The following is a 115,343-nucleotide window of genomic DNA, read 5'->3' as shown; positions in this document are numbered from 1 at the left end:
CCGCTGACATCTGGTAATATCGGAACTCCATCTTCGGTTTTCTTCTTTTTTTTGCCATTTGAGCTCTCCGTTTCAATTCAAGTCGAACATCTATCTGTTTATTGTACTATATATTTTCCAACAAAAAAAGATTACCTTTTACAATTTCGGTAATCTTTTTCTGTCATTATATTTTAATTATTATTTATTTTTATTAACCATTTCTCCGACCACATAGCACAGAGCTGCAACAACCATACCATTGATGGATGCAATTCCCCATGTCACTACGTTTGCCACGATCGCACCAAGAATAACTCCGGCAACTGCAAACCAGTTGACTGTTACAATCTTAATGGTATCTGTATCGTAAGCCTTTTTGTTCATGAAATAAGAGATTACCAGGATGATACCAACCGGCGGCAGTGTACAGTTCAGGATGTTCAGCCATCCGCAGAAATTGTAGTATAGCCATACAGAAAGCAGTGTTCCGATAACACCGGAGATCAGAACCATCGGTTTCTTTCTCTTATTGAAAATGTTTGCAAGACCAAGTCCTGCTGTATACAGAGCATTGTCATTTGTTGTCCAGATATTTAATCCCAAAACCAGGATTGCAAGATAGAACAAATTCAGACGAATCATTACTTCAAAAATATCATTTCCGCCAACAAAAATATAAGAAATTGCTCCGAAGAAGAACATCAGGGAGTTTCCGATAAAGAAGGCAACTACTGTTGCGATCGTTCCCTGTTTACCATTTTTTGCAAATCGTGTGAAGTTCGGTGTTGCAGTTCCTCCTGATACAAAAGAACCAATTGCAAGTCCTGCACCGCCGATGACACTCAGAGAGCCGCTGGATTTAGCAAACTGATCAACGATCGTTCCATCTCCCTGCTTAACTGCCATGATCATTGCCACTGTTCCAAGAATTGCAACAAGCGGTACGGCAATATAACTGATCACGGTAAGAGACTTAATTCCAAAATATGCAGATGCAGTCATACATGCTCCTGCGATCAGGATCAGCACCCATTCTACCGCAGTGCTTCCGCCAAAAAGTTCACGTGCTACCGGAATTGCAAACATTGCAATACCTACGCCAAACCATCCGATCTGTGTAAAACTTGTCAGCGCAGAAGAAATATAAGAACCTTTTTCTCCAAACGCTCTCTTGGAAAGCAGGTCAAGGCTTAAGCCTGTCTCTGCACCTACATAACCAAGCAGACCTGTGTAAATACCAAGGATCGCACCACCCAGAAGGAGGGCTTTGATAAATCCCCAGAAGTCCAGTCCTGCTGCCATTTCCTGGCCTACCCACATACTTGCAGAAAAGAAAGTAAATCCAAGCATGATCATAAACATTGTCACAAATCGGCGTCTGCTCCACTTCGGAACCGCGCACTCTGCAAAGTCAATATCCACCTTTCCCTGCTCTGCGCTGTTTGCTGTTGTCATTTTTTCACTCATTTGTTCTCCCCGTTTTTCCTTAATCTAAAATATATTTTCGCAGTGCGCCCGTAAATTCACCGATACGTTGCTCTGCGAGTTCTTTTAATGTGATATCTTTCATACTTTCGATGTATCCAAGTTCCTGACGATACAGCCATTTTGCATCTGCCGGGCGAACCTTCTGATAGTGGTTTGCCTTGATCCAGTCTTCATAGCTGATCGGAGTAGGATAACCAAGTTTCTCATCCAGAAGCTCTTTGAAATCGATCTTGTCAGCTCTTTCTTTGATTCCTTCCCAAAATTCCAGAACCTCTTCTACATGCTCATGGATCTCATAACGTCTTGCACCGCCATCATAGATGATACATTTTTCAAAAAGAGGACTGCACATGGAAAGTGTTTCTCTTCTGAATTCAGGCGCAACAATACCACCCTTCCAGTAGAAATCCACGTCCGGAAGGTTGATCCCGGAAACACCCTTGTCCTGATAGGTACTGAAGATTCCTTCATAATAAACAGTAATAAAGCCTTCGAACTCCGGCCAGAATTCACGGATCTCTGCAGTAAGCTTCTCAAGGATATCGATTCCCTTGGTTCCGCCGATTGTAAAAATAATGATATTACGGAGTCTTGCGCCATGATCTCTGTAAAAATCAGTCACATAGCGAAGACAGTGGATCAGAGTCTCTCCACTTGCAATGATGTCACCGATCATCAGTGTGCTGTCCGGCACCATAGTAAGCTTGCTGTATTTGATCTCCAGACCTGCGATCTCTTCTTTTTCAAATACACGCTCACTGGAAAGAAAGCTGATATCATGAACACGGATATGCTCTCTGTAGCATGCCTCTTCCAGAGGATAGTTCAGCGCGCCTCTAAGAATAGAAAGAATATTTGCAGTTGTAACCTTCTTCTGTTCCTTCAGATAATAAAGCATCTGAGAAGTTGAGGAAACCAGACAGTTATAAACTTCATAACCGACGATTTCAGGTGTATTCAGAAGCTTTCTTGATTCTGCCTCAGAAATCACATAATACTCATTTTCATAATCTCCGCCTTCCAGACGATAGCAGGCAACACCCTGCTCATCGAATTCCGGCACCAAAACTACATTGTCCCAGTTTTTCATCTGTATCTTTTCCCTTCCTGTGTATTTTCCCTTGACCTTTGTAACTTATGAATTTACATAACAAAACATCTTACAAAAGAGTATGATGAACTGCATGGATTGTCAAGTAGAAAAAGCATTTCCGACCACTATATTCATAAAAAAGATCCCCCTGCCATCACTGGCATTGAGATCTTTTTTATTTCCAGTCTTCTGACCGGTTTATATCGCTCCCAGAATTTCTCTGGCGTTATTGATCCGTTCTTCGGATGGCGGTCTGACGCCTTCCAGCGGATAAGGAATTCCCAGCTGTTCCCACTTAAATACACCGAGTGTATGGTACGGAAGCACTTCGACTCTCTCCACTGTTTTTAAAGTATGGATAAAATCAGCAAGCCTGTGGAGATACTCATCTTTATCGCTGCCTCCGGGAACAAGTACGTGACGGATCCACATTGGTTTTCCCATATCTGACAATTTCCGTGCCATTGCCAGGATATTCTTATTGGACTGTCCTGTAAGCTTGATGTGTTCTTCTTCGTCAATCTGTTTGATATCGAGAAGGACAAGATCAGTATACTTCATAAGCTCCAGCCATTTGGAATAAAAAGGTTCTTTTTCTGTGTAAGGATTGGCGCTGGTATCAAGAGTTGTATGAACTCCTGCTGCCTTTGCCTGACGGAAAAGTTCTGTCAGGAAATCAATCTGGAGAAGCGGTTCTCCTCCGCTCACAGTGATTCCACCTTTGTTACCCCAGTAATTCTTATAGCGAAGAGCCTGTTTCAGAAGCTGAGACGGGGTGTACTGCTGCCCCTCTCCCATTTTCCAGGTGTCCGGATTATGGCAGAACTGGCAGCGCATTGCACATCCACTCAGGAATATCACATATCTGACGCCCGGTCCGTCTACTGATCCGAAGCTTTCCAGAGAATGGACATATCCTTTGATTTCTTCACTCATTATTACATTCTGTCGTGGCAGGTTCTGGCGATAACATCCAGCTGCTGCTCTCTTGTAAGGTCGATGAATTTAACTGCATATCCGGATACACGGATTGTGAAGTTTGCGTACTCTTCTTTTTCCGGATGTTCCATTGCATCGATCAGTTTTTCTTTACCAAATACATTAACGTTGAGGTGATGAGCACCCTGGTCAAAGTATCCGTCAAGTACATGAACAAGGTTCTCTGTACGTTCTTCTTCTGTATGTCCCAGAGCATCCGGGTTGATGGTCTGAGTATTGGAGATTCCGTCAAGGGCATCTTCATAGTCCAGTTTTGCAACAGAGTTGAGGGAAGCAAGAAGTCCGTTCTGCTCTGCGCCGTAGGACGGGTTAGCACCAGGTGCCAGCGGCTCGCCTGCTTTTCTTCCATCCGGAAGGGATCCTGTAGCTTTACCATAAACAACGTTGGATGTGATGGTAAGGATAGAAGTAGTAGGTTTTGAATCACGATAGGTATGGATATGTTTCAGTTTCTCAAGGAATGTAGAAAGCAGTGTTGTTGCGATCTCATCTGCTCTGTCATCATCGTTACCATAACGTGGGAAGTCACCTTCTACTACGAAATCTGTTGTGATTCCGTCTTCGTCACGGATTGCTTTAACTTTTGCATATTTGATAGCGGACAGGGAGTCTACTACGTGAGAGAATCCTGCGATACCAGTTGCGAAGGAACGGTCAACCTTTGTATCGATCAGAGCCATTTCTGCTGCTTCATAGTAGTATTTGTCATGCATGTAGTGGATCATGTTCAGTGTTCCAACATACAGATGAGCCAGCCAGTCCATCATCTTGTCATATTTTGCGATTACTTCGTCATAGTCAAGGTATTCAGAAGTAATTGGCTGATACTGAGGTCCTACCTGCTGTTTTGTCTTCTCATCAACACCACCGTTGATAGCGTACAGAAGGCATTTTGCAAGGTTTGCACGAGCTCCGAAGAACTGCATTTCTTTACCTGTCTCAGTAGCAGATACACAGCAGCAGATGCTGTAGTCATCGCCCCATACCGGACGCATAACATCATCGTTCTCATACTGGATAGAGCTTGTCAGTACGGAGATGTCAGCTGCATATTTCTTGAAGTTTTCCGGCAGTCTTGAAGAATACAGAACAGTAAGGTTCGGTTCCGGAGCCGGTCCCATGTCTTCCAGAGTGTGCAGGAAACGGAAGTCGTTCTTTGTTACCATTGTACGTCCATCCTGTCCCATACCTGCAACTTCCAGAGTTGCCCATACCGGGTCACCGGAGAACAGCTGGTTGTAAGAAGGAATACGTGCAAATTTAACCATACGGAATTTCATTACCATGTGGTCAACAAGCTCCTGAGCTTCTTTCTCTGTAAGAGTTCCGTTCTCAAGATCTCTTTCAATATAGATATCAAGGAATGTAGAGATACGTCCAACACTCATTGCAGCACCGTTCTGAGTCTTGATTGCTGCAAGATATCCGAAGTACAGCCACTGGAATGCTTCTCTTGCATCTTTAGCCGGCTGTGAAATATCATATCCGTAAGCTTCAGCCATAACTTTCATGCCTTTGAGTGCGCGAATCTGATCTGCGATTTCCTCACGAAGCTGGAAGTCATAACGTCTCATACCCTGACGGTCGCAAGCTGCAAAGTCTTTCTGTTTTCCTTCGATCAGAGCGTCGATACCGTACAGTGCTACTCGTCTGTAGTCACCAACGATACGTCCACGTCCATAAGTATCCGGAAGACCTGTCAGGATTTTGTTGTGACGGGCTGCTTTCATTTCTGGTGTGTAGATATCAAATACACCCTGGTTGTGTGTTTTAAATTCGTAGTTATGGAAAACGTCTTTGATCTTGTCGCTTACTTTGTATCCGTAAGTCTCACATGCCTGCTCTGCCATTTTGATACCACCGTATGGCATGAATGCACGTTTCAGCGGTTTGTCTGTCTGCAGACCAACAACTTTTTCAAGATCTTTGAGGTCTTCATCGATGTATCCCGGGCCATATGCTGTCAGAGATGTAACAACCTCTGTCTCCATATCCAGAACGCCGCCTTTTGCACGCTCTTCTTTCTGAAGTTCCTGAAGTTTTCCCCACAGTTTGTTTGTAGCCTCTGTAGGTTCTTCCAGGAAGGAAGCATCTCCGTCATATGGTGTGTAGTTCATTGAAATAAAATTACGAACGTCGATTTTTTCTTTCCAACGGTTTCCTTTGAAACCTTCCCACTGTGAAAAGTTTTTCATTTTTGCACCTCTCTAAAATAGAATTTATTCCGCGTATGTCCCGTCTAACTTTTCTCCTAAAAGAAAAATAAGACCGGAATCTTATTATAGTTACATGTGAACTCTCCCTCGTTCACGCCGCTAGTGTACACTATTGAAAGCACCTTTGTCAATTAATTAACGCATGCTTTTAATTTTGTACAATTTGTAGTTGTATTTTGAAAGTTTTTATCAATATATTGTATTTTTACGAGTGCAACACTAATTTTTTCGACTTTTCCGGTTTCTGTTTCTTCTTATTATAATCTTCCTCACCCTGACATTGCAATGGGTAGCTTTTTGGAGCTTTTGTCGAACGAATGTTCTAAAAAGTTCTTGATTTCAAGAACATGTGTTTGTATAATAGATGTATGATAACAGAGATTACAAATGATAATTACACAACGCAGGAAAAGTTACAGATTCTGGCAGATGCAGCAAAATACGATGTCGCATGTACTTCAAGCGGTTCCAGCCGACGCGGAAAGAAAGGAGAGCTCGGCAATGCAGAGGCATGTGGCATCTGTCACAGTTTTGCCGCTGATGGAAGATGTATTTCCCTTCTCAAGATCCTGATGACAAATCATTGTGCCTATGACTGTAAATATTGCATCAACCGTGCCAGCAATGATGTACGCCGCGCCACCTTTACGCCACAGGAAATCTGTGAACTAACCGTTGAATTTTACAAACGGAACTATATCGAAGGGCTCTTCTTAAGCTCCGGTGTCTTAAAAAATCCGACCTATACCATGGAGAAAATGTGTGAGACACTGCTGCTCCTCCGTACCCGGTACCATTTCAACGGATACATTCATGTAAAAACAATTCCCGGGGCCTCTGACGAGCTGCTTGCCGCGGCCGGATATCTGGCAGACCGCATCAGTGTCAATCTGGAACTTCCGACAGAAACAGCTCTGCGTTCTCTTGCCCCCAATAAAACCATGCAGAATATCCTGAATCCCATGGGAAAAGTACAAAATACTATTGTCTCTCACCGGATAGCTGCTGGAAAATCTGCATATATGGATCGAAGCCGGGGAAATCAGTTTTTAAGAAATGGTATTTTCTCAGACGATTCCAAAAAAACCTTCAGAGAAAAACTCAATATGCAGAATACCGATGCAAAACCCGGGAACAATCCTCCCCTCAAAAAAGAGGATCCGAATCTTATCTCCCGTGATAAAAATAAATTCACGAAACATATCCTGACATGGGAAAATGCCTGTCAGCTGGCACCTCTTGACATGTCCGATCTGAAACGGAATTTCGCTCCGGCAGGGCAGAGTACCCAGATGATCATCGGTGCCACTGGCGAAAGTGACTATACTCTGTTACAGACGAGCCAGGCTCTGTACCAGGGCTTTGATCTGAAACGAGTCTTCTATTCGGCATATATTCCGTTAAATGATGACTCCATTCTCCCTCAGATTGGAACTCCACCTCCACTTCTGCGGGAACATCGCCTGTATCAGGCAGACTGGCTGCTACGCTTCTATGGCTTCCAGGCAGATGAACTGTTATCCGAATCTCAGCCCAACTTCAATGAACTGCTGGATCCCAAATGCGACTGGGCGCTGCACCATCTGGAACACTTTCCAGTGGAAGTTGAAAAAGCATCTTATGCCACGTTGCTTCGGGTTCCCGGAATCGGGCCAAAATCCGCCAGCCGGATCACTTATGCCAGACAATATGGCCGTCTGAATTTTGACAATCTGAAAAGAATGGGCGTAGTTTTGAAACGCGCACATTATTTTATCACCTGCGGTGGCAGACAAATGTATCGTACTCCCATTGAAGAAGCCTATATCACCCGACAGCTGGTTCAGGTAGATGCAAAAGATTCCTGGAAAGTACAACATTCCAATGAATCTTATTCCCAGATGACTCTCGCTGATTTTGGGATCGGCTAAACTTCCCTCTGCCAGTTTCCAGCCACTTTTACATATAGGATCAGAATACGGAATAAAAATATGAAAATATATACTTGCCAGGACCGCTTAACGGATATCATGACCTGCATCTATGATGCCTGGTCAGAAGCCCTGAAAGTCGGTCATAACCAGATTGGACTAAAGAAAGAACCTATCTTTCAACAAACAATGTTTGATGAATATATCCATGTGGATGGTGATCCTTCCAAAGCAGAAAAGGTTATACGCTCCATTCGGAGAAGCATCTCTGAAACTGCATACATGAACATCTACTACGCCTCATTATCTGCGGATGAGAACGCTCTGCAGGCAATCTATGACTTTCTTCGGGTGGGGTTTGCTATTGGCAGTACTGTAGTCGAGCAATATACGAATCCACATGTAATGAATCTTCTCGAACTCCGGCGCCAGGTATCAAATGAAGCGCATCATTTTCGGGAATTTGCCCGTTTTCAAAGTCTGGAAAACCAGGTCTATGTCAGTCATTTGGAGCCCCGGAATGATGTAATCATGCTGGTTGGCAACCATTTTGCCAACCGTATGCCCTCCGAACACTGGATGATCATCGATGATAACCGCAAAACTGCCTGTGTACATGTAAAAGATGGTGAAAATTATCTGCGCTATCTGACGGACGATGAATTTTCGGTATTACAAAAGACAGAATCTTATGAAGATGAATATACTGATATGTGGAAAACATTCTTCCATTCCATAAGCATTGAACAACGGAAGAATTACGTCTGCCAGCGAAATTTATTTCCCATCTGGAAAAGAAAACATGCCGTGGAATTCAGATAATTCAAGAATGCCCTGATAGATCAGTTTCCACCACATAAAAAGACCGAAACAACGCATTCCGGTCTTTTTTCATCATATCCTATTCATTACACATGGAAATTTCGCCCGACAACGCAAGTAAAACATGGAGATTTCCCTTTCTCAACCAGAACGGTCTTAGAACAAAAGAAGCGGCATGCCGCACAGAATAAAGCAGAAACGAATCATATCACTGTCCTTTAATGCCGCCAGACAGCTACATAATTTTCTTTCTTCCATACTAGCATGCCGCACTGTGTACGTCCATCAAAAGAGTTCGAAACTTATTGACAAACTCCGCACTTCTTCGACATTTATTTTACTTCTACAAGCTCGATCTTAAAGTTCAGCTCTTTACCAGCCATCTCGTGATTGGCATCAAATGTAATTGTCTTTTCATCTTTGGCTGTAACTTTGACCGGGAAAGGCTGCCCATACTGATTAGACAAATATACCTGCTGACCTACTGTCAGGTCCTCTGCACCCGGAAGCTGTTCAATCTCAAGAGTAAAGATCGCATCCGGATTCGGCTGTCCATAAGCCTCTTCCGGCATCAGATGGATTTCTTTGATTTCTCCGACCTTCATGTCTGCAACAGCTGCATCAAAGCCTTTGATCATCTGTCCTGCTCCGCAGACAAACTCCAGCGGCTGTCCACGATCATAGGAAGAATCAAACTGTGTTCCATCGTTGAATGTTCCCTTGTAATGTGTACGGCATGTCTTTCCTACATTCGGTCCGGAAAATGCCGGTTTATGTGAACCACAGCCGCCACAGCTGCTTCCACAGGACTCCCCTTCCTCATGGTTTCCACAGGAATGTCCTTCTTCATGATGATGGTCACAGGTTGTTCCTGCTGATTCCAGTTCGCCCTTCAGATAAGCTTCTACTACTTCATCGGTATTTCCCTGTGCACCGGAGCATAACTGAATACCTGCCTCCGCAAGTGCAGTCTGTGCACCTCCTCCAATACCACCGCAGATCAGTACATCAATCCCCTGTTCTGCCAGAAGTCCGGCCAGGGCACCATGTCCAGTTCCGTTAGAACCGATCACTTCACTTGAAACAACTTTGTTGTCTTCTACTTCATAAACCTTAAAGTTTTCTGTTTTTCCAAAATGCTGAAAAACATTTCCATTATCATAAGTTACTGCAATTTTCATTATAAAAATCCTCCAATCCATACTTTGTCGCTCAGATTAGTATAGCTTGTCGGAGAAATAAAAGCAACCAGTAAACTGCAAAGGAATAACCATCTTCACCAGTTACCTTCACCAATGAATATTAAAATCCAACGAATTTTTATATTGCTTATATTTTCCATCTGTGAGCAGTTTTTTATATGCGTCGTATGCGGCCTGAAGACTGTCATATTTTACTGCGGTCTCATCCAGCTCTTTTTTTGCAGTGCCTGTGCTCATCTGCGCTGCAATCGCAACGTAATCAGGGCCATATCCTGTACGTTTGGCGGTTGTAGATTCTGCTACATAATATTTATTATCTGCCGTGCAGACAATCACAGGAATCTTCTGGTTCGCACCGACAACATCTGTATTAACAGAAGTCCAGAGCAAAGCACGTTTTCTAGCATCCTTCGCCCTTCCATAATATGCCCAGGTTCCTTTCTTAAGGAGACTGTCAGATGCCATCTTCATCTCTATCCTTGGAACCATAGTAGATTTTTGGCATCTGGAATCGATTTCAAAGATGCCAGTTACACCGTTCAGTGCATTACTTTCCTGAAGAACTCTGTCGAAGTTTTCTTCCAGGTTAAACCAGTATTCTTTTACTTCATCGTTTTCTACACTGTCTCCTTTTCCGGTTTTCCAGTCAAATAAAATACCGGTTTCAGGATTCATGGACACTTCGCATATTCCACCTGCAACAGGATACCCTTTCCAGTTATCCGTATCCGGATCATCATTGGAATGAGAGATTCCGGCAATTGTCACCGTATCTGAAGACTGCCATTTGTCTATTTTCTGCTTCAGATGAACGATCTCCTTTACATCTTCATTTCCCTCTATTCCCGTTTCCATCACCACTTTGTCATACGCCGTCCTGACATTTGCAAGATCAGTTGATTCCCTGCTTTTTTCTATATATTTGGTATAAGTCGGTGCAAGAACACCTATAAGAATCGCAAGAATTGCAATGATGATCACAAGTTCCACAAGTGTAAAACCTTTGTTTCTGTTTTTCATATATTTTCCTTACATTGTATAGTTTAACATCTCTATATCATATTTTATTTGATCGTGATTTGCAAGCTATTCCCCAATTTTATTGACACCTTAACCAGGTAACTGGCAGGAGTTTTTCAATTTTCCTTGCCCGTTTTAATAAAACATGCAATAATTATTTTGTTTTTTATACACATGACTGAATTTTATAAAATATAAATACGAGGAACAAATCAAGATGAAAACATACGAAGAATTACTTTCTGATATTGAAGACGATATGGAACTTATGGGGGCATTGCACATTGTTTATGCCATGGAAGAAAACGGTGTTCTCACCGGTTATGATTATCTCCCGGAAGAGCCTTATACAATCTCTGTGACCTTAAAAGACCTTCAGGAAAAAATTCATCAGCAAATGCTCTATGACAAAGCATCTGCATATACTTATGATTCTGATAAAAGCGCCCCAAAACTGGCAGTAATTTTCCCGGGAATCGGCTATACTGCTGACAAACCACTCCTGTATTATGCAAGCCGTCTTGCCAGACATTATGGGTATCAGATTCTCGCTGTATCCTATGGAACCCTCCCTGAGAATGTCAAGGGTGATCACGCAAAAATGAAGCAGGCTTTTGAGCTTGCTTATGAACAAACAGAACAGGCTCTGCAGGATATCGACTGGAATTCCTATGGCAGCATTCTCTTTATTTCCAAAAGCATCGGTACAGTTATCGCTTCCGCTTATGCTTCCAGACATAATATAAAAGGAAAAAGCATCCTGTTCACACCTCTGACTGGCACTTTTTCCTTTGCTCGTCCCGGCAGCATTGCATTTCACGGTACTGCAGATCCATGGGCAGAAACAGACTCTATCCGTACACTGGCTGAACAAAAAGAAGTCCCTCTTTTTCTTACGCCAAATGCCAATCACTCTCTGGAGACCGGCGATGTACAGGCAGATCTTTCGATTATAAAAGCCACAATGGAGCATGTTAACCGTTTTATTGCAACTCCGTAGATTATTTCGTATATTCCTGAATCAGGGCAAGAAGGAGCTCCACACTCTTCTCCATTCCTTCCACACTGATATGCTCATATGGTCCATGAAAAGCATGTCCACCTGTTCCAAGATTTGGACACGGCAGTCCTTTGAAGCTTAACTGGCATCCATCGGTTCCTCCACGAATTGGAAGGATCAATGGTGCCACACCTACTGCCTCACATGCCTTTTTCGCATGGTCGATCAGATGCATGTGCTCTTCTACAATTTCTTTCATATTGAGGTACTGGTCAGTAATCTTAAGCGTTACCGTCCCTTCGCCCCACTTTGCATTTAAGTTCTTTTCTATCAGTCGAAGAGTCTTCTTCCGCTCTTCGAATCCGTTTTTGTCATGATCTCTGACAATATAATTAAGTTTCGCTTCACCGACTTCCCCCTGCATGCTGATCAGATGATAAAATCCCTCATAGTCTTCGGTTCCTCTCGGTGTCTCCATAGATGGCAGGCAGTTGTTGATCTCTATCGCAACCAGACTGGCATTGATCATCGTATCTTTTCCTTCACCCGGATGAACATTAAATCCCCTGATTTCAAATTCTGCTTTGCAGGCATTAAAATTCTCGTACTGAATCTCCCCTTCACTGTCACCATCCAGAGTATAAGCATACTCTGCGCCAAACTGATCCAGATTGAAATGTTCTGCTCCCATTCCAATTTCCTCATCCGGAGTAAATGCTACACAAATCGTGCCATGCGGCCGATTTTCTGTCTGGATTCTTTCAATCATAGTCAGAATCTCTGCAATTCCTGCTTTGTCATCTGCTCCCAGAATCGTTGTTCCATCCGAAGTGAGCAGTGTACGTCCTTTTAGCCCTGTCAGATGTGGAAATTCCTTCGGACTCAATACCAGTCCGCTTGTGCCAAGTACCAGATCCCCGCCATCATAATTTTTGGTAACCATCGGTCGGATCTCATGATCACAAAAATCAGAAACTGTATCCATGTGTGCGATAAATCCAAGTGCCGGAATCTCTTTTTTTCCTTCCGTCGCCGGAAGTTTTCCATACAGATAACACTTATCATCAAGGACTACCTCTGTCAGGCCAAGTTCCTTCATTTCTTTTTCCAGCTTCCTCGCCAGATCAAACTGACACACAGAAGACGGAACTGTCTCACTCTCTTCATCACTCGGCGTACGCACTGTCACATAGTTGATCAGTCTTTCCCATGCTTTCATAATATCTGCTCCTTTGTAGTTCTCTGTCTGATGTATATCTCCGGATTGTCTTATTCTTTTAAATATTTCATCATTGTTGGGACAAGAATATTCATATCAACAGGCTTTGCAACATGAGCATTCATTCCAACAGAAAGAACCTTTTGTATATCTTCTGCGAAAGCATTGGCAGTCATCGCAATAATTGGGATCCTGGCTTTTTTCGTATCCTTCATCTTTCGGATAGTTAATGTAGCGTCATATCCATTCATAACCGGCATCTGGATATCCATAAGGATCATCTTGTAATAATCAGCATCAGCTTTTTCAATCATGTCAATACATACAACACCATCATTGGCAGTCTCAACAATACATCCTTCTTCCGTCAATAATTCCGTTGCGATTTCAGTGTTGATCTCATTATCTTCAACCAACAAAATCCGAACACCGTTCAGGCAATTCTTATTGCACAGATTACTGTTTTTCTTCACCAGAGAATCGTCTTCTGACGCTTTTCGGCAAGGAATAGTTACTGTAAATGTGGAACCCTCACCCTGCTTACTTTCCACTTCTATTGTGCCATCCATGAGCTCTACAAGCTTTTTTGTAATGCCCATTCCAATGCCACTGCCATCAATATGACTTAATGTCGTGTTACGTTCTCTTTCAAAAATTTCAAAAATACGCTTTTGGAATTCTTCAGACATACCAATTCCATTATCGGTAATGGTAATGATCATATTGCACCAGTCTTCTTTTTCACAAGATTTCTGTACAACATTACAGGATATAGCACCTCCTGTATTTGTATACTTTATCGCATTGCTTATAATATTAAGACAGACTTCTGACAGATGTGGTGCATCCATATATACATACGGATACATGATTTGTTCTGTCAGAGAGAGAGTCTGATTTTTACTTTCTGCCTGTTGCTGGAACATAATGATACAATTTTCAAAGCACTCATGAACATTCGAAACAGTGTATTCCATTTCGACTTTATTATTTTCAATTCTTGCAAGATCCAGAACATTACCAAGCATCGATAAAAGTTCTTTTCCGCATATTTGAATTTTTTCAAGATATCTGCCAAGTTTTTCTGTTTCCTGCAAATGTCTGGATGCCAGTTCGGCATAACCAATGATTGCATTCATAGGAGTACGGATGTCATGTGACATATTGAACAGAAATGACGATTTTGCTTTATTTGCACATTCTGCTTTTAATTTAGCTTCCCGCAATTCCTCCTCCTGTCTTAATTCCCGCATTTTTTCATCTGTCACATCTCGATTCGCAATCAATACTGATGTGACATTTCCATTTTTATCATAATTCTGAGGAATTACCATAGAAAGAAACCATGATCCTTCCTTTAGTTTGAATTCGGAAGACATAGATTCTTTATTATGAAGCCGCGCTGCCATGGTTTGTATATCAAAAAAATCTATACACTTCTGTACAAACGGTTCTGCTATAATCCTTTCAATAGTCTCGATCTGAAGATTCCATTCGATATTATTATCTTTAATATCAATATTTATTTTTCGATTTTTTTTAACAAATTCAACTCTCTTTGTTTTTAAATTCAACCTTAAGATCAAATAATAGGCAGTGCCTAATGCATGAAATGCCTGCCGGGTTTTTTTTACCTGTTTTCCCAAGGTAACAGGGAACTCTTCACCGTCCATCTGTTCCAAATCAGGTATTGACTGATGCAGATGCTGAACTAACCATTTCCCATTCGTCCACTTATAGATAATCGTAAATCTTGTCTCCATTTTAAAACAGATCGAACCATCTTTAAACAGACCAACAAAATCTACTGTTCCGTGTGCAAGAACATGGTCATCATCAAGCCGCTCTTCTATCTGATGTAAATTTTGTACTTCGATTCTGATTTTACCTCTTCGTTTTACATCAAATTTAAATGATTCTAAAAACTCATGTAGATTCGCGAATAACTCGTGTTTACCAGTTCCAATCAGACTGATATTTTCATCAAAATAATTTTCTATACCCAAATCATTTACTGATTCAGCATTACTATATATTTTCATAAGTTGCTCTGTGAGTTTTTTGAAATCATCCATACGGTTCCCTCATGCTTAAAAAGTCTTAAATGAATTTAAGTTTTCTGTTTTATTCGTAAAGTTTATCCGCTTTTTATTCTCTTTCCAAAATTTCGAATTTCCACATAAAATCATTTATTGTATTATATCACAGCGACATATTGTTCTGCCATCATCTTTTCAAGACATGTGTCCATGACAATATTTCAATACCATATAGTTTCGGTGCCCCTCCCCACCAGTTTTTATACATCTGGAAAGCAATTACAGCCAACTTTCCAGAACATCATTCAGCTTATTCATATCCAGCGGTTTTGCGATATGTCCATTCATGCCTGTATTTTTGGCCAGCTGTACATCTTCTGCAAAAGCATTGGCAGTCATGGCAACAATAGGCAGTTTTCCCTTTTCACCCGGAAGGCTCCTGATTGCTGCAGTTGCCTCATAACCATTCATGACAGGCATTTGGATATCCATAAAAACAAGATCATACAATCCTTCCGGAGAAGCTTCCACTTTTTCAACTGCAATTTTCCCATTTTCTGCTGTTTCCACTTCTGCCCCTGTCATCTGCAGAATTTCACCAGCAATTTCTCTGTTCAACTCATTATCATCAACCAGCAGAATCCTTTTTCCCGTGTAGTCTGATTCTGACAGCTCATCCAGATAATTTCTTGCTGTTTTTTCTTTTCTTCCTGAAGTAAACTGCCGCAATGTAGCCGTCAGCCGGGAACGGAACAGCGGTTTTGCAATAAAAGCATCTACGCCTGCAGCCTTTGCTTCTTCTTCAATCTCACTGAATTCATAAGATGTCAGTACAATAATGGTAATCTCTTTCCCTATCCGTTTCCGGATCTGTCTGGCTGTTTCTATACCATCCATGTCCGGCATCTTCCAGTCCAGGATGACAGCAAAGTAATCATTTTTTAGCTCATGACGTGCATAGCAGCGCTCAACAGCTTCTCTGCCAGAGAGAACCCATTCACCTGTAATACCGATTTCTTTCAGTGTAGCAACTGTACTTTCACAGCATGTCTTATCATCATCCACAACCAGAACAGGCAGATTCATCAGATTTCTGTCCTGTTCTTTTTCTTTTTCCTGAAGCTCCAGATAAATGGTTACTGTAATTTTAGTTCCCTTGTGTAAGGTGCTGTCCACTTTAATATTGCCATTCATCAGGTTCACAATATTTCTGCTGATTGCCATTCCCAGACCAGTTCCCTGAACCTTAGTTGTCCGGTGGTCATCTGCACGGCTGAAAGGATCAAACATGATTTTCTGAAATTCCGGTGACATACCGATTCCATTATCCTCAATCGTAAATTCATAGCATCCAAGTTCCGAAAATCCATTTGGCTTTTCCTCTATGGAAAAAGTAATATTCCCACCATCCAGTGTATACTTGATTGCATTACTCATCAGATTCACAAACACCTGCTGGATCCTCAGGCTGTCACCACAGACATCCTCATGTTCAATGTGATTAATGCGTACATCAAAATTGTGTTTATGTTCATCAAGCACCGGTTTTGTTAGTGTAATGAGATTATCCACCAGATCCGGCAGATTGAAATCCTCCTGTGCCAGCGTCATTTTTCCACTTTCAATACGTGCCATATCCAGCACTTCATTGATCAGCCCCAACAGGTGTCGGCTTGATTTTGTAATCTTACTGAGACATTCAATGACTCTGTCCTGACTCTCAATATTTGCTCCTGCGATTGCCGTCAGACCGACAATGGCATTCATCGGTGTCCGGATATCATGGGACATATTGGAAAGGAATTCTGTTTTCGCACGATTTGCATTTTCTGCGGACCAGTAAGCCTCTTTCAGTGCCTGACGGGATTCAATCTCTGCTTTCTTCTCCTGTGTCACATCCATGGATGCCAGCAATACCTTTTCCAGCTTTCCATTCTTCCATTCCAAGGGAATATAAGAAGCGATTTTATAAGTCTTTTCATCCAGGCTGCAATACTCAAACTTATAAATATCATTTTCACTTTTCAGATTCTTCCGGATATTTTCCGGTGCTGTCAGGATATCCAGAGCATCCAATGGTTCCAGTGTCTTATACTTTTCAAGAACCTGCATCTGGAAATCATGATAGAATCCCAGAGGTTTATATATCATCTGACCATTCAGGTTATAGAATTCATATCTGTCATTTTCCAGATCACAAACAACAAAACGGTCAACCAGCCGCACAATACTCTGGATCAGCAGCTCCATGGAAGCATTGTCCGCTGCCATCTGTAGATGCCGTGCGCTCTCTACCTTTGCCTCCGTGATATCCCGCAGAAAGATCATGGCATATTCTGAATCCTCTATTTCGCCACGTATGACCACATTGCGGACCCATCGTTCTTCTCCATTCAGAGTGATACGGCACTCTAAAGCCAATTCGGTTTCCAGACCCTTCAGCCTTTCTGCAATATAACCACGGTCGTAAAAAGAGGATACCGCCTTCTTATCTTTCTCCACAACATAGGAATCCACAAAATGCCGGATCAATTCATCCCACGTATGACTCTGTTCAAAGACGGTCATCAGGGACGGTTCAACCTTAAAGGTATCAAAAGTATTCGCTTCCAGATTCACATAATACTCGCACAGATCTGCTTTCGTAAAAGCCCGGTGGAAAGCAGCAGATTTTTGTGCCTGCATGATTTCTTTTTTCTCCGCATCAATGTTAATAAAAATCCCGGCAATCCTGCTGGCAGAACCATCCAGACGGCGTATTACTTCTGCCGATGCCCGAAACCACTGGTATTGATTATCCTTCATTCTCATACGATACTCTACCTGGTATTTTATCTGGTTCGTCTTATCCTTAATTGCCGCCTGAAGCTGCACCATTACTCTTTCTTTATCCTGTGGATGCAGAAGATCTGACTAGGATTCCAGTTTATTCGGAAAGTCCAGAGTGTCATGATAGCCAAGCATTTTTCGGAATTCATGACTCCAGTTTGCATTCACAATCTCACTGTTTTCGTCACAGTCAAAATACCAGAAGCCGGAATAGATAGCCTCATTGAGCAGTGCCAGATTTACATGATCCCAGTTGACCTGTACGGACATAACCCAGATCTGTCTGCCCGCCTCATCTGTCGCATCCTCTTTACAAAGCCGTACATTATTCACTGTACCGTCTGCTGCAAGGATCTGTGCTTCCCCTGTTCCGTGAAGCTGCAAAAAACGGTCTCGCTCCAGTATATCTTCCTCGTCATAAAAGAAGTTTCTCAATGAGCCTTTTGTCTGTTCCATGAAAGTATCGAATGTATATCCTGTACTATGCAACAGCAGATTATCCACAGACAAAATAGACAGGTTTTGGTCATAAGATCCTGTCATTATACCTACCCCGCCATTATTTTCCAGTGTTTTCTGTACGGCCTGTGACATGGTCTGTGTCTGTCCCGGTTCATTATCACCTAAAGAATATATTTTGTCTTCATAATTTCCCACTTTATAAAAATCCTCTCTTCGTCTTATGCCTTCTTCATCCTACTTTTATTTGTATACAGAGAACCTGTCCCTGCCAGTTTTCGTACTCATTTTTGCATACAAAAAAGACACCTGCCAAAATATGTCAGTGCCTCTTCTCGCTTTGCGTCCCTGCATTTCAGTAGGTTTGCCTTTAAATAATTTCCATTTTTCCAAAAATAAAATATCATAAAGTTATTTATGCGTCAATAATGTCGAATAAAAAATCTATATTTTTTTATTTGAATTTTTGACATTTCTCTGATAAATCCTTTCAGCCAAAGACAATTCTGGTTTTTTCTTTCCACATACACTGCATCATAGTTTTCTACAAGACCAGTAAGGAGTTTTACATTCAATTCTTCTTTGCTATTTTCTTTGTCTTCTCTACATCTTTACGTGCATATCCCATACACGGCATCTCCTTTTTGCATAAAAAAGCAGCTAACCTATTTTTCATAGACTAACTGCTCGTGTTTTAGTTCCATATTCAGTTTTATTCTACAAATCCGACAGTGAAATTCGGTCGTATGCGCTATTTTTCTTATCTTCCGGATGTGGTTCCCGTCCGATAATTGTAATATCTTTCTGGTCTGGTCCATAAACCCAGTACATTCTTCATGAATCAATACCCTTGCAAAAGCTGCTCATCATTGCAATCACGGATAATTCTTAAATTTATATTTTCCTTTTCCATAACCAGATACTGGTTCAATAATATCTGCCTGTACCAAATTGGAAAGAAGTTTTGAAGCACCTGAACCTTTCAGCTCAAGAATCTCCATAACTGCACTTCTTCCAAACACCTCATCAAAGCCAAACTTTTCAAAGAGTCTATGGATATGAACCGTCGTTTTTACTGAGAAGTCACTACCTTTTTGGGAAAGTACACTTTCAATATCCACTTTTTTGTCTTGAATGTCCACTTTTTCATTCTCAATATCCACTTTTCTATCTCCAATGTCCACTTTTTCTTCATTCAAAAGTTCACTTATATGAAGATTTCGATTATGAAGCTCATTTTTCTCGTTCAAAAGTAGATTTCTGAGAAACGCTTCCAGATACTCTGTTGTTTCGTGAATACCTTTTTGCAGGTTCGTATAGTTTGCACGGACAAGTGCATTTCGGAAATACCACGCATTTTCCGCAAAAATATCATTGGTTGCAGAAAATCCAAGTGTCCTTAGATATTTGATGAAGAACACCGCCGTTGTTCTCGTATTGCCTTCCCCGAAGATATGGATTTGCCATAGCCTTGAAATGAATACCGCCAGATGATGGATAATCTCGTCCATTGACAGTCCTTTATAACTAAAGTCCTTCTCCTGCGAAAAATCATATTCAAGTGTGGCTCTCAGTTCTGAAGCACTGCCGTACATAACAGTTGCACCATCAAGCACCCATTCTTTCTTTGTAATGTTGTAATCTCTAATCTTTCCGGCGTGTTTATAAATCCCCTGAAAGAGTTTGCGGTGGATAGAGATATACTCATTCGGAGAAAATGAGAACGCTGTTTCAGAAAGAATTTCTGCAATACGGGAAGAAACCTTATCTGCTTCTTCGGTACGTTCATCATCAGACAAATGCACTGGTCTTTCTTTATAATAGCTGTCAATAAGACTCTGTGCTTCCTTCATCGTGATTTTGCCTTCAATATTCTGAATGGCTGTATCAATCAAATATTTAGATGGTTTGAGTCCGTCCACCGCCTGAAGTCCGATTGCGGTACTCCAAGCATATCCTTTATGAGCTTTATCCGGTTCAGACTCCCTTAAATATTCCTTAAACGGGTCTTTTTCCATATCCACTACCTCGCTTCATAGTCTTATAATTCAAATCTGCATTATTCGCTTTGCTGCATATCCTCATCGGCTTGTGCAATCATCTGTCTGTACTGTTCTTTCACACTTTCCGGTGCAAGTATCTGTACCTTGCCATTAAAGCCAAACACCCAACCGAAAAAGGTAGGACTGGCTGATACTTCTGTCTGTACTCTGAAAGATGTCATATCATACGCAAGGGTTGTCACATCTTCTCCGAAGCGGTCAACCATTGTTTTCATCAGGCTGTTATCACACCGTAAATCCACAAGGACTTTTTCGCCTGAGAACATAAAGAAAACTTCCTTTGTGTAATTCTCAATATCAAAATTATCAGGCATAGGAATAATATCTTTATCCAATATCTCCGGCTTGGAAGCAATACGGTCTACCCTGAAATTGATAACCTTGCTTTTCTTCTCTGAATATCCGAGAACATAATAATAGTCCCCACACCAGAGAAGTTTATACGGACTGAGCTTATACACTTCGCCCTTGTTCTTCAGAACCTTTTTCTTTAATCCAGTATAATCATAATACTGAAAAGAAATCTGTTTACCTGCATTGATGGCATCGTTTATAGCGTCAATGATGTAATATATCTGCTCATTATCTGGCTTAATGCGATTGACCACATAGTTATTACGCTTCAGCTTTGCCACCTGCCCCGGACTGGTCATCGTATGTATCTTCTCAATCAAAGTTTCACTTTTCTTCTTTGTAATAAACTTCGATGACTCTACTGCATCAATCAGCAGTTTCAATTCCGGCAATTCAAACTTACGGCTGGCTACAAAGTATTTGCTCTGAGTAGAATGGATAGTAACAATGTCCATCCCAAACTCCTGAAGCGCAGCAATGTCTTTCGTGACCGTCGTTCTATGTGCAGATATTCCGTATTCGTCATTCAATATATTGATTAACTGTGTTGTGGAAAGAGGATTTTCTTCATCGGTTCTTTCCAGTAAAATCTTTTGTAAATATAAAATTCTTGACTTTGTTTCCATAATCTGCCCTTTCTTCGAGTAAATTATGCTATCGTTAGTGTCAATCCTCGGTATAGAAACCATCCAATACATATGTTGTGACTGGTGTTATATATAATTCATATTTAATGACAAGTCTGATTAAATCGTTTCCGTCAATCAGTGTTATCGGCGTACCTTCTCTCGCAGCCTCTCTTGCCTTATTGGTAAATCGGCTATTAGTAATAAATACTCCATAATCGGCTTGATATTTGTTCATCGCCCCAAGAAATTGATTGATATCTGGCTCACTCACTGGATTTGAATTAAATCTTTTACACTGAATAACCACTCTGGTTGTTCTAAAATCATCGGCATCTACGTGATATCCATAGCCATCAATACCACCATCATTTGACACCTGAACACCTTTGTTGGTAAACTCCACTCCCATCTTTGTAAGAAGTGCTCGTGAAAACTGTTCAAACTTTGCTGGAGACATATTAGCGATTGCACTCTGAAGTTTCACCTTGAAATCATCTAGCAATTCGTCATCTGTGGATTCATTCTCCTCGTCTTCAACCTCCAGTGTTTCTACTGGCTTGTTTTTCGATTTGTTCTTAGTCGAATGTTCCTCCCAATAGCTTCGTGCCTTATCTCTCACTTCTGCCTTAACATCAAAATCTTTTAAATCTACATTCGCTCCATCTTGAGTAAGTGTAATCTTTGGATTGAATTTCACATAAGATATGAGACCGACATAACTAAGCTCTTTAATAGCAAAATTAAACTTAAAATCAAATTTTTTATATTGATTTCCTGTTTTATTAGATATATATAGTTTCTGTTCAAATTCAGCAATATGCTCATCCAACTCACTAATCCTGTCTCTAATTTCAGAACGTTCTAACTGTCCACCTGCTTCCTGAAGGACTTGAAGGATTGGTTTAATAAGGTATGATACCTGTTCCTCTGTATTTAAATCGTCATAAAACATATTTGCATTTACACCTCTCATTTACTGTGCATACTTCTTGAAATTCTCTGCCTGCTCAAGAACTTCCTTGTAAACATCATCAATGGTTACTGGCGGATAGCCAAACTCATCAAGCAGCAATATCAAATCCACTTGCAAGTTTGCCTTGATATCATCACGGGCAGACCAATCGGTATATCGTGATTTATCATCAACAATCAGCTTTATCCTCTTGGATAATTCAATCATTTTATCGTCCGGATATTCAAACTCAAACTTCTTTGAAACTGCTTTCAAAATATCATAGAAAGCTTTTTCCTCATAATCTATTCCCATATTCTTGAAGGAGTTCTTTTCTGTTTTCAGTTCAGACAACAACTGTGCAAGCTGCTCCGCAACATCATCAAGGACTTCGTTAGCATACGCTTCATCACGACGACGGTTGTTATACTCATCAACAACTTTTTTGAGTCTACCTGCAAATTCCACACCCATAATCTTATTGACTTTCTTAAACTCGTCAATTGCCTGAGAAAGAAGTCTTTGAAGTATCTTGATTTTCGTATTCGGCAACTGAATTGCATTTATTTTATCCATATACTCATCACTGAAAATATCCACCGATATATGCTTTCCGGTTTCAAATAATTCCTCAATGCCATCAGACTGAATTGCACCCTCAAGCATTTTGCGGACACGAGCGTTCATCTGCTCAATATCTGGTGCATCGCCTTTTGTCAATTTGAAAAGGATAGAACGGACAGCACAATAAAAATGGATATAATCCTTATCTTCATCAGAGAATTTCTCACTTGAGCTGCAAAGATTAAATGCCTGTTTCATTCTCTTGACTGCTGCCATAAATCTTCTTTCCAGTTCTTCGGACAACTGCACATACTCAACCGCACGATTCAGGCAGGCAAGCTGTTCAGTAGGCGAACCGTTAAAGAAATCACTGCTGTTAAAGTTGTGGAACATCTGACCAAGGACTTCTAACTGGTCTTTTACAATCGTGATAGACTGCTCCACACCTTCAAATTCTTCGCTCTCAAAATTCGTATATTTCTTGAGGGCAGTGTTCATATTTTTCTTAATACCTATGTAGTCAACAATTAAACCTTTATCTTTGCCCTCGCATACACGATTTACACGAGAAATCGTCTGAATAAGGGTATGCTGCTGAATAGGCTTATCAATGTAAATCGTATCAAGCTCCGGCACATCAAAACCAGTCAGCCACATATCTACAACAATGGCAATCTTAAAGTTTGATTTCGGATTTTTGAACTGACGGTCAAATTCTTTCCTATCCTCTTTTGTGCCAAGCATATCAAATAGGTCTTTTTCATCATCTTTATTACGAGTCATAACCAACTTGATTTTTTCCATTGGCTTCAACTCTTTTTTATCTTTCTCACTCAGAACAACACCATCATCACAAATCTTCTTTTCTGTCCATTTCGGTCTGAGTTCCTTTACTATCTTATAGAAATCGTATGCTATATTTCGGTTGGAACATACAAACATTGCTTTGCCTGCTACGGTTGCACCTTCTGCCACACGGATTTCATAATGCTTGATAAAGTCCTCTGCAACAGCACGAAGTCTATCAGGATCGCCAATAATAACTTCCATTTTGGCAACTGCTTTCTGACTTTCTTCTACTTGATGTTCATTTGCTCCCTCAAGCTCACACTGTGCATAATATTCTTCAATCTGTCTTACCTTGTCCTGATTAAGCATAACCTTAGCTGCACGACCATCGTAAACAAGATTAACTGTAATACCGTCCTTAACAGCTTCCGTCATTGTATATGCGTCTACAACACCACCAAAGACTTCGATTGTTCCATCAACCGGAGTTCCGGTAAATCCAACATAAGTTGCATTTGGTAAAGAGTCGTGCAGATATTTGGCAAAGCCATAGGTTTTCTGAACACCTGACTCTGTAATCTTAACCTTTTGGTCGAGATTGATTTGGCTTCTGTGTGCTTCATCAGAAATACAAATAACGTTCGTTCTGTCTGTAAGAAGCTGCAAATCCTCTGTAAATTTCTGAATGGTAGTCAGATAAACACCGCCACTCTCTCGTCCTTGAAGCTCCTCACGAAGTTTCTCACGGGACTCAATACTTACAACAGTTTCATCTCCGATATATTTCTTTGAACCTACAAACTGTTTGGAAAGCTGGTCGTCAAGGTCTGTTCTGTCTGTAATAATGAGAATAGTCGGGGAAGAAAAGTATTTGCTTTTCATCAGCATACGGGTAAGGAAAAGCATTGTATAACTCTTGCCACACCCTGTTGCTCCGAAGTATGTACCACCTTTACCATCTCCTTCAGGGCGAAGATGAGTCTTGATATTCTCATACAATTTATTTGCCGCAAAGAACTGTGGATAACGGCACACTATCTTCAAATCCTTATCTGAGTTATCCGGAAAATAAATAAAATCTTTGATAACTTCAAGCAAACGGTCTTTTCGGAAAAGTCCCTTTATCATTGTTACAAGAGAATTGATACCGTCCAGTTCTTTATCGTCTGAGTTTATCTTTCTCCACGCATAGAAGAAATCATACGGGCTGAAGAAAGAACCATATTTATTATTTGCTCCGTCACTGATAACAACAAACGCATTGTATTTAAAAATCTCCGGAATATCTCTACGGTAACGAATTGTAAGTTGCTTATATGCGTCCATTATGGTCGTATTCTCTTGTACCGCACTCTTAAATTCAAGAACAACAACAGGAATACCATTTACGAACACAATGCCATCCGGAATACGCAACTGATTATTTACGCCTTCAATTTCAAACTGATTAACCACTTTGAAAATATTGTTTTCGGGAGTGTCGAAATCAATAAGTTCAATATAGAGGTCTTTCTGCGTTCTGTCCTCACGGTTAAGAATAAAGCCATCGCAAAGCAGCTTAAATACAGCTTTGTTTGCTTCATAAATCGTACCGGAAATATTACGCAGCATTAGAAAGACACTATCCACCTCACTCGGTGTGATACCGTCTTTCGCATAGCGATTATAAAGGTATTGCTTCAGGTCGTCCGTAAGCAGAACCTCTGTCCTTTCTCTGTGTATCTGGTCGCCACTGACATAGGTGTACCCCTCGTCTTTGAACAACTCCATTATTGACATTTCCAATGCGTGTTCATTAAAATTTGCCATTGCGTTCACTCCTTTTATCAGCATATATCTCTTTCAATATTTGCTTATGTCGCTGTTCCATTTCATAATCCTGATATTTCAGTCCCAATTGGGCAAGCATTAGAGTTCCTTCCATATCATCTATATTTCCATAACTTACTGCACGACTTACTCCAGTCAATGCCCCAAGTATTAGCCTCGTGCAATCAAGAGCAAAATCTATCAACTCCTGAATATCAGGATATGTAACCGGATTTTTATCCCATACGTTTTCTTCTGCCAAAATATGTTTCTCGTCATTATGAGCATATATTTTATTTCTTTGAACACGAATATTCTCTTGTTTCTTACTAAGAGAGCAAAAACGCTTTTGATATAATTCTAAAAACTCTGAAAATGTCAGATTAACCCGTACTGGTACTTTTTCAAAATCAGGTGTATCAAACAATTTTAGAATTTCTCTTTGGCTTTTCACTTCATTTTCATAGAAACATTCTTCCGTTGGTTTCAAATGATGCTGATATGGAACTTGGAAAGAATATTCTCTACCATCTTCCTTAATTGTTACTATATCTCTATATTCTGGAAATAAGTCCAAATTATCTCTGCAATACTTTAAGAGCAAACCAACTGAAACAACGTCTTTTGTTTTATCATACAATTTTGCAATTTCCATAAAACAAGCCTTTTGCAACGCCCCATATACTACTTGATAAAAGGCAGGAGAAAGATTCATTTCATCGTTATACTTCTTGCTCATTTCTCTATACTGCATCATAATTGCATAATACGCATTAGCGTCAAATGCACTTTGATATAAGTCCTCTGCAAGTTTGATTAACTTTTCTTTATCCATTTTTCACACTCCTTGCAGTAAATGATAATTTAGCGGCTTAACTCAGCAAGTAATACGTTACTCAGTTCTTTTAGGTTGTCAATTTCATTATTGTTTATTGATATGCTTTCCTCGACAGCAAGAAATTGACGGTCTAAAGCAACAAGAACTGTATCGGATTCCGGTATTTCAAAAGTGATTTTCTGCAAATCCTTGATTGGTAGCTGAGGTTGAGCAGAGCCAGACTTAAATCGTTCAATAGCAGCCTTCATATATGAGCTTTTCAATAAGACATATATGAAATATGGAGAAAGCCGCTTAGTCTTAGGGCGTATGATAAGCATACCGGAGTTGATTCGCACATTTTCATACTTAATGTGCTTGTCATATAAAGCAACATTGCCGAGCGTTCCACGAGAGGTAAGAACAATGTCGTAAGGAGATAGGTGTCCTTTATTCATTAGTTTGTCCTTTTCCTCTGAAACGAACATACAATTATCAAAGTTAAAGCCCGTAGATGTAACATTAGAAGCATTTAAGAACAGACAATAACCTGTTGAGGTAAATTCATCAAATGTGGGATAATTTTTCCCTCTATCTCCATCAATGAAATCAACAAGGTCGCCAAGAGCTGTTGGGACAGTATGATTATTGATTACGGTTTCAACCCAAATTGCTTGTTCTGTATTTGCTAAATTATCATTTATCTTCTGCTTTAAAGCAATTCTTTCTGTAATTGTCTTATATCCGTCTACAATCTCTTCTTGCTTTTCATAGGGCGGAACTGGTAACTCTACCTTACACATTTCGTCCCAATCCATAACTTCTCGTACACTGCCGTGTGACTTAAAGCGGGCATATCTATCAAATTCCGGTCTGCTAAACCAAAGCATTAAATACTCCGGAATAAGTTGTTTCTCATCTATTATCTCGAAGACTGTATAAACATTGCTTACAAGTCCTTCCTCATAATCTTCCAACAGAGCAATCCCTATTTTATCTCCTCGCCTTGATGTATCTGGAATATATGTAAACTGCCCTTTTTTTACCACTTTATATTTCTTAAAATCCGTTCCAACTGTATTTGCAATAGATGGAATAAATTTCTTTTGAACAGAAACACCAAGTAAATTTTCTTCTTTTCCCTCAGAATTTCTAATATCAACCTGACGGATAAATTGCCCCAACTGTTTATAATTCGATTTCATATCCCAACTCCTTAAATACAGCAAGCAAATCTGATTTAGATTTTTCCTCTTGAACAAGAAGTTCTTTGAGTTCTCCCTGCAATGACCTCATTTTTGTATCAAAGTCGATGTTCTCATCACGATTGACAAACTCAATATATCTGCTCGGTACAAGAGTAAATCCTTTTTCCTTTACTTCATCAAAAGAAGCAGAATAACAAAACTCTGGTACATTCTCATAAGTTTCCTCATAGCCTTCCTGCTGCCAGTTATGATATACACTTGTAACTTTGGCTCTATCTTCCTCTGTCAATTCAATGTACTTCTTCTCATAAGGACTGCCCATCTGTCGTAAATCCATAAAGAGTATTTCATCTTCTCGATTACGATAGCGTTTTAGCTTTCCGTTCTGTTCCACAACACGAGCCTTTTTATTCTTATTGAGTACCCAAAGGGTAACGCTGATGTCAGTGGTATAGAAAAGGTTTCTCGGAAGAATAATAATCGCTTCTACCAAATGATTTTCTATAAGTTGCTGTCTGATTTTCAGCTCTGTACCGTCATCGGATAATGCCCCATTAGCAAGCAGGAAACCTGCCACACCGTTTTGTGAAAGTTTGGAAACAATATTCAGTATCCAACCATAGTTTGCGTTGCTTGTTGGTGGAACTTCGTATCCATTCCAACGAGGGTCGTCTACAAGCTCATTCTCGGCTCTCCACTGCTTCTGATTGAAAGGTGGGTTTGCCATAATGAAATCTGCTTTAAGGTCTTTGTGTTGGTCGTTGGTAAATGTATTGGCTGCCATCTCTCCAAGATTTGCGGAAATACCACGGATAGCTAAATTCATTTTTGCCAGTTTGAAAGTGGTATTTGTGTATTCCTGACCGTAAATAGACACTTTCTTTTTATTACCGCTATGTGCTTCTACGAACTTGATGGACTGCACAAACATACCACCCGAACCGCAACAAGGGTCATAAAGTATTCCATCGTAAGGCTCAAGCATTTCGGCAATCAGGTTTACAATACACTTTGGTGTGTAGAACTCTCCTTTACCTTTTCCTTCTGCAAGAGCGAACTTACTAAGAAAATACTCATATACACGACCTATAATGTCGTTCTCTTTATCATCTGTATTGATACGATTGATTTCATCAAGCAAAGAAGCCAACTTTGCCGTATCAATATGTAAGCGGGAGTAATAGTTATCCGGCAAAGCACCTTTCAGTGCCGGGTTGTTCTTTTCAATCGTATAAAGTGCTGTATCTATCTTCAGGGCAATATCGTCCTGCTTTGCATTTTCAATAATGTACTTCCAACGACTTTCTTCAGGAAGATAGAATACATTTTCCTGAGTATAAAACGGTTTCATATCCGCATACTTTTCGCCGTGTGTAGCAATAATCTTATTACGGCATTCCTCAAACTTGTCACTGGCAAATTTAAGGAAGAATAAACTCAGAACAACGTGTTTATACTCCGCAGGCTCAACAGAACCTCTCAGTTTATCAGCACTTTTCCAAAGTGCTTCTTCCATTGATATTTCTTTCTTTGGTTTAGCAGCCCTTGCCATCTATAATTACCTCCGTGTTTTAATCTTCGTCTAAAATAACTTCGCATATATCTCCGATGTCACAATGAAACACCTGGCATATCCTCATCAGTACTTCAAGAGATACTGGCTCATTCTTATTTATCTTCGTTGCGGCGTATGATGTGATTTCGGCTGCACGCATTAAATCCTGTCTTTTCATTTGATTGTCAATCATAAGTTTTTGAAGTTTGTTATAGCATATCTTCATCAGTAACACCTCTTCATCTTATAATTCTTCTTCGTTACAGTTAACCATTTAACATTATATATTAAATTTTCAGGAATTTCAAGATTTCGGACAGAAATGTAACCTTTCATACACTAAGGTGTCACTTTTTACAAACACCTAATACGACTCTTTTAAAGAATAATAAAAAAAGAGATGCCGAAGCACCTCAATTATACATTCTATTATTAACATTTAATGCAATCATTGCTATGACCTTTATCTAACACATATAAAATTGATGTAGATTTAGAAGAATTTAGCGAAGGTTATGTAGCACACATCTATCTTGATTACGGTTGCTACAACGGATATATTAAGAAGCTGCTAGTAATGTTGTTTATCCTTGCCGATGATATTTCCTTTTTAGATGGCAAAAAAGAAGATGCCGATATGCTTTTCACTTATCACACACATCCTATTTTCCTAAAAGACAGAGAAACAACCGATTTCTCATAATGTACCCGATGGCTACTCAACCGAGCAGCCATCTTTTCAAATTTCCAGACACCGTCTGGAATTTTTAATATGCCGGAATACCGTATCCATAGATATTGCTGCTTCCGACTGTGTAACTGTCGTATTTCCTGCCGACCTTGCAGACTGTTTAATTGTTTTCTCCGTACGTTCCAGAGTTCGGATGCTCTGTTTTCCGACAGGATTGACTGATTGTTTTTGAAGCTGCTTCTCTGCACGCTTGGTCTTGAAATTTTCAATTCCCGTTTTGGCTTTCTGATAATTCTGTCTTGTTTCACGCACACCCCATCTGCCGACTTTATCCGCACAGTATGCTGTTTCGCGAACAGTCCTATCCGTTGCCGCTTCGATTTTATCGGAAGCATATTTCTCTGCGGAATTTTCCAAAGCGTTAGTAGAATGTTCTGCCTTATCTTTCATCATCACATAAGCTTTCTTCATTCGCTCCGTGGCAACTGCTACCTTATTTATGGTCTTGATTGTACCTTTGCTTGTATCTCTTGTTTTTATATCAGCCATCGGTTTCCTCCTTTCTCGAAAAATAATAGAGAGTGGGGTTTAATCCACTCTCTTAGCGACAACAAGCCTGCCATTGTTTCTTGAATATTCACAAGTAGAAAGAGAAATCAGCTTATCGCCATACTCTGCCGATACTCCGGTATCATACAGAGAAAGTTCCTTGCACTTGGCAACATACGCATCAAACTCTGCCGCATTTTCTGTGTCTGTAAACTCATAATACTTAAAGCTGTCGGAGCTGTTTGTATAAACAACGGTCTTAAATACTGCAATCACTTCATACTGGTGTCTGTCCGTCAGTGTATCAAAGATAATCGTCTTATGACCTTCCCAAAAGCTCTTGTTTCTGTACTTCATCAGTCCCGTAAGTAAAAGTGTCCGTTGCTACAAGCAACGCATATTAACATCAGTGCAAAATAAGAACCTATCAATCGTAATTTACAATTTAAAAAATGGGCAACTCCGATTGGAATTGCCCACTCATTGCACTAATTATGCGATTTTTTCTTGCTTGCACCGATTTCTGCATCAATTGATGTAAATCGCTGTTTTTTTAGTTTTTTATCAAATGAAGTACGTCCCGTCTATTTGGTTAAACGGTACATCGTTACATCAGCTTAATACAGCTTAGCACCAGCCGGAATATGGTTATCAACCATCAGAAGATGCAGTTCTTCATCCTCTGAATCCTTCAGGTTATTCACTGCTGAAAGCAGCATACCGCAAGACTCGATTCCCATCATCTTTCTTGGCGGAAGGTTGGTGATTGCGATCAATGTCTTACCAACTAATTCTTCCGGCTCATAGTAAGAGTGGATTCCGCTTAAGATCGTGCGGTCTGTACCTGTTCCGTCATCCAGTGTGAACTGAAGGAGCTTCTTGCTCTTCGGAACTGCTACACACTCTTTAACCTTTACAGCACGGAAATCTGACTTGCTGAATGTGTCGAAATCAACAGCCTCTTCAAACAGTGGCTCAATCTTTACATTAGAGAAATTGATTTTCTCATTCGGAGTAAAGAATCCGTTGTTGTCGTTGGCAGCCGGAGCTTCGTCAGCATCTGCTTTGGATGCATTCTTGTCGGAGTCAAGGGACTTCATTGTCGGGAAAACTGATTCGCTTACCATACTATCCCGTACTGTCAGGTATTATACATTATTTTCAAAAAGACTTCAACCTATTATAAGGTATTATTCAGTATGTATTTGTTGTAGTTCTGTTGCACACCACATAATTCTGTTGCACCTCATAGAATCGAACCCACAAGGACTCTTTCCTAGAATATGTCTAAATTATGTGATAATTTTTCTATTGCTTCTGTTTTTTTCATATCGGTGACTTCGGCATATATATCCATCGTTGTCTCAATATTTGCATGTCCCATAACTGCCTGTATCACCTTAATATTCGTTTCATTTTCGCAGAATCTCGTACAAAAAGTATGTCTCAAATGATGGCAGGAAAAATGTGGAATAATGATCGGCTCTCTTTTCTCCTTTTTTGCTTTTAAAATTTCTTCTGCATTGTAGTTTTCCCGGATGCGTTTGATTGTCCGGTTGACTGCCTGCGGATTATGAAGATTGCCAAACCGATTTGTAAATATAAATCCCTCCATACCGTCCAGTGTAACGGTACTGAATCCATTTTCTTTCTGATATTCATACTCTTCCATAAAAGCATTATATACTGGCTCCATCATCGGAACTGTACGAATGCCCGCCTCTGTTTTAGGTAACGAAACAGCAAATTCGCATTTGGTTGTTTCTGCTCTGCGTGGATAATATGTAACACTGTGATTAATATTGATCAGTCGTTTCTCTAAATCAATATCTTCCCATCGAATCCCAATAATCTCACCTATACGACATCCTGTACCTAAAAGAACCGTAAACAATGGTGCCCAATGATTAAATACCGGACTGTTCGATGTATAATTCATAAATGCTCTCTGCTGTTCTACTGTCAACGCATGTCTCACTCCATGATTCCTCCCTGGTTTCTTTTTTATTTCTGACATTACACCATGAGATGGGTTGTTTCGGATAATATCATCTCGCACTGCTAACTGAAATGTTGGATGAAGCACCGTATGAATCGTTTCCAGTGTATTAACCTGCAATTTTCTTTCATTTATCAAATGATAATAAAAGTACAGTACATCTGAATATTTAATTTCACCGATTTTCTTCTTTCCAAAACTGTCTCTGACGTAATGATCATACATGTACATATAATTGGTATATGTTGTTCGTCTCAACTCTGTTTTCGTAGAAATATATCTATCAAATACAAAATTAAGATTGGCATTTCCCGCAGCATACACATCAAGACCGTCTAATTGGTCTTTCAACAATTTCTGCTCTTTTTCCCTTAACTTAACCAAATCCTTGGAATATGTATATCTTCTTTTTCCAAATGGATCTGTATAAGTGTATATGTACATCAGGTCGGACTGGCGTTGACTCTCGCCTTTGCGTAAGGCCCTGCCTCTGTTATCTTTTCTTGCTTTTGCCACTGTAACTCCTTCCTAATGTAGCAAGGAGTCCTTGTGTTACTTTTCTGGCATCTGATATAAAAGCTCAATACCTTTTTGTATCGTTTGTGTTGTAGTCAGCTCATGCTTCGCTGCATACTCTGACAATTTCTGATATTCTTCCTCTGTTAAGCGGAAACTTACATTTTTCTTCTTAGGGGATTCTGCTTTCGGTCTCCCCATTTTAGCCACCGTATGCACCTCCTTCATAGCTTGATTACATTATACTTTTTGTCGTGCAAAAAGTCAATACTTTTCGTAGCACAAAAACTCTTGCAATACTATTTATCACTAAATACCGGTTCGGAATGTTTCCAGATATGCCTCAAAAATATCACAGTTCACCAGTACCAATTTATCCAGCTTATAAACAGCATTTGCTTCCTTTGCCATTTTTTCAAACTTACTTTGACACATGCTGTATATTTCTGCACCTTCTTTATAACGAACAAATCTTTTCCTATTTATAATATGTCTTTGCATTCTTTCGCTCCTTTCCCAATTTATAACAATCCCACAGGCAGCCATCGGGTAACAGCTTCATTGGTATTTCACCATCTTTCCAGACCGGGTAGCCTTCCCGGAAGTATCATTATCAGAAACAGTATCTTCGCCACAAAAATCCCACTTCCTGATCACAGTCAAATATTTATCGCTCGTGCCTTTACTTCAATATCATTTTGATATTTCTTCGTTTACAACATTTCTACTTTGCGTCACGATGTCGCAAAGTTATAATGCAGACAGTCTTGGCGTATTTGCTATATAGCTCCTCTGTTTCATATGTCCTGCAGGATAAATATTAAATTTTCAAGGTACAAACAATGCTAAATAGCTTTTTCAGCAGAAAGGGATGCTTTCAAATGTTTTTTAGCGAACTATTTTAAATCCAATAATTGTTTTTATCAATTTTGTTTCCAGACGTCTGCGAAGTGTTTCATCTACACAATAATGAACACAGCCATACTCATCATACATTTTTCTGACCGATAATTTTGCAATATATCCTTCATAATGTTTCAGAATTTTATTTATCGCCTGAATGTCACCCTCCAATGCTCTTTCGATTACCCAAAACGGTATCAATTTTTTATTATTTACGCTTTTTTCTTCCGTTTTCACCTGCATTTTCCTCCAGCATAATCTTTAATATTTCAAGCGATCGTGTACGATGCTCATGTACCGTACTTCTTACCAGGTTCAGTTTTCTTGCTATATCCGCATCATTCATTTCCATAAAGTATGACAAAAGAATAATGTCCCTTTTTCTCTCTGTCAGTGCAGTTAATGCTTCTGCCAATAGAGCATTTTTTACCTCTACATCATAACCGCCTGCCCGAAAATAGCTTTTTTCCAATTCATATTCATCAAATATAGAAAGGCTCTCCATCTCTTGTTCAGATAATTCTGAAAACAAAGTTTCATGTTTTCTAAGATAAGCTAAATGCCTTTCATAATCCACTATTTCGCCCTTTAGTGCCAATTTGCATTTTCGATCAAACTGGTGCATTACCCTTTTCTCATCGTAGGAAGAAGATTGCTCCATAGAGTTCACCTCCTTCCCGACCATGAGATATGAGCAAAGGTCTTTTTCCCTTTCACCCTTATCCCGATTGGGAAGCCCCCATTGTTCGGGTTTAAAAGAAAAACTCTATAAAAAAGTTCTTATGATATACAAAAAACGTCCTTATGGATTGAAATCCATTGGACGTTTTCATATAAATAATCTAATATTCAAAAATAATTTTCTTCCTCCATTCCATATAATAAAAAAAGCGGAAACAATTTTTTATCATCTCCGCTTATTCTTGCTCTTTTCAATTTTATATTTCAAAATACCAACATACTGAGAGATTAAAATTATAAAGGAAGTCAGTGCAACTAAGGAAAGTATGGCTAGTATTCCTGCAAGTGTACAACAACCAGCAAATACAATAACAGCAATTAAGACTTTCATGGTTACTTTTTTGCAGTGTTCTTTTTCAGTATCATCAAGTTCTCGATTGACACACTCTACTGGTGCAGCTTTCAATATCAATATCGCACTTACTAATATAAGAAGCCATGCTGTACCTACCGTAAATTTATATTTACTGTTAAAATACATTGCTATTGTCTGTACAGTGACTGAACATATAAAACATGATCCAAAACTGTTAAGATGCACGCCACCTGCATAAGTCCGTAGCAACATAAAAATCCCCGTAAATATTGCAAATTCCGGAATCATATGCATATATATTGCTATACTCAAACAAGTTACGAAACAGCATAGCATCTCAAGTCCAATCTGAAAGCCATATTGATATATGTCATATGATTCCGAAGGAACTGCACCGGTCTTAATAACATATTTTGTTAATTTTTCTGACAGCCGTCTCATTTCAAATCTTTTTAAGTTTTTTCAAGTCCTTCGGAACTTTCGGCTGGTGAAAGATATAGCAACATGCACTATCCGCTGACACTTTTCCAAGTTTTAAAGATACATTTGCCAGTGCTTTCGCTGACTGAGCTTTTACATTTTTCATATTCATAGTAAAACTCTCCTTTCGTTTTCTTTTTAAAACAATACTACAAAAATACATTCCATTTCTTTTTCTGTAAAAAAAACGAGTATTCATGTAACTTTTTCCTATGGCACTACTACAAACACCAATATTTCTTAACAAAAAAGGTTGCAATGAATTCATTGATCATTACAACCTTTTTGAGAACCATACTTTTTTAAGTACCATATCCACAATAATATCTCTTCTATTTTTTTTTGATATTCTTGTAAATCCTCCACATTCTCCAAATAATCATACACTCCTGCCTTCAATACCGAAAAAATATCCTGCTTTGTCCCATTTTCAATCAAAGCAAGAATTGGAATTGTATTTCCCAATATCCCTTTTACTCTGACGATAAATTCAAATGTTCCTTTTTCAACCATTTTTTTATTAAAATACATAATAATAACATCTGGAGTAAAATGCTTATCATCATCCGACCAATCATAGGTGCACCACTTCAGTTTATACTTTCCTTTTGTTATTTTATTTGTAGTTTTAAATATTTCTCTATGATCACTAAACAATAATATCTTTTTCATTCTACCCTACCATGACGTTCAAATCGTAAAATTATTTTTACATTTTATCATGTTATTTCAAACATTATTTACATTGTAATAATTCCGACTATTCGTGTAATTATTCCTTTTCTCCGTACAACACGACTCTCACCAGAAATCTTTCTGGTATAGAATCATCAACTGTAACTATTCCATTATACTTCGCTGCAGCTCGATAAACTGACGGCAAACCAACGCCATGATTTCCAGCATCGGATTTCGTAGATTTCAGTCTCTCATCCTTCATTTTTATTAATTGCCCCTGGTAACTATTCATTAAAAATATCAGCAGATTGCCTTTATCATATTTCATTTGGATTTTTATGTACTTCTTCTTTTTTACCCTTTCAGCCGCTTCTACAGCATTTTCTAATAAATTCCCAAGTATCAGACATATATCCGCACCCTTAAACTCCATCTTCATAGGAATCTTTATATCCAAAGAAAAATCTATCCCTTTCTTTTGTGCTGTTACATACCAATATCCAAGTAGTGAATCAATTACAATGTTGCCACTATTGGCAACCACAGATATTGATAAGCCACTTTCATCCATTATGTCCTGGATAAATTCTATGATTTTCTCGTCTTCTCCTTTCTCTGCGTAAGCAAGAATAGATACTAGATTATTTTTCATATTATGTTTCATGTCTCTTAATTGCAACATGGAAAGTTCTCTTTCTTGTTGATGTCGTTCACATAATTCCAATTGTTGTTCATAAACTGAAGTCATCCGCCTTAACTGTAAATCATCCGTCAACTTCACATAAATATAAAAAATCAATATATTTAAGCACAGCAAAATAATCGCAGCAATTGCAGAATGAAAATATGCACGATCATTATTTATTTTGTAGCTAAATAAGAAAACCTCATTCATAACATAAATACTTCCAATTGGAATTAAAATTAACATAATACTGTATTTAACAGAAAATTCTGTAATTCCACCTACCGAAAATATTTTTCTTAGTGCAAATATAATCAGTAAAAATAATATTTTTGATATGACTGATCCTAGGATTCCGTACATCTGAGAATATCTAAATTGATTACAATAGATTGAAAGTATATAACCACTTACTGTTTCTATCATCATCCAAATTGCATTAAAAGCCAGAACAAAAATACATTTATTCAAATTCCTTCCTTCATAAACACACATAGCTGAAATAAATGTTATTACAATTGTAACGCTTATATTGATGTAAACTGGTAATATACTGGCATTCAAAAGCATTAACTGCCAGACTGCAAAAATGGTGTAGCCAATTACAATTGTTATCTTTTTCTTTCTTCTTGTAAAAAATATAGAAAAATAGCAAGAAAACAGAAATATCGCAAATATTACGAGCAATATCTCTGTCACATTCATCAACATTTTATTCACCAACATAAAATGTATCCTCCATCGAGCAGTACTGTTCACTAATCATTTTTCTTCTATCTTCACTGATTGAAATCTTCTTTCCATTATCCATTATAACAAAGTCATATGCCAATCCATCCACATGTCTATAATTTACAAGAAAAGATTGATGCACACGTAAAAACGGCATTTTACAGTTCTTCAAGCTTTTCTCAATCTCATTCAGTTTTTCGTATACTTCATAGGTATCTTTTTCTGTTACAATGGATATTTTTCGTCTATTGCTTTCAAAATATAAAATGTCTCTTACCGGAACTTTATAACTTATTCTCTTATAACTATATCGAAAATAAAAATCGGTATTATTTATATCACTGAATGCAGCTTTAAAACATGTTTCCATCTGTTCTTCAGCTACTGGCTTCACGAGAAATTGAAATGGACGAACAGAAAAAGAGTCTCTCATATGATTTTCATGGCTTGTGACGTAAATAATCAAAACATTTTTGTCATACGTTCTTATTCTTTTTGCTACTGAGATACCATCTTCTTTCGGCATTTCAATATCAAGATAAATAATATCAAATTTACTGTCCTTTATAATAGCATCCAGCAAACCTTGTCCATTCCAGAAAACTTCCGTCTCTACTTCAACAAAATTTTTGTTTGCTATTTTTCGTACTAAATTTTCAATCGTTCCTGTAATCTGTATATCATCATCGCAAATTGCTATATTTAGCATTTTAATCCACTCTCTTCTGTTCCCTTTTTCTCTTTTCATCCAATTTTTTAATAATTTGTATAATTGACCATATCATTTCCTGATCATATTTATCCAGGTTCTTGTATATCTCCACAAGATCATAGTATTCGTCCAACGTCTCATTCACTTTCATTTGTCCCTGTAAATCTCTCTTAACCTCTGATAGCCCTAACAAATAATCTGTTGTCACATTAAAATATACCGCTATTTTTTTTAGAATGTCTACTTTAATAAACGTAACATCTCTTTCATATTTACTGAGCATCTGTTGTGTTATTCCTAATTCTGCGGCCAAAATTTCTTGTATTAACCCTCTTTTTTCACGAAGTTGTTTGATACGACTTTCCATAATTGGTTACCTCTTAAACATATTTTACTATCATGCTACCTTAATTCTTTTCAGTCGGTACAAATAATAGAAGTAATCAATTACCTTTAATTATAAACTCCAATTTTCCCTATTTTCAAAAATACAAGCCCCCTGAAAGCATCAAATATAATGTGAACTTCCAGTCTTTTTCCGTCTAAATCGAGTGACACTATATATGTGACTCAAAATAATTCTATTTTTCTGTCTTTTCTCCATCTGATCCTGCATTTAAAAAGTTCATGATCTCCTCATATGACCGTCCACTTTTTACAACCGCTGACAGGATTTCTTCTTTCCTTATGGCATCACGCTTGTCTAGCAGCTCTTTCAGATTTGCTGTTGCCTGATCATATTTTTTCTTCGCTGCTATAACATCAGCCTCTGCTTTTTCAATCTTTTCTTCCAATGCTTCCCTGCTTGTTTTTCTTGTTCTTGCCATCTTTATTCCCTTCCTTATTCAGCTTTTTTCAGTTCCTTACTCAGCTCTGATGCAAAGTATTTTATACTGTTTGTATCCAGTCCAAAAGCTTTCAATATTACTTTCTGATTCGCTGTTACTGCATGATCCAGCCGATATATATTATCTAACTGGCGTACCATTTCTATTTTTTCCAGCTCTTTTAGTGCCGCCGGTACAGTCATATAATTCGGTCTCTTATCCAGTTTTTTCATCTCTTCTTTTAGTTTTATATACATCTTGCAGCGCACGATCATAGCTACGAACTCAACAAATATCTTCGCTCTTGCTGATTCTTCTGAATACACCCGGATGCTCTTATTTCCCAGATATGATTTATCTCCACGGAACAGTTTCTCCGATACATCCCTGCTCTTATATAGCTCGATTGCTTCCTTCGCACTCATCTTTTCCGATGTAATGATACAAAAATATCCTGCCAGATCGAGTTCTCTTTCTAACACACTGTTGCGTTCTTCCGGCAATACAAAAGCCTGGCTCTTTTCATCATAATGAAGGTTAAAGTACTTCTCAAATCCAGGGCCGAATTCCTTCACTTTATTCTGATACTTTTTCAGATACTGTGTCATCTGGTTGATCCTGTTTTCAATCTCTATCCGTTCTGCACTTTCTTTTGAAATACTATGATACAAATGAAAATAACGTTCTTTTTTATCACTTGCATACAGCCTGTGCCGTATTGTCTTTCCGTAAACTCCATATTCATAGATATTGTTTGCTCGCTTATTCTCGAATGTCCCTTTATTTTCCAGGATCAATCCATTTACAAGGGCAGACATCCCTTTTACCATGATTATAAAACTATACCCACATTTGTCCATATATTGTATGTTTTCGCAGCTGAAATAACCCCTGTCCAAAATAAATCCGATCTTCTTATAACCATATCCAGATGCCTTATCCAACATGAACTGAAGCTGGGAGATATCATTCAGGCTGCCAGGATATTTTTCATAAAATAATGGTTCCTGATTACGGGTGCCATACGCAACTGTATAATTAAATACTGCCTCTCCCACATCTACTTTCGGATGCCCAAATTCGACCATTTCTATATCTCCCGCCTGACAGTTTTTATTCGTTGAATCATAAGAAATATAGATCTTTTCGCGGTAATCCCGTGACTCATTCCATGTATTCAGAAAGCCTGTACTTTGGTTATCTGTTATTGAATTCAAAAAGTCTGATACCCTCGAATCACTGTATTGTTTCATCTTTTCCGTAAAAAGTGGATGGTTGTATGTATAATCCGGATAGTATTGTGCTGCATTATTTTCTGCTATGATCGAATAAACAACCAGATCTAAAAACAGCCCCATATCATGCGGTTCAAAATACTTTCCAAGGATATCTTTCAATCTGCATTCTTCTATGATCTTACGCAGTACAAAGTATGTTCCTACTCTGAGACAACTGCTTCTGTAAGTCCTGTTTTTGCATTCTGGAAGCTCTGCATCAGGAAAATATTTCAGGAAATTTTGATTCGGTCTCATAAGTTCCAGATCCGTATCTGACAGTTTTCCAATCGTTACTCTTTTGGGAAAAGTATACTTTCTGGATGGATCATAAACCCGGTCATACTCATACTCTATATATACAACATTTGACTTTTTTCTCCGTGTGATCTTGCCTTTTACAGTTGGTACTTTCACTAAAAAATCCAGATACATAACGCCCTCCTTTTAGGCGGTTATCCGCCTAAAATAATTGTACTATATTTCCCGATCTTCCGCAACGGAAAACCGCAGAAAACCGGGATTTTTTATGATTTTATTTTGTTCTTTTTTCTTTAGGTGGAAAAATTACTTGCAATTTACCACAAACCTTTGCTCAATCTTTTTACTTAATCATAAGTATACTCGATAACAAGAAAACTATAATGCTTAATACAGTGTATATCTTATTTAATAAATTTTTATTTTTTATTCCAAAGTACATCGTTATCCATATATACATCACCATTATCACTCCAAAAATAATACTTAAATAAATACGACTTTTTAATAGAATTGTTACTATTACTGACATAATTATAATATATATGGTTGGTATAATTGAAAATTGCAAAATAATTTTAGATAACTTAAAAGGTATATATAATCCATTTTTTTGTTTTTCCACAAGATCCGATAATTGTTTAAAAAAAGCTTGTATACTAAACTGAAATAATGAAAAGACGCCAAAAATTAGCAAAAAATATCGTATTTCTTTAAACTCCAATACTGGTATACTCCAGAATACTGGCAGCGTATATATCATAAAAGTTAAGGAAAAACATACAATTCCTATAATAATTGGTAGTTTACCAATCCTACTAATTGATATAACTGCTTTCCACACCAATGGATATTTTTTTAAAAAGTCCGGCATATATTCTTTTCCATAAAGTTTTCTTGCAATTTTTTCTTTTGAGTACTGATTTAGTAATATGGTATCGTTATTATTTTGTGCTACCAAAACCTTATCTAAATACTTAATATCATTCTCATATTTCAAATAATTTATATTCAAATATTTTGCCGTATATATAAATATCAGAATCATACAAACCAAATTAATAAATTCTATTATTACAGAAGTACAACTTGTAAGTGTTAAAATACTCAAAAAAACAAAAATCGCTTTCCATATATATATATATGATTGTTTTATTACATTATAAATATTCCAAGAAACTAACAACCCTTCAATCAAATATATAGTATACCCCCCAAATACCATCACATATTTATTTGATTGAAAACTTCCGCATGTACAAAATGCCAACAGCAATGACAATAGCACATATTTTATTACAAAAAAAGCATACTTGAGCACAAATACATCTCTAATTTTTCTTGTATTAAATAAATACAGAGTCATAGGCTTTACAACGATTTGCGGCATACTGTTTTTTCTCATCTTACAGATAATAGAAGCCAACATACACAAAAAGGATATAAAATAGATTTTACTATCAAACATTTTTATAGATTTAATTATGTTAAAAAAATCTTTTCCTATTATAGAAAGCACCATTGCTAAAAAAATTATTAATCCAACAATTGGTATATACATATTTCTTATTAGCCGAACTTTTTCTCTAATTTTATTTAAAGCTAAAAATTTATATACTTTCATCTCATTGCTCCCTACTTTCAATAATCTGAAGATACAATTCTTCTACACTTTTTTTACTATCAAGTCCATATTTCTTTGCAATTTCTTGTTTACTTCCAGCTGCAATAACTTCACCTGCACATATCATAATATATTTATCACATAACTCTTCCACCATATCTAATAAATGTGTAGAAATCAGTATTGCCTTATTATTAGCCCTTGATTCGATTAATAAATTTTTAAATTCTTTAATTTGTTTTGGATCTAATCCATTAAAAGGTTCATCTGCAATAAAAGCCTCATATTCTCGCAGCATTGCTATTGCAATCAACATTTTTTGCAAGGTTCCTTTCGATAGCATACTTGGAATTTTATGTAAATGAGGCTGCAATTCCATACGCTTTACAAGTTCCTGTATATCTATATCATTTGATGGATATAACGCATGAACAAATTGTAAATGCTCCATCAAAGTTAACTCTTCATAATAAACAGGTTCATCCGGAATATATGCAATATTCAATTCATCCATTTGAATATCTTTCAGCAACTTTCCATTTAATAATATCTCACCGCTTTTAGGAATAAGCTTTTTTACGATATTATATATAATTGTCGTTTTACCGGCTCCGTTAGCTCCGATTAATCCTGTAATTTCTCCTTTTTCCACTCCAAAATTTACATTTTTTAAAATAACATTTTCTCCATATGAAAAGTTTATATTTTTTAATTCTAAGTACATATCTGATCCCTCATTATTTTAATATTGTTCTTTTTACTACTACGTCTGGTGCTAATATATTTCCATCTAATTCATATTTGCATTTATTTCCAACTCCACAGATTTTTATAAGTATATCTTCTAGATTTATTTTAGTAGAAATTTCAATTCTGCTTTTTAATTTTCCATGCTGATATTCTTTCCCATATAAAAATGCTGTAAAATCCATAGTAATCGGATTAAAGCTTTCCTCTATACCACAAATTTTATCTACTAAAACGATATGTCCCTTTTTCTTTAATTCTATATCTATATTTCCTGATAGAATTTTTATTTTATCCAGTTTATATCGAATATTTTCACGATAATCATATCTTCGTAATGATCTATAAGATAATGAAACTTTTCCTTCTTTACATATATATTGTTCTTTAAGTGCCCTTCCTGAACCATCTATATTTCCTCCAACAGTTTTATTATCAAAATCATTTAATTTAATTGTTAAAAATTCACTAATTTCCATGCTTCTGTTTTTTAAGTTGTTTACATGCATCGTAAAATAATAAATATAAACGATTTTAGCCAAAACATTACTTTGGATTATTAGTTCATCTATATCATTTGGAACAAACTTTTTTAGATTGACTTTTTCACATAATTTTTCCCAAGCAGTTTCAGCAAATGTTTTTTCTAAACAACTATATATATCTGTTCCCAAAAATATTTGCGACTTACTTTCTATTCTTTCGCCAATTCTATACACTAAATTAGTATTAATTACATTTTTATATCCATATCCTTTAATGCCATCTGAAGTCATTAAATTGAATAATACATATTGACATATTCCATTCATTTCAATCAGCATTATATTTTGTTTTCCTAATTCATTTTTCAATTTGAAATACAGTTGTTTATAATCTCTTTTATTTACGATAATTTCACCGAGTTCTAATCTGTTACTTTTTTGTGCAACGCTACTTTTTAGGACACCCTTTTCTTCGATATTAAGAGGTAACTCTATATATTCGTTCTTTAAATCTTCGAATCTAATATCCTCATTTTTATATACACCATTATACATTTTACATAAAATCTTTTTTTTGATCTTCTTTCGAATTGAACTTCCATTTATTACACCTTTAATAATAGTTTGCTTTCCATCAATAATACGGATTTCTTCGTTCCAAGATGCAGAACTAAAAACTTCTTCATTTGCACCGTGAAATTCAAAATCATTTAATTGTATATTGTCTGATAAACGAATAATCTGCATATGCACCTCCCCCTCAGTCTGTTCGAAAACTGATTTAACATGGTTTTCATCATCCACTTTTGTCTTAAAATGAATAGTTAAACCGTCTTCTAGCTCCACATTATTCTTTTAATGATATTTCAAATTGATTCTTAACTTACGCTTTTAAATCTGACTTTTTTAGTTTTCAGACAGCCTCTCCTTTACATTTACGATTTATTTACAGGCTTATATCAAAACTTTAAAAAAATATTTGTTGACTTTCTAATTTAATAGTTGGACATCCATAAGATACATCCAGTTCCTGCCCATCTTTAACACATTTTGCAAACTTAAATTCCAAATCATTTCCAATTTCACTTATTGAATTTAATGTTTTCAAAACATTTCCTTCTAATAAACATGGTGGTAAAATTGATACAATTTCTCCATTTCTTACATATCCTCCTAATGCAATATTAAAAACAAAATGACCTGATACAATATCTACACTCCCGCCACCTAATTCTAAAGCAATGATCCCCTCTCTCATATTATCGATTATTTCATTTGCTGTTTTTTCTCCATTGTGTAAATATGTATTTCGCATACGTGGTAACGCCATATTTTCAAATGTTGCACACCTACCGTTCCCAGTATCCTCAACGCCATAACAAGAGGATATATACATATCACTAAGCAATCCATTAATAACTCCATTTTTTACTAAATCAACGTTTTGTGTAACACTTCCATCCGACGATAAGTTGTAATATATATAATCAATTTCATTACAACTATCACTTATATTGATTTGTTTATTAAATATCTTTTTCTTTAACATATTATTTAGAAGACTTTCTTTTTTAAAATAAATATCGCCTTCTAAATTATGCCCAATACCTTCATGAATCAAAACCCCTCCCTGCCCTGGACATAATATTACATTATACTTTGCAGTTTGAAGATTTCTAATTTTTAATTTTGTAATATTTTTATATTTTTCCACTATACTCTTTACAATTTCTTGCAAAGCACTACAAATATTTCCGTTTATTACTTTTCTTCTTCTAACAACAGGAATTATTCTTTCATCTAACATATATGTCACATTTACTTCTGCAAAGACATTGTTTATCATATCCGTTTTTTCTTTTTCAAATACATATTTATGTTTTTGCAAGATCATAGAAATAAGGACTCTCTTTACCGTTCCTACCACTTTTAGACTATGTACCAAATTTTCATACATAAGAGTCCCTATATCTAATTTATCTAATATATTTTCTTTCTCTTTACTAAAAATATCTTTACTATTTTCGACATATAATCGTCTATCGTAATTTTCAATAGTATACGCCCTTTTTCCTCCCTGCATCGTACTAGAAGCAAATCTTTCACCATTCAAGTAATAAACCATATATTCCTGAATTATTTCTGTTGAATTTTTTTCTATTTTCATCCAAACCTTCCTCAATTTCATTGTATAGGTTTCAATATTTGATTTAATATTTTAAGAACCCGTTCATTTTCTGTTCTCCAGTTACAATTCGTCTTTGTTAATTCACTCTCATATACATTAGCAATGCATTGTGTACAACTGTTTCCATTTGTGCACTCATGACATAGATAAAAATTCGGTGACATTAAATCCTTTATTGTATTTCCAACATCTTTTGTAAGAATCTGTGAAAGCTTATTCTTTTTTAAATTTCCCATTGAATAAAAAAAACATACACATGGAGAAACATCCCCATTCTCTCGAATTGCAATTTGATTTAAACCTAATCCACAATTATTTTTATAAGAAACATTTTCTGCTTTCCCTCCAACTTCATCCGAAACATTAACAAAAAAATTTATTGAACTATATTCTTTTTTCATCTTTAATGTTATGCTATAAAATTCTTCTACATTTAATTGATTCGCTAATTCGTTTGATGCAGCTCTTCCCACATCCATAGTCAAACCATATGTTATTTGCATAGCTCCCAGTTCTTTTACTGTTCGTGTTATTTCTTCTATATCACAAATATTATCTTTATTAAATGTAGAAGAAATAGCAACTTTAAATCCATATTTCTTTAAAAGGGTAATGGCATTACAGGCCTTCTCATACGAGTCTTTCACACCTCTTATCATATTATGATGTTCTTTGTTTCCATCTATGCTAATCTGAAAGACTGTATTATTTTTACACTCAGAAATTTCTTGCAATATCTTTTCAGTTATTAAATAACCATTACTCATTACTGCTACTGCTAAAAAATTCTCAGATGCATATCTGCAAATATCTGTAAAACCTTTTTTGGCAGTTGGTTCACCCCCAGTTAATGCTACCTTTATAACACCAGATTGTTTCAGATCACTCATAATTTTTATTATTTCATCTGATGATAATTCGTCATCTTTTTTATTTCCCGAGTTATTATAACAATGTAAACATTTTAATGGACATTTTTTAGTAATCTCAAATTCCGCATGAAAAGGAGTATATGATTCACTATCTCCCAAAACTTTGATTTTTTGTATATTTGGTTTTTCCCTAAATTCTATATATCCCTTTTTTACGCTTTCTTGCAAAAACTCGTCCACTATGGTTTCTATATCTTCTGATTTTTGCTTTATTTTTTCAGATAATATTTTCACGATATCTTCAATTTTTCTTGCACCATTACACAATTCTAATATATATGTGGCATCCTTATTAATTATTTCATACATAAAATGGCTTGACACAATAATACCATTTTCTTTTCTACTTAAATTATAAATATATGATTTCTCATATTGCTTCACTAAAACAACATTCCATTTTAATAATGGATACATATATGTTCCTCCTTTCCAAAAATAGCTACCAGAAAACTGGTAGCTATTTTCTGTAAAAATTTTGAATTTAGTAAGCAAGTGCAGTAACATTACTAATGCATGCAAGTGTCAGATAATTCATATCTGGTGCAAATCCTACTAAAATCTGAGCTGCTGTACATCCTGCACAAGCCGCAGTTTCTGTTCTTTCATATTTTGGATTTAACATGTAGCATTTCCTCCTTTCTTTTTGTTTATATTCTGATTATACATATATTTTGGTTTTATTATCTAACAATGTAATTATTACGACTACTCATGTAATTTTTATTAATACCAGAGCAAGTTTCGCCTGAGTAACTCAAAACTCACTCCGTGACTTTCGATTTTCCGGCAATCTTGATGGGGATTCTGCTCCCCATACCCTCAGATAATACATTTTTCACTAATATGCAGACTTGGCTCCTGTAAAAAAACAGTCGCATCGTGATCATATCTATCACGAAAAATCCATAAATATTTTTATTGTGTTACCGCCTGATATTTTTAAATCGGCTTTATATATAGAAATATCTTTATTTTGAAAGGAACTATAAAATGGCACGACCAAAGAAAGATAAAAACTTACGGCATACTCGTCATATCATGCTCCGTCTCACCAATACTGAATATGAAATAATTGCAGAAAACGCAAAAGCAACAAGTCTCCCGTTAGCAGAGTATGTCCGTAAACAGATAACAAATAAAAAAGTAATTGTGAAATATGAAATTGTGGCAGATTTACCGGAGTTAAAAAAATTAATTGCTGAATTTGGAAAGATTGGTAGCAATCTGAACCAGATAGCTCGTTACTTTAATACTGGTGGACTCCATTCTCAGGAAATGCGCAACGAAATCAAAAAGAGCATTTCTGAAATTTATAAATTAAAATATGAAGTAATAAAACTGGCTGGAGATTTTACCACTGTCAATGCAAATAATAGAAATAACACAGGAGAAAACTGATATGGCAATCCTGAAACATATTGCAAGCAAGAATGCCGACTATGGAGAAGCTGAACGCTATCTGATTTTCCAACATGATGAATATACGCAAAAACCAATTCTTGATGATAATGGGAATATGCTTCTTCGTGAAGAATATTATCTGGATGGTATAAACTGTGATCCGTTTACATTTGATGCGGAATGTCGGGAAACTAACGCTTTCTTTCATAAAAATCAATCTTTTAATGAGATTAAGTCGCATCACTACATCATCAGCTTTGATCCTAAAGATCAGGAAGAACATGGTCTGACCGGAGAGCAGGCACAGAAACTTGGCGTGGAATATGCCAGAGAGAATTTTCCCGGGCACCAAGCTCTTGTCTGCACCCACACTGATGGACATAATGGCAGTGGAAATATTCATGTACATATTGTAATCAACAGTGTGCGAAAGTATGATACCGAGCCACAGCCCTATATAGAATTTGACCGGGATTCAAAATCTGGATACAAACATCATCTTTCTGACAGATACCGAATTTACTTAAAACAAAAAGTTATGGATATGTGTCATTCCAATGGACTAAACCAAGTAGATCTTCTGACATCTGCGGAAAGAAAAATATCCGAAAAAGAATACTGGGCAAAACGCAGAGGTCAAAAAAATCTCGATGAACACAATACAGAACTGAAAAAGAAAGGACTTACTCCAAGACAGACAACATTTCAAACGGAAAAGCAATACCTTCGTGATGCGATTGATACGGTTTCTTCACAGGCAACATCACAAGAAGAATTTTCCAGATTGCTGTCTGATAGATATAATATTACATTTAAAGTCAGTCGTGGCAGATACAGCTACCTGCATCCTAATCGTCAAAAATACATCACCGGAAGAAATCTTGGAACGCTTTATGAAGAAAATCATCTTCTGCAGGTATTCCAGGATAACTCCAGCAGGCAACACGCAGAAAAATCACATTCTACTGACAGACCAGTTACAGATTTTTCAGAAAAGTCAAAATCGTCAGCTTCTATCCAAACTGACGAAACTACACACTCTTTCCTTTTTATAAAATCTGATTTACGACTTGTAACAGATTTACAGCACTGTATCAAGGCACAGCAAAGTCAGGCATACGCACAAAAAGTAAAGCTGTCTAATCTTAAGATGATGGCTCAGACAGTTGCCTATGTACAGGAACATGGTTTCCAGAGCAAGGAAGATTTAGATACTGCCCTTTCCAATGCCTCCGCCCAAAGCACTGATGCCAAAAATACTCTGAAATCCACAGATGACTCTTTAAAAAGTATAAATGAACAGATTCATTACACCGGACAGTACCTTGCCAATAAATCCATCTATTTCGATTACCGAAAAAGTCGAAATAAAGAAAAATTTTATGAAGATCACCGGGCAGAACTCACCCTTTATGAGTCTGCTCTCCGAGTACTCAAAGAAAAAGCACAGGGCAAAAAACTCCCTACTCTGAAAATGTTGCGTGAGGAAAAGAGTCGTTTAACAGAATTGCAGACAGTACAGCGAGATGAATTTAACTCCCGGCGTGAATATGAACGTGAACTTCGTACAGTATGCTCCAATGTGGATATCATTCTTAATCACCCACATATACAGGAATCTCTGCACGAAACGTCACAAGAACATTCTTGTTTCCGTTAAAAATCTCGATAAAAAATTTTCCAAATTATTGTTCCAAATTATTTTTCACTTTCTCCGTTGACTAAATTCATTTTTTCGCATATACTATGAATAGGAAAACAGGCGACATCCTGTTGGTGTGGCTGACACCTAAAATCCGAAACGAAAGCCGAACATGAATCGGAGAGTTGGCAGGCAACAGAAAAACCTGAAAGCAAAGCCAGACATATGGGCTGGAGTGTTGGCGGACAACAGAAAAATCAGTCTATAAGGGAGATGCACAATGCTACGGTATTGTAATCTCCCTTTAAATATTTTATACATATTGCAGAGGTCATAATATGACAAAATACAACAAACAGCAGGCCATTTCTATCATTATAGATTGTGCTGCCAAATACGAAGAAAATCTCAATGGCTATCAGCTCTTATTTATTTTAAAAGACAAGCATAAACATATTTCTTCTCTGGAAGTAAGTTTTTATCCATATAATTTTCTTCACCTTACAGGCATTAAATTAATTGATGGCACTACTGCTACTGATTTTTACAAGCGCTGTTTAAACCATAAATTAAGTCCTGAAGATTTTTCCTTCGCATCTGATGGAACTACTCAGTTAAAACTTGAAATTCTTCCACAACTTATGCTTAAAAATATATCAGCTAAAATGGTTGGAGATTTTAACGGATGCAATCCAAAATTATATACAGAAAAATTAACTGGTGGCGTAAAAGCCTGCCTTGGCTTTGTAAAAACTCATCGTGCTGAATATGTGCCAAATACAGTACTGAATACAGATATTCGCACAGTTACTAAAATTTCACAGCAGGTAATCGCTACATATCGTCGAAAAAATTCAACTTCCCCTTATCAGGAATTAGTTTATAAGGCCAAAAAAATCGACTGGGATACCATTACCTTTCCGAAAGAATATGACTATCTCACCAAGCCAGGAAAAGATGGCGCATAACGCCATCTTTTCCTCAAACTATCCATCATCATTATTCTAAACTACTTTTCACTTATATCAAAGCACATTATAGCTAAATCCCCAGTCATAGAAAACATTTACATAGCAGGTTTTTGTATTATTGGTTGCAGAGGAATAACCATCAATTTTGTAATACTGTCTCTGAACAACCTTATACTTTGTATACAGCGGCCTATACTTAATCTGATAGGTTTTTCCACTAGGAACAGGCAAACTATACTGCACAGAATATGACTGACTCTTTCCAATCGTTACTCCTAAAGAAGCAGATATATCACCTGTACTGGTATATGAACCACTAATTGTGTTCGTCACTGTATCTGTTTTATTTACAGTAACTGTACCAGGCCCAGCCCCCTGTGGTCCCAATCTCCATGAACCATAAGTTGTTCCCTGATTTGTTTTACTGTCAACTTTCCAGTAATAATATCCATCTGTTCGTGGCTGTATTTCATACTCTGTTTTATCAGATAACAAGTTTACATGTTTTACTTCACTATTTCTATGCGGATATTCTGCAGCCATTACTTTTACTGGTAACATTGTCACTATGCTAAGTACAAGCACTGTTAAAAAACTAATCATTTTTTTCATCCAATCGCCTCCTTTTTTTCTTTAAAGTAAAATATGTGCCTAAACCTATGAACATCAATGCCAATATTAGAATGATGGATAGTGGGTATTCAAAAATGTAGTCATATGAATGCTCATAAGCTGTTTTAAAAAGTTCCATATTTCTTTTCTGTTGCCATTCCGCAAAGAAAGGAGTACTTATTAATCCCAAAATACCAATAAGTAAAAATGTAATGCTATAATTTTTATTCTTTTTAGGGGGAGTCGTTTTATTATCATTTTTTTCATCAACGTCTCTTGATTTTAACATTTCGTCAACTTGAATATTAAATTTCTCACTCATTAAAATAAGAGTATTAATATTAGGTGCAGAAATTCCCATTTCCCACCTTGACACTGCCTGTCTTGTCACCCCTACTATTTCAGCAAATTGTTCCTGAGAAAGCTTATTATCCTGCCTTATCTTAAGAATCGTCTTTGCAATATTTTGATTACTATCTTTTGATCTATTCATGAGTCGCCCCTCCTTCCTTTTATTTGATTATATTATACTGTTGCTCCGCAATTAGAGCAAGCAATAAGACTTTACATTTCCGCAATTAACTATTGCTTTTTGGTTTTTTCACTTTTTACTATGTTCTATGTCTTGTCCCATCACTTCCCGCATAGTTTTCTGCCCACTTCGTCTTGCAACTTCTTCCTTTTTCTCATTCAGTTTTGTAAGGACAGATTCTTTTTGACGGTTCTTTTTATCTTTTGGTGCAGCATTATTCTTAAGTCCGTCAATCATATTATAATTTGCTTCCTCTGTGATTTCCGCACTTCGCAGGTATTCTCCATTCTCCATATACTTCTGCCAGTTATCCAGTTTCGGTTTATAGTCTTCTGTCTGCTCCTGCACTGGCGGATGAAGCGAATCAAGAATCTTCTGTTTTACTACATCATCAAATCCATTGTAAGTACCGTCTACAAGCACATTCCCGTTCTGATCTAAGACTACATACGCAACATCTTTCCCATATTGTTCATGCTCCATAAGAAAATAATTTTTTCCCTCTATCAACAGATAATCTATTACTTCCCATGTTCCGTCTTTTCCCTCTATTTCATATCCAACTGTATCTTTGGTAAGTCCACCGCTTTCTGAAGATATGACTTTCATAAAATCAGAAATCTCTATAAAAGTGTCTTTGTTTACATAGTAAGTGGTCATGACCCCCTCATCATTCAGGATCAGCACATCACTGGTACTGACTGCATGACCTTTATAATTGTGCGGCTGTTTCTTCTCCAGCTCCTTTTTTATCTGCTCCGGTGTTTCTCCCAGCTTCATTGTTCCCAGATACACCTGTTCATAATTTTCCATCTGCACAGGAATCTGATCCTTTGCAAGTTCCTCATAGGTTCGGAAAAGAAGATTTCTCAATTCCGGTTTCTTTTTTAGCTGATAAACTGCAAACTGACTTGCACTCATTCTCCATCCACCTCCAGATCTGCTTTATAGATTTCTACCGTTTTCTGCAGTTCTTCATATCCCTCATCGCTAAGATAGTAGAGCTTCTGAATCGTTGTAAAAATCAGCAGTTTCATATCTTCGTCCAGATAGGAAAAAATCTCATCCATCGCTTCCATTGTCTGAATCCGGTTTCCTGCATCAAAAATTGCGACTGCTATATATTCATCTTCCTCAAACCTTACCATCATAATGTTACATCTCCCTTCTTATGTGCCTTGGATTTTTCTTTCGACGTATTCTGCTCCTGCTCTTTTATTTTCGCCTGACGCTCTCTGAGTGCCTGAAGAACGGATTCTTTTCTGCTCTTTGGTTGCGGAACGTTTTCTTTTTGTATAGGCTTCTCCTCTATTTTCGTAAGCTCCTGCTTTTGGGCAAAATATTTTTCCACATCATCCATTGCTTTTTGTACTAATGGACTTTCCTTATAATGCTGAATCATATCCACATCTTCCCGGTCAACTTTTCCCAGTCGCATAAGATCATACGGTCCGTCATAATCACTTCCATCATGCAGTTCAAATCCAACACCTTTTATTCCATTCATGCGATCTGCAGGAATCGTTTCATAAATGCGTAATGCTTCTTCCAGGGTAAGGTTCTCATGATACTCACCCATAACAGGAAATTCCATACACTCCGCAACATAAAAAGTGATCGTGGCTTCTGGCTGTTTCTGCTCTGGCTGCCTGGTAAAAACAGAGAGTGTTTCTGCATTTTCCAGACGTGACAGTAATGACCGGGCAGTGACTACATCACTGTCTATATCCGATTCTTCCGACACCTCAGTCAGCCAGTCTTTTAAACCTGCTGTATCCTTGTTCAAAATATCCTCTGTAATTTTCTCGACCTGTTCTTCCCTATTTTCAACACTATCTTTATATTCATAAGTATCATACTCATAACTAAAATTATCCAAGTCCACTGCGAGTTTCTTGATTTCCTGCTGATCAAGATAGGCTTCGGATTCCTTTATATATTCTGCTAGGGTAATCCTTTCTTCTGAGATTGGGTTAATGTCTATTTTAATGCCTGCTATTGCCATACCATAGGAATTCAATTCGTTAAAAAAACTATCCTCCCGAATATTTCCCCGATAAGAAAGCACCACATCAAGATCAGAATCTGCACGATACAGGTCATCTCTGCTTCTGGAACCATGTATTCTCGCCCCAATTAATGTAACTTCATTTTCCAGTCCCATTTCTTCCAGAACAGCTCTTGCATGAAATAAAACTTCATATTCAATTTCTGCCCTGCCCATTCCATTCAATGCTGTTTCACATCTGCCAAGTTCCGAAGTGAATCGAACATCTCCACTAGCCAGCACTTCTTTAGAATGACTGATTACCTTATCCCGAAACTCCCTGTCATCAACTTTTACACATTCAACATCTTCCAAACCTTCATTTTTCAGGCTGGCATACATTGCTTTCTGAATAGAATCTTCTGGATTTCCACAGGCATCTCCTGAAATTTCATGAAGTTTCTGATCATACACCAGGTATTTATAGCCTTCCTCAGTCGGTTGCACTGTTAAATACATACCAGACATTTTAAATTGTACGGTTATTCCCTCATAATTTTTTAATGCCGCTTCCCTGTCATAACCATCAAAAAAAGCCTTTGGACAATTACGTTCAAACTGTATCTTCTCCATTCTCTCTTCTTCTGCATATTCAATTTCTGCATACAGTTCTTCATAATCCATCACATTTGCATCTTCTAGGAGCAATCCTTCTTCCTCTAAAATGTTCTCCATTGCTTCTGAAATAGAAATATCCGGATTATCGTAGACACCACCATCCAGTTCAAGATAGTCCTTATCATAGAATGTATAATCATAACCATCTTCTACTGTCTGGATTGTAAAATACTGCTCTCCAATCTGGTATGCTATCTCTGTATCATGCCCTACCAGACTATTTCGTATATCCTTAAAGGTATTGTATATTTGCGGATTCAGCCAGCCTTCTTCTCCCTGACAATCATAGATCAGAGTATCTATTCCATTCTTACACTGGATAAAATCAAGACTGCCTCGCAGCGGTGCTGTATTCTCAATCCCAAGAGCTTTCATTTTATGGTTAGGCAGAGAGTAATATGCTCCAAGGGCAGCTCCCAAATCCTTATATCGCTTAATCTTCATCCCACCTTTTGCTGCCAGATCTTCGATCACATAATATTGGTCAATATAATGATTTTCTGGCATTTTCAGGTCAATGCCATTATTTTCTCTGACTTTATGTATCTCGAAAAAACTGAATTTCTGTTCTTCCCCCTGCAGATTCTGTCCGGTCAGTGTCGGCTCCCATGTGTCCGTACTGATTGGCTGCTGTTCCATGATTTTCATAACTGTTCCGTCTGCTAAGATAACTGTTGCCTGTTCTGGAATATCCATCAGGTCATATACCGTTGCACCATTTTCTTCCAGATATTCTGAAATAGCTTCCCTGGCTCCTTCATCAAATCCATGCCAGATGTCTTCTGCCACCAGTGTTCCATTTTCCGATACGATAATATCCGCCACGTCCTGACCGTATTCCTCATTCCGCATCTGGAAAAATCGCTCCCCATGATACGTTTTCATATCCATCACATACCAAGTGCCTGTATGTCCGTCTGCTTCATATCCTCTTGTAGTTTCAGTGATATGCTGATTTTTCACACCAAGCACCTCCTCCAGTTTCCAGGTACGGATTTCTTTTCTTGCCATATCAATGAAGCCATTCAGGACTGCAGGATGACTGCCCACAATATAGTCCCTGTTCAGATCCATTCCCCGGCTGATATTTTCCGGAATATCAATGCCATCTGCCCATCGTTTATTGCCATCAGAAAATCTTCCATCATGGGAAAGCTGTTTCAATGTATTTGCAAGAACAAAGGCAACCCGTTCTTCCCCGTATTTCTCAACCACGCTTACTGCAGTATCTGGATTTAAACGCATACCGTCAAAGCCCTCTGCGATTGCCTGTTCGATTGCATTTTTACAGTCGATATTCAGTTTTCTGGAATCCAGATAAGCATCTACATTTCTCTCCTGCATAGCCTTTTCCAAAGTTCCCATATAAACTTCCGGATATGCTTTTACTGGATTGGCATTTAACATTTCAGCTCTCTGTGCCACAAAGTCCGGCAGTTCTGTAAATCCAAAAGAATCTACATAGTATGCGGTTAATCTGCCGCCCCGGTTCATAATGATCACATCACTGACTGACATGGAATGTCCGGTAAAATCGTTTGGTCGTTCTATATTAAAACGCTCAAAGAGGTTATCCAGTGTCGTAGCATCTCTCAGTCTTTCACTGTAAACCATCTGATAGTCTTTGCCATCTACGGTAAATCCCATTTCTTTTGCCGCTTCCAGGCTTAAAAATTGATACCCTCTTTCTTCCTGTCCGCTGTTGATCTGGTAAATTCCATAGCGGTTTCCATCACTTTCTAAAAGAAGTGTTTCTTTGATCTTTGCTTTTTCTTCCGGTGTCATAACCGTTTCCTGACTTCTCCGGTAATTGTCCCATTCAAATTTTGTCACTCCGAATAACCCGTCATGCTGTAAAATATCCAGTTCCAGATTCATAACTCTTTGCGACTGCTCCTGACCACCCACTGCTCCGGTCAGTCCGTAAACCGTTACTCCCTCATGGTGCAATTCCACTGCCCGTTCCCTGGTAAGTGGAAGCATACTTTCTGAATAAAATCCGGCTTCGTGCAGTTCTGATAAACCGATCATCGAATCCGGCAGACTGTCAATCTGTTCCTCAGCTTCTCCAATCAGTTTTAGTACCGTTTCTCTATTTCCATTCAGAATAGATTCTGAAAGATTCTCTGCCAGTTTTTCCGTCGCTTCCCTATCATCCAGTTTATAAGCAAAATTCACGATAAGATTTCTCTGGTCATTGTTGAAAATCGTCCGTTCCTGCTCCAGACGGTTAATGGTCTGTTCTGCATACTGCATGGCACTCATTTCTTCTGTCTGCTCCACAACGGCTGCTTCCTGCTCTGGTCTTTCTATCTGAAGTTCTCTGAGCTTTTCCTCAATCTGTCCGATCATATCAGCAGAAGTCTTACGGATGGTGTCCATAGAAGCACGAAGCTCTTTCATATTTTTACCGGAAGACCAGCTTGCAATATAGGAAAAAGAATACTCTGATGTGTCCAGTCCAAAATGGTTACATACCACATAGGCAACACTTTCTGCTTCAAATGGAAACATTAACATTTGAAGCATTATACTCAGCATTCCAAAATGTTAATCATTTTAAAGAATGCTGAGAAATAAGACGTTTTTCTACTAAAAGATGTGCATTATTCGTTAGCGCAATCCACAAAGTCTTGCCATTTCATCTTCGTTACCCTCCCACATTGGTGCTTCATCAGATACAGGTGTTGGAACAGATTCCATTGCGTCTCTAAGCTGTTCAACAGATGGCTTTGCATAGTAGCTTTTGGTTGTATCAGTTCTGGCATGTCCTAACACTGTAGAAACCAGCTCAATGGCGATTCCATCCTGATAAAGATTTGTGGCTCTGGTTCGGCGGAACATGTGACAGTGAACCGAATCCGGAAGACTAACCCCTTTTTCACTGACCAGAGCTGCATATTTTTTTATAATCCGCTGGACATTTCCAACGGACATCCTGTCTGTTACACCTTTTATTGTTGTGGAAAATAAGTATGCTTCTTTGGAAGAATTACTGTGATATACACGTATATATTCCCTAAGGTGTTCGACTGCTTTAGCTGTTAATTGTATGGTTCTTTCTTTATTACCTTTGCCGGTTATGAAAATATTTGGATATTTTGATTCCATTGCGATATCACATAGGCGAATATTAAGCAGCTCACTGATTCTTACAGCTGTATCGTAGAGAAGAATCAAAATAGCACGGTCTCGTACACCGAATTTCGTATTCGGCGGTGCAGACAGTATTGCAGCAAGTGCATCATCGGACAAAATAGGTTTTTCCTTTTTAATGGTTTTGCATGGTGAGATCTGACTGATCGCCAGGGCAACTGACTGGACTGATATGTCCATATCCGAGGCATAGTTCAGATAGGCACGGATAGCCGCGACTCTTACATTTACAGTTGATGGCTGGCTGCCATTTGCAAGCAGATATTCTCTGAAATTATAAATACATTCTTTGGTACAATCAGAAAACTGAAAGGTGCTTATGGATTTACCTAATTCACCTACAAGGTAGTTTTTAAATATTGTAAGGGAATCTCTGTAGGATTCTGCTGTAGCCTGACTGCGTCCGACCTGCTTTACCAAATAAACATTTAGAAAGTTCCATGTGTGAGAAAAGAACAGCTGGTCAGTCGATATCTTTGCTGATTTATTCTTCATAGGGAATCACCTCCGGAATGACCTTTCCAGACACTGAATCTTTCTCTCGGATAGTATCAAATGCCTTTTCTACAAGATGATAGTAATAATACGTTTCATCAGGACTTTTGTGTCCAAGGTATCTGCTTAAATATGGGAGCATAGTGTTTGTATCAATTCCCTGATGCATCCACTCATTAAATCTCTCTACTACAAAAGCATGGCGTAAACAGTGGGGTGTCGGATGTTTATCAACTGTCCTGGCAACCGGAAGCATGGCCCAATGGCGGTTAAAACTCGATTCTACTCCAGAGCACGAAACAGGCTTATGTGGATCTTTTCCCGGAAAAGCCCAGTCAATTCCGGGGAAAAGCATTTCCTGACGTTCTTTATAGTTTTTAAGTACCGGAAGGCTATCCTGCGGAAGATATACAAGGCGATCTTTGTTACCCTTTGAGCCAAGGACAGTAAGGATTCCTTTATCCAGGTCTATGTGCTCCCATTTTAGCAATCGCCCTTCTGACAGACGCAGACCGCAGCAAAAATATAGGAGAAAAAGAATCTTGCATTCTCTATCGAGTCTAAATTGCTCTGAATTATGAGACGTGCGGATATCCATTTTCTGTAGCAGTTCCTTAACTTCCTCTTTTGATGGAATGTAAAGAACCGGACGGTAAGCCTTGCAGAAAAAATTAGGAATGTATGCTTCCTGACCAAGGGAAAGGATATATTCACTCAGCACCTTCACCATCGACATACGGCGATTATGATAGGCATCTCCTTCGCCCGGTCTGGCTTCTGACCATTTGGCTGCCATTTCATAGGTGACTGTTGTCAGTTCCGGATAATTCTGTACGCAAAAGGTATCAAAGCGTTTTAATAGCTTTTCTTCGGAATTATAGGCATATCCATCAGCTCGTTTTTGCTGTATAAGTCCTTCGATATGATGTGCCAGACCGCTCTCAAAAATGTATGTCATGATAAAACACCTCCAAATTCCAGAGGGCAGAGCCTCATTTTATCTTCGTCACGTTCAAGATATACCTCTGCTGTTTCCTGACGTGCATGTCCGAGAGCATTGGAAATATCGTCAAGTTTGTTGTCTGCCCGAAGCATTCTTGTGGCAAATGTTTTTCGTGTCATATGAAAGCCCTGACCAGTAGATAATTCAAATCCATATTCAGCAAGTATTCTTTTTAAAGCTCCACGGCACGCCGTTGTAACTTTAAGCGGAATATATGGTGCCTGATGGCTGATAAATATATAACCGTTGCCTGTGACAGCCGATTCCGGACGTCCATTCATGATGTATTTATATACTGAATTACCTACATCCGTTGGGACTGGAAGCGTTATTGCTTTGCTTGTTTTCTGCTGAATGAAGGAAACAGTTTTGTTTTTCCAGTCAAAATCATTTACCTGAAGCTTTAGGATGTCTGCTCCCCTGATACCCATTCGAAGTCCAAGCATGACCATGGCTGTGTCCCTGAGCTCCATGGGAGTAGAAGCTTTCTCACGATATTCATATATATTCTCGACCATAGCATCGCTCAGAACATCAACTATGCTGCGATGAGGCGCACAGCTTGCAGATACTGCAAAAGAAAGTGTTGGTGAAATCAGATCCTGGTCAGCCATGTACCGTAGAAGCTGACGAAGCTTGGTTCCATATGCATTTTTACTTTCCGGGGTCGAGTGGACATCATGGTTATGAAATGCTTTAACCACATCGGGTGTTATGGAGACTGGATTATCTATTCCATTATCTTCAAGATATTTGAAGAAACTGCATCCGGCTGCCCTACACATGGTAAGTGTCTTATCGGTCATTCCATCCCGCCTGCGGCTTTCTATGAAACCATCAAGGATGCTTTTGCTCCATGATGGAAGATGATCAGATGCACGCATCGGCTCAGCGATTATATTGGATTCCATTATGCCCTGGAGATACTTTTCAAACATTCTGATAGTGTGTGAACGACGAGCTGATCCGGAACTGCTGGCTTTGATCTGATTCGGGCAATCCGGGAGTATATCTATCCATGATGTCACAGTTTCTGCCGAGTGTTCCAGATGGTTAAGTTCCAGGAACATGAAATACCATGTGAAATCATTGCGATAAACAGCTTTTGATGATTCCATGTATTTCCAATCGTCCAAAGCGTCAAGATATTCATCAGCTTTAAGAGCGAGAGGTATACTCGGATGAAATGCGGTACCTATTTTAGAAAGTCTCATCTCAAGCAGTATTTCAACGTTCTCACCAAAAAGAACCCGCTGGTAACACTCTGGCACATCACCTCTGCGGTGAAGATATTTCATAAGTGCTGTCATGGCACATACGGCGTTCTGACGTCTGGCAAGAGATTTACAGGATTTGCAGTAAGTATTCCAGTATTCGATAAGAGTATCTATGGTTATTGCTTCCGGCTCTGTAACTCCCAGGGAAGTAGCAAGCCTGAAGAACTCCTTGATGGCAACAGAATACGTATGGTAATAGCAGGGATTCTGTGTGGTCGCATAGTATTCTTCCAGCTCATATGTCAGGCGAAAAAAGGATTCCGATATTCCGCTCCGGCAGAAAAAACTGTCTTCTGAGCGGCAGAAAGAACTTTTGATATCTCCAAAGAGCAGGTAATGCTCGAGGCGGAACAGGGCATTTCTATATTGAGAACACGTCTCATAGGAAATTTCCCGTTTTTTAATCTCAAGCCAGTCCAGTGCGGCATCCATTGAAAAAGGAATGCCCTTATCCATCAGGTACTTGAAGAGTGTAGTATAACAGGTTCTGTGCATGTCTATATTTTTACATGCACTGTCTGGCTGTTTCATCATATTGAGAACTGATGAAATAGCATCTAAATAGTTTATTTGCATATCAAATGCGCTCCTTTCCGGCTTCCCATTCGAGGGGAAAACCTGATAATAGCATATCTGATAATGCTCATCTTTTTTACAAGAAAGTGAGGATTTATGGAAAATAATTTAAAAGATCAACATTATAAAAACATGGGTATAATGCTTCCACTTCCCTTGTAAGCTGATCTTTTACGATGCCCTCCGCTTCCATCTGGTCACGATCATGCAATACTGCATGTGCGGTTTCATGCACCGCTGTTTTCATAGTCTGCGCTTCACTCATGCCTGGTTGGACAGCGATATATTTATCGACAAGCTGATAAAAGCCTTTCGCCTCGCCGTCAATCTCAATAAAGCGGATAGGAACCGGAGCAACCATCTTTAATGCTTCCATAAAATCATGGTAGATCAGAACATCCCCCTCCAGTTCCGATACCTCAAACTCTGGAATCGGTTCTCCTGTGGTCTGACTGACATCAAATACTGTCGTAACCCGGAATCTTGTAATGACACGTTCTACTACTTCTGTTTCCGGCTGTCCATCTTCCCCGATCACAATCTCTCCTGTTTCCGGATCAGTTTTTTCAATCTCCTGTTTCTCTTTATACGGAGCCGGGGCAATGATCTGGATGCCCTTTTCCCCTCTTTTTACCTGCCGGTTGAATTTCTTCTGCCATGCCTGGTACCCTGCTACCAGTGTCGCTTCCGGTTTCTGCATGGCGATCAGCAGAGTATTATTGAAACTGTAATTATGGAACTTTGCCATTGTTTTCAGATATTCAGTATATTTTTCTGATGTGAATATTTCTGCAACGCCCTGTTCCAACTGCTCTGTAATCTGCTTTAATTGTTCTTCTCTGTTTGCCATAATCAAATCCTCCATAGAAAAATCCCGCCAAAGCTCTGGTCACTCTGACGGGATACCCTTTATAACTCCTGTTCGTGTTTCTTTTTTGGTTTCTGCTGTGTTTCGCTTGTCTGCTCCTGCTGTTTCTGTTCTTTCAGTCTTTCCAGAATAGACGTTTTATGAACACTGTCAGCGATTCTGTCCTGACGTTCCTCTGGTACATTTACTTCCGGGTTTTCCCCAATGCCTTCATCTGCCAGAAGATTTTCTCCCCCTTTCTCATCCATGTTGAGCATGGCATTTAATTCTGCCAGACGTTCCATTTTTTCACTCAGTTCCGCTTCTTTCGGAAATGGCTTCTGCACCTCTTCCTGTGCGGTCTTTAACTGCTGTTGTACCGTTTCCAGATTCTGCTCAGTATCTGCCAGCTTTTTCTCGATTGCAGAAAGTGCATTGTGAATCCTCTGGATATTGCCCAAGGTATCCTTTCCGAACTCAATCTTATAAGAACATTTTCCCTTGATCGTCATGGTATAGGTATTTGACAGGAAATTGTATTCTGAAGAAAGTGCAAAACCATGATATTCCCCGATCTGCCCGGCTGATTTTACGGACTTCAAACTGGATGCTGCTGAAATGAGTGCAACTCCCGCTTCTTTTTTATCTGTATACAGCTTTCCACCGACTGTCATTGCAAAGTGGTCATTATCCTGTAAATCTATTCCTTTTACCACATCTGCATCTACACGCATACCGGCAATCTTCTCTTTTAATGCTGTAATCTGTACCGGATACCGCTTTGCAATATCCGATTCCAGGCGATAGATCTGACTGGTGTGGTTTGCTTTCAGAAGTTTCAGTTTACTTACCTGCACATCCAGATCCATTTTTTCCTTGATGTATTCGTTTCCTGTTGCCAGTGCTTTAATCTCTGCATAGGACAGGGCTGTATCATCTACATCCTCACAGGCACGAACCGGGGATTTACTGGTCATAATCTGCGAAATAAACTTCTGCTTGTTTTCCAGAATCTGCCACATGTACGAATCAAACGTATTTTCCGTTACATACCGGAAGATTTTTACTTTATCATTCTGGTTTCCCTGTCTGAGAATACGTCCCTCCTGCTGTTCCAGGTCAGACGGTTTCCAGGGGCAGTCCAGATGATGCAGTGCAAGTAGTCTGTCCTGAACGTTGGTACCAGCACCGAGTTTCGGAGTGGAACCCATCAGGATTCTTACCTGCCCGGCCCGCACCTTTGCAAACAGCTCCGCTTTTTTTACCTCCGTATTGTACTCATGAATAAATGCGATCTGCTCTTTCGGGATTCCCCGTTCCACCAGCTTGTTTCTCACATCATCATAAACATTGAACGTTCCGTCAGTTTTCGGTGTACTAAGATCACAAAAGATCAACTGGGTAGCCTGTGTATCTTTTCCGTCCTCCCATACCTGGAAAGCATTCTCCACACAGGCATTTACCTTGCTTTCCCCTGCATCCGGCAGCATATCATTTAACAACCTCTGGTCTAATGCACATTTTCTTCCGTCGTTGGTAATCTTGAGCATGTTATCTACCCTTGGATCTACCATACCGCCCCTGACCTGTTCGGCACGTTCTGAAAAGGCTTCCACCATTTCTTTCTGTTCCTCACTCGGCTTTAACACTTCATTGATATATTCTGCTTCTGGTACTGGAAGATTCAGCATATCTGCGGTCTGAATATCCGCAGCTTCCTTAAATATTGAGATCAGCTCTGGAAGATTAAAAAAACGGGCAAATCGTGTTTTTGCACGATAACCCGTCCCTTCCGGTGACAATTCGATTGCCGTAACTGTTTCTCCAAAAGTTGCTGCCCACGAATCAAAATGTCCCATTCCCATATTCATTAAAGTATCATACTGGAGGTATCTCATAATGGTGTATAATTCAGTCATACTGTTTGATACAGGTGTTCCCGTTGCAAACGTGATTCCTTTTCCTCCGGTAATCTCATCCATATACCTGCATTTCATAAACATATCCGAACTTTTCTGTGCATCGGTCTGTGAAATGCCTGCCACATTCCGCATTTTTGTGTATAAAAAAAGGTTCTTGTAAAAATGTGACTCGTCCACAAACAGCCTGTCCACGCCTAATTGCTCAAAAGTCACAACATCATCCTTTCGTGTCTGGTCATTCAGTTTTTCCAGTTTTGCTTTCAGGGTTTTCTTTGTTTTTTCCATCTGTTTGATGGTATACTGCTGTCCTGCTTCCTCTTTTGCCGCTTCGATAGAATAGGTAATGTCTGCAATCTGGTCTTCCAATAATGCAATCTGCCTTTCCCTGGAAAGAGGAATTTTCTCGAACTGGCTGTGTCCAATAATGACCGCATCATAATCCCCGGTTGCAATTCTGGAACAGAACCTTTTTCTGTTTGCCGGTTCAAAATCTTTCTTTGTTGCCACCAGAATATTCGCTCCCGGATATAAGCGTAAGAAATCGCTTCCCCACTGTTCCAGCAAATGGTTTGGAACCACATAAAGGCTCTTTTGTGCCAGTCCCAGACGCTTGCTCTCCATGCCGGCTGCAATCATCTGGAACGTCTTGCCTGCACCTACGCAGTGTGCAAGCAGGGTATTATTTCCATAAAGGATATGTGCCACCGCATTTTTCTGATGATCCATCAGCTTAATTTCCGGATTCATTCCGACAAACTGGATGTGACTGCCATCATATTCCCTTGGTCGGATGCTGTTAAACCGTTCATTATAAATCTTGCAGAGTGTTTCCCGTCGGCTCATATCCTTAAAGATCCACTCTTTAAATTCCTCCCGGATCAGTTCCTGCTTCTGCTGTGCCAGGGTAGTTTCTTTCCGGTTCAGTACCCGGTGTTCCCCATCCGCATCATGTATTGTGTCATAGATTTTTGTATCACGCAGATTCAGTGCATCTTCCAACAGCCTGTAAGCATTTGCCCTCTGTGTTCCGTAAGTTGCGGTGGAAAGCGGGTTATTGCTGCTGTCCACGTTCTTTCCTTTTACGTTCCACTGCCCGGTCACTTCCGCATACTGTACTTTGATACGCTCATAATTGATATGCTGTCGTGGTGTATGGAATGTTTCTGCCATGAACTCTGTAATATAGTCCGGGGAAATCCATGTTGCACCAAGCCTTGCTTCAATCTCGGAAGCATCCAGGTCTTTCGGCTGTACCCGTTCCAGCGCCTGCACATTGACCATATATTCCGGATGGTTTTCTGCAAACTGCCTTGCAATGTTCAGCTTCTCCCTGACATTCCCGGAAAGATACTCGTCGGATGGCTCCCATTTATCCGTAAGCGGATTCTTGAAAATAACCCCCGTAAGCTCCTCTGTGACCTCTTCCTCTGTTTTCCCGGTAAGCTCCATCATATAAGGAATATCTACTTTTGCTTTTTCCCCGATAGATACCGCCAGTGCCTCACTTGCCGTATCTACCGATGTTACCGGCTCTGCCCTGCGGATCGTCCTCTTCGTGAATATGTCTGCTTTCCGCTTCAACTCTCCCTTTTCGTCCAGAAATTCAAGGGAAGTCAAAAGGCAATAGCTGCTGTCCATGCTGAACGCTCTTTTATTCGCATTGCTGCTAAGAAGCCCATACTTTGCAGTAAAGCTGTCATAAACCTGATTCAATTCAGCCTGTAAGCTGGCAACCTCTTCATCACTGCATTCTTCCAACTGCCGTTCCAGAAGCCTGTTTGTTGCATCCCGGATGGCAACCATGCCTCTGACACGCTCGCCTGTCATAACGGGAAGTTCCATCTTATTCATAACAGAATTTTCCCTGTAATAAATATCCTCTCCGACAAGTGCAAAGCTAAAATTCTTAATGTTCGGATCTGCTGGTATGGATACCACCTGTTCTTCCAGTTCCGTATCCGAAATCTCCTGCTCTGTAATAGTTCCCTGGATATGCTTTACTGCTTTTTTTAACTGCTCTGCCAGATCTGCTCCCTCTTTTGCCTTTACCGTCACTTCCTGTTTTCCGTACTGGGTACTTTCTGTTGTGAACTCCCCAAGTACCATTTCCGGGTGGTCGGCAAAATAGGAATTGACCATATAGCCTTCCGGTGTAGTTTTTAACTGTACCCAGTCTGGCTCTGTGATTGCAGCCCTGTTCCTTTTTTGAAAAAACAGAATATCCGCAACCACACTGGCATTGGCGTTTCTCTGGAAAGCATTGTTCGGTAAACGGATTGCCCCCAGCAGGTCTGCCCGGTTTGCAAAATACTGTCGGACTTCCGGATTCTGTTTATCCATCGTACCGCTTGATGTGACAACTGCCACCACTCCGCCCGGACGTACCAGGTCTAAGGATTTTGCAATAAAATAATCATGGATCATAAAATGGTATCTGTCATACTTGCGGTCACTGACCTGATATGCCCCAAACGGTACATTTCCGATTACACAGTCAAAAAAGCTGTCTGGGTAACTGGTTTCCTCAAATCCCTGTACTGCAATCCTGTTTTTCTGGTAAAGTTGTTTTGCAATCTGCCCGGAAACCGGATCAAGCTCCACACCATACATATTTGCAGCACTCATGCTTTCCGGTAAAAGTCCCATAAAGTTTCCTACTCCACAGGACGGTTCCAGGATATTTCCCTGTTTCAGTCCCATATTTCCAAGAGCTTCATACATTGCTTTAATAACTGTCGGAGAAGTATAAAAGGCGTTCAGCGTTGATGCCCTTGCTGCACTGTATTCTTCTGGTGTGAGGATTCCTTTTAACTGCGTATATTCCTCTTCCCATGCACTGTTTCTTTCCTCGAAAGCCTGGGGAATGCCGCCCCATCCAACATATCTTGACAACACTTCCTGTTCTTCCGGTGTTGCTAATCTCTGATCCTGTTCCAGTTCTTTCAGCAGCCGGATAGCTTCCATATTTGCTTTAAACTTTGCTTTTGGACCGCCAGAGCCAAGGTCATCGTCCGTAATATGAAAATTATGAGGTTCCTGCTCTACAATCTGTTCTTTTATATCTTCCGGTCCTGTTTCTTCCTCTGTTTTTATTTCCGGTTCTGCTTCTGGTTCACTGATAATTTGCTCCGGTTCCGCATCTTCTATATCTTCTTCTGGTTCGGAAGCACTCACAATATCAAATAAAGACATCTGATATCCATTTAAGCCATCTGCCTGATCTGGTACTTCCTGTGCCGGAAAAATCGTATAGCTACCCTCTACATACTGATGTACTTCCGTCAAAAGCTGTAATTTCTTCTCATAAGTTTCATTTACTGATTCAAAATCCAATGGCAGCATCGCCAGAGCATCATCCATCGCCTGTAATAATTTCTGCGACTGCTCCGAATCATTCAGCATAACAGGAAGTTCTTTTCTTGCTTCTTCATTAAAGAAATCCTGCTTAAACGGACGCTCGATTTCTTCTGGCAGTCTTGCATAAAAGCTGATCACTTTTCCTGCAATCCGTTCCCTCTCATATTCCGGCATACGGGAATAATCTGCGGAACGTAAGAACTGCTGGTTATCAATCAGGTAGCCGATTCTTTTTGCCACTTTTGCCCAGGGCAGCAACACCGAAGTATCTGGATTCCCATAGTCCCCTCTCTCCAGCTTCAACCTTTTCCCGTCATAATCTGCATGTGAATTATCTGCCCCACATAAAGCATGGCTCTGACCGCCTATCCCATATTTTTCCTTGATAAAATCTGTCCTTGCCTTATCATCTTCATTCAGAAGATAAAAAGAATAGGTATAAAGCCTTCCATCCGAATACGGACCTCCACCGGCAAGAAAAGCATCTATTTCATCTTGGGTAATAAACACCTTATGTTCCTGCCATGCGAATTCATCTCTTGCACTGTATGGAATTACTTCTGCAGCAAATTTCTGAAACTGACCGGATATTCTGACCGGATTATAGGTGCGGAACCGCATAATACTTTTATCTTCCTCATAAGCCATTGCCAGTCCTTCCAGACGCTCATTCAGATCTGTCAACCACTGCGGATCTGTCAGTTTCTCTTCCAGATAATCTGTTATTTCCGGATAAATACTGCGAAGATATGGTAAATCTTCTTCATCAAAAACAAGTTCTGCCACACCCTCTGCCATGTCTGCTTTCATATAGGCAAGTGACTGTGCATGTTCCTTTACTGCATTTTCCCTTGCAACATCCAGTACCGACTGCGGTGCATATTCGCCCTGTTTCAAAAGCTGATGGATACGTCCACTCACATCTTCCCAGGATAAAAACGCTTTATCCAGAATCTGATCGGTAACGGTATGCCCTACTGCAATCTGCAATCCCGTTTCGTCAAACCAGACAGAATATTCCATGCCATTGATTTCAAAACCTTTTCCACCAGTTCCATACTCCCGCTTTACAAACTCCGTATATTCTTCCGGTGTCTGTTCACTCATAAAATTATAGATAATACGAAGCTGGCTTTTACTTCGGTTTCCCCCGGTTCTTAAAACCTCATCAACCACTTCACTTGGAATGGCAATCTCCCCGGCATAGCGGGCAGCTATTCTGTTTTCGATTTCCCTTTTCTGTTCATTTACAGATGGAAGTTCGGGCAAAGATAAAGCAGAGGCAATTTCTTCCTCTGCTTTACTTAACTGATCTTCACTTGTATCTTCAATTAGCTGTATACCAATTCCGACAAGATGCTCTCTTCCGCTGTTGCCGTCAGACTGTTCATATGGGCTGTCCACGCCATCGGGTTCTCCTCTTTCGACGGTGCCGGATTCTTCTCCAAAAGTTTCTCCATCTGTACTTCCAATCTCTTCTGTGCTGTTTTCTCGATTTCTTCCAGATGGCTGTTCAATTTCCCTGTCAGCAACAGACTCTGATACAGGCTGTTCTTGTGTTCTTTCAGAAATGTCCTTCGCAGCATTCCGTATTTCCCAATCTGTGCTTCTGTCTCCTGGATTGTCAGATTCGGAAACAGATAATCCCCTTTGCGATGATATGTCAGTTCCATGCTCATTTCCTCCTTCATTTTCCTGTGGATATTCGTTTTCTATGATTCTGTTGTTATTCTCTTCGCTTTCGCGAATTAACGTGTTAAATTTATTATAATTCCTTTCTTCCGAATTTTCAATACCCTTTTTCATTTCTTCTAATGAAATACGGTGTACAAATCTTCCAATATCCACTAACACAGACTCACTGGCCATGCTCGTTGCATTTCCAATAAATGTCAGCACTGATAAGCTGTTATAATCTGTGATATGTACAAAGTCCATTTCTTCCTGCCGTTCCAACGGATCAAGCCCACATCTGGAAGCCAGCGTATAATAAATGCTGTCTGTCAACAGACTGCGAAATTCGCTGCGGATGGTATCTTCTTCCAGCTCCTCCAGGTACGTTCCTTCTGTCACATACGTCAAGCCATCCAGATATTCATCCAGGTTTTCTTCCACCATGTATTTTGCTGTTGCCATCAGTGCATCAGAAAGATTGCCTGCATCCTTAGCTTCCAGTCCGTAAACTTCTTCTAAATGGTTTAATAAGGCATCTTGTTGTTTCTCCTGTAACTGCCACAAATACGGTGTTCTTCCACCTTTTACCTTATGAGTATCCTGAATATCAAATACATACCGGAATCTTGTTTTCTGCATAGTTTCATCTAAAAGAGCAATTCCCTTTGCTCCTCGATTTACCCACCGCAGCATTTTTTCATTCCATAATTCCAAAGAAGCACAGGCAGTTGCTTTTGGACGCTGTGCGTGGATCAAAAGCTGATCCATAAATGGATACCGATACAGCCTGGCTGCAGTATCCAGATAATTCATCCAATCTCGCGGTGAACTGCTGATACGGGTTGCATGATATTCTGCAAGTCCCCGTATCTCATCTAAATGAGCCATAACTCATTCCTCCTTCCGTCTGTGCTTTATTTCTTCTTTTTAGGAAACTCAAGACTGAATCTGGCTTTTCCATCTTCCAGCCCTAGTACCAGATCGGCATCAAATTTGCTGTCTTTTTTCTTGGAGTACAATCCTTTCACATGGGTACGCCCCTTTTTCAGAAGCTCCACCGCCATCTTTTTATCCATCGACTTTTTCATACTTTCCAGAAAGCGGTTCGACTTCCACAGAGCAAACTGACAGCTTCTGTCAGAGCAGTAATAATTGGTCTTTCCCTCGTATACGTCAGAACCACACACTGGGCATTTTCCAATTACTTCCCTTGCAGTCTGAAAACGATTCCGTTCTTCTTCCGGGATCGCCCTGCACAAAGAAAGAATCTCATTAATCAGGGATACAATCCCATTCATAAATTCATCTTCCTGGATTTTTCCCTTTTCCATCATCAGAAGCTGATTCTCCCATTCTGCTGTCAGACTTGCAGATTTCAGATTCTCCGGCATTACATGAATCAACTCACATCCTGCCACTGTAGGAAGAATCTGTTTTCCTTTACGTTCTGCGTACCCCGAAGCTACCAGCTTCTCTATAATATTAGCTCTGGTTGCCGGTGTCCCAAGTCCTTTTTTCTCTGTTTCAGAATCAAATTCCTTATTCCCTGCTGTTTCCATTGCAGCAAGCAGGGTATCTTCGGTAAACATCTTCGGCGGAGAAGTGTAATGTGTACTCTTCTCTGCTTTCACAGACGCAAGAGTCATTCCTTCCTCATATCCTTCTGGAAGTTCTGTCTTATTATCCGGTTCATCAGATTTCTTATCCTTTACACAGTATTTCCGAAAGGCTTCTTCCACTTCTTTGAAGCCCATCTGCACAGGCAGCTTTCCTTTTGCAGTAAATTCATGTTCTTTGCACTGTACGGAAATTTCTGTCTGCTCATAAAGGTACTCTTCCCCTGTTGCCTGAACAAGCTGCTGTCCGATCAGCATCAGCAGATTTTTCTTTCCACTGGAAAGTCCTCCCATGCCTTTTTCCATTGCTTCTTTTGTCGGCAGTATTGCATGATGATCAGATACCTTTGCATTATTAACCACACGATTTATGTTTCCCATAATCTGTCCAAATTCCAGAAACGGAAGAAAATCTGCCATGCCTTCGGCAAGCATTTTTACCGTTTCTTTCATATCTTCGGTTACATACTGACTGTCTGTTCTCGGATAGGTAACCATCTTTTCTTCGTACAGCTCCTGCAGCATATCCAGTGTCTTCTGGGCAGTGTATCCGAAAAAACGATTTGCTTCCCTCTGCAGACTGGTCAGATCATAAAGTTTTGGCGGGAAAGTCTTTTTCTGTTCTCTTTTTACCCTTGTAACCAGTGCTTCTGTCCCATCACAAAGTTTTCTTAATTCTTCCGCATCCATTTCTGACGGGATACTCTCTGATGTTACCGTAAGTTTCCCATCTGACAGGGAAACCTTATAATAGGCTTCTTTCTTGAAATGCTCAATTTTCTCTTTTCTTTCCGTCAGCATGGCAAGCGTTGGTGTCTGCACTCTGCCAACTACCAGACGTTTGAAATATCTGGTTGTGTAAGCTCTCGTTGCGTTCATTCCAATCAGCCAGTCCGCCTGTGCCCTGCATACTGCAGCATTACAAAGCCCTGCATATTCTCTCCCATCATTTAAGGACTGAAAGCCTTTCTGAATCGCTTCATCTTCCATTGAGCTGATCCACAGACGTTTCACTGGTTTTCGACAGTCTGCCAGATCATAAACTCTTTTAAAAATCAGTTCTCCTTCTCTTCCAGCATCACAGCCATTGACCAGATACGCTACATCTTCCCGGTTCATTAAGCTGCACAACACTTCAAACTGCTTCTTTTTATCTTCTGATACCTGTACTTTCCATACTTCCGGGATGATCGGCAAATCCTCAAACTGCCATTTTGCATATTTTTCGTCATAAAATTCCGGTGGTGCATATTCTACCAGGTGTCCCAGACACCAACTGACAATGCAACTGTTCCCCTCCAGATACCCGTCCTCTCTCTGATAAGCAGATAAATTTTTTGCAAGGCTCTGTGCCACGCTCGGTTTCTCTGCAATCACTAAAAATTTCGCCATGTTTTCCTCCTGTTCCTGTCAAAAAGGCAGTCCATAAAGAACTGCCCTTTCTCCATACCTTATGATCTTTTGTTATTTCTGCTGATCTTCTGCATTTTCTTCATCTTCATTGATGTAACTGTCATCAGCAAATTCCAGACCTTCCTCTACAATTCCGTCCTCTTTTTTCTTTCGGAATTTACTTAAAGCAAAAGCAGCTAAACCACCGAATACAAGTACAATGCCTCCACCCAGAACTGCAGAACCAAACATTTTATTACCACTGGATTCCGGTTTTACTTCTGTTTCTGGCTGTACGGTAGTTTCCGGTTCTGGTGTTGTGGTTATTTCCGGAAGAACAACTGCAGATTCCTCTTTTTTCTCGGTTTCCTCATTTTCATCTAAGAACTCTGCCAGATCCTGTTCATCTACCAGTGACATCATATACACATTTTCGGAAGTACCGGAACGATCAATAACCATATAAAAGGTATTTCCATTCTTTGTCTGGACAGTCAGAAACTGCTTGGAGCTGTCATTCTCCTTATCATCCACAAGCTGTCCGTTTCCCGGCGTGGAAAATGGTGTTCCCTCTGTGGCAGGCTGCTCCGCCGGCTGTTCTTCTATCACCTGTTCCGCAGTTTCAGTCTGCTCTGCGTTTTCATTTGCCTGTGCAAATGCGGTCACGCTGGCAGAACCAATCAGCATCGTTGCCGACAGCATAATCATTAAAACTTTTTTCATTACTTTATTCTTCATCTTCCAAATCCTCTCTTTCTTCTATCAGTCCGGTTGACATTTCGCTATCCATATTTTCTTCTTTCTTTATACCCGTTTCAGAATTATCCATAGAAAGATTGCCCTCTTCATCAAACTGCATGGTAACTGTTCCGTTCTGAATTCCATCCAGAAAAGTCAGCATCTTTCGGCTATCCATTTTCATGGAACGGATTGCCTTAATGATTTCTGCATCTTCCATCTGCTTTTTCTGGATTCTCAGTTGCCTTACATGCTCCTGCAGTTCCAGAATCTTGTTTTCAGTTTTCTGAATATCATCCAGAACCTTTTTTAATCGCATATTCATCTCTTGTTCGCTCCCTTCTAGTGAATTCTGCCAAATGCCATAAAATGTTGCTGCCAGTAAGAACTTGCAATGCTTGTATATTGAATCGGATTTCCACAATGAATCATCATGTTATTTCCTACATAAATTCCAACATGGCTCGCTCCCGGCGTATCATAAGTTCCCTGGAAAAAGATTAGATCTCCCGGCTTTGCATCAGATGGAGATACATAGGAACAATAAGAACGAAGCCCGTCCGCTGTTGTTCTTCCCACGTTCCATCCATTTCCGCAATTATTGATTACCCAGCATACAAAACCAGAGCAGTCAAAACTGGTAGATGGCGATGCACCGCCCCAGACATACGGATAACCAAGATATTTTTCCGCTTCCCGGATCATCTTGGCAAACTGCGGATCAGAAAGTGCTTCTGCCGGAATATCATATCCAAAACCTGCCCCACCTGTCGGAATTGTGTTAAGGTCAAACAGATAATCACGATTTCCATAGTATTTGTTGTAAGCGTCATACTGCTCCTGTTCCTTATCTGTCATACGGTTTCTTAAAACTGCATCCAGGTTATGGTTCGTAAGTGTTACATCCAGCCGGTTCACTTCTCTTGTTGTCGTTACTTCCACTTCCTGACTTCCATTGCTGTCTGCTATGTATGCTTCCCAGGTCTGATGCCCATGTGCTGACGCAGAAGCGTGATCGCCGTAGAATACATCAAACTGCACACCATACTGTGCAAAATTTCCTGTATCCTCAACTACATACTCCACACCATTCATAATGACATGAGTTCCCATTGGCACAAATGGATTAGAAGCATCCACCGCAATCGTGTGATTCGCCTGTGGATACGCTCCACTTGCAGTCGGGCCTCCACTCCACTGTCCGCAACAAATCGGGCAGTTACAATATCCACTGGTTACAACCTGTCCCAGTGATTCTCCAACTCTGACCGTTTTCTTTTCTGTTACGGTTTCCCGTGTTGAATCCGTATATAAGCCATACTGTTCCTTAAAAATCTTCTGAATCTCATCTGCAACCTCTGCATAGGTAAAACCGCCATACTTGACTGTCAGATAAGAAATAAGCTGATACGGGTTGTGTCCGATCTCATCAATCTGGAACTGGAACTCATCATAGTCGGAATGGTTTGCCTTCATCTGATTGATCTGCTCATTCAGTGCATTTTCCAATGCCACATAAGCATTTTCCGCAGCATAAATATCTTCATCCTCACTGGAATAACTGGTAGAAATAATAGCATTGGAACTGCCCTGGAATAACGCAGCACAGCTTGACAGACTTGTTACCATCAACGCAAACAGCAGAACCAGAACTCCTATGGACAAGAGGATATTTCTGTTCTGTGCCACAATTTCCTTGACCGCAGCTTTGGCTTTTTCTGTAAATCGCTGTGCATTTACAAGCACTGCGTCTTTCACAGCCTTTCCCTGTTTCGCAGCCTGATACTGCTTCTGGTAACGCTTTTTCTGCAATAATTTCTTTAGGGCAGTCTGTTTTTTCTGCTCTGCTTCTTTCTGAACCGCCTTTTTCGCCTCATTGGAAGCACTGGTGCCAAACTGCAAGCGGAATTTTTCTGTTTCTTCCAGAACAGATTCCTTTAACCGATTATTTCTCTGTCGGTTCTCTTTCAATCGTTCCCGAACGTAGATAGACTTTCTTGCAAGACTTTCTCCTGCAAGTTCCATCTGATCTGCCGCATCAAGGGCAGCATTATCATCGGTATCTTCTCTGACCTTTTTCTGACTATAATCAGATACCGTTTCCGAAACGGCGGAAGCTCCCCTTTTTGCCATCCCACTGCCAGGAATCACACCTTTGCTTTCATCTTCAAAGGAAAGCCGGGATTTTGATTTCTTCTGTTCTTTTCGTATCTGTTCCCTTTTTGTCTTGCTTTTGATCTCTTCCCGAAAGTCTTCCATTGATTTTTCATCAACTTCTGCCTTTTCATGGTAGAGTTTCTGCTCTTTTGCTGCATAGGCTGTGACCATCTTTTTCTTTCGGTTTTGCCTGTCCGGTTCTGTTATTTCAGAATCACGTTCAAATTTCCGTTCCGGATGCCCCCGGATACTATCTTTCCGAAGTCTGGAACGTGAAACAGGCGGAGATTTCTCCCCGCCTGCTTTATCATCACTCATTTCTGAGTTTTCCATTTCCTCCGCTTCCGCAATTTCTTCCTGTTCCAGAAAAGCGTGTCTGGACTGCAGTCTGTGTTTTCCTTCTTTCACTCCCTCAACTGTTTCTTCTGCAGTATGAGTTTTTCTGACCTTTCCAAAGTCCAGCTCCTGTTCCCTGTGTCCGGCTGTTTTCTTCTCATCTGTCTCACGTCCGGTAATCCGCTTTTCCTTTTTACTGCGGAGATTTTTTTCCCTGAGTCCATCCCGGCTCATCTTCTGGACAGTCTTGTCCCTTGCTTTATATTCATGCTCCTGCATGGTCATCATCTCCTGATCTATGATAATTTTCCGTTATTTTTCTTTGCAACCAGTACCATACGCCCATTTTTCTGGGAATACTCACAAGTAGACAGTGTAAGTAACTTATCTCTGTATTTTGCTGTTGTTCCTGTTTGATAAAGTGATTTTTCCTTAACGGAAGCAATAAATTTTTTATAATCAGCCACTGTTCCAGCTTTGATAAAACTGTAATAATCAAAATCATTTCCTGTATAAACGGGCGTTGTAAATGCTGCAAATATCTGATACTGTTCATTTCCCCATATCGTGCGGAACAGGATTGTCGGATGTTCTTCGTAAAATCCTTCGTCCTTATATTTCTCAAGGTCAGCAAACATCTTCCCACTGTTCATGTGATGTCCATATATGATCAGATTGTCCGAATCCCCTGGTACACATTCCTCTGCCAGAAATAAACATCCATTTGCAGAATATTCCCCATTGAAATCCCGATGCAGATAATAATTTTTATCTTCGGGCCGGTACATGACCGGATAGTCTATTTGCGTTCCATCAATGGTCAGCCAGCCAATACAATCCGGATTTTCTTCATGCAATGCCAAAATTCCAGCGTCCACCTCTATCAAAGAATCGCCGGAAACATCTTCTTCCGGTTCATCCTCTCTTTTCTGCATTAGCTCCTGCAGTTCCTGCTGTAACTGATTATCCTGTCTTTCCTGCATAAAAAATCCCATTAAGAAATACAGACTGATCGTAAGCAATATAACAGATATAGAAAGTAACAATCCTGCCACCCATTTTCTCATGCTCTGCTGTCACCCCTTTAACTATCGTCTCTGCCTTTGATGCCGAGTTTTTCACGCTTCTCTACATCTTCTGGTTTCGATGACATTAACGCATAAAGCATAAGGGTATTATCGAATCTGTCCTTAAATGGAATAATTGTATTTCCATAAAAAATCAGCCCTTCTCCCTCTCCACTGTTTGTTACATAGGAAAGCTGGTGTGTTGAAATATTAAGCTGTTTTGCCAGAATCTGTCGATCCCCGGATGCCTGGTTGAGCATCAGGATAAAGTCCGAGTTTTCAAAGATATTCTCGATTTCCCTTGAAGCAAGCAGATCTTTTACGTTCTGTGTGATACCAGTCGGGATACCGCCCCACTTACGGAATCTCTTCCAGATTTCCACACTGTATGCTGCTGTCTGTTCCTCTTTCAGCAACAGATGAAACTCATCAATATAATATCTGGTGGATTTATGGGCAGAACGGTTGACTGTTACCCTGTTCCAAACCTGATCCTGAACAATCAACATGCCAAGTTTTTTTAGCTGTTTACCAAGGTCTTTAATATCGAAACATACCAGACGATTGTTCAACTCTACATTTGTACGGTGATTAAACACCTTCAGGGAACCATTTACATAGATTTCCAGTGCCGTTGCCAGCCTCTGCGACTCTGCCTCTTCCTGTTTGCGAAGCAGATTATATAAATCTTCCAGGATTGGCATTTTCTCCGGAACCGGATCAGCAAGATAGTCCTGATATACCAGACGTACACATCGGTCAATGATTGTTTTTTCCACTGGTTCCAGACCGTTTTTCCCTCCTACTACCAGTTCACAAAGTGAAAGGATAAAATCTGATTTCAGAGATAGCGGATCGTCATCATCCGCATAATTGATGTTAATATCCATTGGATTGATGTAATCATGACTGGTCGGAGAAATACGGATAACCTGCCCGTTAAATGCCCGGACTAGTGGAAAATATTCTCCCTCCGGATCGCAGATGATAATGTCGTCTTTTGTGACAATAAATACATTAGTAATCTCTCTTTTTGCCGCAAAGGATTTACCAGATCCAGGAGTACCAAGTATCAGCCCATTTGGATTCTTCAATTTTTTCCGATCTGCCATGATCAGATTATTAGACAGCGCATTTAACCCATAATAGATAGATTCCCCACCCATAAACAGTTCTTGAGTTGTAAATGGGACAAAAATAGCTGTTGATGTAGTAGTCAACGCCCGCTTGATCGGAATCCAGTTTCTTCCAAGCGGCAAACTACTCATAAGCCCCTGTTCCTGCTGATAGTCCAGTCTTTTCAATGCACAGTTATATTTCTGTGCAATGCCTGCTGTCTGAAATACCACATTTTCCAACTCCTGTTTATTTTTCGCTGTATTTAAGAACACCACAGTTACAAGGAACATTCTCTCATTCCTTGACTGTAAATCTTCCAGAAGTCTTTTCGCTTCCCCACCGTATGTATTCAGATCAGACGGGATAATATCCATATCATATCCGGAGCGTACCGCTTTTTTCTGTTCCTCAATTTTCATACGGTTAATGTCAGTAACCTTACTCTTTACCAGCTTGATTGCTTTCATCTGGTCGATGGACTGGATATGCAGATTAACAAGCAGGTTACAGTCCATTTCCAGAAATTCAGCAAGCATTTTATCTGTCAGCTCTGGTGCCAAAATCTGCAGATAAGATACTGCTCCGACGGTATCTCCCATCTGAAAATCCTTTCCATTTTTGAACAGGAAACTGGATGGTGCAATATAATCCTTTGTGTTCAGCCCGGTACGCAGCATATCATCATAGCTGAATCTGAATGGTACTTTGACATTCTGGTTGAATGTTTCATACATGATCTGCAAACGCTCCGCACCATTTAACGGATATGCAGATACCCCGAAAACCTTAAAATTATTGAGTATGTCTGTTTCGATACGTTCCAGTTTTGGTTTTGCTTCCCGGATATTGTCAGCTTCAATCCCAAACGTAATATACTTGGTTCTGATAAGACCATTATTTCCTTTTGCCAACTGATTTCTAAGCATCTGGGCAAACTCCATACGCAGATCATCAAAACTGTCATTCTGCTTTTTAATACGGATCACATCTTCATATTCCGTCATGTTGCTGTGATGATTGATAAAGGACAACTGAAAATGGATGGTGCTGTCAAAATAATTCAGGAAATCACACCAGTTCTCAAAAATCGCATTTTTATCCTCATTCTGAGCTAACTGGTAGTTAATATCATAAAAGCGGATTGTTTTAGAATAGTAACCATCTTCCACACGACAGATTCCGTCTTTTCCCATTTCCCTGTATGGAATGGACTGCTGTGCGGTAATGTTTTTCCCTTTATTTCTACTGTCTTTATTCGTGCTGGATATTTTCTTTGCAACACCTTTTTTCCCACTGGATTTTACAGAACCCGGCGGCTTTGTCTTTTTTTTATGCCTTTCTGCTTTCTTTGCCTGTTTCTGTGCCGCCTTTTCTTCACGAGCAGCCTGTTTTGCCGCCTGCTTCGCAAGTTTTCTTTCTTCCTTTTCGTGTGCCTTATGTAATTTCAATTCATATTTCTGGGCTTTTTTCCAGGCATGTTTTTCCCGTCTGCTTAATTTACGTCTTGGTCTGCGGACACCTCGGTGTCGCTCCAGTGCTTCATACCCCGTAACCATCGGTACTCCCGTCAAACGCTGTCTGTCCTTTGCATAATCTTCTGTCTCGTCCGGATCAAACACTGGTAAACCATCAGCAGAATCCTCTTCATCCAACCACCAGTCATCCAGATGGGAAAATTCTTCTTTATCGTTTCTTACTTTTTCCACGAACGGTACCTCCTTTCGATTTTGTCAGAATTCTCTTTTTTTCATAGAGGTTTTCCACCTCATACTTCCGTACCGGAGGACGGATAAGTTTTACTGTAATCACATTTTTGAGGACTTTCTCTAAAGGAAGTCCATCTTTCTCATACATGGCAAATAAAAAAGCCGGAAGCATCAACAGACACATTCCGGTTGCCGCATTACTCGAACCAATCAATCCCCTTGACAGGAAATAAAACGGAAGCCCTACTGCCGCTGCAATACCAAGGCAGATGAGCTGTCGTTTTGTAAGATTGAGAATAATTTTATTTTTTACTTTTGTCAGATCTTTTGGTACTGATACAAAAGCCATTTTCATCGTCTCCTTTTCCACATTTAGTGTGCATTAAAGATGCTCTTTGAGAAATTACCTGTTTTCATAAGACTAAAGCACAGTATTACTGTATAAGCCATTACACTGAGCAGCGCTGTATGCACATTGTCTGATACCTGTATGTTGGCAACCAATACAGAGTAAATGCCCACGCACATCATGATAAAAAATCCCTGAAATGCCAGTGCAAACAATCCTCTTAAATAATTGCTGCCAATCTGTCCCCATTCCCGATTGCTCATAGTGGCAAATGGAATTGCACCGATTGACGAATACAGATAAATTTCTATCATACGGCCATACAAAATAACCGTTATAAAAACGGATATAACCTTTAGGCACAGACTCGCCAGAAGCGTTTCCAGTGCCAGTATAATCAGCTCTCCTATTTCCATTGATTCCATTGCTGTCTCCATCGAGGTGATTACCGAATCAATATTGATTGCCGTCTGCTGGTTGATAACACCTGCAGCCCGGTTCACTACATTCTGTCCAACATCAAAAATTGCCATTGTGATCGTAAAAGCATTGCTTACGAACCATACTGCAACCCACATCTTGAAGAAATATTTGAAAAACATCCATGTATCTATATCATGCATGTTATTCTTTTCGGTGAGCATGGAAATCAGCTCATAGCACAACACAAAGGTTATGATCATTCCGGCAATCGGTACGATCACAGAATCCGACAGATTTTGGATCAAGCTGAAAATACTGCCACTCCAGCCCTGGGGCGTTTGCCCAACCTGACTTGCAATATCACCGGTTTTTTCATTCACATCGGTAAACATGTTCGTCAGGTTTGAGCTGACCATGCCTGTAAGGAGGTTACGCATCCATTCTTCTATGGACTCAAAAATCTTATCCATGCGTGTTCTCCTTTCCTACTGCCCCGGCTAAAACAAATTCGCCAGTAATGGTACAAGCTGTGTACCGATCAGAACGACACCTCCACCTGCCATAAGCTGCTTGATTCCCTGGGACTTGGCTCCGGGATTGTCATTTCCATACCCCTCTAGGAGATTGATAACTCCCCAAACTGCCAGACCAGCTCCGATTGCAACAACCAGAGTCTGTAAAATATTAATTGCGGATGTAAAAAACGCCATAATCTATGTTCTCCTTTCGTAACTGCTGTTTCATTGTGATTTTCAAACGGTCACTACTCAGAGGGTTCCGCCCTGATGGGCGGTCTTTCATGCTTACGCATATCGCTACCTCCCAAAAGGGCATAAAAAAAGAGCTATGTATGTTTTACGTTACATGCTCTATGCCTTCATTTTCATTATTTGATTGTTTTTCCAGTTCACTGCCTTCATACACATAAAGGTCGAACGCTTCTTCCGGACTTAACCGGACTTCCATCTGATGTTTCATATATTCTTCCACATGAAACTCATTCTTTTTATCATAATCGGATAATTGCTTATACCGTTTATGTTTTGTAATATCAAATTTATCACTGTAAAACGGACGGACACCACGAAGCTGCAAAATACATTTGTTACCGTCCATGACTGCCAGTTCATCCCGGCTCATCAGTTCTTTTCCCGTTTTCTGATAGTTCAGACCATAAGATCTGCTCTGGCCTCTTGTATCAGAAGTGTTATATAAATCAATTGTTTCCTTTCCCAGTGTCTCTGAAATTTCTTTCAGAGTGGTACTTTCCTTTCCACCAAGGAACAGCATGGTATCACAGTTTCCTGTGATGGTTTCCGCTGCATCCTTATAAATGGTCTTGAGCTGTGACTGTGACTGCAGAATAATAGATGCGGAGATTTCTCTGCTTCGGATCGTTGCAATCAGCTTATCGAACTTCGGAATTTGTCCAATATTTGCGAACTCGTCACAGAGGATTCTCACATGATAAGGTAGTCTTCCATGATGAACGTCATCGGCCCTGTCGCATAACAGGTTAAAAAGCTGACTGTACATCATGGCAACCACAAAGTTAAAAGTATCATCCGTATCAGAGATTACAATAAACAATGCTGTTCTTTGATCTCCAATCATATCCAACTCCATCTCATCATAAGACATAAGCTCCCGCAGCTCTGCAATATCAAAGGGTGCGAGTCTTGCACCACAACTAATCAAAATACTTTTTGCTGTCTTTCCTGCCGCCAGTTTGTATTTTTTATACTGCCTTACTGCAAAATGGTTCGGCTCGTCTCTTTCCAGCTCCTCAAATAACAGATCCACTGCATTTTTAAACTCTTCATCTTCTTCCCTGGTTTCACTGGCATTGATAAATTCCAGCAGGGTTGAAAAATTCTGTTCTTCCTCCGGTGCTTCATAGTAGATATACCCAATCAAAGCACAATACAGCAGACGTTCCGCTTTTGTCCAGAAATCCTCGGAAGATTTTTCTCCCTCTCCTTTGGTATTTACCATGATCGTATTTACCAGTTTCAGAATATCTTTTTCCGAACGAATGTAATGAAACGGATTATAGTGCATACTTTTGGCAAAGTTGATGGTATTCAGCACCTTGATTTTGTAAGGAGCCATTACCACTCTGCCATTTTTATCACGCAGGATTTTCCCATTTTTATCTTTCTTCGGTGTCCCTCGTGCTAACATCTTACCACATTCTACGATAATTGTCCCCTTGGGATCAGTAACTACAAAGCTCACATTATCCGGCATCTGCATAAGCTGTGGTTTCACATAAAATCTGGTCTTACCGCTGCCAGATCCCCCGATCACTATGACATTCTTGTTTCTGGCATACTTTGGTTTCTTCGGTCTGCTGTTCATTGTCAGACGTTCCGTTTGTGTCAGCAGAATATTGTTCTCAAAGACCGGATCAATAAAAGGGGCTATATCCTTTTCATTTCCCCATCTGGCAGAACCATATTCTTCTCCCTGGCGAAACTTCTTTCCATTTTTTCCCTTAAAATACACCACTGCCCACACACTGACTGCAGCAATAGTTCCCGCAGCCAGACTTTTCGGTTGTATACTTGGCAGCAACTTTTTAAACGCTAACGGATAGTTCATAAGGAGAACCATCAGCCTGTCCACTACTGTACTGCCCCTGCAATACTGATACAGCCAGGTGCATTTATTTACCACATAAAATACAACCACATACGGAATATACAACAGAACCTTTTTTATCACTTCTGCATTCGGGGGACGCACCTGAAATCCTTTCAGTTTTTTCTTTATATTTTTTATCCCACTCATAAGGTCGGCTCCTTCTGTTTTTCTTTCGATTTTTCCCGTTCTCTCTGTTTATCCTGGCTGCGGGCTGCAATTGCCTGCTGTAATTTCTTACGGACAGACGGTTTCTTTGTTTTATTCAGCGTCTTTCCGGTAAATTCCCGGAATGCCGCAGTCATCACATCCACATCCCTTGCCTTGAAGAAAACGAAATATCGGGGTGGATCTACGGACTTATCACGTTTCAGGCTAAAATCAATGCCATACTTTTTTGCCACTTTTTCAAAAGCCTTGATGTTGTTATCCGTAATCTCAATGTTGGAAAGCTGAACATTCTGCTGTGCCAGCTTCTTTAAACTCTGCTTTCCATGATAATCTTTGTCTGGCGGTCCCTTTACCTGCTGTTTTCTTGCTTTCTCTGCTTTTTCTTTCTCCATCGCTGCCAGAAAACGCATCATTGCCTGTTTCAATAAACGGGCTGTCACTTTTCCACCAGTGATACACAGGGACACTGTTTTTTCATTCACTTCTTCCTGCATTAATCTGTTCCTTTCTATGGTTTTCCAACAAACGATCTTCCTTTGCTCCTACCCGGATACAGCAGTACAGAACAAAATTGACTGCTAACACCAGAAGAATCCCTGCAATAATCAATAACATTCTCATTTTATACCCCTTTCATCATTCAAAAGGGCATCTATGACTTTGCTGCCCATAAATGCCCCTACATTAACTTTTATTTTCTTTTTTTTGTAATCCAGACTGCTGATACACTGCCTGCCATGCCTGCAATCGCAAGCAGAATCCAAATCAGCATGTGTGTATCATCTCCGGTTTTCGGTGTATCTGTTACCTGTGTAGACGGTGTTTCCGGTGTTGGTGTTTCTTCCGGTTTTACCTCATCTTTCATCACTACTTTCTGGATCTCCCCAGTATCCTCCACTGTGAACTTCACATCTTCCGCTACCAGATATCCATCAGGAGCTGACTCTTCCCGAAGTGTATACTCCCCAATCGGAAGCATTTCTATGTAATGTGGTTTTTCCTCAGAAGTCCAGCTCTCTACTGTCTTACCATCTTTATCAAGAATTGTCAGTTTTGCTCCTGGCAGTTCCTTACCGGAAATATCTGTTTTGGAAATTTCTACCTTGGTCACATCATCTTTCATTTCGATTTTCTGTGCCTTTGCAGTATCTTCAACGGTAAACGTGATGCTTTCTGCTGTCACATAGCCATCTGTCGGTTTTGTTTCTGTCAGAGTATATTTCTGTCCGACTACCAGTTCTTTGATGATATGAGCTTCTTTACCGGAAGTCCAGGAATCTACAACTTTACCGCTTTCGTCAGTTACCTGTAACTTAGCTCCTTCCAGTTCTTTTCCGTCTGTCAGGGAAGTCTTGGTGATCTCGATTACAGTCGGCTCGTCCTCAAAGGTAAAAGCATAAGATACTTTTTCCTTTTCTGCACCTCCATACTCAAACGTGAACTCCTGTGTTTCATCTGTCGTTGCAAATCCAGGTGCCGGAGATGTTTCTTTGATATAATACGCAAAACCAATTGGTAAATCTGCCGTAAAAGTCAGCTTTCCTTCTTTGTCTGTTGCCAGTTCCTCGATCACAGTATCTGCTTTCAGAATTACTTTTCCGTCTGCTCCTGTAATATCGTCCTTGGCACAGAGGGCAAATACCGCACCTTCCAGTACACGATCAGAATCTTTCTCTTTTTTCACAACTTCCACTTCCGCTTTCTGGCGGTTATTCTGCCAGTCAGCAGAGTAAGTAACCTCTGCAGTATCCTGATCCCGGTATGTCAGATCAATCTCTCTTGCTTCATCATCCAGAACAAAGCCTTCTACTGTAGCTTTTTCTTTTACATAGTATTTACCAAGCGGAAGTCCGGATATTTTTGCAATACCGGTATCATCTGTTGTAATGGTTGCCACCAGCTCATCTTTTTTATAATAATCTTCACTTTCTCCGTCAGCAGATTTCACGTCCTCCAAAGCAAATACTTCAAAAGTAACATCTTTCAGGCTGCCTGTTACATACTGGAATAAATGGCTGATCCATCCTCCAACAGAATCCAGTGCAGTTACTTTATCCAGAAATTCTCCCTGTTTATTGATGATAATCGTTCCTGTCGGCACATCATCTTTCATTTCCACTTTCTGGATTTCCCCAGTATCCTCAATCATAAAGGTGATCTCTTCTGCCTTGAGGTATCCATAAGGAGCCATTTCTTCTCTGAGAGTATAGGTTTCCCCTACGGTAAGTCGTTCAATCAGATGCTGCTCTCCTTTTACAGATTTCCATGTATCAACTACATTTCCATCTTTGTCCAGAACAGTAAGTGTCGCACCCGACAATTCCACGCCAGTAGTTAAATCAGACTTGGAAACCACAACCTTTGTAGGCTGGTTCTTAAATACAGAAGATAACTGTACTACCTTAACATCCTGTCCCTGATATTCTGCTTTTACTTCCAGAATTTCATCAGAAGATACATAACCGTTTGGTGCTGCAAGTTCTTTGATATAATACTCACCGAATGTCAGATCCTGTGTAAATACAGCCTTTCCATCTTCTCCGGAAACAGCTTTTCCAAGGAGTGTGTCAGCTTTCACAATCACAGTTCCATGAGCTTCCATGTCATTCTTCGCATAAAGCCCAAACTCTGCTCCTGCAACGGCTGCTTTTGTATCAGCATCCTGTTTTACCACAGAAATTTCTACTTTCTGACGGTCATTTTCAAAGATAGCTGTCTGCTCAATGACTGGTGTTTCCTGATCTTTGTAAGAGAAAGTAATGATCTGTGCTTCACTGTTTAAAACAAAGCCATCCGGTGCTGTCTGTTCGACAATCTTATAACTTCCAAGCGGAAGATTTTTCAGAACCGCTTTACCATCTTTATCCGTTGTGACCGTTTTTACCAGTGTTCCTGCCGCATATTCCAGAATACGATTTCCATTATCATCTTTCTGGAAATCTGCAGTATAGATGTCCTCGGCAGCGTAAATCTCAAACTCTGCCCCTTCCAGATTTTCTGTCTGATATGTAAAATCATCCTTGAATCCGTCCAGAACTTCGCCTTTTTTCGCGATAGTCAGTTCTCCCTTAACTGGATGGTTCTCATAAACTGCTTCAATAATCACATCCCCGGAAGTTCCATCCATCTGATATGCAGTATTGGAATCAACTGTTACCTCATAGTAATTTTCATTCAAAGTATATCCATAAGGTGCATTTACTTCCTCAATGCGGTAATGTCCGATTTTAAGATTCTGCGGAAGAATCAAATATCCCTGCTCATCTGTAAAATAGGATTTATGTTTTACCGTAGTCGGATAAGTTGTTACCTGCTCCACATATTTTTCAGTGTCCATATTGAAAATCTTGAACTCTGTATTCTTCTGAAGTACTGCCTTTTTCGTCTCATCATCCTGTTTGATAATTTTCAGTTTCGCTTCAAACTCGTCATCCAGAAGCACTCTCCATGTCTGTGGCTGGTTCGGGTTGTTCTCAGTGATACGCACTGTAAAATCATCTACCGGAGTGTAATTATGAGGCGTTGTGGTTTCACGCACAATATAAGTTCCATAAGGAATCGCAATACTGCAGGCATAACCTTTTTCATCTGTAAAGATTTCTGTTGCACCATTTTCTCCGATCACTACCGGTTTTGCAGAATCAAAATCATAGCTTCCATCCTCTTTTACTTTCAGGGATGATGCCAGATAAGCAGTAAATCCTGCCCCTTTCAATAAATCTGCGTCAGTCTTTCCATTATTTGCTGCTTTGATAATCTGGAATGGCTGTTTCATTACCTGCTCCAGAGACAGACACTCACGATTTACCTCTGCTACAAGATCTCCCTCATAATTGCAGACCAGATCATGTTCTTCTTCATCCGCCAGATAACCAGTTGGCGGAGTAATCTCTTTCACATAGTAATTACCAAGATATAAGCCATCCACAGAAGCCTGTCCATTCTTATCTGTCGTAAGAGTGGCAACCTGCTCTCCTGCTTTATAGATCACACCAGTAGCACCATCCGGATGCACAATATCTTCACGAGCATACAATCCATAAACTGCTTTTTCCAGAGTTGCATCGCCCTGTGGAACTGCCTTTTTTGTTTCTTTGTCCTGTTTCTGCAGAGAAATCTTAGCTGTTACACGTTCATTTTTGAATGTATGCTTAAATGTCTGTTTTGCTTCTTTATCATTCGTATAAGAGAAAGCAAACGTATAAACATCATCTGTTTTTCTCACATACCCTTCCGGGGCCTGCACTTCTTTCACATCATAAGAAAATCCAAGCGGCAGGTCTGCTGTAAACTTCGCTGTTCCGTCTGTTCCTGTTGTCGCTTTCTCGATCAGTGTCCCTTTCTTTACAATGATGGTTCCATCCACATTGGTAATATCACTTGCAGCATAAAGTCCAAAAATTCCGCCATCCAGCGGATTTTCTGTATCTTCATCCTGTTTTGTTACCATTACTTCTACTTTTTGTCTGTCATTAGTAAAGGTTGTCTCAGTGAAAACAATGTCCACATTCTGCCCTGCATAGGATAATGTTACTGTCTTTTCCTCTCCGGCATTATAGAATCCTGTCGGAGCCTGTTTCTCTTTTACGATATATGTACCAAGATACAGATTTTTAAGAACGGTAGCTCCGTTTGTATCTGTTGTCAGATTCTCTTTTACCAGATCACCCCTGCTGTAAATCTTTGTACCATAGGCAGTTTTAATATCTTCTCCAGCATACACATCATAAACAGCACCACTCTGTCTGCGTTTCTCATACTTAAATGTTGTGCCATTTTCTGTCACATCTGCACCAACCAGAACCTCACCTTCTTTATAAACGGTAAGCTGTCCCATCTGTTCTTCATCTGGAACAGTAACAGTTGTGGTCTTGCTGACTTCCAGTTTCACGTTATAAGCTGTCGCATTGATACGGTATCCGCTTGGAGCTGTAATCTCTTTCAGATATACGGTATCCTGTGTCTTGGTGATCTGTACGGACGCTTCACCGTTTTCATCCGTCGCAGGTAACTGTGTGATCAGTTTGGTACATTCTGCATCACTGTATAATCCAAACACAGCACCAGACAGCTTTGCGTCTGACTTGGCATCTTTCTTGATCACCTTAACACTTGCCTGCTGTACCCAGGATACTTTAAAATCTACATATTTCTCATCGTCAACGCCTTCGCCAAATACTAGAGCCAGATCCTGGTTTCCGGAACCTGTTGAAATCTTATAAGCTGAATAATCTTTGGTAATGCTTCCTTTCATGGTTGCAGACCAGCTTCCTGCCACATCACTCACCTGTGTTAATGGTGCGGACAGATAAAACTTTGTACCACCACAAATTTCCACACTTTCTCCGGCTTTACTTGTTTTACCTGTTGTCAGGTTATGAAGCTGTACACCTGCCGGAAGTTTCATGGTAATGGTCTGTAACGCATCCGCATTAAATGTAATATCCTTTGTTCTCTGACTGTTGCCATCCACATAGGCTTTTACATCTGCATCCGAAAAGGACATTGCCACATCTGGAATTTCCGGCTGTGAAATACAGTAATTATAGAGTTTCATTGCCAGATTCTGTGCTGTACTATTTGCACCTGAAAAAGCATCTCCACTTCCATTTGCATAAGATGCTGCCAGATGTACCAGAATAAATCTGGCTCCTGCACTTAAATTGCCGTATCCGTTTTCCTCTATAAAAAATCCATCATCACCGGAAGCCTTTGTACCGTAATAGCATACTTTCGCAAGTGCTTTTCCATCGCCAACCTTGTTGATCGTATAAGTTCCACTTCCAGGCCCTGGTTTGGATGGCTGCACACAGTATGCTGTGGCAGATATATTGCCGAATTTTACAGTATACTGATAAGTCAGATATGTTCCATATCCATAATCTGCATATCGGTATTCTGCCCCTCTGGTCACAGAAACCTGCTGTGAACTTCTGGCATTGCCTGCCGCAGCCATAAAGGTTACTGTTTCGCCTTCATTCATTGCATACAGATCAATTCCATTACTCTCTGCCTGCTCCAGTGCTTCTGAAACGGTTAATTCAGATTCCAAATCTGCTGTGCTTTCAGAATTTTGTGTTTCCCAGTGCGATTCCGAATCTTCCTCGCTCTGCTCTGTATCTCCAGTATCATCTTCAACATTTACCGTACTTTCTGAAGCACGCTCTGACTGTACTTCTGTTTCCGGTTCTTTCACTGTAATGTTTCTGCTGATTCTATAAGCAGGATGACCGCTGACTGGTTTTACTGCATAGACAGCCTTGTAAGTATCTGGTGTATGTGTGTCAAAATCTGTACCCGTTTCATTCTTTGCTTCATGGAATAAAACCTTAATCTTACTTTCATCTACACCTTCGATTCCAGACAGATCAACTTCTACATCAAATTCCTGCCCATAAGAAAGTTCAATATCATTTGCCTTTACGATCTCATCCGGATCAAGGGAATCCTGAACATCTTTTAATTCTGCATACTGCTGTTCAAATGGTATTTCTTCTGGTTCTAATTCAGAAGCCGAAACTGCTACTGGCTGAATAATGACAGAAGCCAGTGTTGCGACTGCCATAAATCCGGACAAGAATCTTTTGAATCTCATTTTCATTTTGACTGAATCCTCTCTTTCTTCTATTATCTGTTCTATTTTCATGCAGGCTCACACCTGCATTATTCAATCATTGGAACCACCTCCCACATCTTATTGCTGATACAGAAATACCTCTGATAACAGCACATTCATATGGCAGTGCCTTTTACTGAAACACCGCCACATGGTATCTGCTGTCATCCTGTAAAACAGGAATGACACTCAGGTAAAGTTCAGGATCAAGCATTAAGCCGCAAGAGGTAATTCGTAATCGTTCCTGCAAAGGGTGCCTCCCATCTGTATCCCTTCACGTTTTCACCGGATTCCCGCCGCAAAAATGCGTAGCTGAAAAATTCCGGGTATCCTCTCGCTGCTGGTATGAAATTGTCAAGGTGCAATTTTTAAGGGGATTTATCTTCTTGAATTGCAAATAGACATTTGCCCCTTCACTAACTGCATGTGTGAAAGGGCAAAAATTAACCTGTTTAAAAAATTTTTTAGATATTTTTATTTCAACATTGTTTTATGTGTTTTCCAGTTGTTCTTTTAATTTCTCCAATACTTTCTTCCTCCGGTTTCTGATCGTCTTTGGGCAGCACCCAAAATACTGTGCTGTTTCTTTTACTGTAAATTCTTCAAAAAACAATAGCGTTATCAGTTCCGCATCCTCTTTAGTCAAATATCCCAGAGCTTCTTCCAGTTCCTGTATTTCTGACAATCTGATAATGATTTCTTCCGGTGATAATACCGAAAAAGAACAGTCATAGCCTTTTTCCTGTAATTCCTCCATACTGCATACTCCATGCCTCTGCATTTTTTCAACCTGGTATCGCTCTTTTCTTCCAGCCTGATACCAAGCCAGATATACTGCCCTGGTAACTTCCACAAGCGTATCATTTACACGCAGCATATAGCGTTGTCTTTCTTTTGGCTTTTTACCAGGCATACTTCCAGTCTCCTTTTTTCAATACTCTGGCAGAGTCATCCGAATTATTCCGCATTTTCTGCATTGCCTGTGAAATGCACTTTGATACTGCCGGAACTGTAATACCCAGTTCATGCGAGACTTCTTTTTGTGTCTGCTGCTGAAAATAAATACGCTGGATCATCTGTCTCTGTCGCTCTGTCAACAGATTCATCAACTCCCTGACTGTTTCCTCTGCAATGATTCTTTCAAGCAGACATTGTCCTTTATCTGCCAATTCGCACCATTCTTCGGAAATACAGCTATACGAAATGCAATTATTATGTTCTCGTGTTTCCCTGTTTCTCCACAGCCGGTCTTCGCCTTCTAATATCAGCCTTACATACCAGGGTTGATCATCAAAAAAATTCTCCTCAACAACTGCTATTTTTCTTTCTGCTTCATACACATAATCTCGACAGGTAAATAACGGAAAAACCGTTGCATAGTCCCCCACACAATAGAGAACATATCCGGTCTGATATGCGATAATTTCCGCACAATCCATCAACCTTTGCTTCGCAACTGCTACATCGTTTTCTCTTAAATATTTAGCGGACGGAACCTTTCTTCTTTCTTCCCTGTTACTTACAACTTGTTTCAATTCCTGCAATGTAAGCATAATTACCACCTTTCTGCCTGCTGGCAACAGGTGCCCATCGGCAGAAAGGATAGGATTCTTACTGATCAACTGACAAAAAGGGCAGTAAAAAACAGCTTCCGGTACACCCGTTTTTTTTAACGAGAGCCTGAAACTTCCTTACTGCCCTTTCTAATAGTTACAATATTCTCTACTTTATTTTCCGTCTGATGCCAGGATCAGACTTCTTGGTATTTCTTTCTGCTTTTATGTTCTTTTCATTTTCCATCAAAACAGAATAGTCTCCCATTGCATCATAAGGACACTGCCTCCTATAAAGCAAATTTTCTTCTCTGGTCATCCATCCTATCTCCCTTCTTTATCTCTCTGTTTTCCATTTTAACAACACAGGATTCTATTATCCTTAGCATATATGGGGAGTTTTTTTATTTTACACCCCATATATGGTGAAATTTCACCTGTATTCATTAAAACTGTCTATCAGAGAATCTATGGTCTGCATGATAATTTTCTGCTCTTTCCATTCCATCTTCTGAATACGGTAAAGCACTTCCTGAAATGATTCCTGCTTTTCTGTATCACCTGCCTCTTTCCCCAGCAGGATATTGGCATCTATTTCCAATATCTCAATCATCTTTCTGAAAATCTCAACAGACATTGCAGTTTGCCCGCCTTCAATTCTGCTGACCGTATTGACACTGATACCTGCTTTTTCCGCAAAAGATTCCTGTGACAACTTCATTTCCTGTCTGCGTTTTCTGATCCGTTCTCCCAATTCAATAAGTTCTGTGGAAATTGCACGATTGCTCAATACGGTGTCTCCTTTCCTGCAATTTGTTCCAACTTTACGCCATCGTGTCGCAAAGTTTCCCGAAAAAAAGCAGCTAATTTTTGTCTTAGCTGCTTTTCAAAAAATCTATTTCATTTTATTCTCGGTATTTTATGTATTCCTGTAAGAAGTGTAATCAGAAAAACGCAGAGATAAATGATCGCCTGTCCAATCATTGCCAGAAGAACGATGCTTCCTATTAATCCTCCAATCAGAAGATTCATTGTCCATACTGCCAGCGTTCCTCCGAGGTCAAAACCTCTTGGAACCATCCAGACACACATTTTTCCTATTCCAAACGGTATCCCCATCAGAAGTAACAGCAAGAAATAATTGCACTCTCCATCCTGAATACAAAACGGTCTTAATACTGCAAACAATACCGTAATCACCAGCACTGGGGCTATCACTTTTTTAATCATCTTCTTCATGTTCCTTTATCCTCCATACATATCGTGATTAACTTCTGCCTGATAATAACTGTTTATCGTTGCCGGGGCATTATACAGGGCAGTCAGAAGATAGGCTTTAATATTTCCAACCTTAGTTGTATTTCGGTTCAGGCAGAACAACACATATTCGATATGTGAATAGTTCAGTTTCATAAACCTGCTTTTCACCAAAGCAACTGGTTTTTCTACTCCTGCAATGCGAATCATACTATCCTCCGGCATCATCATAACTTCAATTATCAGTTCTACCAGTTCATCTACATCTTCCTTGGCATGATATTGATAATCTATGTTTTCGTGAATCACTTCACGATATGCTCTCATCTCCTCCATCACATCTTTTTTCTTTGGGAAATTATTTGATGTGATTGGATAAGATTGATTTATCTCAGTTTCACTAATATCAGTCTTGTTAATATCAGTATTATTAGATTGTGATTTCGGGTATTCTGGATTTGTGATTTCCACTATTCCGGAATGATGATTTTCACTATTTTGGAATTGTGATTCTGGAAATTCTGGATTTGTGATTTCCACCATTCTTGAATTGTGATTTTCACTATTCTGGAATTGTGATTCTGCCCAATCCTGAATTGTGGTTTTCACTACTCCTGAATGATGATTTTCATAATTCAGAGAAATGCCTGTTTTCCCCTTGTTTTCTGCTTCTTGTTGCAAATTTGCACATTCCTTATGTCTTTCCTGTTTCGATTGCAAATCTGCAATTTTTTTATGATCTTCCTGCTCAGATTGCAGATCTGCACAATTACCTGTCGGCTTTTGATCTGGAACCTCTCTGATCATAAAATTTTTCACATAAATAACATTCGGTTTTCCCAGTCCCAGACGTTTCTTCTCTATCAATCCAATCCCATTGCTGCTGTCCAGCTCTTTTACCAGTTTCACTGCCTTTTGAGTTCCGCAGTTCATCAGCTCTGCAATTTCTTCCACAGTGAAGATAATGTATACTCTGTCCTCTGAATCCAGCCATCTGTTTTTAATGCTCAGGCTCATACGGTCCAGCATCAGACCGTATAATACCTTTGCTTCACAAGAAAGAGTTTTAAAGCAGGATTCTGTAAACAGCACTTTAGGGACACGATAGAAGCTGTATTGTTCCGCTTCCATCCCTGTAAAATAATCAAACTGTATCTTCTGCATCTGCTACTCCTTTTTTGTTTTCTTTCCATTTATCCAAAAGCATGAAAATGACTTCTTCTATCTGTTCTTTAGAATATGTCTCCGGAAAATAATTGCCGATTTTCTTTGCCGGGATCGTCACATTGATCTTACTGCTTTCCTTTTTTAATAAAACAGCATAGATATAACTCTGGTTTAATTTTCCATTTGCACTGCATTCTTTTAACTGTTCTGCCTGTTGCTTTGTCGGAAAGATACTGCTATTGGCAATCACTTCCAGAAGCCACTCCTGTTCCTCTGGTTTCAGATAAGACAGCTTTTCTCCCACAATCATAGGAATCTTATTATTATCTACATATTCCAACAGAGCATCGGATAATGCTGCCAGACGGATATATCTCTGTACAGTTCTCCCACTGTCCCCGGCAGCTTCCCCTACCATATCTGCTGTATATTTTTCGCCTTTACTTCCCTGATGCTTCATTGCATCATATTTCATCTTATAGGCATGAGCTTTTTCACTTGGCAGTAGATTTTCACGCTGAATATTGTAGGCTAAGACCACAGCGCCTTGCCTTGTCTCCAAGACAGGTTTCCATAGCCTCGCCCCGAAACCGTACGTACATCTCTCGATGTATACGGCTTCCCATTTACCATAGTCTTTCAGTTATTTCGTGATTTTGGCATAGCAGTTCGGACAAACTGCAAGTGTCTTGCGACGCTTAGCCAACATAATAGTATTCCATTCATTGTCTGCTTGGATTGATTTCAATGATCTTACATGGTGCATGCATATATCACCTGTGTTTTCACCACAAAGTTCACATACACCTAGCTTAATCCTTGTCCTCAGATAATTCGGATTATCATATTTGACGTATTGTGGCAATAAGTCAGGCTCGAAACCGCATGCATAACGTTTCTTTTTGAATCCGTCATGATAAAACTCGCAGTATCTCAATCCCTTCTTTGTATTGTATGGAACCATGAATATCCCGTTTTTGCGGTACTTTCTCTGTATCTTATAAACACTCTTTCGATATTTCAGTCCGAAGGTTTTGTACATGCTATATTCCAAGATAAATGCAAAGTTTTTGATGACTGTTGCATTTTCGGCAATGGAATAATAATTGTACATTCCTCTGATTTCCGCATTTACTTGCGACACTATTTCCACGTCTGTCATGTGAACCATATTTCCTCTGTGGTGTGAATCCCATATTTCCTTGCCATTTTTGTCATACCTAATCCTTAGAGCACCATACTCCGTCAATTTACCTTGCCATTTATCTCTTGGGGCGTACAATTTAATTCTGCCCGTATGAGTTTTTCTTAATTGATGCTTTGAGTCATACTTAAGCGCTGAGTTCTTTGCGGTGGTGATATCATATCCAAGAAATCTTGCTTTATCTTGACTATGTGTTATCTTGGTCTTTTCTTCGGACATCTCAAGATGCAGAGTATCCTCGAGAAATACTCTGAATTTTTCCTTGATTTCAGATGCATCCTCGAATGAACCTATGACTCCAATTAGAAAGTCATCCGCATATCTACAATAGACCAGACTTTTGTATTCCTTATTGTTTGCTCTCTTGCTTGGTAAACTGTGCATGTAGTTAATAGCGTCCTTTTGCAGCCGCAGAGCTTCCTTTCTTTGTTGCTCATTCCAATTTTCCCAATTTGCTCGGTTTTTTCTTCTGATGTAGTATAATTTGCTTGCTGCCCTTTGATACTCAAGGTTTTCTTTTGATTTACCTTTATTGAAGCTTTTCTTTAAGTTTTCCGCAAAATCGTCCAGCTTCGACAGATATATATTTGCCAATATTGGACTTACTCCTGAACCCTGAGGAGTTCCTGAGAAAGTGCAGTTATAAGCCCATTGCTCCATGTAGCCTGCCTTCAACATTTTCCAAATGAGAGCCAAGAAATTTTCATCCTCGATTCTCTCCCTCAGAATATTCACTAGCACATGGTGGTCAAAGCTATCAAAACAGGCATGAATATCACCTTCTACAAACCATGTGATTCCGGTGAATTGATTCTGTATTTGCTGTAAAGCCGAGTGACAGCTTCTTTTAGGTCTGAATCCATGAGAGCAGTCTGAGAAATTTGGTTCATATATACTCTCAAGAATCATTTTTACAACCTCTTGTACTAATTTGTCTTCTGTTGATGGAATTCCCAATGGACGCTTCTTTGTGCTGTTTTTCTTTTCAATATACACTCGCCTTGCGGGATTCGGCTGATAGCTGAAACTCCTAATGCTTTCGATGAGAGCACTTATTCGCTTCTCGCTCATACCATCTAGGCTTTTGCCATCCACACCAGATGTCATACTTCCTTGAGATTGGCTTATATTCTTATAAGCTAGAAAATAAAACTCTGGGTTGTATAAATTCCGATATAATCTTTTAAATTTATACTGTTTGTTTATTGCTTGTTCTGAAAGACTTTTCAATACCTTTACTGGTTCTCTCAATGTCTCACACATCCTTCCTCGTTTTAGTATTGAATGATAAACTGCCGTCCTTCGCCATGTGGGCGTTATTATTCGCTTCCGATTTTACGGCTATCCTTGTCAATCCAAGGTCCTCGAACTACTACGACGGCTCCGTTACCATGCTGAATATTCAGAGTCATCTCTCTTGCTTTTTACACTTGAGATTTTTCACCTTTCGGCATTACTCATAGCCACTTGGGCATTTCAGTTTAGGTAATCCCCGTTTAGCTTCATTGTGATAAGTTGTACTATTATCGGTATGGGAGTTTTCGTCATTTTCCATTACTTATGGCTGGCTTACGTTGATTATCCCGCGGATTGCAGACAGCAAAATACTAATCCGCCAACGTACCACCGTAACATCTTCCATTCGGTGTGGAGATGGTTAGCTCCAGCCTCTGACTTTCCTTCAAGCAGTTTAGCCTTCATCCTTATATAGTACCTTTCGCCTCGACACTCAGTCGCAGCTTGGAAGATTCGCTGACTTGTGCCTTTACAAACGTGCTGTTGTCCCCTTCATGTTTCCACTCGAGGTTAGTTGTTGACGATAAGATTGTGTTTTTTGCACTTGATAATTTTTCTTATTACTTTCTCATAGTAAAATCACAATGACCCACGACAATTGGGTGTCCACCCCAACCGCCTTACGGGCGCACTGAATCAACCATAGATACAACCGCTTCATCATCTTTTAATACGCGAATGATCACAGGTACCTTACGATAACCGATCTTTTCAGCTGCAAATTTTCTTCTGTGACCCGATATGATCTCATAAGTTCCATCCTGCCTCGGTCTGACTATCAGAGGATTTAATATTCCATACTTCTTAATGCTCTCCTGTAATTCAATCATCTGACTGTCCGCCTGAACCTTGAATGGATGGTTTACAAATCCCCGAAGTCTTTCCAGCTCAATCTCTACAACTCTTTCATCCTGATCCAGCAATTCCTTCTTTTCTTCCATAGGCAACTTCCTTTCCCTGAACGCACTCGCGATGCTCGCTCGTTGTCGCGGCATTCGTCAAAGTCTCAAGCAAGCTTAGACCTTGACTCATTGCTCACGCAAAAAAGCCCGTCCAGAATAGATTGTTTTTATCTAATCTGAACGGACTCTTCCGACAGGCCTGATATCACAGGCAAGAATATAGTGTTTTATCTCACTGCTTTTCCTAATTTTACACCCCAAAACTCATCCTACACTGTAGTTAATCCCTCTAGGTGACAGACCGGAAAATATGAATCGGTGACAAGCATCCATCCCCGCTGACAAAGTCAGTATTTTCAACCTTGTTTCGCTGACAAATTTGTCACTGAAATTGCAATTCTGCACAAAAAAAGCGGCAATGAAACTATCTTCATTACCGCTAAAAATGAGCGTCTCCTATAGGAATCGAACCTACAATAGAGTCTTAGGAGCAACTTTTATGCAGGTTCAGACTAGTCCAACAGAGACAACCTATTCATTTATAAGTCCAGTAAAAAAGCGCCTTCCCGGACTATTTCTGTTCATATAAGATCATTGAAAATTATTCCGGATTTTTACATTTTCTGAGAAAATGATTGTACGCTTCTAATATAAAGCGCCAACTCCATCTATAATTTTTCAAATCATAAAATCCAACTATCCTGCCCATTTAAAAGCGGGAAATGAAATGTGTGATACACTATTTTCTTTGTCAGATTTCTTCTAAATTATACATCAGATACCGCCATTTACGCAAGATGCTTTGACCACTATTTTACCTCTTTTTTCTCACATGCTCTGATTTGATCTCATAAATAAAACCGGCAGAGATTTTGCTCTCCACCGGTCTGCTTTTATCCTAATTATGTTCCCCTTGCATTGATTTTGCTAATGATGTCAGCAACACAGCCATTTCCGGATTGCTGAGAACTTTTGCAAGTAACTCTGCGTCCACTCCTTCTGGAACTTCCATCATCGTCCTCTTTTCTGTATCATGGATCTGCGGATTCAGATTCTTCCTGTTATAAAAGGAATCTTCCAACAGTGTCGCATTGCGCCGTCTGTCTTCATCTATAATATGCGAATATACTTCTGTAACCATATCTGCCTGTGCATGACCAGAATCTCCCTGTACCGCCTTTATATCACCGCCGTTCAGCTTAAGCTTATAGGTAACACTCATATGCCGGAAACTGTGAAACACAATCTGTGGTAAATCATGTTGTTTGATCAGCTTATTCAGGGAATCTCTGATATACGCACCGCCCCTTGGAAGTCCATATTCAGTAGCAAGGATAAGGCCATAGTCCTGGTATTCTTCCTGCAAAATATCCTTTATCTCCTCCTGCTGTGCTTTCCATGCAATCAGTTCTTCAGCTACGCTCCTGGGTAAAAACACTTTCCGCACGCTGCTTTCTGTTTTTGGTGTTTTCATAATGCGTACCGTCTTATTCGTTTTCCGCTCCTCTGGAAATATGACGATCACATCTTTCTGGTCTAATTCCTCTAACGCTTTTTTGCTGACTCTCTGTACTTCCTTATTTACATAAAGATACGCCCGGTTTTCTTTGATCGCTTCTTCTGATATATCTACGCAGTCCCAGGTAAGCCCCAGTAGTTCTCCTATTCGAAGAGAACCGGCAAAGGCAAGGTTCATACACAATTTCAGGCACTCATTTTCACACACATCCAGAGCATATGCAAAGGTCTCTGCATCCCATATTACCCGTTTCTCTGATTTATGCTTTGGTACCGTCGCTTTAAATGCTGGATTCTTCTCCATGATATCCCACTTCACAGCCTGATTAAAACAACTCTTCAGCAGCTTATGTACATCACGGATTACACTGGTAGATACGAACTCGCTTCTGACATTTCCGTTCAAGTCTGGAACGGATGGCGTCTTTGTCAGAGTCTTATAGTAAATCTCCAGAAATCTGGTATTGATATCCGTCAGTGGAGTTTTCCCAATGATAGGCAATATATAATTCTTCAGCAATGACATATTCCCGTCATAGGTAGACAATGCCCACCTGTCTTTTCCATACAGTTCTACATACTCATTTATCAGATCCTCCAACGTCTTACAGTTCGATACGATAATACCGCCTTTTTTCTCTTTCAGTTCGATTTCTGCTTTTCTTATTTTAGCTTCGTTCTTTGTATCATACGTTTCCCATTTCTGTTTCCGTTTTCCCTCTGTATCTTTACAGTAATATACGACACAATATTTGTTATTTTTCTTCTGTATCGAAGCCATGCTATACCACCCCCTTTTCCTTCCGCTTCAATAACCACTGTTCAAATGCTTCTCTTGGAATACGAATAATCTTTCCTGTTTTTCTGACCGAGATTTTTCCTGTGGTGTACCAATAAGCTATGGTTGCAGGCTCAACTCCTGCCAGTTCTGCCGCTTCCGGCACTGTCAGATACTCCAGACATTTTTTCTCCTGGCTGTGATCTGCTTCTGCAAGGCATCTTCACTTATAATTCTCATATTCCCGTTTTTCTTTCAACTCCAATTCTTCATATTCAAAATTAAACAGCTCATAGGTATCCTGTGCCTGCAAGAATCGCTCAAAGCTCTCCTTTGTCACCCTTCTCCGTCCGGCAATTACAATGACGTCCAGCAATGGGGCATATTTTTTACTGCTCAGGATTCCATATACGGTACTTCTTGGAACGTCAAGCAGCCGGGCCATTTCCGGCATACTGAGACTGGCTGCCTCTGCAACTGCATCTTTCTTACGATCTTCCTGTGTACGGTATCTGGACTGGCTGTGATACCAGTCCTGATTGGCATACCACTTTTCAAAACTGGCAATTTCAACCCTCATCTTTCCAAGCAATGTTTCTGTCCGAAAATAGTTTTTATGAACCAGCCAGTAACGATCTGTCTTCTTTAATCCCAGCATATCCCCCATCTCGTGGACACTCATCCACTTTCGGGGTTTTGCCGGTGATCCAACTCTTTGTATCACTGCCATGTTTCACGCTCCTCCCATTCATTTTTCTTAAATCATATCTCACAATTCGCAAAAAATTTAGGATGTCACAGAAGCATTTCCCTTATCCAACCACTCGTCAAAACTCTTCTTGGAAATGCGGTAGCCACCGCCTTCTAACTGAATCCAGCGGAACTCATTTTGTCTCAACAGCTTATAGACCATTGATCTGCTGACATCCAGCATTTCCTGTAAATCCTTCACCGTATAACATCTTTTTTCTGCCATATTTTCACTCTCTTTCTATCTGTTTTGATTTTATTTCTAAATACAAAAATCGTGAAAAAGTTAAGAGTGCCGTTCTCACTCTTTAACCTATTTCATACATTTTCCGCATTTTCTTTAAGATTGCACTGACCTTCTGAGACATACGGACCTTTGAAATTTCCAGTTTTTTCGCCAGTTCTACCTGCTTCATGCCATCAAAGTAGATGGACTTGATAATAAACTGTTCATGTTCTGACAGCTTTGCGATATTCTGATGCAATTCTGCAGATTCAGCCTGCAGAATTACCAGATCTTCTACGCTCCGCTGGCACTCATCCGGTAAATCCTGCACTCCAATTCCATCTGTATTCTCACTGAAAACACAATCCAACAGCTCCGTCCACTTTGTTTTTCTTGTCATGGTTTCCGGATCTTCTGGCTGCCACTTTTTACTTCTGTAAACTTCATTACGGTAAGCGGAAAGCATTGCCTTGGCTACCTCTCTGGTTATTTCATAAAATTTCCCATCAACTTTTGCATAAAATTTGTCATTGAATTTATATGGATGCTCTACATACATCGTCCGTTCCTCCTGAATTTGAAATCTGTTTCGTGTTCCAAATTCAAGAGCGGAGGGGACCGGCTCCTTCTGATGCCTCTGATCATGCGTACTGATTTCCTTTCAGGCCACCAGATCAGGCAGACCTGTGGCTTATTGGCCGGAAATCAAAATTTCAGGGCAACAAAAAAAGCCCCTCCGGGGTGCTAACCCGAAAGAGCTTTTCTAATAATCATATGAAGTTTTCCTGCTGTTCTTTTATTTCCAGCATAATCAGTATAACAGTTCAAAGTATCAGGGGTATCTCAAATACCTGCCGTAAAGTATCACTGATTCCTATAAAAGTATCATCATTTGATACTTTTTAAATTGACATAAAAATACACCGGAATCATTGTATCAGGATAAAGTTCACAAAGTATCCGCAATACATTCCCATAAGTTCATGTCATTATTGAAATCGTACATATTTCAGTATGAAAAGTTCACCATTCAAATTCTGATTATTATTTCTCCACATACTCTTCTGCCATATGTACTGCCATAGCACCATCTGCCACTGCTGTTACTATCTGACGAAGTAACTTTGTTCTGACATCTCCTACAGCATAAACACCCGGAATACTCGTTTCAGTGTTTTCACCTGCCACAATATATCCTTTATTATCCAGTTCTATCTGATTATCTAAAAAATCTGTTGTCGGTTTTCTTCCTATACTCACAAACAGGCCGTCACATTCTATAATGTTTTCTTCTCCTGTAACTGTATCTTTCAACCGCACACCAGTCAATCGTTCTCCATAAATCAGTTCATTTACTGTATTGTTCCATCGAAACTCTATATTTTCAGTTTTCATCAGCTGGTCATGGTAGATTTTCGTTGCACGTAATGTATCTCTTCGATGAACAATGATGACTTTCTTAGCAATTCGACTTAAAAGAACAGCATCTGATACAGCAGAATTTCCACCACCAACAACCACCACGATCTTATCTTTATAAAACATACCATCACAGGAAGCACAATAAGCAACCCCATGACCTATCAATTCTTTTTCTTTAGCGAGACCAAGTTCTCTTGGATTTGCTCCAGTAGCAATCACTACTGTTTTCCCAATATAAATTCCCGAACTAGTTTCTACTCTCTTAAGCTTTCCTGTTAAATCCATATTAAAAACTTCAGCATATTCACTTTTAGCGCCAAATTTTTCCGCCTGTTTTTGCATTTTCTCTGCCAATGAAAATCCGTCAATTCCATTTTCAAAACCAGGATAGTTATCAATCTGCCAGGTCAATGACATCTGACCACCTGCAGATAATTTTTCTAAAACAATGGTATCAAATCCTGCTCTGGCTGCGTATAATGCTGAAGTATACCCTCCAGGTCCTCCCCCCACGATAATCATATCGTAAACATGATTTTCATTCATACAGCAGTCCTCCTTTTATTTTTCCAATGCTTCATTAATAAAATTCTCTATCATTATTTTTGATTCAGGTGCAACAATAGAATCTATTGCCTTTCCATTTCGATATAAAACCAGCGTAGGAATCACCTCAATCTTTTCAGCTTCTGCAATCTGTGGTTCTTCATCAATATTCACTTTTCCAGCAATAAGAATATCGCTGTATTCTTCACTTATTTTTTCATAAGCCGCTCCAATTCTACGGCAATAACCACACCAAGGTGCCCAGAAATCAACCAAAACCGTTTTTTCCTTATGAATTAATTGTCCAAACTTTTCTTTATTTATATTTATAGATGTCATATTTTTCAACTCCTTCTCCTATTTGAACTTAATATACCCCAAATAAGTGCTTGCTTCCGTGATGATATCACAGAAAAGATAATTTACTTTATTACACTTCTTTTTATTTCTATTTATGGCATATGCCAGTTATATAATTGACGCGTCTAAAAAAAGCAAGTATACTATGTTCGTAAAGGAGATAACGGTTATGAACTTCGAAAATTGTTTTCCACTATGGAATGACTTAAATACAGCACAGAAAAAAATAATTTCAGACAATTTAATCACACAGTATGTAAAAAAAGGGACAATCATTCACAATGGAAACCTGGATTGTACTGGATTATTACTGGTTAAATCCGGGCAGCTTCGAACTTACATACTTTCAGATGAAGGACGGGAGATTACACTTTACCGTCTGTTCGATATGGATATGTGTCTTTTATCCGCCTCATGTATCATGCGGTCTATTCAATTTGAAGTAACCATTGAAGCAGAAAAAGATACGGATCTTTGGATCATCCCTGCTGAAATCTATAAGGGCATCATGAAAGAATCTGCTCCTGTCGCAAATTATACCAATGAGTTAATGGCTACCCGTTTTTCTGATGTCATGTGGCTGATTGAACAGATTATGTGGAAGAGTTTGGATAAGCGTGTTGCTTCATTTCTTTTAGAAGAAACATCCATTGAAGGAACAAATGAACTGAAAATCACTCACGAAACTATCGCAAACCATCTTGGTTCCCACAGGGAAGTTATCACTCGAATGCTTCGATACTTTCAAGGCGAGGGTCTCGTCAAACTCTCCCGTGGCAAAATCACAATCCTTGATCCAAAAAGACTGGAAACACTCCAAAGGTCATAAAATTGTTTTTCTGTAACATATAAAGAAGAATCCTCCATTTATCAGAATTATGAAAGTCATTCTAATAAATGGGGGATCTTTTTATATAACGAGAAAATTATAAAAATATTATGATTATTTTTAATAATCCATACCACATGCATATGCCTTTTCAATCAGCGCACGGTCATTGACAGCTGCATCATAGAAGCGGAATCCGCCGGAGAAGTTGTATGTTTCATATCCATTTCCTTCCAGAATACGACTGGCAATATAACTTCGCAGCCCACTCTGGCATATCAGGTAAACAGGCTTTCCCTTCTCAATTTCATTGATACGTTCCCTTAGTTCATCTACAGGAATGTTTTTGAATCCATCCATATGCCCCCTGTTAAATTCACCTACAGTTCTCACATCCAGCAACACAACACTTTTATCTCTAGAAATCTTATCCATATCTTCCAGATGCCATTGTTTTAAGGTACCTTTTGCTATATTGTCTATCATGAATCCTGCCATATTTACAGGATCCTTGGCAGAGGAATAAGGCGGTGCATATGCGAGATCCAAATCCTTCAGCTGGGTTGCCTTCAGCCCTGCATGGATTGCTGTTGCCAGCACATCAATACGTTTATCAACTCCTTCATATCCAATAATCTGAGCACCAAGCAAACGATAGCTCTCTTTTTCAAAAACCACCTTCATGGTCATCACTTTTCCACCAGGATAGTAACCGGCATGACTCATAGGAGAAAGAATTACTGTATCTACCTCTAATCCTGACTTTTTGGCATTGGTTTCATTGATACCTGTAGTGGCTGCTGTCATATCAAACACTTTTATAACGGAGCTTCCCTGACTGCCCAGGTAACGACTATCACCGCCACAAATATTATCAGCGATGATTCTGCCCTGTTTATTGGCTGGTCCTGCCAAAGAAATTAGCGCATCATTACCCGTAACATAATGTTTTACCTGAACTGCATCACCTGCAGCATAAATATCCGGTACAGAGGTTTCCATTCTGTCATTCACTACAATACTTTCCTTGATGCCAAGTTCCAGACCGGCTTCTTTTGCTAATACTGTGTCTGGTGTGACTCCGATTGCCAGAACTACCATATCAGCCTGAAGGGATGGATTATCTTTCAACAGGACCTCCACTCCGTTGTCTTTTTCTTTAAATCCTTCTACTGTATAGCCCAGTACCAGTTTTATCCCATGCTTTCTCATTTCATTATGGATCATGGATGCCATATCCGGGTCAAAAGGGTTCATCAGCTGCTTAGGCCGCTGGACAATCGTAACATCCATGCCAAGCTCCCTCAAATTTTCTGCCAGTTCCAGACCAATAAAACCGCCACCTGCCAATACAGCCGATTTTGGATGATTCTTATTTATATATTCCTTTATCCGAAAAGTGTCTTCTACAGTACGAAGTGTAAAAAGTTTATCAATACCTACTCCTGGAAGTCTCGGCTGTGTTGGCTTTGCACCTGGAGAGAGGATCAGCTTATCATATTTTTCTTCAAATATCTCACCATTCTCTAAATTTTTCACTGAAACCGTTTTACGTTCCGGATGTATGGAGATAACTTCATGATGAATTTTCATGTTAATACGGAAGCGTTTAAAAAAACTCTCTGGTGTCTGTAGTGTAAGTTCTTCCGGGTCTGTGATCACGTCTCCAATATAATATGGAAGTCCACAATTTGCATAGGATATGTATCCGGATCTTTCAAACACAGTAATTTCAGCATGTTCATTCAGTCTGCGTATTCTTGCTGCGGCTGTAGCTCCTCCGGCTACACCTCCTACAATTATTACCTTCATCTTATTTTTCCACCTTTCCTGAGTAAGCTGCAATGCCACCGATATTATTTACTTTAGAATATCCCATTCGTTGCAGTATCCCAGTTGCCTGGCGGCTTCGTGAACCGGAATAACAGTATACAAACAGTGGGATATCCTTATTCTTCGCTACAGAAGCAATATTGTCAAGTTGCTGCAACGGCACATTTTTACTTTCTGGTATATGTCCTTCCTGATATTCCTGCGGTGTACGTACATCCAGCAGAACTGCATCATCAGTCCTTTTATATTCTTCTATGCCTTGATTAATATTCGACTGTTTAAAGAGATCAAAAAATCCCATTAGCACACCTCCCTAAAGCATTTCTAAAATCGCATTCTTAGGTCTCGCCCCTGAAACCTGCTGTACAATCTTCCCATTCTTCATAACCACTAAAGTCGGAATGCTCATAATACTGAACTTATTTGCCAGTTCAGGCTCTTCATCTACATTAATCTTTCCAACTTTAATATCTCTACGCTCACTTGCAATCTCCTCTACAATAGGTACTACCATGCGGCAAGGCGCACACCAAGATGCCCAAAAATCTAAAAGAACGGGTTTATCGGAATTCAGTACTTCGTTCTGAAAATTATTTTTATTGATATTAATAGCAGACATTTTACAGTCCTCCTTATCTTTTTCTTTTTGTAGATTTATTATAGTCTTAATTTCATTTATTTTCCGTGATTACATCACCATACCTCATTAACTTAACTTCTTGCCATACCATCTACACTTAATATAACACCTGTAATGTAACTCGCCTCATCTGAAGCAAGAAACACAAACGCATTGGCAATATCTTCTGGCTGTCCAAGACGACGCAATGGAATTCTTTCAATCATAGGTTCGATAACTTCCTTTGGCACGGCCTTCATCATATCAGTTTCTGTAATCCCAGGTGCAACAGCATTAACACGAATACCTTTAGGTCCTAGTTCTCTTGCTAATGATACAGTCAATCCGTTTACTGCAAACTTCGATGCCGGATAAGCAAACCCACTTGGCTGTCCCGAAATACTCACCATGGAAGAAGTTGAGAGAATGACCCCCTTGCCTCTTGCCACCATACATTCTGCTGCTACACGAGTAGTATTAAATACTCCTTTTACATTTAGATCCATGACTTTATCAAAAGTCTCCTCTGTATAATCCATAAATGAGGTGTTTTCTGAAATCCCTGCATTATTTACCAGTATGTCGACACATCCATATTTTTCAGTTGCCTCTTTAAAAGCCTTTCTGACAGACTCCATGCTTGCTAGATTTGGACTAATTCCAGCAACTATTGCATTGGGATATTTTTCTTTTAATTTATCTACAGCAACATCTGCCGATTCCTGTGAACTTGCTGCCAACACAACTGAAGCACCTTCCTTCAAGAATTTATCAGCTGTAGCAAATCCTATACCACGGCTTCCACCCGTAATGATTGCAACTTTATCTTTTAATCTCATTTAGACTACCTCCTTACTTAGTTTCTAACTACATTATAAGCAAAAGGTAGATTATTTTCTGTGATATCATCACAAAATATCGCAATAAAAAACCCTGTTGCTCACGCACCAGGGTTTTGGTTTATCCATCCGTATTTAACACAAGATTAGGCTTCTATTCAACTTCTGAAAACTGATCTTTTCCAACATTACATAATGGGCATTCAAAATCTTCCGGAACATCCTCCCACTTTGTTCCTGGTGCAATACCACCTTCAGGATAACCTTCCTCTTCATCATATTCCCATCCGCAAACGTCACATACATATTTCATTAGTTTGTTCCTCCTTATAAATATATTAATACACAGCATATATTACTGTTGTATTTGTGTTGTTCTGTAACCTTAATATGTATAAATGCTTTTAGCATTTCCATAATCCATGCAGGTTACAATATGCATATACTTCTTCTACCTGTTCACCATTGCAAAGACAAAAATCTGCTACCGGCTCCTGCCCTGGATTTAACTGTTTTCTGTATATTCCCTGGTTTGTATTTAATGTAATCCACTCAATGAAATGCTCTTCAAGCATTGGATGTTTTGTCTCTCCGACCACAACATGAACATGACTGCCTTCTATCGTATATACAGGTACATGCTTCTCGACAGCAGCATCTGTCACTCCGGCTTTTAATTCCTGCATAGGTTCTCCGCAACACATTACTGGTACGCCTTGATCCTTTACCATTTCAATAATGTTTCCACAATGATTGCATACAGAATATTTTACTTCCATCTTTTTTATCTTCCTATGTTTAAAATTTAAAATCCAATTGTTTCTATAACTTTTTTCAAAGCATCCGCCGATTCTTAAACTTTAATGCTTCTTTACCAACTGATGCAGAACCAACAAAGCCACAGCCTATCATTACTGCTTTTTTTAATAATCACTTTCTTCTTTGTAATAATCTCCTTCTCTTTAATAGTTCTCTTCACGTATTTCGAAATAACTCTGTGGATGGTTACATACTGGACATATCTCAGGTGCCTTTGTTCCTACCACAACATGTCCACAGTTACGGCATTCCCATACCTTAACTTCACTCTTTTCAAACACCTGTGCAGTTTCAATATTCTTAAGAAGTGCACGATATCTCTCTTCGTGGTGCTTCTCAATCTGTTTATTGTCAATAAATAATAGTAATAATTGCTATTATTATAATAATTAATATTACTGATTACCTTTTATTTAAAATAATCATTCAATCATCATTTTTTCCGTTCAAAAACATATTCTGCATCTGATGATAAATCAGAGCGGAATGAATAGCCTAGTCTATCAAATTTCTTAATATCCTCAGGATTTTCAATTCTGTTTTCAGCCATGAACCTAACCATTTCACCACGGGCCATCTTAGCATATGTACCTTTTGTCACCAGTTTATCTCCTGATAACTCACAAAATGTAATCGTAATGTATCTATCCTGTCGTGTCAGATATTTTTCTATGCACTTAGAGTATTCTTTCGATGCCAGATTGATTATAATCCTGCTGTTATCAATCACTGAGCGGTATAATAAATCTCCCCAGTACTCATACAGATTTTTTGTTTCTCCTATTCCAACCTTCGCCTGCATTTCCAAACGATAAGGTGTCACACCATCCCTTGGTTTTAGCACACCATAAAATGCAGATATTATTCTCAAATGATTTTGTACATACTCGAACTGACTGTCCTCAAACACGGATGGAGCCATATATTGAAAAGCAATTCCTTCATATGATAAGACAGCTGGGGTAAGTAAATGATAAAGATCCATGTTTTCCAATCTATTGAAGTTCTGTTCTGTAATTTTGTCATTACATTTCCAGATAGTCTTCAGTTCTTCTTTTGACTTACTTTTCAACCAACTTTGTATCTCTGTCGTCTTTTCAATAAATTCAGGCAATCCATCCGGCGCTATGCTGTCAGTATCTGTAATCATCTTTTTAGCAGGGGATAATATTATCTTCATTAATCTAATTCCTTGAGCATATTTTCAGGATCATCTGCAGCCTTGACTTTATCATTTGCCTTTATAATAATCCCCTGTTCATCAATAAGATATGTGGTTCTTACTACTCCCATAGAGACTTTGCCATAATTTTTCTTTTCTTTCCATACATCATATGCTTCAATAACTTTCCGCTCTGGATCTGCTAAAAGTGTAAATGTCAATCCATATTTTTCCTCAAATCTCTTATGAGAGGATACAGAATCCTTACTGACTCCAAGAATAACTGCTCCTTTTTCGGTAAACTGAGGGTATCGCTCAGAAAACCCACATGCCTGTTTCGTGCATCCCGCTGTATTATCCTTGGGATAGAAATATAAAATCACTTTTTTTCCTGTATAATCCGATAATCTATGTATTTTCCCATTTTGATCTGGCAACTCAAAATCCGGTGCCTTAACCCCTACTTCCAACATTATTTATCCCTCCCTTTCTGTATCTTTCTCTTTATTCGCCTTTTTCTTCCTATTCCCGGTAATCATTTTATGACCTGTATATATCGCCATTACCATACATAACATAGAACTTAAAGCAAAGTATTTGTGACTTGATTTTTGCTTTTTATATCCAGTGTAAAAAGTCCCAAGCATTGTGATCAATGCTCCTACTGACCAATATTTATGTGCTTTCATGTAATTCCTCCATTTTTTCAGTGTATTCAATTCTAATTATACGCTACCATATTCCTATGTCAATTTGATAATAGAGCATTCCTATAAAATTTTTCAAAATATCATTGTCAAAACTATGTATTGTTATACTTTAATTTTTCTTTGAAATAATTGACAAAAAGCTTGCTTTCAGGAGATTACTATTTAATCTCTTTTCCATCTATATATAGTTGAAATTTATCAGGATTATTGACAACATCATAGTCCTTTCCGTATTCTACAGGTCTATATTCGGCTGTCATTACCGATTCCCCGTCTTCAATGTCCTCTTTCCATAAATAGATGTTCATATCAATGCTCGTCGCATATCCTCTGTCTGTGGAGAATTTTGTCGAATGAAAAGAGACTTTACAACTTAAAATTGGATAAAAAGGACAACAAAAAAGAAGAGCTGCTTGCTCTTCCCATATAGTAGTAGTAAAATAATATGTCATGCCAGCGCAATATATTACCTAGAATATCGCTATAACAGGAAAGGGGCTGCATTGTGACAGCCCCTAGTTTACTTCATCACGTTGTCTACATTCTGAGTGAACTCGTTCCCTGGTTTATTTTAGCATCGATCTGGATTTTGTTTCATAAAGATAAATTTTGCCACAGAGCGGTCGTATGTTTTAATGTGTCCAAACAGCCAGTCGATTACATTTTTCTGTACAAGTTCACTGAACCGATCTGTTGGTCCTTCATACTCCTGAAGGTATTCATGCAGTTCCTGAATTGTCTTTTTAAACTCTTCATGTTTTTCATGATGGTTTTCACGCTCTGGATAACCGGATTTTTCCTGAAGCTTTTCCTCTTCTTTGAAATGAAAGTCAGTATATTCATCCAGATAATCCAGCATTTTGATTGCTTTTACTTTGCTGTCGCCATTTTGACAGGCAGTTACAAAGTTCTGGATACGGTCGATCAATTCTTTATGCTGGGTATCAATTGTTTCATTTCCTGTTACTAAATTGTCATCAAAGGTAATGTTTAAATCGTAAGTCATAATTTGACCTCCATTTCTTTTATATGTTCTCTTAGGATCTTTTAATGTCTGGCAGTTTCGTACCTGCATTTTCTGCTTAGTCTTCTACAGGAACGAAAACATCTTTTCCTAATCCGCAGATTGGGCATGTCCAGTCATCTGGAATATCCTCAAATGCAGTTTCTGGCTCGATACCAGCGTCTGAATCTCCTACTGCCGGATCATAAATATATCCACATGGTTCACATTCATATTTTATCATAGTCATTTTTCCTTTTCAATGTCGATTTATTTTTGTTACCAAGTTCCTAGCAATTTTTCTAACACTTTGTTTCTTGTATATCTGTATTATACATGATAATTATTTCTCTTGTCAATAATAGTAATTATTATTATTATTATCGTACTTAGCATGAACTGATATTTGAATTGCAAATTTACATATTGTATATATCATGGGAATAGTTGAATAAAAAAATGAACTCTATTCATTAAAGACAGAGTTGCTGGAAATTATTTCTCTCCAACAACTTTTTTCGTCTTTAAGTCCTTGAAAAACAATACTGTCCAATCAGATTCATCCAACTGTTATATTTATTCTTTTCACACACCTTTCGGCAAATTTCATTTTCCATCAATACACAGAACATCTTATCATAATCAAATGCCCAAACAGCACCATTCACATGGTTTTCCACTGCTTTCTGATCTATGTTCTTTAAACGTGTGGCCATTTTTTCAATTTCTCCATTTCTCAAGTTACCGATATTTTTGCAGATAAACCGAAAGAAATTCAACGTTGCATATTCGTCATGCCAATGGAACTCTTCTGGATTGTTTATAATTTTACTGACTCGCTGCTGTTCTTTGATTATCTGATCAGCTACACCTTTCATCGAATCTTCGTATCTCATATTACTCACCTACTCTTCCTCAACGCCCAGTGACGGTTTAAATCTTTTATCCTTTGCCTGCGGTACCACGATCTCATAAAAATAAAATCCTAAATATCCAAGTGCCTGCTTCTTCATTTTATAAAAAGAAGTCCTGCCTATTCCTAGCTCCTGCTGTACTTCCACATCTGTCTTACATAAATTAAAAGGTAAATATGTTCAAACATAAGGCCTCGGAATCTTAATGATTTCTGGGGTTTTCTATTATTGGGATAAGACTATTTATAGCAATTTAAACCGAATTATGATAACATAAGGCAAAGATAAATCGGAATTTGTGGAGAGATTTCCTGAGTTTTCCTTATTTTACAGGCTTTTTAGCCCCTTAGATAGTGAAATGATATGTATTTTCCCTTATTTTTACCCTTGTGAGGAATCCGCAAGGGAAATAAGGGAAATTTTTATTTAAGCGTTGCTCGCTACTTTATCAAGAAGTCTTGCGGAATCCCGCTTTGCTTTTCTTGTTGAGTGAGCGTAAATGTTCATTGTGGTACTGACATCGGAATGTCCTAACAGTTCCTGTACATCTTTCGGAGCAGCTCCATTCGAGAGCAGGTTGCTGGTGTAGGTATGTCGTAACTGGTGAAAGTGAAAATCTTCAAATCCTTCCAGCTTTTTTGATACTGACCTGCAAGCAATGCCGAGTGTACTCGGCAGTTCCAGACTGCCATCCGGTCTGAGGCAGACAAAGGATATTTCTTTATAATCTGCCGGGACTTCCTGTGTTCCGTCAAGGTGATAGTATTCATAATACACCCTGTTTTTCACATGCACCTCTTTGTAGTAGTTGCGGTGGTAAAGTTCCCCGTACTGCATCCGGCTTTTCAGTTGTTCCCGTCTTGCTGCTTTCAATATTTCAGTCAGCGTATCTCCAAAATCAACAATCCTTACTTTCTTTCGCTTGGTCGTTCCAATCACATTTTTATGCTTTGCACCGTCGTAACGGATACTTCTTTTAATGGTCAGGCATTGATCTTCAAGGTTGATGTCCTGCCATGTAAGACCACAGGTTTCACCGATGCGAAGTCCTGCATAATATGCAATCTGAATCGGCAGGATCGCAGGTGGATTTTTCTTTTCCAGATACTTGATAAGTTGCTCATAATCCTCATGTGAAATCGGCTGTGTGCCATCTTCGACTTCATCATCGGAAAAGAGGTCAACTTCCTCTGCCTGTTTTTTCAGCTTAATATACTGCATCGGATTGAAACTGATTAACTGTTTTGGAAATACTGCAAAACGGAATGACTGCTGCAACACTGCGGAAAAAGAATGGATATAATCTTTACTGTATCCTTTTCTCACTTTTCCGTCTGGAAATTCGCCACCGAATGTAAGCAGATCAAGAAATGCCTGTAAATGTTCGGCAGTAACTGTTTTCAGTTTACGGTCTGCAATCGGGTGTTTCTTAGTGCAACGGATTGCACTGAGATAATTTTCCACTGTGCCATTACTGAGTGTTCCGGTTTTCAGTTCTTCTTCTGCCCACATGTCCAGAAGTTCACCTACGGTAAGGTTATCTGCTTTTGCAACAAATTTCTTATCTTCGTAATCTTCCAGTGCCTTGCGGAGAAGTTTTTCTGTCTCACTTTTGCTTTCGGTTCCGGCATATTCTTTCTGAACCATTTTGCCGCTTGCGTCCTCTACATAGAAGCGGTAGTACCATTTCTTTCCTTTCTTTCTAACAGATCCTTTTGCCATAATCGTATGTCTCCTTTCGATATCAGACAATCGGAACTGCTGAAATGCTTCTTGCGTGTAAGTATATCATAACTCCGATTATCTTACTATACCGATTCAGAATCCTCGTACATAACTTCGGATAAAAGATTTGCAAGCCGTTGTTCTGCTGTTTCCGGTTTCTTGGAATAGAGCCTTACAATATCTGCCATGTCATTCAATGCGTTGACAGTATGGGTGATCTCCCTGAGAAACATGATCTCGTTATATTCATCATTCGATTCAAACCCCATTACTTTTGCAATGTCCGCTTCTTTGGTATTGCCTTTGTAATTCTTGCAGGCGAACTGGAACGAATCCAAAAACAGTTCATATTGTTTCAACATTAACAGCAGTAGGTCTTTGGAAAAAGCATCTTCTGTTTTCGTAAGGTCAAGAGGTAACTGTTTGAGAATATCCGTCATGGCATCACGAATCTGTAATTCTCTTTTATCCGTAATGTCGGTTTCATATTCGTCCGTTTCCCCTCTGAGCCATTCCACAGATACATGGAGAGCTTCTGAAAGACCTTCCAGCACCATTTTCTTTGTATTGTCAATCGTTCCGGCTTCATATCTCTGAATCGTAGATGCAGTCACACCCATCTTTTCAGCGATATAAGGCTGTGTCAGATTCAATTCTGTACGGCGCTGTTTTGCCCTGCTGCCGATCAGCTTGCGTAATTCTTTATCTTTCATGCTGATGTGCCTCCTTTTTCGGTATGTCATTACTATACCACATAACAAACAATATTGCAATATGCAATTAAACAATAAACAATATAATTTCGTAATGCTTGACAAGATGATATAAACACGCTATACTGACAGCACAAAAGAAATTGCATAATGCAATTTATAAGAAGGTGGTCACATGACGCAAAGAAAGATTGCCTTATCTATTGAGGAAGCTGCGGATTATACGGGAATCGGCAGGAACACCCTGAGAAAACTGGTGGAGTGGAAGAAACTTCCGGTATTAAAGGTCGGGAGGAAAGTCCTGATTAAAACGGATATGCTGGAACTTTTCATGGAAGCCAATGAGGGCAGGGACTTAAGGGATAAAGGAAATGTGAAAGCCGTCACAAGAAACGGTTCCACTTAAAAAGGCGGTTCCCGAAGAAACCGCCAAAGGTTTTATCAGACCGAAGCCATGATATACCTACACGCAAGCAGATTATACCATGTACTTCGTCTGACAGACAACAGGAAACTTATGTTTGGTAGAAAAAAGAAAGGACGATGATATTTATGGCAAGATCAACAAAGAGTTATGAGGAGCGTCTGCTCCAGTTGGAAAAAAGAGAACAGGAAAGCCTTGAAAAAGCGAAACAGTACGCAGCACAGAAACGGGAACTGAAGAAACGTCAGAAAGATGTGGAAACAAAAAAACGAACCCACAGGCTCTGTCAGATTGGCGGTGCGGTGGAATCAGTGATTGGTTCTGCGATTGAGGAAGAAGATATTCCGAAGCTGGTCGGCTTCTTAAAAAGGCAGGAAGCAAATGGGAAATTCTTCTCAAAGGCAATGCAAAAAGAGCCGGTTGCGAATACGGAGGAAGTGTAATGCCGGAGGGAGTGGAGTTTCCATTCCCTTCATTGCTTTTTTATGAAGGGCGCACTTATGGACAACCAGAGGTCGTCCGTATAAGTTTGCCACAGGTGGCAACCGGTCTGCGCTAACGCTTGCCGGGCTCGTTCCGTCGGCGGGCATTTCATGCAGACCTGCTCATGTCGCAGGAGGCACTCTTCGCCAGAGGGGCGCATTCCATGCAGGCTGTTATGCACAGAGCACTCTTACGCAGAGGGCGTTCCGGCAGATACCATTCTCTTTTACAGGAAATGTTAACTGCCGGAAATCAATGCCGGGTACGGCAGAAAGGGGGGAAACGGATCATGGCGATCTTTCATTATACGGTAAAGATTGTCGGACGCAGCAAAGGGAAATCCATCATATCAGCGTCTGCCTATCTCAATGGTGAGGTAATGAAAAATGAAGAAACAGGCAGGATCAGTTACTACACTTCCAAAAGAGAAGTTGTTTATACCAGTTTGATGATGTGTGAAAATGCACCGCAGGAATGGCAGAATGTACCTGCCGAAAATATCAAACGGTTTCAGAAATCTGTCCGGTATAAAAGGGCAGACAACAAAGAAGTTGTACTGGAGAAATTCAAACTTACTTTTCAGAAACAGTGCTTATGGAATGAAGTTTTGAAGATTGAGAAAAGTTCAGACGCACAGCTTGGCAGATCGTTTGAGTTCTCACTTCCAAAAGAATGGAATCGACAGGAACAAATTGAATATACAACAGATTATATTCAGAAAAACTTTGTGGACAAAGGCATGTGTGCAGATTGGAGCATTCACGATAAGGGCGACGGAAACCCGCATGTGCATTTACTTGTAACCATGCGTCCCTTTAATCCCGACCACTCATGGGGAAACAAAGAAGTCAAAGACTGGGAGTTTGTCAGAGATACTGACGGAAATATTGTGGTTGATGAATCCCACCCGGACTGGTGGCAGGATAAAAAGAATCCTGACCGTCATGGAATCCGAATTCCGGTATTGGACGAAAACGGTAATCAGAAAGTTGGTGCAAGGAACCGTAAACAATGGAAACGGGTGCTGACCGATGCTACCGGATGGAACAATCCAAAGAATTGTGAATTATGGCGGAGCGAATGGGCGAAAGTCTGTAATGACCATTTATCAGTAGAACAACAGATTGACCACCGTTCCTATGCAAGACAGGGAAAATTAGAAATCCCTACAATCCATGAGGGTGCTGATGCAAGAAAGATTGATGAGAAATTCCAGAGTGGACAGGTGCAGACAGCTTCATGGAAAGTAGAGGAAAACCAGATCATAAAAAGACAAAATGCACTGCTGAAAAAGATACAGACCAGTTTCGGAAAAGTATCTGGTGCATTATCACAGTGGAAGGAGTGGTTAAATGACCTTAGAAGAAAGCCGGGAAGTCATTCCCATGATGGAGTCAATGATAAACCAGATCGAGGAACAGCAGAACCTTATGGCAGAGATGGTACAGGAATTACAGGAACGGGACA

99 protein-coding genes and 6 pseudogenes (2 of these 105 cut by a window edge) are annotated in these 115,343 nt (G+C 39.4%); 10 read left to right on the top strand and 95 right to left on the bottom strand.

Features of this window, described 5'->3' with window-relative positions; translation table 11 throughout:
* From NQ503_RS01120 to pflB, 5 genes are all read right to left on the bottom strand, one after another.
* On the bottom strand, positions 1-58 hold the start of the coding sequence (locus tag NQ503_RS01120) for a helix-turn-helix transcriptional regulator (protein WP_117628774.1). 881 nt of this gene lie to the left of the window's left edge; only the first 58 of its 939 coding nucleotides appear in the window; its start codon is at positions 56-58; the stop codon falls past the left edge of the window.
* A gap of 122 nt (positions 59-180) precedes the next feature.
* On the bottom strand, positions 181-1,449 hold the full coding sequence (gene codB / locus NQ503_RS01115; protein WP_005421754.1) for a cytosine permease: 1,269 nt from the start codon (positions 1,447-1,449) through the stop codon (positions 181-183).
* Positions 1,450-1,468: 19 nt separating this feature from the next.
* Positions 1,469-2,560 carry a hypothetical protein gene (locus NQ503_RS01110; RefSeq protein ID WP_005421753.1) on the bottom strand — a complete coding sequence of 364 codons (1,092 nt, stop codon included), beginning with the start codon at positions 2,558-2,560 and terminating at the stop codon, positions 1,469-1,471.
* 201 nt (positions 2,561-2,761) lie between these two features.
* Complete coding sequence (pflA, locus tag NQ503_RS01105) at positions 2,762-3,499, bottom strand: pyruvate formate-lyase-activating protein (protein ID WP_005421749.1); 738 nt, start codon at positions 3,497-3,499, stop codon at positions 2,762-2,764.
* 2 nt (positions 3,500-3,501) lie between these two features.
* Entirely contained in the window at positions 3,502-5,757 is a 2,256-nt protein-coding gene (gene pflB, locus NQ503_RS01100; protein WP_005421747.1) for a formate C-acetyltransferase, read from the bottom strand.
* A gap of 389 nt (positions 5,758-6,146) precedes the next feature.
* Here pflB and NQ503_RS01095 point away from each other — a divergent pair, with 389 nt between their 5' ends.
* Together NQ503_RS01095 and NQ503_RS01090 are read left to right on the top strand one after the other, a co-directional pair.
* Positions 6,147-7,688 (top strand): putative DNA modification/repair radical SAM protein, encoded by a 1,542-nt coding sequence (locus NQ503_RS01095; protein WP_005421746.1) that lies wholly within the window; start codon positions 6,147-6,149, stop codon positions 7,686-7,688.
* A gap of 60 nt (positions 7,689-7,748) precedes the next feature.
* Entirely contained in the window at positions 7,749-8,510 is a 762-nt protein-coding gene (locus tag NQ503_RS01090; RefSeq protein WP_005421744.1) for a TIGR03915 family putative DNA repair protein, read from the top strand.
* Positions 8,511-8,842: 332 nt separating this feature from the next.
* Here NQ503_RS01090 and NQ503_RS01085 read toward each other — a convergent pair whose 3' ends face one another.
* Together NQ503_RS01085 and NQ503_RS01080 are read right to left on the bottom strand one after the other, a co-directional pair.
* Positions 8,843-9,691, bottom strand: a complete 849-nt coding sequence (locus NQ503_RS01085) for an FKBP-type peptidyl-prolyl cis-trans isomerase (protein WP_022388071.1) — start codon at positions 9,689-9,691, stop codon at positions 8,843-8,845.
* Positions 9,692-9,799: 108 nt separating this feature from the next.
* A complete protein-coding gene (locus tag NQ503_RS01080; RefSeq protein ID WP_005421737.1) occupies positions 9,800-10,732 on the bottom strand; it encodes a prepilin-type N-terminal cleavage/methylation domain-containing protein in 933 nt (310 codons plus the stop codon).
* Positions 10,733-10,949: 217 nt separating this feature from the next.
* Between NQ503_RS01080 and NQ503_RS01075 the strand changes: the two genes are divergently transcribed.
* Positions 10,950-11,732 carry an alpha/beta hydrolase gene (locus tag NQ503_RS01075; RefSeq protein WP_005421736.1) on the top strand — a complete coding sequence of 261 codons (783 nt, stop codon included), beginning with the start codon at positions 10,950-10,952 and terminating at the stop codon, positions 11,730-11,732.
* A gap of 1 nt (position 11,733) precedes the next feature.
* Here the strand turns inward: NQ503_RS01075 and pepT are convergent, their stop codons facing one another.
* The 33 genes and pseudogenes from pepT to NQ503_RS00910 form a co-directional block, all read right to left on the bottom strand.
* Positions 11,734-12,951 (bottom strand): peptidase T, encoded by a 1,218-nt coding sequence (gene pepT, locus NQ503_RS01070; RefSeq protein ID WP_005421734.1) that lies wholly within the window; start codon positions 12,949-12,951, stop codon positions 11,734-11,736.
* Between the two features lie 50 nt (positions 12,952-13,001).
* Positions 13,002-15,026, bottom strand: a complete 2,025-nt coding sequence (locus NQ503_RS01065; protein ID WP_005421732.1) for an ATP-binding protein — start codon at positions 15,024-15,026, stop codon at positions 13,002-13,004.
* A 243-nt stretch (positions 15,027-15,269) separates the two neighbouring features.
* A pseudogene (locus tag NQ503_RS01060) lies at positions 15,270-18,476 on the bottom strand (response regulator).
* Positions 18,477-19,153: 677 nt separating this feature from the next.
* Positions 19,154-20,296, bottom strand: a complete 1,143-nt coding sequence (locus tag NQ503_RS01055) for a Fic family protein (protein WP_005421721.1) — start codon at positions 20,294-20,296, stop codon at positions 19,154-19,156.
* Positions 20,297-20,337: 41 nt separating this feature from the next.
* Complete coding sequence (locus NQ503_RS01050) at positions 20,338-21,321, bottom strand: helix-turn-helix transcriptional regulator (RefSeq protein WP_044924607.1); 984 nt, start codon at positions 21,319-21,321, stop codon at positions 20,338-20,340.
* Positions 21,322-21,361: 40 nt separating this feature from the next.
* A complete protein-coding gene (locus NQ503_RS01045; RefSeq protein ID WP_005421719.1) occupies positions 21,362-22,297 on the bottom strand; it encodes a restriction endonuclease in 936 nt (311 codons plus the stop codon).
* Entirely contained in the window at positions 22,298-25,438 is a 3,141-nt protein-coding gene (locus NQ503_RS01040; RefSeq protein WP_044924604.1) for a type I restriction endonuclease subunit R, read from the bottom strand.
* Positions 25,425-26,273 (bottom strand): AbiU2 domain-containing protein, encoded by an 849-nt coding sequence (locus NQ503_RS01035; protein WP_005421715.1) that lies wholly within the window; start codon positions 26,271-26,273, stop codon positions 25,425-25,427. Before NQ503_RS01035 ends, NQ503_RS01040 begins: the two co-directional genes overlap by 14 nt.
* A gap of 29 nt (positions 26,274-26,302) precedes the next feature.
* Positions 26,303-27,460: a restriction endonuclease subunit S gene (locus NQ503_RS01030; protein ID WP_005421713.1), complete on the bottom strand. Its 1,158-nt coding sequence runs from the start codon at positions 27,458-27,460 to the stop codon at positions 26,303-26,305.
* Positions 27,444-29,015: a type I restriction-modification system subunit M gene (locus NQ503_RS01025; protein WP_005421706.1), complete on the bottom strand. Its 1,572-nt coding sequence runs from the start codon at positions 29,013-29,015 to the stop codon at positions 27,444-27,446. The genes NQ503_RS01030 and NQ503_RS01025 overlap by 17 nt, the downstream gene beginning before the upstream one ends.
* A gap of 19 nt (positions 29,016-29,034) precedes the next feature.
* Positions 29,035-29,244 carry a helix-turn-helix domain-containing protein gene (locus tag NQ503_RS01020; protein ID WP_002587820.1) on the bottom strand — a complete coding sequence of 70 codons (210 nt, stop codon included), beginning with the start codon at positions 29,242-29,244 and terminating at the stop codon, positions 29,035-29,037.
* 513 nt (positions 29,245-29,757) lie between these two features.
* Entirely contained in the window at positions 29,758-30,258 is a 501-nt protein-coding gene (locus NQ503_RS01015; protein ID WP_005421699.1) for a hypothetical protein, read from the bottom strand.
* 39 nt (positions 30,259-30,297) lie between these two features.
* Positions 30,298-30,630 (bottom strand): annotated as a pseudogene (locus NQ503_RS01010) (sortase); the annotation flags it as partial.
* 245 nt (positions 30,631-30,875) lie between these two features.
* Positions 30,876-31,370, bottom strand: a pseudogene (locus NQ503_RS01005) (hypothetical protein); the annotation flags it as partial.
* A 164-nt stretch (positions 31,371-31,534) separates the two neighbouring features.
* Entirely contained in the window at positions 31,535-32,773 is a 1,239-nt protein-coding gene (locus tag NQ503_RS01000; protein WP_044924602.1) for a site-specific integrase, read from the bottom strand.
* Between the two features lie 36 nt (positions 32,774-32,809).
* Complete coding sequence (locus NQ503_RS00995; RefSeq protein ID WP_334290502.1) at positions 32,810-32,974, bottom strand: CopG family transcriptional regulator; 165 nt, start codon at positions 32,972-32,974, stop codon at positions 32,810-32,812.
* 108 nt (positions 32,975-33,082) lie between these two features.
* Positions 33,083-33,274, bottom strand: coding sequence for a DUF6462 family protein (locus NQ503_RS00990; RefSeq protein WP_044924599.1), 192 nt, complete (start codon positions 33,272-33,274; stop codon positions 33,083-33,085).
* Between the two features lie 387 nt (positions 33,275-33,661).
* Positions 33,662-33,919, bottom strand: a complete 258-nt coding sequence (locus tag NQ503_RS00985; protein ID WP_005421685.1) for a helix-turn-helix domain-containing protein — start codon at positions 33,917-33,919, stop codon at positions 33,662-33,664.
* Complete coding sequence (locus tag NQ503_RS00980) at positions 33,885-34,337, bottom strand: sigma factor-like helix-turn-helix DNA-binding protein (protein ID WP_044924595.1); 453 nt, start codon at positions 34,335-34,337, stop codon at positions 33,885-33,887. Before NQ503_RS00980 ends, NQ503_RS00985 begins: the two co-directional genes overlap by 35 nt.
* Before the next feature lie 246 nt (positions 34,338-34,583).
* Positions 34,584-35,174 (bottom strand): accessory gene regulator B family protein, encoded by a 591-nt coding sequence (locus NQ503_RS00975; RefSeq protein WP_005421682.1) that lies wholly within the window; start codon positions 35,172-35,174, stop codon positions 34,584-34,586.
* Between the two features lies 1 nt (position 35,175).
* A complete protein-coding gene (locus NQ503_RS00970) occupies positions 35,176-35,325 on the bottom strand; it encodes a cyclic lactone autoinducer peptide (RefSeq protein ID WP_082246472.1) in 150 nt (49 codons plus the stop codon).
* Between the two features lie 152 nt (positions 35,326-35,477).
* Positions 35,478-35,885: a response regulator gene (locus NQ503_RS00965; RefSeq protein WP_005421680.1), complete on the bottom strand. Its 408-nt coding sequence runs from the start codon at positions 35,883-35,885 to the stop codon at positions 35,478-35,480.
* A gap of 100 nt (positions 35,886-35,985) precedes the next feature.
* The gene (locus NQ503_RS00960; protein WP_005421679.1) at positions 35,986-37,302 is read right to left on the bottom strand and encodes a sensor histidine kinase; all 1,317 of its coding nucleotides are present in this window, start codon (positions 37,300-37,302) and stop codon (positions 35,986-35,988) included.
* The gene (locus NQ503_RS00955; protein WP_044924590.1) at positions 37,289-38,017 is read right to left on the bottom strand and encodes a LytR/AlgR family response regulator transcription factor; all 729 of its coding nucleotides are present in this window, start codon (positions 38,015-38,017) and stop codon (positions 37,289-37,291) included. Before NQ503_RS00955 ends, NQ503_RS00960 begins: the two co-directional genes overlap by 14 nt.
* 1 nt (position 38,018) lies before the next feature.
* Positions 38,019-38,387: a helix-turn-helix domain-containing protein gene (locus NQ503_RS00950; protein WP_005421676.1), complete on the bottom strand. Its 369-nt coding sequence runs from the start codon at positions 38,385-38,387 to the stop codon at positions 38,019-38,021.
* A 214-nt stretch (positions 38,388-38,601) separates the two neighbouring features.
* Positions 38,602-38,847: a hypothetical protein gene (locus tag NQ503_RS00945; RefSeq protein ID WP_005421672.1), complete on the bottom strand. Its 246-nt coding sequence runs from the start codon at positions 38,845-38,847 to the stop codon at positions 38,602-38,604.
* Between the two features lie 14 nt (positions 38,848-38,861).
* Entirely contained in the window at positions 38,862-40,556 is a 1,695-nt protein-coding gene (locus tag NQ503_RS00940; protein ID WP_005421670.1) for an IS1634 family transposase, read from the bottom strand.
* Positions 40,557-40,725: 169 nt separating this feature from the next.
* Positions 40,726-42,006, bottom strand: a complete 1,281-nt coding sequence (locus tag NQ503_RS00935) for a hypothetical protein (protein WP_138276804.1) — start codon at positions 42,004-42,006, stop codon at positions 40,726-40,728.
* 1 nt (position 42,007) lies between these two features.
* On the bottom strand, positions 42,008-42,730 hold the full coding sequence (locus NQ503_RS00930) for an ABC transporter ATP-binding protein (protein ID WP_005421665.1): 723 nt from the start codon (positions 42,728-42,730) through the stop codon (positions 42,008-42,010).
* 13 nt (positions 42,731-42,743) lie between these two features.
* On the bottom strand, positions 42,744-43,985 hold the full coding sequence (locus tag NQ503_RS00925) for a hypothetical protein (RefSeq protein ID WP_005421663.1): 1,242 nt from the start codon (positions 43,983-43,985) through the stop codon (positions 42,744-42,746).
* A 220-nt stretch (positions 43,986-44,205) separates the two neighbouring features.
* Complete coding sequence (locus NQ503_RS00920; protein ID WP_044924586.1) at positions 44,206-45,405, bottom strand: TldD/PmbA family protein; 1,200 nt, start codon at positions 45,403-45,405, stop codon at positions 44,206-44,208.
* A gap of 17 nt (positions 45,406-45,422) precedes the next feature.
* Complete coding sequence (locus NQ503_RS00915) at positions 45,423-46,775, bottom strand: PqqD family peptide modification chaperone (RefSeq protein WP_044924584.1); 1,353 nt, start codon at positions 46,773-46,775, stop codon at positions 45,423-45,425.
* A 67-nt stretch (positions 46,776-46,842) separates the two neighbouring features.
* Entirely contained in the window at positions 46,843-46,983 is a 141-nt protein-coding gene (locus NQ503_RS00910; protein ID WP_005421660.1) for a hypothetical protein, read from the bottom strand.
* Positions 46,984-47,351: 368 nt separating this feature from the next.
* Here NQ503_RS00910 and NQ503_RS00905 point away from each other — a divergent pair, with 368 nt between their 5' ends.
* The 3 genes from NQ503_RS00905 to NQ503_RS00895 all read left to right on the top strand — a co-directional run bounded on the left by NQ503_RS00905 (position 47,352) and on the right by NQ503_RS00895 (position 50,372).
* Positions 47,352-47,759, top strand: a complete 408-nt coding sequence (locus NQ503_RS00905; protein ID WP_005421659.1) for a plasmid mobilization protein — start codon at positions 47,352-47,354, stop codon at positions 47,757-47,759.
* Between the two features lies 1 nt (position 47,760).
* Positions 47,761-49,422: a relaxase/mobilization nuclease domain-containing protein gene (locus NQ503_RS00900; protein ID WP_044924582.1), complete on the top strand. Its 1,662-nt coding sequence runs from the start codon at positions 47,761-47,763 to the stop codon at positions 49,420-49,422.
* Between the two features lie 320 nt (positions 49,423-49,742).
* Positions 49,743-50,372 (top strand): PBECR4 domain-containing protein, encoded by a 630-nt coding sequence (locus NQ503_RS00895; protein WP_005421657.1) that lies wholly within the window; start codon positions 49,743-49,745, stop codon positions 50,370-50,372.
* 57 nt (positions 50,373-50,429) lie between these two features.
* On the opposite strand, the gene NQ503_RS00890 is transcribed toward NQ503_RS00895, so the two are convergent.
* The 39 genes and pseudogenes from NQ503_RS00890 to NQ503_RS00695 all read right to left on the bottom strand — a co-directional run bounded on the left by NQ503_RS00890 (position 50,430) and on the right by NQ503_RS00695 (position 101,782).
* On the bottom strand, positions 50,430-50,987 hold the full coding sequence (locus NQ503_RS00890) for a hypothetical protein (protein WP_138276805.1): 558 nt from the start codon (positions 50,985-50,987) through the stop codon (positions 50,430-50,432).
* Complete coding sequence (locus tag NQ503_RS00885; RefSeq protein ID WP_118316749.1) at positions 50,971-51,480, bottom strand: helix-turn-helix domain-containing protein; 510 nt, start codon at positions 51,478-51,480, stop codon at positions 50,971-50,973. Before NQ503_RS00885 ends, NQ503_RS00890 begins: the two co-directional genes overlap by 17 nt.
* Positions 51,481-51,588: 108 nt before the next feature.
* Positions 51,589-52,440, bottom strand: coding sequence for a YodL domain-containing protein (locus NQ503_RS00880; RefSeq protein WP_005421655.1), 852 nt, complete (start codon positions 52,438-52,440; stop codon positions 51,589-51,591).
* On the bottom strand, positions 52,437-52,670 hold the full coding sequence (locus NQ503_RS00875; RefSeq protein WP_005421654.1) for a transposon-transfer assisting family protein: 234 nt from the start codon (positions 52,668-52,670) through the stop codon (positions 52,437-52,439). Before NQ503_RS00875 ends, NQ503_RS00880 begins: the two co-directional genes overlap by 4 nt.
* Complete coding sequence (locus NQ503_RS00870) at positions 52,667-56,713, bottom strand: LPD16 domain-containing protein (protein ID WP_049940343.1); 4,047 nt, start codon at positions 56,711-56,713, stop codon at positions 52,667-52,669. Before NQ503_RS00870 ends, NQ503_RS00875 begins: the two co-directional genes overlap by 4 nt.
* Before the next feature lie 84 nt (positions 56,714-56,797).
* Positions 56,798-57,835: a tyrosine-type recombinase/integrase gene (locus NQ503_RS00865; protein ID WP_005421652.1), complete on the bottom strand. Its 1,038-nt coding sequence runs from the start codon at positions 57,833-57,835 to the stop codon at positions 56,798-56,800.
* On the bottom strand, positions 57,825-58,793 hold the full coding sequence (locus NQ503_RS00860; RefSeq protein WP_005421651.1) for a tyrosine-type recombinase/integrase: 969 nt from the start codon (positions 58,791-58,793) through the stop codon (positions 57,825-57,827). Before NQ503_RS00860 ends, NQ503_RS00865 begins: the two co-directional genes overlap by 11 nt.
* Positions 58,790-60,691, bottom strand: a complete 1,902-nt coding sequence (locus NQ503_RS00855) for a tyrosine-type recombinase/integrase (RefSeq protein WP_005421650.1) — start codon at positions 60,689-60,691, stop codon at positions 58,790-58,792. Before NQ503_RS00855 ends, NQ503_RS00860 begins: the two co-directional genes overlap by 4 nt.
* A gap of 142 nt (positions 60,692-60,833) precedes the next feature.
* Positions 60,834-61,541, bottom strand: a pseudogene (locus NQ503_RS00850) (ArdC family protein); the annotation flags it as partial.
* Positions 61,542-61,600: 59 nt separating this feature from the next.
* Positions 61,601-69,379, bottom strand: coding sequence for a DEAD/DEAH box helicase family protein (locus NQ503_RS17860; RefSeq protein ID WP_005421648.1), 7,779 nt, complete (start codon positions 69,377-69,379; stop codon positions 61,601-61,603).
* Between the two features lie 26 nt (positions 69,380-69,405).
* Entirely contained in the window at positions 69,406-71,499 is a 2,094-nt protein-coding gene (locus NQ503_RS00835; protein ID WP_005421647.1) for a type IA DNA topoisomerase, read from the bottom strand.
* Between the two features lie 72 nt (positions 71,500-71,571).
* On the bottom strand, positions 71,572-72,237 hold the full coding sequence (locus NQ503_RS00830) for a CD1107 family mobile element protein (RefSeq protein WP_005421646.1): 666 nt from the start codon (positions 72,235-72,237) through the stop codon (positions 71,572-71,574).
* Positions 72,227-72,556, bottom strand: a complete 330-nt coding sequence (locus NQ503_RS00825; protein WP_242650107.1) for a DUF4315 family protein — start codon at positions 72,554-72,556, stop codon at positions 72,227-72,229. The genes NQ503_RS00830 and NQ503_RS00825 overlap by 11 nt, the downstream gene beginning before the upstream one ends.
* A 23-nt stretch (positions 72,557-72,579) precedes the next feature.
* Positions 72,580-75,009: a CD1108 family mobile element protein gene (locus tag NQ503_RS00820; RefSeq protein ID WP_044924580.1), complete on the bottom strand. Its 2,430-nt coding sequence runs from the start codon at positions 75,007-75,009 to the stop codon at positions 72,580-72,582.
* A 17-nt stretch (positions 75,010-75,026) separates the two neighbouring features.
* Complete coding sequence (gene srtB, locus NQ503_RS00815; protein ID WP_005421643.1) at positions 75,027-75,797, bottom strand: class B sortase; 771 nt, start codon at positions 75,795-75,797, stop codon at positions 75,027-75,029.
* Between the two features lie 17 nt (positions 75,798-75,814).
* Entirely contained in the window at positions 75,815-78,622 is a 2,808-nt protein-coding gene (locus NQ503_RS00810) for a VirB4-like conjugal transfer ATPase, CD1110 family (RefSeq protein ID WP_044924578.1), read from the bottom strand.
* Positions 78,600-78,971 (bottom strand): PrgI family protein, encoded by a 372-nt coding sequence (locus NQ503_RS00805; RefSeq protein WP_044924576.1) that lies wholly within the window; start codon positions 78,969-78,971, stop codon positions 78,600-78,602. The genes NQ503_RS00810 and NQ503_RS00805 overlap by 23 nt, the downstream gene beginning before the upstream one ends.
* Positions 78,972-78,994: 23 nt before the next feature.
* On the bottom strand, positions 78,995-79,864 hold the full coding sequence (locus NQ503_RS00800) for a VirB6/TrbL-like conjugal transfer protein, CD1112 family (protein WP_005421640.1): 870 nt from the start codon (positions 79,862-79,864) through the stop codon (positions 78,995-78,997).
* A 27-nt stretch (positions 79,865-79,891) separates the two neighbouring features.
* A complete protein-coding gene (locus NQ503_RS00795; RefSeq protein WP_005421639.1) occupies positions 79,892-80,104 on the bottom strand; it encodes a Maff2 family mobile element protein in 213 nt (70 codons plus the stop codon).
* Between the two features lie 145 nt (positions 80,105-80,249).
* Positions 80,250-82,187: a VirD4-like conjugal transfer protein, CD1115 family gene (locus NQ503_RS00790; protein ID WP_259893033.1), complete on the bottom strand. Its 1,938-nt coding sequence runs from the start codon at positions 82,185-82,187 to the stop codon at positions 80,250-80,252.
* Positions 82,184-82,702 carry a PcfB family protein gene (locus tag NQ503_RS00785; RefSeq protein WP_005421637.1) on the bottom strand — a complete coding sequence of 173 codons (519 nt, stop codon included), beginning with the start codon at positions 82,700-82,702 and terminating at the stop codon, positions 82,184-82,186. The genes NQ503_RS00790 and NQ503_RS00785 overlap by 4 nt, the downstream gene beginning before the upstream one ends.
* Positions 82,683-82,829, bottom strand: a complete 147-nt coding sequence (locus tag NQ503_RS00780; protein WP_005421636.1) for a hypothetical protein — start codon at positions 82,827-82,829, stop codon at positions 82,683-82,685. The genes NQ503_RS00785 and NQ503_RS00780 overlap by 20 nt, the downstream gene beginning before the upstream one ends.
* A 70-nt stretch (positions 82,830-82,899) precedes the next feature.
* On the bottom strand, positions 82,900-88,809 hold the full coding sequence (locus NQ503_RS00775; protein WP_082246471.1) for a SpaA isopeptide-forming pilin-related protein: 5,910 nt from the start codon (positions 88,807-88,809) through the stop codon (positions 82,900-82,902).
* 505 nt (positions 88,810-89,314) lie between these two features.
* A complete protein-coding gene (locus tag NQ503_RS00770) occupies positions 89,315-89,737 on the bottom strand; it encodes an RNA polymerase sigma factor (protein WP_005421633.1) in 423 nt (140 codons plus the stop codon).
* Positions 89,727-90,377, bottom strand: a complete 651-nt coding sequence (locus NQ503_RS00765; protein WP_005421632.1) for a sigma factor-like helix-turn-helix DNA-binding protein — start codon at positions 90,375-90,377, stop codon at positions 89,727-89,729. Before NQ503_RS00765 ends, NQ503_RS00770 begins: the two co-directional genes overlap by 11 nt.
* A 169-nt stretch (positions 90,378-90,546) precedes the next feature.
* Entirely contained in the window at positions 90,547-90,696 is a 150-nt protein-coding gene (locus tag NQ503_RS00760) for a hypothetical protein (protein ID WP_005421631.1), read from the bottom strand.
* A gap of 114 nt (positions 90,697-90,810) precedes the next feature.
* A complete protein-coding gene (locus NQ503_RS00755; RefSeq protein WP_082246469.1) occupies positions 90,811-91,167 on the bottom strand; it encodes a helix-turn-helix domain-containing protein in 357 nt (118 codons plus the stop codon).
* Positions 91,168-91,277: 110 nt separating this feature from the next.
* Entirely contained in the window at positions 91,278-91,616 is a 339-nt protein-coding gene (locus NQ503_RS00750) for a DUF6050 family protein (RefSeq protein WP_005421628.1), read from the bottom strand.
* Positions 91,617-91,622: 6 nt separating this feature from the next.
* Positions 91,623-92,798 carry a DUF6017 domain-containing protein gene (locus NQ503_RS00745; protein WP_005421627.1) on the bottom strand — a complete coding sequence of 392 codons (1,176 nt, stop codon included), beginning with the start codon at positions 92,796-92,798 and terminating at the stop codon, positions 91,623-91,625.
* Positions 92,779-93,363 carry a ParB/RepB/Spo0J family partition protein gene (locus NQ503_RS00740; protein ID WP_242650105.1) on the bottom strand — a complete coding sequence of 195 codons (585 nt, stop codon included), beginning with the start codon at positions 93,361-93,363 and terminating at the stop codon, positions 92,779-92,781. The genes NQ503_RS00745 and NQ503_RS00740 overlap by 20 nt, the downstream gene beginning before the upstream one ends.
* A gap of 81 nt (positions 93,364-93,444) precedes the next feature.
* Positions 93,445-95,256 (bottom strand): reverse transcriptase/maturase family protein, encoded by a 1,812-nt coding sequence (locus tag NQ503_RS00735; RefSeq protein WP_044924620.1) that lies wholly within the window; start codon positions 95,254-95,256, stop codon positions 93,445-93,447.
* Positions 95,257-95,933: 677 nt separating this feature from the next.
* A pseudogene (locus tag NQ503_RS00730) lies at positions 95,934-96,242 on the bottom strand (ParB N-terminal domain-containing protein); the annotation flags it as partial.
* A gap of 859 nt (positions 96,243-97,101) precedes the next feature.
* Positions 97,102-98,502, bottom strand: a complete 1,401-nt coding sequence (locus NQ503_RS00725; protein ID WP_005421624.1) for a tyrosine-type recombinase/integrase — start codon at positions 98,500-98,502, stop codon at positions 97,102-97,104.
* A 1-nt stretch (position 98,503) separates the two neighbouring features.
* Positions 98,504-98,665, bottom strand: a complete 162-nt coding sequence (locus tag NQ503_RS00720; RefSeq protein ID WP_005421623.1) for a helix-turn-helix domain-containing protein — start codon at positions 98,663-98,665, stop codon at positions 98,504-98,506.
* 57 nt (positions 98,666-98,722) lie between these two features.
* Positions 98,723-99,229 carry a helix-turn-helix domain-containing protein gene (locus NQ503_RS00715; protein WP_005421621.1) on the bottom strand — a complete coding sequence of 169 codons (507 nt, stop codon included), beginning with the start codon at positions 99,227-99,229 and terminating at the stop codon, positions 98,723-98,725.
* Positions 99,230-99,286: 57 nt separating this feature from the next.
* Positions 99,287-99,475, bottom strand: a complete 189-nt coding sequence (locus NQ503_RS00710; protein ID WP_005421619.1) for a helix-turn-helix domain-containing protein — start codon at positions 99,473-99,475, stop codon at positions 99,287-99,289.
* Between the two features lie 82 nt (positions 99,476-99,557).
* Positions 99,558-100,034: a sigma-70 family RNA polymerase sigma factor gene (locus NQ503_RS00705; protein ID WP_055057013.1), complete on the bottom strand. Its 477-nt coding sequence runs from the start codon at positions 100,032-100,034 to the stop codon at positions 99,558-99,560.
* Positions 100,035-100,519: 485 nt separating this feature from the next.
* Positions 100,520-101,443 carry a thioredoxin-disulfide reductase gene (trxB, locus tag NQ503_RS00700; protein WP_005421617.1) on the bottom strand — a complete coding sequence of 308 codons (924 nt, stop codon included), beginning with the start codon at positions 101,441-101,443 and terminating at the stop codon, positions 100,520-100,522.
* A 15-nt stretch (positions 101,444-101,458) separates the two neighbouring features.
* Positions 101,459-101,782 (bottom strand): thioredoxin family protein, encoded by a 324-nt coding sequence (locus tag NQ503_RS00695; RefSeq protein WP_005421616.1) that lies wholly within the window; start codon positions 101,780-101,782, stop codon positions 101,459-101,461.
* 166 nt (positions 101,783-101,948) lie between these two features.
* Here NQ503_RS00695 and NQ503_RS00690 point away from each other — a divergent pair, with 166 nt between their 5' ends.
* The gene (locus NQ503_RS00690) at positions 101,949-102,632 is read left to right on the top strand and encodes a Crp/Fnr family transcriptional regulator (RefSeq protein ID WP_044924567.1); all 684 of its coding nucleotides are present in this window, start codon (positions 101,949-101,951) and stop codon (positions 102,630-102,632) included.
* Positions 102,633-102,752: 120 nt separating this feature from the next.
* Here NQ503_RS00690 and NQ503_RS00685 read toward each other — a convergent pair whose 3' ends face one another.
* The 16 genes and pseudogenes from NQ503_RS00685 to NQ503_RS00610 form a co-directional block, all read right to left on the bottom strand.
* Positions 102,753-104,444: an FAD-dependent oxidoreductase gene (locus NQ503_RS00685; protein WP_005421614.1), complete on the bottom strand. Its 1,692-nt coding sequence runs from the start codon at positions 104,442-104,444 to the stop codon at positions 102,753-102,755.
* A 1-nt stretch (position 104,445) separates the two neighbouring features.
* Positions 104,446-104,766 carry a rhodanese-like domain-containing protein gene (locus NQ503_RS00680; RefSeq protein ID WP_005421613.1) on the bottom strand — a complete coding sequence of 107 codons (321 nt, stop codon included), beginning with the start codon at positions 104,764-104,766 and terminating at the stop codon, positions 104,446-104,448.
* Positions 104,767-104,778: 12 nt separating this feature from the next.
* Positions 104,779-105,084: a thioredoxin gene (gene trxA / locus NQ503_RS00675; RefSeq protein WP_005421612.1), complete on the bottom strand. Its 306-nt coding sequence runs from the start codon at positions 105,082-105,084 to the stop codon at positions 104,779-104,781.
* Positions 105,085-105,176: 92 nt separating this feature from the next.
* Positions 105,177-105,923 carry an SDR family NAD(P)-dependent oxidoreductase gene (locus NQ503_RS00670; protein WP_005421611.1) on the bottom strand — a complete coding sequence of 249 codons (747 nt, stop codon included), beginning with the start codon at positions 105,921-105,923 and terminating at the stop codon, positions 105,177-105,179.
* A gap of 154 nt (positions 105,924-106,077) precedes the next feature.
* Positions 106,078-106,236, bottom strand: coding sequence for a rubredoxin (locus NQ503_RS00665; protein ID WP_005339874.1), 159 nt, complete (start codon positions 106,234-106,236; stop codon positions 106,078-106,080).
* Between the two features lie 91 nt (positions 106,237-106,327).
* On the bottom strand, positions 106,328-106,702 hold the full coding sequence (locus NQ503_RS00660; RefSeq protein WP_005421609.1) for a desulfoferrodoxin family protein: 375 nt from the start codon (positions 106,700-106,702) through the stop codon (positions 106,328-106,330).
* A 183-nt stretch (positions 106,703-106,885) separates the two neighbouring features.
* Positions 106,886-107,086: pseudogene (locus NQ503_RS00655) on the bottom strand (rubrerythrin family protein); the annotation flags it as partial.
* Between the two features lie 89 nt (positions 107,087-107,175).
* Positions 107,176-107,922, bottom strand: coding sequence for a peroxide stress protein YaaA (gene yaaA, locus NQ503_RS00650; RefSeq protein WP_005421606.1), 747 nt, complete (start codon positions 107,920-107,922; stop codon positions 107,176-107,178).
* Positions 107,922-108,377 (bottom strand): thioredoxin-dependent thiol peroxidase, encoded by a 456-nt coding sequence (bcp, locus tag NQ503_RS00645; RefSeq protein WP_005421605.1) that lies wholly within the window; start codon positions 108,375-108,377, stop codon positions 107,922-107,924. Before bcp ends, yaaA begins: the two co-directional genes overlap by 1 nt.
* A 3-nt stretch (positions 108,378-108,380) precedes the next feature.
* A complete protein-coding gene (locus NQ503_RS00640) occupies positions 108,381-108,593 on the bottom strand; it encodes a DUF6219 family protein (protein WP_005421604.1) in 213 nt (70 codons plus the stop codon).
* Positions 108,594-108,772: 179 nt separating this feature from the next.
* Positions 108,773-108,922, bottom strand: a complete 150-nt coding sequence (locus NQ503_RS00635; RefSeq protein ID WP_015524977.1) for a hypothetical protein — start codon at positions 108,920-108,922, stop codon at positions 108,773-108,775.
* A 263-nt stretch (positions 108,923-109,185) separates the two neighbouring features.
* A complete protein-coding gene (locus NQ503_RS00630; RefSeq protein ID WP_044924563.1) occupies positions 109,186-109,620 on the bottom strand; it encodes a bacteriohemerythrin in 435 nt (144 codons plus the stop codon).
* Positions 109,621-109,696: 76 nt separating this feature from the next.
* Positions 109,697-109,861 carry a rubredoxin gene (rd, locus tag NQ503_RS00625; protein WP_044924561.1) on the bottom strand — a complete coding sequence of 55 codons (165 nt, stop codon included), beginning with the start codon at positions 109,859-109,861 and terminating at the stop codon, positions 109,697-109,699.
* A 280-nt stretch (positions 109,862-110,141) separates the two neighbouring features.
* Positions 110,142-110,513 carry a hypothetical protein gene (locus NQ503_RS00620; RefSeq protein WP_005421598.1) on the bottom strand — a complete coding sequence of 124 codons (372 nt, stop codon included), beginning with the start codon at positions 110,511-110,513 and terminating at the stop codon, positions 110,142-110,144.
* Positions 110,514-110,957: 444 nt separating this feature from the next.
* A complete protein-coding gene (locus tag NQ503_RS00615; protein WP_005421594.1) occupies positions 110,958-112,253 on the bottom strand; it encodes a tyrosine-type recombinase/integrase in 1,296 nt (431 codons plus the stop codon).
* Between the two features lie 86 nt (positions 112,254-112,339).
* On the bottom strand, positions 112,340-112,969 hold the full coding sequence (locus NQ503_RS00610) for a helix-turn-helix domain-containing protein (RefSeq protein WP_004841162.1): 630 nt from the start codon (positions 112,967-112,969) through the stop codon (positions 112,340-112,342).
* A 175-nt stretch (positions 112,970-113,144) separates the two neighbouring features.
* Between NQ503_RS00610 and NQ503_RS00605 the strand changes: the two genes are divergently transcribed.
* The 3 genes from NQ503_RS00605 to NQ503_RS00595 all read left to right on the top strand — a co-directional run.
* Positions 113,145-113,375, top strand: coding sequence for a helix-turn-helix domain-containing protein (locus tag NQ503_RS00605; protein WP_002578307.1), 231 nt, complete (start codon positions 113,145-113,147; stop codon positions 113,373-113,375).
* Between the two features lie 146 nt (positions 113,376-113,521).
* Positions 113,522-113,836: a hypothetical protein gene (locus NQ503_RS00600; RefSeq protein WP_009243674.1), complete on the top strand. Its 315-nt coding sequence runs from the start codon at positions 113,522-113,524 to the stop codon at positions 113,834-113,836.
* A 329-nt stretch (positions 113,837-114,165) separates the two neighbouring features.
* Positions 114,166-115,343, top strand: partial view of a MobA/MobL family protein gene (locus tag NQ503_RS00595; protein WP_009243673.1) — the 5' portion only. It continues 523 nt past the right edge of the window; 1,178 of the gene's 1,701 nt are visible here — the first part of the coding sequence; the start codon lies at positions 114,166-114,168; its stop codon lies beyond the right edge, outside the window.

The sequence above is a fragment of the Blautia obeum ATCC 29174 genome, assembly GCF_025147765.1.
In the GTDB taxonomy this organism is placed as follows: Bacteria; Bacillota; Clostridia; order Lachnospirales; family Lachnospiraceae; genus Blautia_A; species Blautia_A obeum.
The sequence above is the reverse complement of the archived record's forward strand: the minus strand, read 5'-3'. Positions and strand labels throughout refer to the sequence as shown.

Bases quoted from the DNA above. Each gene is read 5' to 3' on its own strand.
- NQ503_RS00990 (WP_044924599.1), bottom strand. From the start codon at position 33,274: ATGCAAAGACATATTATAAATAGGAAAAGATTTGTTCGTTATAAAGAA.
- NQ503_RS00790 (WP_259893033.1), bottom strand. From the start codon at position 82,187: ATGAGTGGGATAAAAAATATAAAGAAAAAACTGAAAGGATTTCAGGTG.
- NQ503_RS01085 (WP_022388071.1), bottom strand. From the start codon at position 9,691: ATGAAAATTGCAGTAACTTATGATAATGGAAATGTTTTTCAGCATTTT.
- NQ503_RS01035 (WP_005421715.1), bottom strand. From the start codon at position 26,273: ATGGATAAAGAAAAGTTAATCAAACTTGCAGAGGACTTATATCAAAGT.
- NQ503_RS00820 (WP_044924580.1), bottom strand. From the start codon at position 75,009: ATGCAGGAGCATGAATATAAAGCAAGGGACAAGACTGTCCAGAAGATG.
- NQ503_RS00895 (WP_005421657.1), top strand. From the start codon at position 49,743: ATGACAAAATACAACAAACAGCAGGCCATTTCTATCATTATAGATTGT.
- NQ503_RS00915 (WP_044924584.1), bottom strand. From the start codon at position 46,775: ATGTATCCATTATTAAAATGGAATGTTGTTTTAGTGAAGCAATATGAG.
- NQ503_RS00830 (WP_005421646.1), bottom strand. From the start codon at position 72,237: ATGAAGAATAAAGTAATGAAAAAAGTTTTAATGATTATGCTGTCGGCA.
- codB (WP_005421754.1), bottom strand. From the start codon at position 1,449: ATGAGTGAAAAAATGACAACAGCAAACAGCGCAGAGCAGGGAAAGGTG.
- NQ503_RS00955 (WP_044924590.1), bottom strand. From the start codon at position 38,017: ATGCTAAATATAGCAATTTGCGATGATGATATACAGATTACAGGAACG.
- NQ503_RS00860 (WP_005421651.1), bottom strand. From the start codon at position 58,793: ATGACATACATTTTTGAGAGCGGTCTGGCACATCATATCGAAGGACTT.
- NQ503_RS00665 (WP_005339874.1), bottom strand. From the start codon at position 106,236: ATGAAATATGTATGTGACGTTTGCGGATGGGAATATGATGAAGAGGAA.
- NQ503_RS00985 (WP_005421685.1), bottom strand. From the start codon at position 33,919: ATGCAGGTGAAAACGGAAGAAAAAAGCGTAAATAATAAAAAATTGATA.
- rd (WP_044924561.1), bottom strand. From the start codon at position 109,861: ATGATAAAATATGAATGTGAACCATGTGGATATATTTATGATCCGGCA.
- NQ503_RS00965 (WP_005421680.1), bottom strand. From the start codon at position 35,885: ATGAAAAAGATATTATTGTTTAGTGATCATAGAGAAATATTTAAAACT.
- NQ503_RS00865 (WP_005421652.1), bottom strand. From the start codon at position 57,835: ATGAAGAATAAATCAGCAAAGATATCGACTGACCAGCTGTTCTTTTCT.
- NQ503_RS01040 (WP_044924604.1), bottom strand. From the start codon at position 25,438: ATGGCAAATTTTAATGAACACGCATTGGAAATGTCAATAATGGAGTTG.
- NQ503_RS01110 (WP_005421753.1), bottom strand. From the start codon at position 2,560: ATGAAAAACTGGGACAATGTAGTTTTGGTGCCGGAATTCGATGAGCAG.
- NQ503_RS00750 (WP_005421628.1), bottom strand. From the start codon at position 91,616: ATGAAGAAGATGATTAAAAAAGTGATAGCCCCAGTGCTGGTGATTACG.
- NQ503_RS00725 (WP_005421624.1), bottom strand. From the start codon at position 98,502: ATGGCTTCGATACAGAAGAAAAATAACAAATATTGTGTCGTATATTAC.
- NQ503_RS00855 (WP_005421650.1), bottom strand. From the start codon at position 60,691: ATGCAAATAAACTATTTAGATGCTATTTCATCAGTTCTCAATATGATG.
- NQ503_RS01015 (WP_005421699.1), bottom strand. From the start codon at position 30,258: ATGGCTGATATAAAAACAAGAGATACAAGCAAAGGTACAATCAAGACC.
- pepT (WP_005421734.1), bottom strand. From the start codon at position 12,951: ATGAAAGCATGGGAAAGACTGATCAACTATGTGACAGTGCGTACGCCG.
- NQ503_RS00920 (WP_044924586.1), bottom strand. From the start codon at position 45,405: ATGAAAATAGAAAAAAATTCAACAGAAATAATTCAGGAATATATGGTT.
- NQ503_RS00615 (WP_005421594.1), bottom strand. From the start codon at position 112,253: ATGGCAAAAGGATCTGTTAGAAAGAAAGGAAAGAAATGGTACTACCGC.
- NQ503_RS00760 (WP_005421631.1), bottom strand. From the start codon at position 90,696: ATGACCAGAGAAGAAAATTTGCTTTATAGGAGGCAGTGTCCTTATGAT.
- NQ503_RS01080 (WP_005421737.1), bottom strand. From the start codon at position 10,732: ATGAAAAACAGAAACAAAGGTTTTACACTTGTGGAACTTGTGATCATC.
- pflB (WP_005421747.1), bottom strand. From the start codon at position 5,757: ATGAAAAACTTTTCACAGTGGGAAGGTTTCAAAGGAAACCGTTGGAAA.
- NQ503_RS00945 (WP_005421672.1), bottom strand. From the start codon at position 38,847: ATGGCAAGAACAAGAAAAACAAGCAGGGAAGCATTGGAAGAAAAGATT.
- NQ503_RS00705 (WP_055057013.1), bottom strand. From the start codon at position 100,034: ATGTATGTAGAGCATCCATATAAATTCAATGACAAATTTTATGCAAAA.
- NQ503_RS01020 (WP_002587820.1), bottom strand. From the start codon at position 29,244: ATGAAGATATGCTATAACAAACTTCAAAAACTTATGATTGACAATCAA.
- NQ503_RS00610 (WP_004841162.1), bottom strand. From the start codon at position 112,969: ATGAAAGATAAAGAATTACGCAAGCTGATCGGCAGCAGGGCAAAACAG.
- NQ503_RS00600 (WP_009243674.1), top strand. From the start codon at position 113,522: ATGGCAAGATCAACAAAGAGTTATGAGGAGCGTCTGCTCCAGTTGGAA.
- NQ503_RS00905 (WP_005421659.1), top strand. From the start codon at position 47,352: ATGGCACGACCAAAGAAAGATAAAAACTTACGGCATACTCGTCATATC.
- NQ503_RS01075 (WP_005421736.1), top strand. From the start codon at position 10,950: ATGAAAACATACGAAGAATTACTTTCTGATATTGAAGACGATATGGAA.
- srtB (WP_005421643.1), bottom strand. From the start codon at position 75,797: ATGAGAAAATGGGTGGCAGGATTGTTACTTTCTATATCTGTTATATTG.
- NQ503_RS00765 (WP_005421632.1), bottom strand. From the start codon at position 90,377: ATGCTTACATTGCAGGAATTGAAACAAGTTGTAAGTAACAGGGAAGAA.
- NQ503_RS00660 (WP_005421609.1), bottom strand. From the start codon at position 106,702: ATGGAAGTAAAATATTCTGTATGCAATCATTGTGGAAACATTATTGAA.
- pflA (WP_005421749.1), bottom strand. From the start codon at position 3,499: ATGAGTGAAGAAATCAAAGGATATGTCCATTCTCTGGAAAGCTTCGGA.
- NQ503_RS00950 (WP_005421676.1), bottom strand. From the start codon at position 38,387: ATGGAAAGTCGTATCAAACAACTTCGTGAAAAAAGAGGGTTAATACAA.
- NQ503_RS00910 (WP_005421660.1), bottom strand. From the start codon at position 46,983: ATGTTAAATCCAAAATATGAAAGAACAGAAACTGCGGCTTGTGCAGGA.
- NQ503_RS01030 (WP_005421713.1), bottom strand. From the start codon at position 27,460: ATGAAATCGAATTATAAACAGTTGGGGCAATTTATCCGTCAGGTTGAT.
- NQ503_RS00635 (WP_015524977.1), bottom strand. From the start codon at position 108,922: ATGAACATCTATTTATGGAAAGAGGACATTGAAGACGGGGAATCGGTA.
- NQ503_RS00695 (WP_005421616.1), bottom strand. From the start codon at position 101,782: ATGACATCTATAAATATAAATAAAGAAAAGTTTGGACAATTAATTCAT.
- yaaA (WP_005421606.1), bottom strand. From the start codon at position 107,922: ATGAAGATAATATTATCCCCTGCTAAAAAGATGATTACAGATACTGAC.
- NQ503_RS00800 (WP_005421640.1), bottom strand. From the start codon at position 79,864: ATGGATAAGATTTTTGAGTCCATAGAAGAATGGATGCGTAACCTCCTT.
- NQ503_RS00690 (WP_044924567.1), top strand. From the start codon at position 101,949: ATGTTCGTAAAGGAGATAACGGTTATGAACTTCGAAAATTGTTTTCCA.
- NQ503_RS00925 (WP_005421663.1), bottom strand. From the start codon at position 43,985: ATGCAGATTATTCGTTTATCAGACAATATACAATTAAATGATTTTGAA.
- NQ503_RS00745 (WP_005421627.1), bottom strand. From the start codon at position 92,798: ATGCAGAAGATACAGTTTGATTATTTTACAGGGATGGAAGCGGAACAA.
- NQ503_RS01025 (WP_005421706.1), bottom strand. From the start codon at position 29,015: ATGGCAAGGGCTGCTAAACCAAAGAAAGAAATATCAATGGAAGAAGCA.
- NQ503_RS01065 (WP_005421732.1), bottom strand. From the start codon at position 15,026: ATGGATGATTTCAAAAAACTCACAGAGCAACTTATGAAAATATATAGT.
- NQ503_RS01090 (WP_005421744.1), top strand. From the start codon at position 7,749: ATGAAAATATATACTTGCCAGGACCGCTTAACGGATATCATGACCTGC.
- NQ503_RS00770 (WP_005421633.1), bottom strand. From the start codon at position 89,737: ATGCCTGGTAAAAAGCCAAAAGAAAGACAACGCTATATGCTGCGTGTA.
- NQ503_RS00980 (WP_044924595.1), bottom strand. From the start codon at position 34,337: ATGGAGCAATCTTCTTCCTACGATGAGAAAAGGGTAATGCACCAGTTT.
- NQ503_RS00835 (WP_005421647.1), bottom strand. From the start codon at position 71,499: ATGGCGAAATTTTTAGTGATTGCAGAGAAACCGAGCGTGGCACAGAGC.
- bcp (WP_005421605.1), bottom strand. From the start codon at position 108,377: ATGTTGGAAGTAGGGGTTAAGGCACCGGATTTTGAGTTGCCAGATCAA.
- NQ503_RS00715 (WP_005421621.1), bottom strand. From the start codon at position 99,229: ATGGCAGTGATACAAAGAGTTGGATCACCGGCAAAACCCCGAAAGTGG.
- NQ503_RS00995 (WP_334290502.1), bottom strand. From the start codon at position 32,974: ATGGGGAGACCGAAAGCAGAATCCCCTAAGAAGAAAAATGTAAGTTTC.
- trxA (WP_005421612.1), bottom strand. From the start codon at position 105,084: ATGTCTGCTATTAATATCAATAAAAATAATTTTCAGAACGAAGTACTG.
- NQ503_RS00710 (WP_005421619.1), bottom strand. From the start codon at position 99,475: ATGGCAGAAAAAAGATGTTATACGGTGAAGGATTTACAGGAAATGCTG.
- NQ503_RS00805 (WP_044924576.1), bottom strand. From the start codon at position 78,971: ATGGCTTTTGTATCAGTACCAAAAGATCTGACAAAAGTAAAAAATAAA.
- trxB (WP_005421617.1), bottom strand. From the start codon at position 101,443: ATGAATGAAAATCATGTTTACGATATGATTATCGTGGGGGGAGGACCT.
- NQ503_RS00900 (WP_044924582.1), top strand. From the start codon at position 47,761: ATGGCAATCCTGAAACATATTGCAAGCAAGAATGCCGACTATGGAGAA.
- NQ503_RS00930 (WP_005421665.1), bottom strand. From the start codon at position 42,730: ATGTACTTAGAATTAAAAAATATAAACTTTTCATATGGAGAAAATGTT.
- NQ503_RS00970 (WP_082246472.1), bottom strand. From the start codon at position 35,325: ATGAATATGAAAAATGTAAAAGCTCAGTCAGCGAAAGCACTGGCAAAT.
- NQ503_RS00605 (WP_002578307.1), top strand. From the start codon at position 113,145: ATGACGCAAAGAAAGATTGCCTTATCTATTGAGGAAGCTGCGGATTAT.
- NQ503_RS00680 (WP_005421613.1), bottom strand. From the start codon at position 104,766: ATGGGATTTTTTGATCTCTTTAAACAGTCGAATATTAATCAAGGCATA.
- NQ503_RS00960 (WP_005421679.1), bottom strand. From the start codon at position 37,302: ATGTTGGTGAATAAAATGTTGATGAATGTGACAGAGATATTGCTCGTA.
- NQ503_RS00975 (WP_005421682.1), bottom strand. From the start codon at position 35,174: ATGAGACGGCTGTCAGAAAAATTAACAAAATATGTTATTAAGACCGGT.
- NQ503_RS00685 (WP_005421614.1), bottom strand. From the start codon at position 104,444: ATGAAGGTAATAATTGTAGGAGGTGTAGCCGGAGGAGCTACAGCCGCA.
- NQ503_RS00870 (WP_049940343.1), bottom strand. From the start codon at position 56,713: ATGCTTCAAATGTTAATGTTTCCATTTGAAGCAGAAAGTGTTGCCTAT.
- NQ503_RS00775 (WP_082246471.1), bottom strand. From the start codon at position 88,809: ATGAAAATGAGATTCAAAAGATTCTTGTCCGGATTTATGGCAGTCGCA.
- NQ503_RS00935 (WP_138276804.1), bottom strand. From the start codon at position 42,006: ATGAAAGTATATAAATTTTTAGCTTTAAATAAAATTAGAGAAAAAGTT.
- NQ503_RS00785 (WP_005421637.1), bottom strand. From the start codon at position 82,702: ATGCAGGAAGAAGTGAATGAAAAAACAGTGTCCCTGTGTATCACTGGT.
- NQ503_RS01055 (WP_005421721.1), bottom strand. From the start codon at position 20,296: ATGGAAAAAGACCCGTTTAAGGAATATTTAAGGGAGTCTGAACCGGAT.
- NQ503_RS17860 (WP_005421648.1), bottom strand. From the start codon at position 69,379: ATGGCTCATTTAGATGAGATACGGGGACTTGCAGAATATCATGCAACC.
- NQ503_RS01095 (WP_005421746.1), top strand. From the start codon at position 6,147: ATGATAACAGAGATTACAAATGATAATTACACAACGCAGGAAAAGTTA.
- NQ503_RS00825 (WP_242650107.1), bottom strand. From the start codon at position 72,556: ATGCGATTAAAAAAGGTTCTGGATGATATTCAGAAAACTGAAAACAAG.
- NQ503_RS00630 (WP_044924563.1), bottom strand. From the start codon at position 109,620: ATGACTTACGATTTAAACATTACCTTTGATGACAATTTAGTAACAGGA.
- NQ503_RS00885 (WP_118316749.1), bottom strand. From the start codon at position 51,480: ATGAATAGATCAAAAGATAGTAATCAAAATATTGCAAAGACGATTCTT.
- NQ503_RS00670 (WP_005421611.1), bottom strand. From the start codon at position 105,923: ATGAGATTAAAAGATAAAGTTGCAATCATTACGGGTGGAAGCCGTGGT.
- NQ503_RS00780 (WP_005421636.1), bottom strand. From the start codon at position 82,829: ATGAGAATGTTATTGATTATTGCAGGGATTCTTCTGGTGTTAGCAGTC.
- NQ503_RS01050 (WP_044924607.1), bottom strand. From the start codon at position 21,321: ATGGAAACAAAGTCAAGAATTTTATATTTACAAAAGATTTTACTGGAA.
- NQ503_RS00795 (WP_005421639.1), bottom strand. From the start codon at position 80,104: ATGGCGTTTTTTACATCCGCAATTAATATTTTACAGACTCTGGTTGTT.
- NQ503_RS00880 (WP_005421655.1), bottom strand. From the start codon at position 52,440: ATGAGTGCAAGTCAGTTTGCAGTTTATCAGCTAAAAAAGAAACCGGAA.
- NQ503_RS00875 (WP_005421654.1), bottom strand. From the start codon at position 52,670: ATGATGGTAAGGTTTGAGGAAGATGAATATATAGCAGTCGCAATTTTT.
- NQ503_RS00620 (WP_005421598.1), bottom strand. From the start codon at position 110,513: ATGAGATACGAAGATTCGATGAAAGGTGTAGCTGATCAGATAATCAAA.
- NQ503_RS00940 (WP_005421670.1), bottom strand. From the start codon at position 40,556: ATGTATCTGGATTTTTTAGTGAAAGTACCAACTGTAAAAGGCAAGATC.
- NQ503_RS00890 (WP_138276805.1), bottom strand. From the start codon at position 50,987: ATGAAAAAAATGATTAGTTTTTTAACAGTGCTTGTACTTAGCATAGTG.
- NQ503_RS01045 (WP_005421719.1), bottom strand. From the start codon at position 22,297: ATGAGAGGTGTAAATGCAAATATGTTTTATGACGATTTAAATACAGAG.
- NQ503_RS00640 (WP_005421604.1), bottom strand. From the start codon at position 108,593: ATGAAAGCACATAAATATTGGTCAGTAGGAGCATTGATCACAATGCTT.